Origin of the sequence: Vibrio cionasavignyae (assembly GCF_050337155.1) — a bacterium.
Taxonomy (GTDB): Bacteria; Pseudomonadota; Gammaproteobacteria; order Enterobacterales; family Vibrionaceae; genus Vibrio; species Vibrio nomapromontoriensis.
This window is the reverse complement of the sequence record NZ_JAKJSR010000015.1, coordinates 57672-173014: the sequence shown is the minus strand read 5'-3', so window position 1 is coordinate 173014 and position 115343 is coordinate 57672. Positions and strand designations below refer to the sequence as shown.

General features: G+C 45.2%; 100 protein-coding genes and 2 tRNA genes (2 of these 102 cut by a window edge). 72 read left to right on the top strand and 30 right to left on the bottom strand.

Going from position 1 to position 115343, the window contains the following annotated elements; translation table 11 throughout:
• The 37 genes from fliE to L4D74_RS12155 all read left to right on the top strand — a co-directional run.
• A protein-coding gene (gene fliE / locus L4D74_RS12335; protein ID WP_265676181.1) for a flagellar hook-basal body complex protein FliE crosses the window boundary here: on the top strand, nucleotides 1–191 show its 3' portion. 121 nt of this gene lie to the left of the window's left edge; 191 of the gene's 312 nt are visible here — the last part of the coding sequence; the start codon falls outside the window, past its left edge; the stop codon is at nucleotides 189–191.
• Between the two features lie 91 nt (nucleotides 192–282).
• Nucleotides 283–1992 carry a flagellar basal-body MS-ring/collar protein FliF gene (fliF, locus tag L4D74_RS12330; protein WP_428752420.1) on the top strand — a complete coding sequence of 570 codons (1710 nt, stop codon included), beginning with the start codon at nucleotides 283–285 and terminating at the stop codon, nucleotides 1990–1992.
• On the top strand, nucleotides 1992–3044 hold the full coding sequence (gene fliG, locus L4D74_RS12325; RefSeq protein WP_265676179.1) for a flagellar motor switch protein FliG: 1053 nt from the start codon (nucleotides 1992–1994) through the stop codon (nucleotides 3042–3044). Before fliF ends, fliG begins: the two co-directional genes overlap by 1 nt.
• Before the next feature lie 20 nt (nucleotides 3045–3064).
• Nucleotides 3065–3865, top strand: a complete 801-nt coding sequence (gene fliH, locus L4D74_RS12320; protein ID WP_428752380.1) for a flagellar assembly protein FliH — start codon at nucleotides 3065–3067, stop codon at nucleotides 3863–3865.
• Nucleotides 3865–5187 carry a flagellar protein export ATPase FliI gene (gene fliI, locus L4D74_RS12315; RefSeq protein ID WP_265676177.1) on the top strand — a complete coding sequence of 441 codons (1323 nt, stop codon included), beginning with the start codon at nucleotides 3865–3867 and terminating at the stop codon, nucleotides 5185–5187. The genes fliH and fliI overlap by 1 nt, the downstream gene beginning before the upstream one ends.
• Nucleotides 5188–5196: 9 nt before the next feature.
• On the top strand, nucleotides 5197–5640 hold the full coding sequence (gene fliJ, locus L4D74_RS12310) for a flagellar export protein FliJ (protein ID WP_428752379.1): 444 nt from the start codon (nucleotides 5197–5199) through the stop codon (nucleotides 5638–5640).
• 236 nt (nucleotides 5641–5876) lie between these two features.
• A complete protein-coding gene (locus L4D74_RS12305) occupies nucleotides 5877–7772 on the top strand; it encodes a flagellar hook-length control protein FliK (protein WP_428752378.1) in 1896 nt (631 codons plus the stop codon).
• Nucleotides 7773–7895: 123 nt separating this feature from the next.
• Entirely contained in the window at nucleotides 7896–8390 is a 495-nt protein-coding gene (fliL, locus tag L4D74_RS12300; RefSeq protein ID WP_428752377.1) for a flagellar basal body-associated protein FliL, read from the top strand.
• A gap of 7 nt (nucleotides 8391–8397) precedes the next feature.
• Nucleotides 8398–9444, top strand: coding sequence for a flagellar motor switch protein FliM (gene fliM / locus L4D74_RS12295; RefSeq protein ID WP_428752376.1), 1047 nt, complete (start codon nucleotides 8398–8400; stop codon nucleotides 9442–9444).
• Nucleotides 9445–9460: 16 nt separating this feature from the next.
• Nucleotides 9461–9871: a flagellar motor switch protein FliN gene (fliN, locus tag L4D74_RS12290; protein WP_250616848.1), complete on the top strand. Its 411-nt coding sequence runs from the start codon at nucleotides 9461–9463 to the stop codon at nucleotides 9869–9871.
• 2 nt (nucleotides 9872–9873) lie between these two features.
• Nucleotides 9874–10284 (top strand): flagellar biosynthetic protein FliO, encoded by a 411-nt coding sequence (gene fliO, locus L4D74_RS12285; RefSeq protein ID WP_428752375.1) that lies wholly within the window; start codon nucleotides 9874–9876, stop codon nucleotides 10282–10284.
• A gap of 2 nt (nucleotides 10285–10286) precedes the next feature.
• Nucleotides 10287–11147 carry a flagellar type III secretion system pore protein FliP gene (fliP, locus tag L4D74_RS12280; protein ID WP_428752374.1) on the top strand — a complete coding sequence of 287 codons (861 nt, stop codon included), beginning with the start codon at nucleotides 10287–10289 and terminating at the stop codon, nucleotides 11145–11147.
• 14 nt (nucleotides 11148–11161) lie between these two features.
• Nucleotides 11162–11431 (top strand): flagellar biosynthesis protein FliQ, encoded by a 270-nt coding sequence (gene fliQ / locus L4D74_RS12275; RefSeq protein ID WP_250616851.1) that lies wholly within the window; start codon nucleotides 11162–11164, stop codon nucleotides 11429–11431.
• 8 nt (nucleotides 11432–11439) lie between these two features.
• Nucleotides 11440–12222 (top strand): flagellar biosynthetic protein FliR, encoded by a 783-nt coding sequence (fliR, locus tag L4D74_RS12270; RefSeq protein WP_265676169.1) that lies wholly within the window; start codon nucleotides 11440–11442, stop codon nucleotides 12220–12222.
• A 78-nt stretch (nucleotides 12223–12300) separates the two neighbouring features.
• Entirely contained in the window at nucleotides 12301–13431 is a 1131-nt protein-coding gene (gene flhB / locus L4D74_RS12265) for a flagellar biosynthesis protein FlhB (protein ID WP_428752373.1), read from the top strand.
• A 134-nt stretch (nucleotides 13432–13565) separates the two neighbouring features.
• Nucleotides 13566–15665 (top strand): flagellar biosynthesis protein FlhA, encoded by a 2100-nt coding sequence (gene flhA / locus L4D74_RS12260; RefSeq protein ID WP_428752372.1) that lies wholly within the window; start codon nucleotides 13566–13568, stop codon nucleotides 15663–15665.
• 91 nt (nucleotides 15666–15756) lie between these two features.
• Nucleotides 15757–17370 carry a flagellar biosynthesis GTPase FlhF gene (gene flhF / locus L4D74_RS12255; RefSeq protein WP_428752371.1) on the top strand — a complete coding sequence of 538 codons (1614 nt, stop codon included), beginning with the start codon at nucleotides 15757–15759 and terminating at the stop codon, nucleotides 17368–17370.
• Between the two features lie 12 nt (nucleotides 17371–17382).
• Complete coding sequence (locus tag L4D74_RS12250) at nucleotides 17383–18270, top strand: MinD/ParA family protein (protein ID WP_265676165.1); 888 nt, start codon at nucleotides 17383–17385, stop codon at nucleotides 18268–18270.
• Nucleotides 18263–18997: an RNA polymerase sigma factor FliA gene (locus L4D74_RS12245; protein ID WP_428752370.1), complete on the top strand. Its 735-nt coding sequence runs from the start codon at nucleotides 18263–18265 to the stop codon at nucleotides 18995–18997. Before L4D74_RS12250 ends, L4D74_RS12245 begins: the two co-directional genes overlap by 8 nt.
• 45 nt (nucleotides 18998–19042) lie before the next feature.
• On the top strand, nucleotides 19043–19411 hold the full coding sequence (gene cheY / locus L4D74_RS12240) for a chemotaxis response regulator CheY (protein ID WP_096995504.1): 369 nt from the start codon (nucleotides 19043–19045) through the stop codon (nucleotides 19409–19411).
• A 31-nt stretch (nucleotides 19412–19442) separates the two neighbouring features.
• The gene (locus L4D74_RS12235; RefSeq protein ID WP_428752369.1) at nucleotides 19443–20159 is read left to right on the top strand and encodes a protein phosphatase CheZ; all 717 of its coding nucleotides are present in this window, start codon (nucleotides 19443–19445) and stop codon (nucleotides 20157–20159) included.
• Nucleotides 20160–20168: 9 nt separating this feature from the next.
• Nucleotides 20169–22430, top strand: a complete 2262-nt coding sequence (locus L4D74_RS12230) for a chemotaxis protein CheW (protein WP_428752368.1) — start codon at nucleotides 20169–20171, stop codon at nucleotides 22428–22430.
• Nucleotides 22431–22441: 11 nt separating this feature from the next.
• Nucleotides 22442–23623 carry a protein-glutamate methylesterase/protein-glutamine glutaminase gene (locus L4D74_RS12225; RefSeq protein ID WP_428752367.1) on the top strand — a complete coding sequence of 394 codons (1182 nt, stop codon included), beginning with the start codon at nucleotides 22442–22444 and terminating at the stop codon, nucleotides 23621–23623.
• 1 nt (nucleotide 23624) lies between these two features.
• Nucleotides 23625–24407 carry a ParA family protein gene (locus L4D74_RS12220; RefSeq protein WP_428752366.1) on the top strand — a complete coding sequence of 261 codons (783 nt, stop codon included), beginning with the start codon at nucleotides 23625–23627 and terminating at the stop codon, nucleotides 24405–24407.
• Complete coding sequence (locus L4D74_RS12215) at nucleotides 24394–25584, top strand: chemotaxis protein CheW (protein WP_428752365.1); 1191 nt, start codon at nucleotides 24394–24396, stop codon at nucleotides 25582–25584. Before L4D74_RS12220 ends, L4D74_RS12215 begins: the two co-directional genes overlap by 14 nt.
• A 55-nt stretch (nucleotides 25585–25639) precedes the next feature.
• Nucleotides 25640–26134 carry a chemotaxis protein CheW gene (locus L4D74_RS12210; RefSeq protein ID WP_250616867.1) on the top strand — a complete coding sequence of 165 codons (495 nt, stop codon included), beginning with the start codon at nucleotides 25640–25642 and terminating at the stop codon, nucleotides 26132–26134.
• Nucleotides 26134–26637: a DUF2802 domain-containing protein gene (locus tag L4D74_RS12205; protein WP_428752364.1), complete on the top strand. Its 504-nt coding sequence runs from the start codon at nucleotides 26134–26136 to the stop codon at nucleotides 26635–26637. Before L4D74_RS12210 ends, L4D74_RS12205 begins: the two co-directional genes overlap by 1 nt.
• Nucleotides 26638–26924: 287 nt before the next feature.
• Nucleotides 26925–27542: a cytochrome c biogenesis heme-transporting ATPase CcmA gene (gene ccmA / locus L4D74_RS12200; RefSeq protein ID WP_428752363.1), complete on the top strand. Its 618-nt coding sequence runs from the start codon at nucleotides 26925–26927 to the stop codon at nucleotides 27540–27542.
• A 1-nt stretch (nucleotide 27543) separates the two neighbouring features.
• Complete coding sequence (gene ccmB, locus L4D74_RS12195) at nucleotides 27544–28212, top strand: heme exporter protein CcmB (RefSeq protein WP_265676154.1); 669 nt, start codon at nucleotides 27544–27546, stop codon at nucleotides 28210–28212.
• Nucleotides 28213–28299: 87 nt separating this feature from the next.
• Nucleotides 28300–29052 (top strand): heme ABC transporter permease, encoded by a 753-nt coding sequence (locus L4D74_RS12190; RefSeq protein WP_428752362.1) that lies wholly within the window; start codon nucleotides 28300–28302, stop codon nucleotides 29050–29052.
• 4 nt (nucleotides 29053–29056) lie between these two features.
• Nucleotides 29057–29263, top strand: a complete 207-nt coding sequence (gene ccmD, locus L4D74_RS12185; protein ID WP_428752361.1) for a heme exporter protein CcmD — start codon at nucleotides 29057–29059, stop codon at nucleotides 29261–29263.
• Nucleotides 29260–29745, top strand: coding sequence for a cytochrome c maturation protein CcmE (ccmE, locus tag L4D74_RS12180; protein ID WP_428752360.1), 486 nt, complete (start codon nucleotides 29260–29262; stop codon nucleotides 29743–29745). The genes ccmD and ccmE overlap by 4 nt, the downstream gene beginning before the upstream one ends.
• Entirely contained in the window at nucleotides 29742–31703 is a 1962-nt protein-coding gene (locus L4D74_RS12175) for a heme lyase CcmF/NrfE family subunit (RefSeq protein ID WP_428752359.1), read from the top strand. The genes ccmE and L4D74_RS12175 overlap by 4 nt, the downstream gene beginning before the upstream one ends.
• Complete coding sequence (locus tag L4D74_RS12170) at nucleotides 31703–32257, top strand: DsbE family thiol:disulfide interchange protein (protein WP_428752358.1); 555 nt, start codon at nucleotides 31703–31705, stop codon at nucleotides 32255–32257. Before L4D74_RS12175 ends, L4D74_RS12170 begins: the two co-directional genes overlap by 1 nt.
• Complete coding sequence (locus L4D74_RS12165) at nucleotides 32254–32736, top strand: cytochrome c-type biogenesis protein (RefSeq protein ID WP_428752357.1); 483 nt, start codon at nucleotides 32254–32256, stop codon at nucleotides 32734–32736. The genes L4D74_RS12170 and L4D74_RS12165 overlap by 4 nt, the downstream gene beginning before the upstream one ends.
• Nucleotides 32736–33965, top strand: a complete 1230-nt coding sequence (gene ccmI / locus L4D74_RS12160) for a c-type cytochrome biogenesis protein CcmI (RefSeq protein ID WP_428752356.1) — start codon at nucleotides 32736–32738, stop codon at nucleotides 33963–33965. Before L4D74_RS12165 ends, ccmI begins: the two co-directional genes overlap by 1 nt.
• Nucleotides 33966–34243: 278 nt before the next feature.
• A complete protein-coding gene (locus L4D74_RS12155) occupies nucleotides 34244–35179 on the top strand; it encodes an MlaA family lipoprotein (protein ID WP_428752355.1) in 936 nt (311 codons plus the stop codon).
• A gap of 128 nt (nucleotides 35180–35307) precedes the next feature.
• Here L4D74_RS12155 and L4D74_RS12150 read toward each other — a convergent pair whose 3' ends face one another.
• The 4 genes from L4D74_RS12150 to L4D74_RS12135 all read right to left on the bottom strand — a co-directional run bounded on the left by L4D74_RS12150 (nucleotide 35308) and on the right by L4D74_RS12135 (nucleotide 39662).
• Complete coding sequence (locus L4D74_RS12150; RefSeq protein WP_428752354.1) at nucleotides 35308–36540, bottom strand: outer membrane protein transport protein; 1233 nt, start codon at nucleotides 36538–36540, stop codon at nucleotides 35308–35310.
• A 339-nt stretch (nucleotides 36541–36879) separates the two neighbouring features.
• Nucleotides 36880–38154, bottom strand: coding sequence for an outer membrane protein transport protein (locus L4D74_RS12145; RefSeq protein WP_428752353.1), 1275 nt, complete (start codon nucleotides 38152–38154; stop codon nucleotides 36880–36882).
• 289 nt (nucleotides 38155–38443) lie between these two features.
• Nucleotides 38444–39163: a DUF3379 domain-containing protein gene (locus tag L4D74_RS12140; protein ID WP_428752352.1), complete on the bottom strand. Its 720-nt coding sequence runs from the start codon at nucleotides 39161–39163 to the stop codon at nucleotides 38444–38446.
• Complete coding sequence (locus L4D74_RS12135; RefSeq protein WP_265676143.1) at nucleotides 39156–39662, bottom strand: sigma-70 family RNA polymerase sigma factor; 507 nt, start codon at nucleotides 39660–39662, stop codon at nucleotides 39156–39158. Before L4D74_RS12135 ends, L4D74_RS12140 begins: the two co-directional genes overlap by 8 nt.
• A 643-nt stretch (nucleotides 39663–40305) precedes the next feature.
• On the opposite strand from L4D74_RS12135, the gene fadI reads away from it, so the two are divergent.
• Entirely contained in the window at nucleotides 40306–41628 is a 1323-nt protein-coding gene (fadI, locus tag L4D74_RS12130; RefSeq protein ID WP_428752351.1) for an acetyl-CoA C-acyltransferase FadI, read from the top strand.
• A complete protein-coding gene (fadJ, locus tag L4D74_RS12125) occupies nucleotides 41628–43742 on the top strand; it encodes a fatty acid oxidation complex subunit alpha FadJ (protein ID WP_428752350.1) in 2115 nt (704 codons plus the stop codon). Before fadI ends, fadJ begins: the two co-directional genes overlap by 1 nt.
• 93 nt (nucleotides 43743–43835) lie before the next feature.
• On the opposite strand, the gene L4D74_RS12120 is transcribed toward fadJ, so the two are convergent.
• Nucleotides 43836–46637: an insulinase family protein gene (locus L4D74_RS12120; protein ID WP_428752349.1), complete on the bottom strand. Its 2802-nt coding sequence runs from the start codon at nucleotides 46635–46637 to the stop codon at nucleotides 43836–43838.
• A gap of 380 nt (nucleotides 46638–47017) precedes the next feature.
• On the opposite strand from L4D74_RS12120, the gene sixA reads away from it, so the two are divergent.
• Complete coding sequence (sixA, locus tag L4D74_RS12115) at nucleotides 47018–47482, top strand: phosphohistidine phosphatase SixA (RefSeq protein ID WP_428752348.1); 465 nt, start codon at nucleotides 47018–47020, stop codon at nucleotides 47480–47482.
• A 9-nt stretch (nucleotides 47483–47491) separates the two neighbouring features.
• Here the strand turns inward: sixA and smrB are convergent, their stop codons facing one another.
• Nucleotides 47492–48022 carry an endonuclease SmrB gene (gene smrB / locus L4D74_RS12110; protein ID WP_265676138.1) on the bottom strand — a complete coding sequence of 177 codons (531 nt, stop codon included), beginning with the start codon at nucleotides 48020–48022 and terminating at the stop codon, nucleotides 47492–47494.
• Nucleotides 48023–48085: 63 nt separating this feature from the next.
• Here smrB and prmB point away from each other — a divergent pair, with 63 nt between their 5' ends.
• From prmB to fusA, 3 genes are all read left to right on the top strand, one after another.
• Nucleotides 48086–49018, top strand: coding sequence for a 50S ribosomal protein L3 N(5)-glutamine methyltransferase (gene prmB / locus L4D74_RS12105; RefSeq protein ID WP_428752347.1), 933 nt, complete (start codon nucleotides 48086–48088; stop codon nucleotides 49016–49018).
• Nucleotides 49019–49197: 179 nt separating this feature from the next.
• On the top strand, nucleotides 49198–50283 hold the full coding sequence (gene aroC, locus L4D74_RS12100) for a chorismate synthase (protein ID WP_428752346.1): 1086 nt from the start codon (nucleotides 49198–49200) through the stop codon (nucleotides 50281–50283).
• 285 nt (nucleotides 50284–50568) lie between these two features.
• Nucleotides 50569–52587, top strand: a complete 2019-nt coding sequence (fusA, locus tag L4D74_RS12095; protein ID WP_428752345.1) for an elongation factor G — start codon at nucleotides 50569–50571, stop codon at nucleotides 52585–52587.
• Between the two features lie 170 nt (nucleotides 52588–52757).
• Here fusA and L4D74_RS12090 read toward each other — a convergent pair whose 3' ends face one another.
• A complete protein-coding gene (locus L4D74_RS12090; protein ID WP_428752344.1) occupies nucleotides 52758–53381 on the bottom strand; it encodes a trimeric intracellular cation channel family protein in 624 nt (207 codons plus the stop codon).
• Between the two features lie 211 nt (nucleotides 53382–53592).
• Between L4D74_RS12090 and L4D74_RS12085 the strand changes: the two genes are divergently transcribed.
• From L4D74_RS12085 to L4D74_RS12075, 3 genes are all read left to right on the top strand, one after another.
• Complete coding sequence (locus L4D74_RS12085; protein ID WP_428752419.1) at nucleotides 53593–54123, top strand: elongation factor P hydroxylase; 531 nt, start codon at nucleotides 53593–53595, stop codon at nucleotides 54121–54123.
• Nucleotides 54124–54146: 23 nt separating this feature from the next.
• Entirely contained in the window at nucleotides 54147–54410 is a 264-nt protein-coding gene (locus tag L4D74_RS12080) for a YfcL family protein (RefSeq protein WP_428752343.1), read from the top strand.
• A gap of 145 nt (nucleotides 54411–54555) precedes the next feature.
• Nucleotides 54556–55080, top strand: coding sequence for an NADPH-dependent FMN reductase (locus L4D74_RS12075; RefSeq protein WP_428752342.1), 525 nt, complete (start codon nucleotides 54556–54558; stop codon nucleotides 55078–55080).
• 89 nt (nucleotides 55081–55169) lie between these two features.
• On the opposite strand, the gene L4D74_RS12070 is transcribed toward L4D74_RS12075, so the two are convergent.
• From L4D74_RS12070 to L4D74_RS12060, 3 genes are all read right to left on the bottom strand, one after another.
• On the bottom strand, nucleotides 55170–55439 hold the full coding sequence (locus L4D74_RS12070; RefSeq protein ID WP_428752341.1) for a hypothetical protein: 270 nt from the start codon (nucleotides 55437–55439) through the stop codon (nucleotides 55170–55172).
• Between the two features lie 282 nt (nucleotides 55440–55721).
• Complete coding sequence (locus L4D74_RS12065) at nucleotides 55722–56954, bottom strand: MFS transporter (protein ID WP_428752340.1); 1233 nt, start codon at nucleotides 56952–56954, stop codon at nucleotides 55722–55724.
• Between the two features lie 242 nt (nucleotides 56955–57196).
• Nucleotides 57197–58813 (bottom strand): long-chain fatty acid--CoA ligase, encoded by a 1617-nt coding sequence (locus L4D74_RS12060; protein ID WP_428752339.1) that lies wholly within the window; start codon nucleotides 58811–58813, stop codon nucleotides 57197–57199.
• A 466-nt stretch (nucleotides 58814–59279) separates the two neighbouring features.
• Between L4D74_RS12060 and L4D74_RS12055 the strand changes: the two genes are divergently transcribed.
• The 7 genes from L4D74_RS12055 (at nucleotide 59280) to L4D74_RS12025 (ending at nucleotide 67666) form a co-directional block, all read left to right on the top strand.
• On the top strand, nucleotides 59280–60116 hold the full coding sequence (locus L4D74_RS12055; protein WP_428752338.1) for a helix-turn-helix transcriptional regulator: 837 nt from the start codon (nucleotides 59280–59282) through the stop codon (nucleotides 60114–60116).
• Between the two features lie 811 nt (nucleotides 60117–60927).
• Nucleotides 60928–62559: an ABC transporter substrate-binding protein gene (locus tag L4D74_RS12050; RefSeq protein ID WP_428752337.1), complete on the top strand. Its 1632-nt coding sequence runs from the start codon at nucleotides 60928–60930 to the stop codon at nucleotides 62557–62559.
• A gap of 99 nt (nucleotides 62560–62658) precedes the next feature.
• The gene (gene oppB, locus L4D74_RS12045) at nucleotides 62659–63579 is read left to right on the top strand and encodes an oligopeptide ABC transporter permease OppB (RefSeq protein ID WP_265675304.1); all 921 of its coding nucleotides are present in this window, start codon (nucleotides 62659–62661) and stop codon (nucleotides 63577–63579) included.
• Nucleotides 63580–63594: 15 nt separating this feature from the next.
• Nucleotides 63595–64497 carry an oligopeptide ABC transporter permease OppC gene (gene oppC / locus L4D74_RS12040; RefSeq protein ID WP_265675317.1) on the top strand — a complete coding sequence of 301 codons (903 nt, stop codon included), beginning with the start codon at nucleotides 63595–63597 and terminating at the stop codon, nucleotides 64495–64497.
• Between the two features lie 21 nt (nucleotides 64498–64518).
• Complete coding sequence (locus L4D74_RS12035; protein ID WP_428752336.1) at nucleotides 64519–65490, top strand: ABC transporter ATP-binding protein; 972 nt, start codon at nucleotides 64519–64521, stop codon at nucleotides 65488–65490.
• 5 nt (nucleotides 65491–65495) lie between these two features.
• Complete coding sequence (gene oppF / locus L4D74_RS12030; RefSeq protein ID WP_279348269.1) at nucleotides 65496–66488, top strand: murein tripeptide/oligopeptide ABC transporter ATP binding protein OppF; 993 nt, start codon at nucleotides 65496–65498, stop codon at nucleotides 66486–66488.
• A gap of 227 nt (nucleotides 66489–66715) precedes the next feature.
• Complete coding sequence (locus L4D74_RS12025) at nucleotides 66716–67666, top strand: glutathione S-transferase family protein (RefSeq protein WP_428752335.1); 951 nt, start codon at nucleotides 66716–66718, stop codon at nucleotides 67664–67666.
• Nucleotides 67667–67761: 95 nt separating this feature from the next.
• Here L4D74_RS12025 and pta read toward each other — a convergent pair whose 3' ends face one another.
• Complete coding sequence (gene pta, locus L4D74_RS12020; RefSeq protein WP_428752334.1) at nucleotides 67762–69906, bottom strand: phosphate acetyltransferase; 2145 nt, start codon at nucleotides 69904–69906, stop codon at nucleotides 67762–67764.
• A gap of 126 nt (nucleotides 69907–70032) precedes the next feature.
• The gene (locus L4D74_RS12015; protein WP_265675299.1) at nucleotides 70033–71229 is read right to left on the bottom strand and encodes an acetate kinase; all 1197 of its coding nucleotides are present in this window, start codon (nucleotides 71227–71229) and stop codon (nucleotides 70033–70035) included.
• Between the two features lie 331 nt (nucleotides 71230–71560).
• Here L4D74_RS12015 and yfbV point away from each other — a divergent pair, with 331 nt between their 5' ends.
• Nucleotides 71561–72013, top strand: a complete 453-nt coding sequence (gene yfbV / locus L4D74_RS12010; protein WP_265675298.1) for a terminus macrodomain insulation protein YfbV — start codon at nucleotides 71561–71563, stop codon at nucleotides 72011–72013.
• Between the two features lie 181 nt (nucleotides 72014–72194).
• Here the strand turns inward: yfbV and L4D74_RS12005 are convergent, their stop codons facing one another.
• Nucleotides 72195–73304 (bottom strand): PQQ-dependent sugar dehydrogenase, encoded by a 1110-nt coding sequence (locus L4D74_RS12005; protein WP_428752333.1) that lies wholly within the window; start codon nucleotides 73302–73304, stop codon nucleotides 72195–72197.
• A 413-nt stretch (nucleotides 73305–73717) separates the two neighbouring features.
• On the opposite strand from L4D74_RS12005, the gene L4D74_RS12000 reads away from it, so the two are divergent.
• The 4 genes from L4D74_RS12000 to malZ all read left to right on the top strand — a co-directional run bounded on the left by L4D74_RS12000 (nucleotide 73718) and on the right by malZ (nucleotide 78517).
• Nucleotides 73718–74683 carry an ABC transporter substrate-binding protein gene (locus L4D74_RS12000; protein WP_428752332.1) on the top strand — a complete coding sequence of 322 codons (966 nt, stop codon included), beginning with the start codon at nucleotides 73718–73720 and terminating at the stop codon, nucleotides 74681–74683.
• Between the two features lie 64 nt (nucleotides 74684–74747).
• Nucleotides 74748–75689, top strand: a complete 942-nt coding sequence (locus L4D74_RS11995; protein WP_428752331.1) for an ABC transporter permease — start codon at nucleotides 74748–74750, stop codon at nucleotides 75687–75689.
• Nucleotides 75686–76480, top strand: coding sequence for an ABC transporter ATP-binding protein (locus L4D74_RS11990; protein WP_265675294.1), 795 nt, complete (start codon nucleotides 75686–75688; stop codon nucleotides 76478–76480). The genes L4D74_RS11995 and L4D74_RS11990 overlap by 4 nt, the downstream gene beginning before the upstream one ends.
• A 183-nt stretch (nucleotides 76481–76663) precedes the next feature.
• The gene (gene malZ, locus L4D74_RS11985; RefSeq protein ID WP_428752330.1) at nucleotides 76664–78517 is read left to right on the top strand and encodes a maltodextrin glucosidase; all 1854 of its coding nucleotides are present in this window, start codon (nucleotides 76664–76666) and stop codon (nucleotides 78515–78517) included.
• A 47-nt stretch (nucleotides 78518–78564) separates the two neighbouring features.
• Here the strand turns inward: malZ and dusC are convergent, their stop codons facing one another.
• Entirely contained in the window at nucleotides 78565–79518 is a 954-nt protein-coding gene (gene dusC, locus L4D74_RS11980) for a tRNA dihydrouridine(16) synthase DusC (RefSeq protein WP_428752329.1), read from the bottom strand.
• A gap of 121 nt (nucleotides 79519–79639) precedes the next feature.
• On the opposite strand from dusC, the gene L4D74_RS11975 reads away from it, so the two are divergent.
• Nucleotides 79640–80242, top strand: coding sequence for an SEC-C metal-binding domain-containing protein (locus tag L4D74_RS11975; protein ID WP_428752328.1), 603 nt, complete (start codon nucleotides 79640–79642; stop codon nucleotides 80240–80242).
• A gap of 82 nt (nucleotides 80243–80324) precedes the next feature.
• On the opposite strand, the gene dsbB is transcribed toward L4D74_RS11975, so the two are convergent.
• Entirely contained in the window at nucleotides 80325–80864 is a 540-nt protein-coding gene (gene dsbB, locus L4D74_RS11970) for a disulfide bond formation protein DsbB (RefSeq protein WP_428752327.1), read from the bottom strand.
• 78 nt (nucleotides 80865–80942) lie between these two features.
• Nucleotides 80943–82535 carry a Na(+)/H(+) antiporter NhaB gene (gene nhaB, locus L4D74_RS11965; protein ID WP_428752326.1) on the bottom strand — a complete coding sequence of 531 codons (1593 nt, stop codon included), beginning with the start codon at nucleotides 82533–82535 and terminating at the stop codon, nucleotides 80943–80945.
• A 677-nt stretch (nucleotides 82536–83212) separates the two neighbouring features.
• On the opposite strand from nhaB, the gene fadR reads away from it, so the two are divergent.
• A complete protein-coding gene (gene fadR, locus L4D74_RS11960) occupies nucleotides 83213–84052 on the top strand; it encodes a fatty acid metabolism transcriptional regulator FadR (RefSeq protein WP_428752325.1) in 840 nt (279 codons plus the stop codon).
• Nucleotides 84053–84180: 128 nt separating this feature from the next.
• Here the strand turns inward: fadR and metG are convergent, their stop codons facing one another.
• Nucleotides 84181–86256 carry a methionine--tRNA ligase gene (gene metG / locus L4D74_RS11955; RefSeq protein ID WP_428752324.1) on the bottom strand — a complete coding sequence of 692 codons (2076 nt, stop codon included), beginning with the start codon at nucleotides 86254–86256 and terminating at the stop codon, nucleotides 84181–84183.
• A 165-nt stretch (nucleotides 86257–86421) separates the two neighbouring features.
• On the opposite strand from metG, the gene apbC reads away from it, so the two are divergent.
• The 3 genes from apbC to L4D74_RS11940 all read left to right on the top strand — a co-directional run bounded on the left by apbC (nucleotide 86422) and on the right by L4D74_RS11940 (nucleotide 90594).
• Complete coding sequence (apbC, locus tag L4D74_RS11950) at nucleotides 86422–87498, top strand: iron-sulfur cluster carrier protein ApbC (protein ID WP_428752323.1); 1077 nt, start codon at nucleotides 86422–86424, stop codon at nucleotides 87496–87498.
• A gap of 178 nt (nucleotides 87499–87676) precedes the next feature.
• Nucleotides 87677–88318 carry a uridine kinase gene (gene udk / locus L4D74_RS11945; protein WP_428752322.1) on the top strand — a complete coding sequence of 214 codons (642 nt, stop codon included), beginning with the start codon at nucleotides 87677–87679 and terminating at the stop codon, nucleotides 88316–88318.
• Nucleotides 88319–88476: 158 nt separating this feature from the next.
• Nucleotides 88477–90594, top strand: coding sequence for an AsmA family protein (locus L4D74_RS11940; protein ID WP_428752321.1), 2118 nt, complete (start codon nucleotides 88477–88479; stop codon nucleotides 90592–90594).
• Nucleotides 90595–90714: 120 nt separating this feature from the next.
• Here the strand turns inward: L4D74_RS11940 and L4D74_RS11935 are convergent, their stop codons facing one another.
• The 5 genes from L4D74_RS11935 to L4D74_RS11915 form a co-directional block, all read right to left on the bottom strand.
• Nucleotides 90715–91926 (bottom strand): NupC/NupG family nucleoside CNT transporter, encoded by a 1212-nt coding sequence (locus L4D74_RS11935; protein ID WP_428752320.1) that lies wholly within the window; start codon nucleotides 91924–91926, stop codon nucleotides 90715–90717.
• A 304-nt stretch (nucleotides 91927–92230) separates the two neighbouring features.
• The gene (cobO, locus tag L4D74_RS11930; RefSeq protein ID WP_428752319.1) at nucleotides 92231–92839 is read right to left on the bottom strand and encodes a cob(I)yrinic acid a,c-diamide adenosyltransferase; all 609 of its coding nucleotides are present in this window, start codon (nucleotides 92837–92839) and stop codon (nucleotides 92231–92233) included.
• A 173-nt stretch (nucleotides 92840–93012) separates the two neighbouring features.
• Nucleotides 93013–93492 carry a DUF2057 family protein gene (locus L4D74_RS11925; protein WP_265675280.1) on the bottom strand — a complete coding sequence of 160 codons (480 nt, stop codon included), beginning with the start codon at nucleotides 93490–93492 and terminating at the stop codon, nucleotides 93013–93015.
• A gap of 46 nt (nucleotides 93493–93538) precedes the next feature.
• Complete coding sequence (locus L4D74_RS11920; RefSeq protein WP_428752318.1) at nucleotides 93539–94687, bottom strand: porin; 1149 nt, start codon at nucleotides 94685–94687, stop codon at nucleotides 93539–93541.
• A gap of 73 nt (nucleotides 94688–94760) precedes the next feature.
• On the bottom strand, nucleotides 94761–97421 hold the full coding sequence (locus tag L4D74_RS11915; RefSeq protein ID WP_428752317.1) for a beta-N-acetylhexosaminidase: 2661 nt from the start codon (nucleotides 97419–97421) through the stop codon (nucleotides 94761–94763).
• A 419-nt stretch (nucleotides 97422–97840) separates the two neighbouring features.
• Between L4D74_RS11915 and L4D74_RS11910 the strand changes: the two genes are divergently transcribed.
• Entirely contained in the window at nucleotides 97841–98314 is a 474-nt protein-coding gene (locus L4D74_RS11910; RefSeq protein ID WP_428752316.1) for a low molecular weight protein-tyrosine-phosphatase, read from the top strand.
• Nucleotides 98315–98417: 103 nt separating this feature from the next.
• Here L4D74_RS11910 and ansA read toward each other — a convergent pair whose 3' ends face one another.
• On the bottom strand, nucleotides 98418–99431 hold the full coding sequence (ansA, locus tag L4D74_RS11905; protein WP_265675276.1) for an asparaginase: 1014 nt from the start codon (nucleotides 99429–99431) through the stop codon (nucleotides 98418–98420).
• Between the two features lie 120 nt (nucleotides 99432–99551).
• The gene (sppA, locus tag L4D74_RS11900) at nucleotides 99552–101402 is read right to left on the bottom strand and encodes a signal peptide peptidase SppA (protein WP_428752418.1); all 1851 of its coding nucleotides are present in this window, start codon (nucleotides 101400–101402) and stop codon (nucleotides 99552–99554) included.
• A 294-nt stretch (nucleotides 101403–101696) separates the two neighbouring features.
• Here sppA and L4D74_RS11895 point away from each other — a divergent pair, with 294 nt between their 5' ends.
• The 3 genes from L4D74_RS11895 (at nucleotide 101697) to L4D74_RS11885 (ending at nucleotide 106368) form a co-directional block, all read left to right on the top strand.
• Nucleotides 101697–103700, top strand: coding sequence for a 2,4-dienoyl-CoA reductase FMN-binding domain-containing protein (locus L4D74_RS11895; protein WP_428752315.1), 2004 nt, complete (start codon nucleotides 101697–101699; stop codon nucleotides 103698–103700).
• Between the two features lie 104 nt (nucleotides 103701–103804).
• A complete protein-coding gene (locus L4D74_RS11890; protein ID WP_428752314.1) occupies nucleotides 103805–104353 on the top strand; it encodes an NAD(P)H nitroreductase in 549 nt (182 codons plus the stop codon).
• A gap of 80 nt (nucleotides 104354–104433) precedes the next feature.
• Complete coding sequence (locus L4D74_RS11885; RefSeq protein WP_428752313.1) at nucleotides 104434–106368, top strand: DNA topoisomerase III; 1935 nt, start codon at nucleotides 104434–104436, stop codon at nucleotides 106366–106368.
• A 70-nt stretch (nucleotides 106369–106438) separates the two neighbouring features.
• Here the strand turns inward: L4D74_RS11885 and L4D74_RS11880 are convergent, their stop codons facing one another.
• Nucleotides 106439–107140 carry an SDR family oxidoreductase gene (locus L4D74_RS11880; protein WP_428752312.1) on the bottom strand — a complete coding sequence of 234 codons (702 nt, stop codon included), beginning with the start codon at nucleotides 107138–107140 and terminating at the stop codon, nucleotides 106439–106441.
• 59 nt (nucleotides 107141–107199) lie between these two features.
• On the opposite strand from L4D74_RS11880, the gene L4D74_RS11875 reads away from it, so the two are divergent.
• Genes L4D74_RS11875 through L4D74_RS11865 form a run of 3 tightly spaced genes read left to right on the top strand, consistent with a single transcriptional unit; the run spans nucleotide 107200 to nucleotide 108892 of the window.
• The gene (locus tag L4D74_RS11875) at nucleotides 107200–108120 is read left to right on the top strand and encodes a histone deacetylase family protein (RefSeq protein ID WP_428752311.1); all 921 of its coding nucleotides are present in this window, start codon (nucleotides 107200–107202) and stop codon (nucleotides 108118–108120) included.
• Nucleotides 108120–108608 (top strand): NUDIX domain-containing protein, encoded by a 489-nt coding sequence (locus tag L4D74_RS11870; RefSeq protein WP_428752310.1) that lies wholly within the window; start codon nucleotides 108120–108122, stop codon nucleotides 108606–108608. Before L4D74_RS11875 ends, L4D74_RS11870 begins: the two co-directional genes overlap by 1 nt.
• 56 nt (nucleotides 108609–108664) lie before the next feature.
• Nucleotides 108665–108892: a DUF2986 domain-containing protein gene (locus tag L4D74_RS11865; RefSeq protein WP_428752309.1), complete on the top strand. Its 228-nt coding sequence runs from the start codon at nucleotides 108665–108667 to the stop codon at nucleotides 108890–108892.
• A 230-nt stretch (nucleotides 108893–109122) separates the two neighbouring features.
• Here L4D74_RS11865 and L4D74_RS11860 read toward each other — a convergent pair whose 3' ends face one another.
• On the bottom strand, nucleotides 109123–110031 hold the full coding sequence (locus L4D74_RS11860) for a glucosaminidase domain-containing protein (protein ID WP_428752308.1): 909 nt from the start codon (nucleotides 110029–110031) through the stop codon (nucleotides 109123–109125).
• Between the two features lie 213 nt (nucleotides 110032–110244).
• Here L4D74_RS11860 and L4D74_RS11855 point away from each other — a divergent pair, with 213 nt between their 5' ends.
• Nucleotides 110245–111924 carry a PKD domain-containing protein gene (locus L4D74_RS11855; RefSeq protein ID WP_428752307.1) on the top strand — a complete coding sequence of 560 codons (1680 nt, stop codon included), beginning with the start codon at nucleotides 110245–110247 and terminating at the stop codon, nucleotides 111922–111924.
• A gap of 96 nt (nucleotides 111925–112020) precedes the next feature.
• Here the strand turns inward: L4D74_RS11855 and L4D74_RS11850 are convergent.
• The 4 genes from L4D74_RS11850 to L4D74_RS11835 all read right to left on the bottom strand — a co-directional run bounded on the left by L4D74_RS11850 (nucleotide 112021) and on the right by L4D74_RS11835 (nucleotide 114490).
• Nucleotides 112021–112111 (bottom strand) — tRNA-Ser (locus L4D74_RS11850).
• A 160-nt stretch (nucleotides 112112–112271) separates the two neighbouring features.
• A tRNA-Pro gene (locus L4D74_RS11845) sits at nucleotides 112272–112348 on the bottom strand.
• Nucleotides 112349–112412: 64 nt separating this feature from the next.
• A complete protein-coding gene (locus L4D74_RS11840) occupies nucleotides 112413–114236 on the bottom strand; it encodes a DUF3413 domain-containing protein (RefSeq protein WP_428752306.1) in 1824 nt (607 codons plus the stop codon).
• 38 nt (nucleotides 114237–114274) lie between these two features.
• The gene (locus L4D74_RS11835) at nucleotides 114275–114490 is read right to left on the bottom strand and encodes a YejL family protein (RefSeq protein ID WP_250616947.1); all 216 of its coding nucleotides are present in this window, start codon (nucleotides 114488–114490) and stop codon (nucleotides 114275–114277) included.
• An 84-nt stretch (nucleotides 114491–114574) separates the two neighbouring features.
• Between L4D74_RS11835 and yejK the strand changes: the two genes are divergently transcribed.
• Nucleotides 114575–115343: the 5' portion of a nucleoid-associated protein YejK gene (yejK, locus tag L4D74_RS11830; protein WP_428752305.1), read on the top strand. The gene runs 230 nt beyond the window's last position; only the first 769 of its 999 coding nucleotides appear in the window; the start codon lies at nucleotides 114575–114577; the stop codon falls past the right edge of the window.

Genomic DNA, 115343 nt, shown 5'->3' with positions numbered 1-115343 from the left:
TAAATAACGTGAATGGACTGCAAAAGTCTTCAGGTAATTTACAAATGCGATTTGATCGCGGTGACGCTGATGTATCGCTATCCGATGTGATGATCGCCAGAAACAAATCCAGTGTTGCATTTGAAGCAACCATCCAAGTACGTAATAAGCTTGTTGAGGCCTACAAAGAGCTCATGAACATGCCCGTATAGTCTAGGTAGTAGACAGTTATTTTAGGTCGTAGACAGTCAATTTAGGTAGTGGACAGTGGCTCAAGAAAATCATTCAACAGATGTGACCGTAATGGATGGCGCGGATACTAATTTGGTTGCTAGCTCAGATTTAGTCTCCGAAGGTCAAAACCCCGATATAAATGAGAAAAGCAGCTCTAAATTCGATTTAGCCGTTGGTGACCTCGATCTGCTGCGACAAATCGTTCTCGTACTTTCCATCTCTATCTGTGTCGCACTTATTGTGATGCTGTTCTTTTGGGTCAAAGAACCCGAAATGCGCCCATTAGGCGTATATGAAACAGAAGAGTTGATTCCGGTACTCGACTATCTTGATCAAAAGAAGGTCGAATACAAGCTTGAAGGCAATGCGTTGAGCGTGCCAGTCAATCAGTACAGCAACCTAAAGCTAGATATGGTGCGTGCGGGTCTAAACCGTGCGTCAAATACTGGTGATGATATCTTAATGCAAGATATGGGGTTTGGTGTGTCTCAGCGTTTGGAGCAAGAGCGACTCAAGCTCAGTCGTGAACGGCAACTTGGAAAAGCGATTGAGCAAATGAAGCAGATCCGTACCGCACGAGTGCTGCTTGCCCTTCCTAAACAAAGTGTCTTTGTCCGTCATAATCAAGAGGCGTCTGCCTCAGTCTTTCTAACTCTGGCAACGGGTTCAGTCCTAAAACGTCAGGAAGTTGACTCTGTCGTTGATATGGTGGCAAGTGCTGTTCCAGGCATGAAAACCACGCGAATTACCGTTACCGATCAACATGGTCGACTGCTCAGTTCAGGCTCACAAGACGCCACATCGGCGGCAAGAAGAAAAGAGCAAGAGCTTGAACAAAACCAAGAACAGGCACTGCGTGAAAAAATAGATTCAGTGTTAATTCCTATTTTAGGGCTTGGCAACTATACGGCTCAGGTGGACATCGAGTTGGATTTTAGTGCAGTGGAGCAAACTCGTAAGCAGTTTGATCCGAATACTCCCGCGACGCGAAGTGAGTATACGCTAGAAGATTATAATAATGGCAATGCTGTGGCGGGGGTTCCTGGTGCGCTGAGTAATCAACCGCCAGCGGATGCCTCGATTCCAACTGACGTTGCGCAAATGAAAGACGGGTCGGTATTAGGGCAAGGCTCGGTACACAAAGAAGCCACACGCAACTTTGAACTTGATACCACCATCAGTCACGAGCGTAAGCAAAGTGGTGTCGTGAATCGTCAAACGGTCGCCGTAGCGATTAAGAATCGCGCGAAAGTGAACCCGGATACTGGCGACGTAACGTATGAGCCTCGTTCAGAAACCGAACTGGCCGCAATTCGACAAATTCTTATCGGTTCGGTGGGCTTTAGTGAAAGCCGTGGTGATTTACTCAATGTATTGAGTATGACCTTTGAAACACCAGTAACCGAGCAATTGGCGGATGTTCCACTCTGGGAACACCCGAATTTCAACGATTGGGTTCGATGGTTTGCCAGTGCACTGGTGATCATTGTCGTGGTATTAGTGTTGATTCGTCCGGCAATGAAGAAATTGCTTAATCCAGCTGCGCAAGATACCGATGAGCAATTGTATGGCCCAGATGGTTTACCGCTCGGTGCGGATGGCGAAACCAGCCTGATCGGTAGTGATATCGACGGTAGCGAGCTGTTTGAATTTAGCACAGGCATTGATCTGCCTAACTTACATAAAGATGAAGATGTCTTGAAGGCGGTTCGAGCACTCGTGGCGAATGAGCCAGAGCTTGCCGCGCAAGTCGTGAAGAATTGGATGGTTGAGAACTAATGGCAAATGAAATTGTAGCCAGCAATGGTGGGCAGGTTGTTGAATCAACCGTAGATATCTCAAACATAAGTGGTGAAGAAAAAGCCGCCATTCTTTTACTTAGTTTAAATGAACAAGACGCGGCTAGTATCATTCGTCATTTAGAGCCAAAACAAGTGCAACGTGTTGGTGGGGCAATGGCTCGCGCAAGCGACTTAAGCCAAGATAAAGTGGGTGCGGTACACCGCGCGTTTCTTGAAGACATTCAGAAGTACACCAATATTGGTATGGGCAGTGAAGACTTCATGCGCAATACTTTGGTGGCAGCACTTGGTGAAGATAAAGCCAATAACTTGGTTGACCAGATTTTACTGGGGACTGGCTCTAAGGGTCTTGATTCATTGAAATGGATGGATCCTCGTCAAGTGGCGAGCATCATAATTAATGAGCACCCGCAAATTCAAACCATCGTATTGTCCTATCTTGAAGCCGATCAGTCGGCGGAAATTCTTTCTCAGTTCCCAGAGCGAGTGCGTCTTGATCTTATGATGCGTATCGCCAACCTAGAGGAAGTGCAACCTTCGGCGTTGGCAGAGCTAAACGAGATCATGGAGAAACAGTTTGCCGGTCAAGCTGGCGCGCAAGCTGCGAAAATTGGCGGCCTGAAGGCGGCGGCCGAGATCATGAACTACCTCGACAATAACGTTGAAGGCCTGCTTATGGATCAAATTCGCGACCAAGACGAAGACATGGCGACTCATATCCAAGATCTTATGTTTGTATTTGAAAACCTCATTGAGGTTGATGATCAAGGCATTCAAAAGCTGCTTAGGGACGTTCCTCAAGATGTACTGCAACGTGCACTTAAAGGCGCTGATGATGGCCTGAAAGAGAAGATTTTCAACAACATGTCGAAACGTGCGGCTGATATGATGCGCGAAGACATTGAAGCGATGCCTCCTGTACGAGTCGCGGATGTAGAATCGGCACAGAAAGAGATTTTGACCATAGCAAGAAAGATGGCAGACAGTGGAGAGTTGATGCTCTCTGGTGGTGCTGACGAGTTCTTGTAATCAACGGGTAAGGTAAAATTATGGCTGGAGATAGAAAACGCGGCTTCTTGCGCCCTTCTGAAGACATCACCATGGAATCTGCGCATTCATGGGGGCTGCCCGATTACACCTCTCAGACCAATCAGCATGCTCGCGAAACCGCATTAAACTACGACCCAAGTTGGACGCCACTTGATGAGCCGACGCCAGAAGATGCACCGTTTGAATTAACAGAAGAGCAGATCGAACTTATTAAGCAAGGCGCTTATCAAGAAGGATTATTCCAAGGCCAAGAGGCTGGGTTTAAGCAAGGTTTTGATAAGGGTAAGCAAGAAGGGATGGAAGCTGGACACCAAGAAGGGCTCGAGCTTGGTAAGGCCGAAGGCGTTGCCGCAGGTGAGGAATACATCAAACAGCAAGTTGAAATATTCATGGGTATGGCAAACCAGTTTGCTCAACCTCTTGAACTCATGAATAGCCAAGTTGAGAAGCAGTTGGTCGACATGGTGCTGACGCTAGTCAAAGAAGTCGTGCATGTTGAAGTCCAAACCAACCCGCAATTTATTCTCGATACGATTAAACAGTCGGTAGAAGTACTCCCTATTGTGGGACACGCTATTACGCTCAAATTACATCCTGCTGACGTGGACATTGTTCGAGCAGCCTACGGTGATCAAGAGTTGGATATTCGTAATTGGCAACTCGTGGTAGAGCCTGCACTCAATCGTGGTGATGTTCAAATCGAAGCGGGTGAGTCCAGTGTGAGCTACAAGGTGGAAGAGCGAATTCACAGCGTGCTACAAAGCTTTTGTGGCACTAATCGTCATCAGGGTTCGGATTAATGCAAGCGCTCTCTGACCGTCTCGCTCAGTATAAAGTATCAGGGCACAAGTCACGTGCCGTCGCGTCAGGTAAGTTGGTGCGAGTTGTTGGATTAACACTAGAAGCAACGGGCTGCAAAGCGCCCATCGGTAGCTTGTGTAAAGTCGAAACCATGACGGGTGAGATGGAAGCGGAAGTGGTTGGTTTTTCCGGTGAACATCTATTTTTAATGCCGAGTGAGCAAATCAGCGGCATTTTACCTGGCGCTAGAGTCACGCCAATGACAGCAGAAACTGGGTTACCCGTAGGAATGGAGCTGTTAGGCCGTGTCATTGATGGTGTGGGTAACCCACTAGATGGCCTGGGCGAAATATACACGGAGAAACGCGCCTCGTTTAATGCTCAGCCTATTAATCCCCTTGCAAGAAAGCCTATTTCAGAACCGCTAGATGTTGGCCTTAAGGCCATTAATGGCTTGTTAACGGTTGGCAAAGGCCAACGTATCGGCTTATTTGCCGGTTCTGGTGTGGGTAAATCGGTCACTTTGGGCATGATGACTCGTGGCACAACCGCGCAAGTGGTGGTTGTGGGGTTAATTGGTGAGCGTGGACGAGAAGTTAAAGAGTTTATTGAAGAGATTTTAGGTACAACGGGACGTCAACGCTCTGTGGTGGTGGCTGCACCAGCGGATTCATCGCCTTTGATGCGTTTGAAAGGTTGCCAAACGGCGTTGACTATCGCTGAGTACTTTAGAGACCAAGGGCTCGATGTATTGCTATTGATGGACTCATTAACTCGTTTTGCACAAGCGCAGCGTGAGATTGCCTTATCGGTGGGTGAGCCACCTGCAACGAAAGGTTATCCGCCATCGGTGTTTGCCAAGCTGCCAGCGCTTGTTGAGCGAGCGGGGAATGGTGATGACAATCAAGGCTCGATTACTGCGTTTTTCACAGTATTGACCGAAGGTGATGATCTACAAGATCCAATCGCCGATGCCTCACGTGCGATTCTAGATGGCCACATTGTATTATCACGCGAAATGGCAGACGCTGGGCACTATCCCGCGATTGATGTGGAAAAATCAGTGAGTCGTGTCATGCCGCAAATAACCGATGATCAGCATGTATTGATGTCCAAAGCGGTGAGACAGGTGCTATCTGTGTGCCGCAAGAATCAAGATTTGGTGTCGATTGGGGCATATAAACCGGGGACTGACCCTGCGATTGATAGCGCCTTTACCCTGAAGCCGAAGTTGGATCAATATTTACAGCAAAGCATGAAAGAGACCGTGCCTTACGACATGTGCGTTAACATGCTCAAGCAACTGTTGCAGGTTAATTGACGGTAAGTTATGGACAATGCACTCGACTTCCTTCTTGAACAAGCTAAAGACAATGAGCAGCAAGCCGTATTGGCACTCAATAAAGCGCGCTCTGAGCTAGAAGATTATTACAATCAAGTGAGGCAAATTGAGCAATATCGACTCGACTATTGCAATCAATTAGTCCGTCGCGGAAAGGAAGGTCTGACGGCGAGTGAATATGGTCACTTAAATCGATTTCTGACTCAATTGGACGAAACGCTGACTAAGCAAAAAACGGCAGAGTCGCACTTTAAGCAACAAGTTGATGATTGCCAAGAGTTTTGGCACAACACACGTAAGCAGCGACGATCCTATGAATGGATGATGGACAAAAAGGCCAAAGAGAAAGCGCGTATTGCCGATAGAAAAGAGCAACAACAAATGGATGAGTTTTCGAATTTGCTGTTTGCTCGAAGAAAAACTCAGCGTTAATGTGATTTTTTCTGAAGCGGGTAATGAGCTTCAAGCGATCGACAGCCGACGCTTGTTCGACGATGCAACTTATTTGCTTCAAACCACGCCAAGCACATCCAATCCTACAGCTTGTTATCACTTAGGTATAATTATTGCATCTTATCTGCTTATAAAAACCAGCGGCAGTCATCTGCCTCTAATGTTGTTATCACCACTATTAATTTTGTCATCACCACTATGTAGGCCCGAATGGAATGAGTCTGTCTGTCTCTAGCAATAATGTTCTGCCATCATCGAATCTTAAATCGAGCAACGATTCTGCTTCAGCAAAAGATACCGCTGCAATGTCAGAGGAAGCGGGCTTTTTTGATAAATTGAAAAGTGCGATATCTGGTGAAAATGCAGAGAAAAAACAAAGTGTTGATGGTTCTCTTGCTAAGAAGGGGTCATCAGAAAAATCAGTGGCTGATTCTAGCTTGCCTTCTTCCCACGCCTCTGAGACTGTAACTGATGATATGGGCGAGGTTGCATTGGAATCAGTTGAGAGTAAAGGGTTGAAGTCAAACGGCAAAGGTGAGTCCGCTGATCGCGTGAATCAAAGCGTAAAGACCCCAACAGAAAATGACGAAGTCTCATCTTCGGATGTCAAGAAAATGGCGTTGGCGACCACTGCTGTCGCCTCGGAAGAGGCAGTATCAGTAACGGATCCTGAAACTTTGGCCGCGACTTCGCAAGCTAAATCGTCAGTACATGCTAGCGCATCAGTACATTCTAGTGCATCGGCACAAGCTAATGCATCAGCACAAGCGACCATGGATGAAAGCTCTCAGTTACTGAATCGCTTAAACGAGTCAAATCAAGCGCTGCAAACTCCTTCATTAGAATCGGCTGCGGGGGCTGCGGCTACGACCGCTATGGTCAATGATACGACCGACAAGACCCTACCATCAGATGAGGCAACAGTGTTAGCGACCTTTGCTGCGGCATCTGGGCAGTCAATGCCGGTGGAATCCCCAATTGGACAGACTTTACCAGCTGAGGCGTTATCCTCAACCGCGATAGCTTCTGCAGCTGTGACTTCTCCAGCTGCGGTTTCTACAACAGCAGCCTCACCGCAAACATTGACATCATCAGTCGGAGTAGGGCAAGCGAATAGTACCTTGGCTCAGTCAGCAGGTGTGGCAGGGTTAGCTGTGGCTGACGGCAGCGTAAAAAGTGACGGAGCGAATTCTCAAATTGCTTGGTCGCAAACTGATGGAAGCAGTGATGCTAAGTTGGAAGGAAAAGCCGCGATACTTGCTGCAGGCGCCGCGCTGGATAAATCAACGTTAGATAAGCAAGCGTCGAATGGGCTCAATGCAGTACCAACGCCATTATCGCAACCAAATTCACAGCAAGCGCAGCCTTTCCATTCAGCTCATCAGGGAATGGCAGCGGCGAGTAATGACGGTGCTAGTGCGCCGGCCGCAGGAACATTAGCTGCAGCGTCAATGCTAGCAGGAAAAGAAACGCCGTCAGCGAGTCCAGTGACGAGTGGAGTCGCACCCCCTAATGCGATGGGGGTTGGTCAGACAAACTTGAAAGGCTTGAAACCCAGTCCCGCGTCGAGTAATGAGCCGCTAAACGGTCTGAATCCGGCAGCGACAGCAGGCACAGCATTGGGCACTCAAGCACTACGCGGTGAGCAACCACAAGCGACGACGAACGTACAATCACCGATGGTGCTCACTAAAGAGAATGCCAGCGATCAAGTTTCAGAACGTATTCAGATGATGATGGCGAAGAACCTAAAGCAGGTGGATATTCGCCTTGATCCGCCAGAGTTAGGGCGAATGCAAATTCGCATGACACTCAATAGTGACACCGCGACCGTGCATTTCACCGTTCAGAACCAACAAACACGAGAGATGGTTGATCAATCAATGCCAAGGCTGCGAGAAATGTTATCGCAGCAAGGTATTCAACTTGCTGATACCTCAGTACAGCAACAAGGTTCTGGTCAACAGCAGCGTCATGCATCGGCAGATGCTCATAATCAAGGCTCAGGTGGTGCCGGTCAGTCTCATGGCGATGCGGAAGCCATAGAGGAAGGGGTGAGCATGAACCTAAATATCGCCAAAAAAGAAGATGGTATCAGTTATTATGCGTAGCGCATTGTTTTGCTCTGAGTGTTTTAGTTAACGAATAAACTCAACGCGAAACCACGTCACGTGGGATTGTCTGTATAATCGGCTCAATAACCTCAAGCCGCTTAACTAAAAGTAAATATCGATATGGCAGAAAATATTCAAGAACAACCAAACAGTAAGAAAAAACTGTTGATTATCATCGTAGCAGTACTCGTGGTTTTGCTCATTGCTGGAGGCGTTGCTTACTGGCTTTTTGGCACAGATAGTACGCCTCAACATCGCCCAACGTCTGCGCAAAATGCTCCAGCTGTCGTGGTTGATCCAATCTCATACGTCAACATCGCGCAACCTTTCGTGTTTAATGTTACGGGGAAGTCTCGTGATCGTATGGTTCAGATTAAAGCTCAACTGATGGTGCGTGGGCTAGATAATGAAGAGTTAGCTCGTTATCATTCACCATTGATTGAGAGTACGTTGCTGTCAACGTTTGCTTCCACGTCGGTTGAGCAGTTAAGAAGTACCAATGGGCGAGTTGAATTACGTGATCAAGCAACCGCCGACATACAGAGTAGTTTGTCACAAGTGGTCGGAAAGCCCGTGATAGAACGCGTACTCTTTACAGATTTTGTTATCCAGTAGGTAATGTGTGACTGACTTATTAAGCCAAGACGAAATTGATGCGCTACTGCATGGTGTAGATGATGTTGATGAGGTAGAAGAAGAACTGGATCAGGATCCTAGTGATGCGGTGCATTTTGATTTTTCTTCCCAAGACCGCATTGTTCGTGGTCGAATGCCAACGTTGGAGCTTATCAACGAACGCTTCGCACGGCATATGCGAATTAGCTTATTCAATATGTTAAGAAAGACCGCAGAAGTGTCTATCAATGGTGTCCAAATGATGAAATTTGGCGAATACCAAAACACACTTTATGTACCAACTAGCTTGAATATGGTGCGGTTTAGACCGTTAAAAGGTACCGCGCTAATTACCATGGAAGCACGTTTGGTCTTTATTCTCGTCGAAAACTTTTTTGGTGGAGACGGCCGTTTCCACGCCAAGATTGAAGGCCGAGAGTTTACGCCAACCGAACGCCGTATTATTCAATTGCTGATGAAAACCGTGTTTGAAGACTATAAAGAAGCATGGTCGCCAGTTATGGGGGTAGAGTTCGAATATTTGGACTCTGAAGTGAACCCGAGTATGGCGAACATTGTTAGTCCGACGGAAGTGATTGTTGTCAGCTCTTTCCACATCGAAGTTGATGGTGGTGGTGGCGACTTCCACGTTGTGATGCCGTATTCGATGGTTGAGCCCATCCGAGAGCTTCTCGATGCGGGGGTGCAGTCGGATAAAATGGAAACGGACGTTCGTTGGAGCAGCGCGTTACGTGAAGAAATCATGGATGTTCCGGTTAATTTTCGCGTAAATCTGTTGGAAAAAGACGTGTCTCTACGCGATTTAATGGAGTTGCAAGTCGGTGACATTATTCCGATTGAAATGCCGGAAAATGCCACGATGTTTGTCGAAGAATTACCGACATATCGAGTGAAAATGGGAAGGACAGGCGAGAAAATTGCCGTTCAAATTTCCGAGAAGATTAGACGCCCAGATGTGGTAAAAACGGATTTAGCTTTCCTTGGTAAGGATATTATGGCTGAGCTCGAGCATGTGGACGATGAGAACGAATAAGAGAGTATAAAAAGTTATGGGCATTACAGACGACCAAAAGTTAGCAGATGAATGGGCAGCCGCACTTGGGGAAGACCCAATGGCACCAGAGATTGACGTAGATGAAGTACTTGCCGCACCGTTGGACGAGTTGCAAGACTCCTCGACGCCTATTTCGGAAGATGAGCGCCGCAAGCTCGATACCATCATGGATATTCCCGTGACCATCTCAATGGAAGTAGGACGTTCGCAAATTAGCATTCGTAACTTACTGCAATTGAACCAAGGGTCGGTGGTTGAATTAGATCGTATCGCGGGTGAGTCATTGGACGTGATGGTGAATGGCACCCTAATCGCCCATGGGGAAGTGGTTGTCGTCAATGATAAATTTGGTATTCGTCTTACCGACGTCATAAGCCAAACTGAGCGCATCAAAAAGTTACGTTAAGCATGAAAATACTAAATTCGATCGTAGTTTCCGCCTTGTTATTGTCTACGTCAGTGCTCGCTTCGCAAGCGCCTACTCAGCTCGCTGGTGGAGAATCTCCGTTTGATCTTGCCGCTACACTAGGTGCACTTGTACTGGTTGTGATGGTGATTTTGGGGCTGGCTTGGTTGCTAAAACGGATGAAAGTGCCGTCAATGATCAATCAGCAAGGACTTAAAATTGTGCGACAAATCCCTGTTGGGACAAAAGAGCGCATCGCGATAGTGGAAGCGGGAGATGAGCAATTTCTTGTTGGGATCACCGCGCAATCCATTCAATTGATTTCTAAATTAGAGACGCCACTGACGCAGGAAGAAGCCACACAGCCTGCTTTCGCGGCTCAGTTATCCAAATTGATGAAAAAACAAGGTTAGCAATGATTACTATACTGCGCGCAGCATGCCTTTGCTTACTTCTTAGTTTTGCGCCAATCAGCTTTGCTGAAGAGGCATTGGCAACACCAGTAACGAGCGGCGCAGCACTAGACAGTGGTGTAACGGTTTCGGCGATGCAGAGCGACCAAGGGGCGGCAAGCTCAACAGCGAGTAGCTTCGCGTCTGGTCCGGGTATTCCTGCCTTCACCATGAAAACCAATGCGGATGGTAGCGAAGATTACTCAGTAAACTTACAAATCCTAGCCTTGATGACCATGCTTGGCTTCTTGCCTGCTATGGTCATCTTGATGACCTCGTTTACTCGTATTGTCGTGGTCATGTCGATTCTTAGGCAGGCGATGGGTCTACAGCAAACACCTTCCAATCAAGTGATTATTGGTATTGCCATGTTTTTAACCTTATTCATTATGTCGCCAGTGTTGAGTAAGGTGAATGATGAGGCGATTCAGCCTTATTTGAATGAAGAGATTTCAGCCAAACAAGCCTTTGACCAAGCACAAGGTCCAATGAAGGATTTCATGCTCAAGCAAACACGCGTTAAAGACTTAGAAACCTTCGTACACATGTCTGGTTCCACCGCGCAAAATCCAGAAGATGTATCCCTTGCCGTATTGATTCCTGCATTCATCACTTCTGAGCTGAAAACTGCCTTTCAAATCGGATTCATGCTGTTTCTTCCTTTCTTAATCATTGATTTGGTAGTGGCGTCAGTTCTGATGGCAATGGGTATGATGATGTTGTCGCCAATGATTGTTTCTCTACCGTTTAAACTTATGTTGTTTGTCTTGGTTGATGGCTGGAATTTAATTCTATCAACCTTGGCCGGCAGTTTTGCGTTGTAGCTGGAGTAATCAAGATGACGCCTGAGCTGTTTGTTGAATTATTTCGTGATGCTTTGTGGATGGTGCTGCTACTGGTTTGTGCCATCGTAGTGCCAAGCTTGTTGGTGGGGTTGGTTGTGGCGATATTTCAAGCGGCCACGTCGATCAACGAACAAACGTTGAGCTTCCTTCCTAGGCTTGTGGTGACATTATTGGTTTTGATGGGGTTTGCTCATTGGGGGACGCAAATGATGATGGAGTTCTTCTATGAAATCATCGAACGAATCCCTCAGGTTCTTTGGTAAAGCCAAGTATGGAATACCCAACGAGCACGGTGATTGAATGGCTTGCTAACTATTTTTGGCCTTATGTGCGGATATCGTCGATGTTGATGGTCATGTCGGTAACGGGGGCTAATTTTGTTTCGCCTAGAATTCGTCTGTTTCTTGGTTTGGCTCTCACCCTTGCCGTCATGCCGACCTTGCCTGCGGTTCCGCAGAATATTGAGCTGTTTTCATTCCAAGGCTTCTTGATTGTTGCGGAACAAATGATCATTGGCATCTCGATGGGGATGGTGACCATTTTCATGGTGCAGACTTTTGTTATGCTCGGGCAGATACTCGGCATGCAATCGAGTTTAGGTTTCGCCTCTATGGTGGATCCTGCCAATGGACAAAGTACACCGCTTTTAGGTCAGTTGTTTATGTTTTTGGCAACCATGTTCTTTTTGGCGACCGACGGTCACCTTAAAATGATTCAATTGGTTGTGATGAGTTTTAAAACCTTGCCTATCGGTAGTGGTCAGCTTACTACGGTCGATTTTAGAGAGATGGCAGGGTGGTTAAGCTTAATGTTCAAAACGGCATTGAGTATGGCCATTGCCGGGATTATTGCCCTACTGACGGTCAACTTATCATTTGGTGTGATGACCAGAGCGGCGCCACAATTGAACATTTTTGCGTTAGGTTTTACCTTTGCGCTGGTGGTTGGCTTGATGATTTGTTGGTATATGCTAGCGGGGTTGTATAGTCACTACCAACTGTATTGGCTAGAAGTTGAGGGGCAAGTATGTCGCTTGATTCGTTTAGCATGTTGACCATAATGGCTGTTTTACGCACTATCATTTTGTGCTTTGCTATGGATATGAACGTGCTTATGACTTCAGGGGGCAGACTTGGCTGAGTCAGATGGACAAGAACGCACAGAAGACGCCACGCCCCAGCGGTTAAAGCAGGCGCGTGAAAAAGGTCAGGTTGCGAGATCGAAAGAGCTGGCGTCAGTATCAGTGCTGATGGTGGGCGCTCTGTCACTGATGATGTTTGGTGAAGGGCTAGCTAAAGCACTTTTTAATACCATGAGTCGATTTTTCACCCTGTCGCGGGAAGAAATTTACGATCACACGGTGTTATTCGACATCATCATGGGCGTGTTATCCGGGCTCGTTCTGCCGTTAATTCTGATTTTGTTTGTCTTGTTTCTTGCTGCATTAGTGGGGGCGGCTGGTGTCGGTGGTATTAGCTTTTCGGCAGAAGCTGCGATGCCAAAACTGTCTAAAATGAATCCACTCAGCGGTCTAAAGCGCATGGTCGGCATGCAAAGTTGGGTTGAACTGATTAAATCCATTCTTAAAGTGTCACTTGTCGCAGGGATGGCCTTTTATTTAGTTAACGCATCACGTGCTGACTTATTTCAACTGAGTGTAGAGGTCTTTCCACAAAACATTTTCCACGCGTTGGATATCCTACTCAACTTTATATTGCTGATCAGTACCACGTTATTGATTGTGGTGGCGATAGACGTTCCGTTTCAAATTTGGCAGCATGCCGAGCAACTCAAAATGACTAAGCAAGAAGTCAAAGATGAGTTCAAAGATACCGAAGGTAAACCGGAAGTTAAAGGCCGAATTCGTATGCTTCAGCGCGAAGCGGCACAACGAAGAATGATGGCGGAAGTCCCAGAGGCAGACGTTATTATTACCAACCCAGAACACTTCTCGGTAGCACTACGATATAAACAGGGTCAGGATAAAGCCCCAATTGTAGTGGCAAAGGGTATTGATCATATGGCCTTGAAAATTCGTGAAGTTGCCCGTGAACATAATATTTATATTGTGCCATCACCACCTCTTGCTCGCGCTCTTTATCATACGTCAGAATTAGAACAAGAGATCCCAGATAGCTTATTTGCCGCCGTGGCGCAGATTCTTGCTTACGTGTATCAATTAAAGCAATACCGTAAAAAAGGCGGGCAGCGCCCGACATTGCAAAATGATCAGATCACGATTCCAAAAGATATGCGTTATTAATGGATGTCTTCCTGCTCAGTAGCATACCTATAGACTGTCAAAAACTTGACTGCCTATAGGTATGTTTCTTGCATAATACAGGTTTAGTATTTAATTATGGCGCGCTATGTGCCACCCGCAGTGATGTAGTTGTAATGAAATTGACCTTACCATTTGCCAACAAACTCCCGACGATTCCTAATCGGGCTTTACCTGCTGTTGGCGCGCCTATTATGGTTCTCGCTGCACTGGCAATGATAATATTGCCCATCCCTGCGCTGCTTCTCGATCTCTTTTTTACCTTCAATATTGCCTTGGCGATGGTTGTGTTGTTGGTGTCTGTCTATACCCGTCGTCCATTGGATTTTGCCGCGTTTCCGACTGTACTACTGATTGCGACATTGTTGCGTTTGGCACTTAACGTTGCCTCAACTCGAGTGGTATTGCTTTATGGTCACGAAGGTAGCGGCGCGGCAGGTAATGTTATTGAAGCCTTTGGTAACGTGGTTATTGGTGGTAACTACGCGGTAGGTCTCGTGGTGTTTATGATCTTAATGATCATCAACTTTATGGTAGTAACCAAAGGTGCGGGTCGTATCTCCGAGGTGAGTGCGCGTTTTACCTTGGATGCGTTGCCCGGCAAACAAATGGCGATTGATGCGGATTTAAACGCCGGACTCATTGATCAAGACCAAGCGCGCACTCGTCGCTTTGAAGTGACCAAAGAAGCGGATTTTTACGGTTCGATGGATGGTGCCTCGAAGTTTGTAAAAGGGGATGCCATCGCCGGTATTCTTATTCTGTTTCTCAATATCGTTGGTGGTCTTAGCATTGGTATGATGCAGCACTCACTAGGGTTCGGTGAAGCACTAGAAATTTATACGCTGTTGACCATCGGTGATGGTTTGGTTGCCCAAATCCCTTCGCTGCTGTTATCCATTGCCGCGGCAATTATGGTGACGCGTCAAAATACTGACGAAGACATGGGGCAACAGGTTGTTTTCCAACTGTTTGATAATCCTAAAGCACTCATGATTACCTCTGGCATTATGCTGGTAATGGGTATTGTGCCCGGTATGCCGCACTTTGCATTCTTGTTACTGGCTGCAATGGCTGGGGGCGGAGCATATTGGATGACGCGAAAGCAGAAAAAAGCGGAAGAGCAGAAAAACTTGCCAGCAGAATTGCAGCCCAAAGACCCATCAGCGCCACCAAAAGAATTGTCTTGGGATGACGTACATCCGGTTGACGTCATCGGCCTCGAAGTGGGTTACCGCTTGATTCCTCTCGTCGATAGAGACCAAGGGGGTGAGTTACTTGAGCGCGTTAAAGGGGTGCGTAAAAAGCTCTCCCAAGATTTTGGCTTCCTGATCCCTGCGGTACATATTAGAGACAACCTAGAGCTGACCCCAAACTCTTACCGCATTACGCTAATGGGTGTGGCGGTAGGTGAAGCGGAAATTCGTCCAGACCAAGAATTGGCGATTAACCCAGGTCAAGTCTATGGGCTGATTGATGGCGAACCAACCATTGACCCTGCGTTTGGTCTAGAAGCGGTTTGGATACAAGAAGCACAGAAAGAGCACGCTCAAGCGCTTGGCTACACCGTTGTAGATTCATCCACAGTGCTCGCCACACATTTGAGCCAACTACTGACGAATAACGCGGCGCAGTTGCTAGGGCATGAAGAAGTTCAGAACTTACTTGAACTACTAGGGCGTAGTGCTCCGAAGTTGGTTGAAGACTTTGTACCGGAGCAACTGCCGTTGGGAACCATGGTTAAGGTGTTGCAAAATCTACTGCATGAAGCGATTCCAATTCGAGATATTCGTACGATCGTCCAGACGTTGGCTGAATATTCATCAAAGAGTCAAGAACCTGACGTATTGACCGCCGCTGTTCGTATTGCCCTTAAACGACTAATTGTCCAAGAGATCAATGGTATAGAACCAGAATTGCCGGTTATTACCTTGATCCCAGAATTGGAACAAATATTGCATCAAACCATGCAAGCGGCGGGTGGTGAGTCAGCGGGTATAGAGCCTGGCTTAGCCGAACGATTACAAGCGTCGTTAACACAAGCTACCCAAGAACAAGAATTAAAAGGTGAGGCAGCCGTATTACTAACATCGGGCGTACTTCGTTCGACGTTAGCTAAATTTGTAAAGAATACGATTCCAAATTTACGAGTGTTGTCTTACCAAGAAATCCCTGATGAAAAACAAATACGAATCGTACAGGCGGTTGGGAATTAATGAGTCGTTAGTATAATTAGCGATAGTATTTAATCGCTTTGAATAGTGATTTACTATTCACTGACGTCGGTATTGAAAATGGATGTGACCGTTGAAAATTAAACGATTTTTTGCCAGAGACATGCGACAAGCCTTGCTACAAGTCAAAGAAGAACTTGGTGCAGAGGCGGTCATCATGTCAAATAAAAAAGTGGCAGGTGGCGTTGAGATCGTTGCCGCGATTGATGGTGATGGTAATCAAGCCGCGCCACGTCAAATGAGCAACAAGGCATTATCACCACCGACGCCGTCGACTCAATCTGGGTATCCAGGTGAGCGTGAATTAAAAGATGATCACGTTAGCTTGAATCAACGCGGTAATACAAGCACGCCTTCGGTTAGCGATCGCTTTGCTAATATGTTGAAAAACTACCGCGGTGGTTCTGATGTGAGCACTCAAACTCAAGCCGCGAAACCTACCGATTCGTTGTCAGCCCTACTAGAACGCCAGTCTGAACGAAGCAATTCGATGAGCTCGGCTTACCAAAGTAGTGACCGTTACCAATATACTCAAGACAATCGCCGTGAATCGCACGGTGTGCGTGATAGAGCAGGTGAGGAGCGAGGCGCACCATACTCGGCGTCAGCGCGCGCTTATGGTGAGCGAGAATCCGACTCGCGTGCTGCGATGCAACGTCACACGCCTAATCACTTCTCATCGGGACAACCCTCGTCAGAGCGTTCATCATCGAATCAGACTTCTTCAAGTCACTATTCGTCAGGCAGTAAGCGAGACGGAAAAATTGGTGAAGAACTGGAGTCGATGAAAGAAGACATGTCTTCTATTCGCCGTTTATTAGAGCACCAAGTCTCTGGACTGATGTGGCAAGAAGTCGAACGTAGAGAACCTCTGCGAGCCATGTTAATCAAGCGTTTAGAGCGAATGGGGATTTCACCGGAACTGGCTGACCAGCTTGCTTGTTATATTCCTGAAGATACTCCGCCACAGAAAGCTTGGAAGGCATTGCTTGCGCTAGTCTCTGATCAGGTGGTGATTAGTAAGCAAGATATTTTACGCCAAGGTGGCATTGTCGCTTTGTTAGGTCCGACGGGTGTTGGAAAAACCACGACGGTAGCCAAGTTAGCGGCTCGCGCGGCAATGGAATACGGTTCGGACAATGTTGCACTTGTCACAACGGATACTTACCGGATCGGTGCTCATGAACAATTGTCCATTTATGGCAGAATTATGGGTTGTCCGGTAAGAGTTGCTAAAGATTCTGAAGAACTGGCCGATGTATTATATCAGTTGAGAAACAGACGGTTAGTCTTAATTGATACCGCAGGTATGGGACAGCGAGATGTCCGCCTTTCAGAGCAGTTAGATACTCTGATGCAAGAGAGCGGTGAAATCATTAATAGTTACTTGGTGTTGCCTGCTACGGCACAACGTCAAGTGTTACAAGAAACGCTGGACCACTTTAGACGCATCCCACTTTCGGGTTGCATCATGACCAAGCTCGATGAATCGTTGAGCCTTGGAGAGTTTATCAGTGTTGTAGTGCAAAATGCGCTGCCAGTAACGTATATCGCCAATGGACAACGAGTCCCTGAAGATATTGTTATCGCTCAGCCAAAATACATGGTCGCTAAAGCGAACGAATTACTTGAGAAGTCGACAGAGAATGAACCCCACTTCTGGAACAGCGATATGGAGGGGGTTTAGGTGCAAGCGAATATGACAAATAACATGATACATGACCAAGCAAGTGGACTGAGACGTTTGACTCAGCCAACGTACACAAAGGTAATTTCGGTTACTGGTGGTAAAGGTGGTGTGGGCAAGTCTAACGTAACACTTGGGCTTGCGATTTGTATGGCTCGCCAGGGCAAAAAAGTCATGGTTTTGGATGCGGACTTAGGTCTGGCCAATGTCGACGTAATGCTTGGAATTCGCGCTAAGAGAAACTTAGGGCATGTTCTAGCGGGTGAATGCGATTTACAAGATGCGATTGTGGAAGGTCCACACGGCATTCGTATTATTCCTGCCACCTCAGGCACGCAAAGCATGACAGAATTAAGCCACGCGCAACATATCGGCTTGATTCGTGCGTTTGGTACGCTAGAAGATGAGATGGATGTCCTGCTGGTCGATACTGCCGCTGGTATTTCTGACATGGTAGTGAGCTTTTCTCGTGCAGCGCAAGATGTGGTTGTGGTGGTCTGTGATGAACCAACGTCCATTACCGATGCCTATGCGCTGATCAAATTACTGAGCCGAGAGCATCAGGTTCAACGCTTTAAAGTTGTGGCGAATATGGTGCGTAGCTACCGAGAAGGCCGAGAATTATTCGCAAAATTGACACTAGTCACAGAGAGATTCCTCAATGTGAGCCTTGAGTTAGTCGCTTGTATCCCGTTAGATGATAAAGTGCGACAAGCAGTGAAAAGGCAAAAGATTGTCGTGGATGCGTTTCCACGCTCGCCTGCTGCGTTAGCATTGAACTCTTTAGCGAACAAAGCGCTGACATGGCCGATTCCTAAAGTCCCAAGTGGCCATTTGGAATTTTTCGTCGAGCGCTTGCTAAATCGACCTGCAGCACTAGAGGAACCATTTAGTGAATAAAGCTTTGACCTATGACCAGCATGCCAATTTAAGCGGTCAGCAAGCTTTCTTAGAGAAATACTCAGTATTAGTGAAGCGAATTGCGCACCACTTAATTGGGCGACTGCCGCCGAATGTATTGGTGGAAGATTTGATTCAGGCCGGCATGATCGGCTTGATTGAAGCACAAAAAAACTACGATGGTAGTAAAGGTGCGAGTTTTGAAACGTATGCGGGAATCCGTATACGTGGTGCCATGTTGGATGATATTCGTCGCGGTGATTGGGTGCCTAGGTCGGTACACAAGAACAGTCGCGATATTTCGCAAGCGATCTCATTGTTAGAAGTTGAGCTTAATCGAGAGCCAACGGATGCAGAGGTTGCCCAGCATTTAGGCATGAGTTTGACACAATATCATCGTGCATTAACAGATATAAGCTGTTCTCGTTTGGTAGGTATTGAAGATTTAGGCGTTTCAGAGGACTCTGTTTCTGTAGCAACAGACGATGAAGACAATTCGCCATTTCAGGGCGTCGCGGATGATGCATTCCGCGAAGCGTTAATTGAATCGATAAAAACGCTCCCTGAGCGTGAAGCCTTAACGTTATCCCTGTATTATGACGAAGAGTTGAATTTGAAGGAGATAGGAGAAGTATTAGGCGTCAGCGAATCGCGCGTTAGCCAAATACTTAGTCAAACGATGCAGCGTCTTCGAACCAAGCTCAGCGCTTGGACTGATAATAATTAATAATCACTGATCTTGCTTTCAGTGGAGGCAATTTTGAATAAAAACATGAAAATCCTTATTGTTGACGACTTTTCAACAATGCGACGTATTGTCAAAAACCTTCTACGCGACTTGGGCTTTAGCAATACGCTTGAAGCTGATGATGGTTTAACAGCGTTACCTATGCTTAAAAAAGGCGATTTCGACTTTGTAGTGACTGACTGGAATATGCCAGGCATGCAAGGTATCGATCTTCTCCGCCATATTCGAGCAGATGACGAGTTAAAACATTTACCTGTCCTAATGATTACTGCCGAAGCAAAACGCGAGCAGATCATTGAAGCGGCACAAGCAGGCGTAAATGGCTACATTGTTAAACCATTTACTGCTGCAACATTAAAAGAAAAATTAGACAAAATTTTTGAGCGTTTATAACGCGCTCCTATAGCAAAGTGGCTATTTCAGAATGATTTCATTGGAACAAGCTAAGCAACTTGTTGTGCTCCTTGAGGAGCAAAAGCAGCAAGAAGCGGATGAGCTGGTCATGAAGATCCAAGGCGGTAGTGAAAGTCGGGTGCTCCAAGAAGTTGGAGCATTGACGCGAGATCTACACGACGCATTAAGCGAATTTAGCATTGATACTCGATTGAACGAGATAGCTAATGATGAAATTCCTGAAGCGCGCGATCGTCTTGAGTACGTGATTAATAAAACCGAAGTTTCAGCGAATACGACCATGGATGCGGTTGAGCATTGCTTGCCAATGGCCGATAACCTTCATGGGTGCTTGCTACAAGTTCGTCCTCAATGGAATGAACTCATGCATGGACGTGTTGAGCTACAAACATTTAAAGATTTGTGTCACCGGATTGATGACTTACTGACTCAGGTTGAGGGCGATAGCACTGAACTTCGAACGCAGCTAACTAATATCCTCATGGCACAGGACTTTCAAGACCTTACTGGACAAATCATACGCCGAGTTATCACATTAGTGAGTGAAGTGGAAACAAGGCTTGTGGAGATTTTGAAAGTGTTCAGTGACGAACAACAATCAATAACTACAAAACCAAAGCAGGCACCAGTTGGCGTTGAGGGACCGATTATTAACCCTCATGAGCGAACGGATGCCGTTTCCTCGCAAGACGAAGTCGATGATTTGCTTTCGAGTCTTGGGTTTTAGAGGTGGACTATGAGCTACGAATTAGATGAAGAAATCCTTCAGGACTTTCTAGTGGAAGCGGGTGAAATTCTTGAACTGTTGTCTGAGCAACTGGTTGAGCTAGAGAATAACCCTGAAGATAAAGATCTGCTCAATGCAATATTTAGAGGCTTTCATACCGTTAAAGGTGGTGCAGGGTTTTTAGCGTTGACCGAACTCGTGGATACGTGCCACGGTGCGGAGAATGTGTTTGATATTTTGCGAAATGGCCAGAGAGGTGTTGACGCAAATCTAATGGATACCATGCTTAAAGCACTGGATACCATTAATCATCAGTTTCAGTCGGTACAAAATTCTGAATCTATCACGCCTGCCGACCCTGGTCTTTTAGAAGAGTTACATCGTCTTAGTTCACCGGCAACCAGCAACGAACCTATCGAAGTGCCTCAACCCGCTGCGCCAGTGGCGCCGATTGTTGAGTCTATTAGTGAGCCTGCTGCTGTTGAATCAACGTCGGTTGATGCTCAAGGCGGTTCAATCGATGATATTACTCAAGATGAATTCGAACGTCTTTTAGATGAGCTACACGGTAAAGGTGCAGCGCCGAATCAGAAAAAAAGCGTGGCTTCTCAGCCTGTTTCGGCGACGGTTACTTCGGTAGATAAAACGTCGCAAGCGGCTAACGCCAGTTCCTCTGATATTACCGATGATGAATTTGAAAAACTGTTGGATGAACTTCATGGTGTCGGCAAAGGCCCATCATTAGGTGACGCCGCTGCACAGCCTACTGTCTTGCCTACCGCAGCGCCAACACCGTCACCTGCTCCGTCGCCTTCCAGTGGTGACTTGATGACGGACGAAGAGTTTGAAAAGCTATTGGATGAACTTCATGGTGTCGGCAACGGACCTTCACCTGAAGAACTAGAGGCCGCAACGAAACCGGTTTCTGTGTTGCAAGAGCCAAATGCTTCTATCTCTGAACCGGCTCCAGCCAGCACTGAAAACGCAATTGCTCCAGCATCTCATCCAGCTCCGGTTTCTGCACCAGCGATGCAAGAGAAGAAGCTGCCGGCAAATAGCGAAACGAAAGCGACGCCGGTGAAAAAGCCGCAGGCAGAAGCCAGTGTGCGCGTGGACACGTCCACACTCGATACCATCATGAATATGGTCGGCGAGTTGGTGTTGGTTCGAAACCGACTGGTGAGTCTTGGCCTCAATAGCAATGATGAAGAGATGTCAAAAGCAGTCTCTAACCTTGATGTCGTGACAGCTGACTTGCAAGGTGCGGTAATGAAAACGCGCATGCAGCCGATTAAAAAGGTCTTTGGACGTTTTCCTCGCGTTATTCGAGATCTTGCACGTAGCCTAAATAAAGACATTGTTTTGGTCATGCAAGGTGAAGAGACGGACTTGGATAAGAATTTAGTGGAAGCGTTAGCGGATCCGCTGATTCACTTAGTTCGGAATTCGGTTGACCACGGGATTGAAATGCCAGATGTGCGCGAGCAGTCGGGCAAATCACGCACAGGTACCGTTACCTTGTCTGCGTCGCAAGAAGGTGACCATATTGAACTGGCTATCGTCGATGATGGCGGTGGTATGGATCCGGATAAGCTGCGAGCAATTGCGGTTAAACGTGGCATGATGGATGAAGATGCGGCTTCGCGTCTGACCAACAAAGAATGCTTTAATCTGATTTTCATGCCGGGCTTCTCGAGTAAAGAAAAAATCTCAGATATCTCTGGCCGTGGTGTAGGGATGGATGTGGTAAAAACCGCGATTAACACCCTAAATGGCTCTATTGATATTGATTCAGAACTCGGTACTGGGACTAAAATTACCATCAAAGTGCCGCTGACTTTAGCGATTCTACCCACCTTGATGGTAGGCGTTGGCGGTAACCCATTTGCGCTGCCGCTTGCTAGCGTTAATGAAATCTTCCACCTTGATTTAAGTCGCACTAACGTCGTCGATGGGCAATTGACGATAATTGTTCGTGATAAATCGATTCCATTATTCTATTTACAGAACTGGTTAGCTTCCCATGCGGGTCGCGCGGAACAGCGCAAAGGCCATGGCCATGTGGTGATTGTTCAAATCGGTAGTCAACGTGTCGGCTTTGTCGTCGATACACTCATTGGTCAAGAAGAAGTGGTGATTAAACCGCTTGATAAGCTATTGCAGGGTACGCCTGGTATGGCGGGCGCAACGATTACCAGTGATGGCCATATTGCTTTAATTTTGGACGTGCCTGATTTACTTAAACAGTACGCCGCTGCATCGCGTATCTGATAAGGAAATCTATGTCGATCAAAGTTTTAGTAGTAGACGATTCAAGTTTTTTCCGTCGTCGAGTCAGTGATATTATCAATGCCGCCCCCCGATTAGAAGTGATCGATGTGGCGGTCAATGGCAAAGAAGCGCTTGAAAAGGCGCTTTCTCTCAAGCCAGACGTTATTACTATGGACATTGAAATGCCAGTTATGGATGGCATTTCAGCAGTGCGTGAAATCATGGCGAAACAGCCGACGCCCATATTAATGTTTTCATCGCTGACGCATGATGGTGCGAAAGCGACGTTAGATGCATTAGAGGCGGGAGCGTTAGATTTTCTACCGAAGAAGTTCGAAGACATCGCGCGAAATAAAGATGAAGCGGTCGCGTTGTTGCAACAACGTGTGCAGCAGATTGCTAGTCGCCGTACTATGATGCGTCGCACACCACTGGTTTCGCGTACGCCAAGAGTGCTACCAAGCTCTACATCTGCGGCTCCTAGCACGTTAGGTGCGTCATCGCTGAATACTTCCGCTCGTATGGCATCAAATAAGCCTGCTGACTCGGCAATAGCTAGAACAAGCAGCACTTCTGCTCAAGCACCTCTGCAGTCGCGCTTTCGTGCGTCGGGTAAGGCGTATCAACTGACGGCTATTGGCACCTCAACAGGTGGGCCAGTCGCGTTGCAACGGATTTTAACGCAGTTTCCTAGAAACTATCCGCATCCTATTTTGTTGGTTCAACACATGCCGGCAACTTTTACTGCAGCATTCGCAGCAAGGCTCAATTCGTTGTGCCAAATCACGGTAAAAGAAGCAGCAGACGGCGATATACTCCAACCCGGTGTTGCATACCTTGCGCCTGGCGGCATGCAAATGATGCTAGAAGGGCGCCCATCAAGTGCCAAATTACGCATTATTGATGGTGGTGAACGGATGAATTATAAGCCGTGTGTAGACGTGACATTTGGCTCTGCCGCTAAGATTTATCACGATAAGGTGTTGTCGGTTATTTTAACTGGCATGGGCGCTGATGGTCGTGAGGGTGCGCGTATGTTAAAAAATGCTGGTTCTACCGTGTGGGCACAAGATGAAGAAAGTTGTGTGGTTTATGGTATGCCTCAAGCTGTAGCTAAAGCGGGGATTTCAACAGAAAACCTGCCATTAGAGCGAGTGGCTGAACGTATTCTTGTTGAGCTAAAGAGGCAGTAACATGATTGTATGGAGTGTTGCTAACCAAAAAGGTGGCGTTGGCAAAACAACCAGTACGGTGACGTTAGCGGGCTTACTTGCTCAAAAAGGTCATCGAGTGTTGTTGATTGATACCGACCCACATGCTTCGCTTACCACGTACTTAGGGATGGACTCAGATACACTACCTCGTAGTCTATTCGACTTGTTCCAGTTAAAGGAATTTACCGAGACGCGCGTAAAAGCACTGGTTCACGAAACGAATATCGACAATATCGATGTCATTCCTGCACACATGTCGCTCGCAACCCTTGATAGAGTGATGGGTAATCGCAGTGGCATGGGATTAATTCTTAAGCGAGCCCTGCTGACGTTACGCGATCACTATGACTATGTATTAATAGATTGCCCTCCGATCCTTGGTGTCATGATGGTGAATGCGTTGGCTGCGAGCGATCGAATTTTGATTCCGGTTCAAACTGAATTTTTAGCGATGAAAGGGCTAGAAAGAATGGTCAGAACCTTGGCGATCATGCAAAAGTCTCGTCAGCGCCCGTTTAAAGTGACCATTGTACCAACCATGTATGATAAGCGAACACGCGCCTCACTGCAGACGTTGACACAATTAAAGCAAGACTACCCGGACCAAGTCTGGAGTTCAGCCGTCCCCATTGATACCAAGTTTCGAGACGCCAGTCTTAAGCATTTGCCAGCATCGCATTTTGCTTCTGGCAGCCGTGGTGTGTTTGCTTACAAACAACTACTTATCTATTTAGAGAGGCTAGCGATTGATGGCAATGGATGAAGCGCCTCTATCCAGTGAACAAGCGCTTGATGATTACTTTAACTCGTTACTTGGAATAGGTGACTTTTCTGAAGACGAGAGTGAATGCAATACTCCAAGTGACATGAGTTCAAGCGAGAACGCTTCTGGTGAAATAGCGTGTACTGACAACACGGCCGATTCAGAACCGAGCGTGGATTCAACCGAGTGCCATGCTGGTACAGATTCAACTGAGCGTCAGGCAAATGCGCTTGATACTTTGCATTTCGATAGCGCCAAAGAAGAAACCTGCGTTGAAGTGGCAGCAATAGACAGAATGGAGTGGCAGGCTCAATCGAGCATGCATATTGAACCTTCCGTTCATTATGGACGTGATGTTGATTATGATGAACCGCCTAACTTGCAGCAACTCGAAAAGCTGTTTGATGGTATGCGTTCGCAGGCAGAAGTCGATACACCTGAAGTGCTTCAGCCTTTATTGCAGCCAGAGCAAGCGCAGCCAGAGCTAGAGCAAGCAGCGCTTATACAGCCTGAATTAATACAGCCAGAGCCAGAAATTCAACACTGGGCACTGCCAGAAACAGACCATGTGGCTGATTCGACAAGTGATGTCGATGCTGTCACTAGTGAAAGTGACAGGGATCTGGCGGTTTCTGAGCCAGAACAAAATGTCTCGGTAGACCATGCGGTTGAAACTCATCAAGCCAATTTTGGTGGGGGAGACGCAACGGCTTGGCAAAGCACTGAACGTAGTGAAAATTTCCAAGTGTTGTATTTTGCTGTTAACGGTATGACGTTTGCGGTGCCACTCGATGAGCTAGGTGGTATTCATAAAATGGCTGAGTTAAGTCACTTAATTGGTCGCCCTACTTGGTATCTCGGCTTACAGTCGAGTCGAGAGAGTCAGGTCGATGTCGTGGATACTGCAAAGTGGGTAATGCCCGATGTTCTAACTGACGATGAGTACAAATCAAACTACGAGTACATTGTTATGTTAGGTGAAAGCAATTGGGGCTTGGCATCGACAGAGCTTAAAGGCACCGAACAACTGCGACCAGAAGCGGTAAGGTGGCGAGAACAATCAGGTAAGCGTCCTTGGTTAGCCGGCATGGTGAAAGAGCAAATGTGTGCGCTAGTTCATGTGTCGGAACTAATTGGAATGCTAAATGCTGGATTAGATGTTAATTCAGTACAATAACAAGAATTGATGCAATTGCGGTGAACGCCGCAGTTTACATATTGAGAGGAAAATTATGTCTCAGACGATGGATGTAGAACTAAGAAAAGATCAAGCTAACGATGAAGTGTTGCAGTGGGTAACCTTTCAGTTAGAAGAAGAAACGTATGGCATCAATGTAATGCAGGTACGTGAAGTACTTCGTTATACAGAGATTGCGCCTGTTCCTGGCGCGCCAGATTACGTATTGGGTATTATTAATTTACGTGGCAACGTTGTTACTGTGATTGATACCCGTGCCAGATTTGGTCTAATGCAAGGTGAAATCACCGACAATACTCGTATTATTGTTATCGAATCTGAGCGTCAGGTTATTGGTATTCTTGTCGATAGCGTCGCGGAAGTGGTGTACTTGCGTTCTTCAGAAATTGATACCACACCAAGTGTTGGCACCGATGAAAGTGCTAAGTTCATCCAAGGTGTAAGCAATCGTGAAGGTAAGCTGCTCATCCTCGTTGACTTGAACAAGCTGCTCTCTGAAGATGAGTGGGATGATATGGCTTATCTATAATGCTTGAGTCTTTCCCATTTCAATCACCTCTACTTTGGGTAGGGGTGGTGGCTTTTGTCGTTACCCTTGTCTGGTTAGTGAAGTTGCATCGTCAGTTGAGCTTGCATAAAAACACCAGCCGTCAGCAGATCCGCCATGCTGATAAAGAGCTGGATAAATGCAATAAACAACTGTTAGAAGTGCGTTCTGTACTGGTTGGGTTGGGACAAAAGATTTCCGAGCAAGAAGATATTATTCGTCATTTGACCGAACGTGTTGTCGAGTTAGAAAATATTGATAGCGACGGGCGCTTGTATACTCGTGCGAATAAAATGGTCAAACTTGGCGCTGATATTAATGAGCTGATTGAAGAGTGCGAACTTCCTAAAGCGGAAGCCGAACTAATGATGTCACTGCAAAATAAGATTGCAGGAAAGGAAAAAGTCCCGCCACTTAACAAGCCTAGAGCCCAACCGACTCGATCTCAAATGATGGGTTACCAACCTCCTAAACGCTCACGCTAATTGTTAACAAGTGTATTAATTTTAAAGAGATACACTTGTTCATTTCTTTTTATATTCTTAATAAATTCTTACGTTTTCACATTCGTAGTTAAGATATGGTCTGCTATTCTATTTGTCAGTTTGATGGAAGAGATAAATGACTATACCTCTTTGGTGGTAGTTAAGGGTAGAAATAACAGAGCTTTAGTGTTTGAGCTTAAGTTTCGTGAAGCGAGTTTGATCATTATCCTATTGTCACAATACAGCTATGGTAAGATGAAGGCCTTGTCGTCCCAGCCTAAAAACGAATGTTAGAAGTCATAAATTTAACCGCGATTCGAGATGAGCGCGTATTGTTCGAAAATTTATCATTTTCGTTACAAACCGGAGACCTAGTGCAAATTGAAGGTCGAAATGGAACCGGAAAAACGACCTTAATGCGTATAGTGGCGGGATTAGGTGATCGAGAAGACGGTGAAATTCGCTGGAATGGTGAAACCATCGAATCAAACCGAGAAGAGTATCACCAAGACCTATTGTTTCTTGGGCATCAAACCGGTGTTAAACGAGAGTTAACCGCCTTTGAAAACCTGAAGTTTTATCAGTCAATTCACGCTCCTACTACGACACCGGATCAAATATTCCATGCGTTAATGCAGGTGGGGCTTGCTGGTAGGGAAGATGTCCCTGTTGCGCAGCTCTCTGCTGGACAACAGCGTCGAGTGGCGCTAGCGCGTTTGTGGTTGAGTGAACAACCACTATGGATCTTGGATGAACCATTAACCGCGATTGATAAGCAAGGTGTTAAGGTATTGGAAGATTTGTTTTTAGCGCATGCGAATAAGGGCGGAATTGTCATGCTAACGACTCACCAAGACATGTTTAATGACAACCCTAAACTTAAGAAAATTAAGCTTGGAGAGTAGTATGCTGGCTTCTACGATGAAAATTGTCCGTCGAGAGCTGCTGATTGCTTTCCGACGTCAGGCCGATATTTTCAACCCGTTATGGTTTTTTATTATCGTTATTACCTTGTTTCCGCTGAGTATTGGACCTGAACCGAATCTCTTAGCGCGCATTGCCGCAGGGATTGTGTGGGTGGCCGCATTACTTGCCGCGTTGCTATCATTAGAGCGCCTGTTTAAAGACGACTTTCAAGATGGGGCATTAGAGCAGATGATGCTGATGCCCATCCCACTACCTTTGGTGGTGATGGCAAAAATAGTTGCGCACTGGTTACTTACGGGCTTGCCGCTTATATTAATAAGTCCGCTGTTGTCTATTTTATTGTCGTTGGACTTTGACACGTGGTTAGCGGTGGTATTGACCTTGTTAGTGGGTACGCCCACATTGAGCTTTATTGGCGCCATTGGTGTTGCTCTCACCGTTGGACTGCAAAAAGGTGGTGTACTGTTAAGTTTACTCGTGTTACCACTTTATATCCCTATTCTAATATTTGCTACCTCGGCGATTGATGCGGCATCACTAGGTGTTGCGTATAATGGTCAACTTGCGCTACTTGCTGCGATGCTAGCGGGTGCGATGACGTTAACACCATTCGCCATAAGCGCGGCATTGAGAGTGAGCGTTAACTAGAGCACCACTGGAATATAATAACTATCACACAGGCGTCGCCACGTAGAAGTGATGTCGGTAATGTCGTTTTAAAGAGTGAGAAACAATATGTGGAAATGGCTTCATCCTTATGCCAAATCTGAAACCACCTATCAATTATGTGGTCGTTTATTACCGTGGTTTGCCACACTCGCGTTAGTGTGCTTATCGGTTGGTACTGTTTGGGGGCTTGCTTTTGCACCATCGGACTACCAACAAGGCGACAGTTTTAGGATCATTTATATTCATGTGCCTTCGGCCATTTGGTCTATGGGTGTCTACATGTCGATGGCAATCGCGGCGTTTATTGGCTTAGTGTGGCAAGTGAAATTATCCAGCATGGCAGCACTCGCGATGGCGCCGATTGGTGCGGTGTTTACCTTTATTGCACTGTTGACCGGAGCGGTTTGGGGTAAACCAATGTGGGGAGCATGGTGGGTGTGGGATGCTCGTCTTACGTCAGAGCTTATTCTACTTTTCCTTTACCTTGGTGTTATCGCGCTTTACCACGCTTTTGATGATCAAAAAACAGCCGCGAAAGCCGCAGGTATCTTAGCCATTGTTGGTGTCGTGAATCTGCCAATTATTCACTTCTCTGTTGAATGGTGGAACACGCTGCACCAAGGGGCATCCATTACCAAATTTGCTAAGCCGTCGATTTCTAGTGACATGCTATGGCCACTATTATTGAACATTTTTGGGTTTGCGTTCTTTTTTGGTACGTTGACTTTAATTCGACTTCGAAATGAAATTATCAGCAAAGAAGGTCACCGCCCATGGGTGATCGCACTTGCCAACCATCAGCTTAAATCAAGAGGTTAACACCATGCATTTTGATTCAATCAGCGATTTTTTCGCGATGGGCGGATATGCAGGCTACGTTTGGAGCGCATTCGGCATTACTTTTCTATCACTTATTATCTTGCTTTTAACCAGTTTGTCTCGTGGTAAGACGCTTCTCAAAGAGGTGCAAGCCAAAGTGGATCGACAATCGCGTATCGACGCGGCGAAGAATATGGAGAATACATTATGACCCCTAGGCGCAAGAAAAGGCTTGGCATCATCTTGGCTATTTTTATTGGTATTAGTGCTACCGTGGGACTCATTCTTTATGCGTTAAACCAGAATATGGATCTGTTCTATACCCCAACAGAACTCGTTAATGGCAAACCAGATGGCTCCAAGCCAGAAGTGGGTCAGCGATTACGCATTGGTGGCATGGTAGTTGAAGGCTCGGTTAGACGTGATAACGAATCACTCCGTGTAAGCTTTGATCTTGCTGATGTCGGCCCAAAAGTCACGGTCGTTTATGATGGCATTTTGCCTGATTTGTTCCGAGAAGGTCAGGGCATTGTCGCGCAAGGCGTACTTGTAGATACGACCACGATCGAAGCGTTTGAGGTGCTTGCAAAGCATGATGAAGAATACATGCCACCTGAAGTTGCCGAAGCGATGAAAAAGACACACGCTCCACTTGAATACTCTCCTGAACAAAAACAAGGAAGCGGTCAATGATTGCTGAAATTGGGCATTTTGCCCTGATACTGTCGCTGAGCCTTTCGGTTCTGCTCAGTATCTTGCCGCTAATCGGCGCCTCACGAAACAGCACCATGCTGATGAACACCGCAAGACCGCTGTCTTGGGGGATGTTCCTAATGCTACTCATGTCTTTCGCCATTTTATTATGGGCGTTTTACAGTAACGACTTTACGCTTACTTACGTGGCAAGCAACTCTAACACCATGTTGCCTTGGTACTACCGGTTAACCGCGGTTTGGGGGGCACATGAAGGCTCACTACTACTTTGGGTATTGATCCAAGCAGGATGGACGGTTGCGGTTGCGACGTTTAGTCGTGGTATGCCACAAGAGTCCGTCGCTCGCGTATTGGCCGTGATGGGTATGATTACTGTCGGCTTCTTGCTGTTCATTATCGTAACGTCGAATCCGTTCTTACGTACTTTACCGTTCTTCCCTGTAGACGGTCGTGACTTAAACCCATTACTCCAAGATCCAGGCTTGATTATCCACCCGCCAATGCTTTATATGGGTTATGTGGGTTTCTCTGTTGCGTTTTCTTTTGCTATTGCGTCATTAATGACGGGTCGCTTAGATACAGCATGGGCGCGTTGGTCTCGTCCTTGGACAACCGCTGCGTGGGTTTTCCTAACGCTTGGTATCGCACTAGGTTCATGGTGGGCTTACTATGAGCTTGGCTGGGGTGGCTGGTGGTTCTGGGATCCAGTAGAGAATGCATCATTTATGCCTTGGTTGGCAGGTACGGCGTTAATGCACTCATTAGCGGTGACTGAAAAACGTGGCACATTTAAAGCTTGGACTGTATTACTGGCAATCTCTGCATTCTCATTGAGTCTGCTGGGTACCTTCTTAGTTCGTTCTGGTATTTTGGTTTCGGTGCATGCCTTTGCTTCCGACCCATCACGAGGCATGTTTATTCTTGGCTTCCTCGTCTTTGTTATTGGCGGCTCATTACTGCTGTTTGCGTTAAAAGGCGCATCTGTTCGTGTGCGTGGTAACTTTGACTTGGTATCTCGTGAAAATGCGTTACTTGGCAATAACATTCTATTGATTGCCGCGTTAGTGGTGGTACTAATTGGTACGCTACTACCATTGGTTCATAAACAAATTGGTTTGGGGTCCGTGTCGATTGGCGCGCCATTCTTCAACATGTTGTTTACTTGGTTGATGGTGCCATTTGCGTTCCTATTGGGTATTGGTCCTTTGGTTCGTTGGAAGCGTGACAACTTGTCCAAGCTGGTTAAACCGATGATCATCTCGGGCGTGATTTCTTTAGCATTCTCGGCATTGATGGTGGTATTACTGGCTGAATTCTTCACCGGTCTTGCGTTCCTTGGTTGGGTGATGGCGATGTGGATCATTACCATGCACGGCTTTGAGCTGTACCAGCGAGCGACTCACCGTCATAGCTTCGTCGAAGGGGTGAAGAAACTGCCTCGCAGCCACTGGGCGATGATCATGGGTCACTTAGGTCTTGCGGTGACGGTGATAGGTATTGCTATGGTGCAAAACTACAGTGTTGAACGTGATGTACGTCTAGCGCCGGGTGAGCATTACCAGATCAATGATTATGACTTCTACTTTAAAGGCTTACGTGACCACGACGGCCCTAACTACGACGGCTATATTGCTGATTTCGAAATTACCAAAGATGGTAACTACGTTAATACGCTGCATGCTGAAAAGCGTTTCTACCGCACGGCAAAATCGATGATGACGGAAGCGGCCATTGATCGCGGCGTTACTCGTGATCTCTACATTGCCATGGGTGAACAGTTAGATGACGGTCGCTCTTGGGCTATCCGTATTTACCACAAACCGTTTGTTCGTTGGATTTGGTTAGGCGCGATATTTATGTCTATTGGTGGAATATTAGCCATTAGTGATAAGCGATACCGCTTCCGTAAGCCGGGTACGCAAGAGGAGGCTGCGTAATGAATAAGAAGATTCTCTTTATTCCTTTGGTGTTCTTCTTGATCTTAGTGACTGTTTTCGCGGTTCAATTGGGCCGCAACTCAGCTGGTGATGATCCAACGAAGCTAGAGTCAGTACTTTTAGGTAAGCAAGTACCAGAGTTTCGCTTGGAAGACTTAGTTGAGCCGGGCAAACTCTATGACCAGTCCATCTTTAAAGGTGAACCTCTGCTTCTTAACGTGTGGGCGACGTGGTGTCCAACTTGTTACGCTGAGCATCAATATCTCAACGAACTCGCTGCTGATGGCGTTAAGATTATTGGTCTGAATTATAAAGATCAGCGTAATAAAGCGGTGCAATGGCTAGAAGAGTTAGGTAACCCTTACTTAATCAGCTTGTTTGATGGAGATGGCATGCTTGGTTTAGACCTAGGTGTTTACGGCGCTCCAGAAACCTTCCTCATTGATGCGGACGGTGTGATTCGCTATCGTCATGTTGGTGATGTGAACGCGCGCAACTGGAGTGAAAAACTTCAGCCGATGTATCAAGAGATGCTTCAGGAGGCGAAACAATGAAAAAGTGGTTAATCGCTGGCATGTCTGCGTTGATCTTGGCTTTTTCAGTTCACGCAACGATTGAGATTCATGAATTCGACTCAATGGAGCAAGAGCTACAGTTTAAAGAACTGAGCAATACGCTACGTTGTCCAAAATGTCAGAACAACACCATTGGCGACTCTAACGCAGAGTTGGCTCAGGACTTGCGTCAAAAAGTGTACGAGATGACAAAAGAAGGCAAATCAAAGTCAGAGATAGTTGATTACATGATTGCTCGTTACGGTAATTTCGTTACTTATAACCCGCCATTTACACTAGGTACGGCCATTTTATGGGCTGGTCCCTTGTCTGTGGTGTTAATTGGTTTTGGTATGATTTTCTTAAGAAGTAGAAAAACCAAAGCGAAGGTTGAGCAACCTGAAGTTGAGTGGAGCGAAGAAAAAGAAGCGGAACTCAACGCCTTGCTGGACGAAAAAAAGACTGAGGACAAACAATAATGACGCTATTTTGGATATCGACTATCGCATTAGTCATTGTTGCTTGCTTAATGTTAGCAATTCCATTGCGAAGTAAAAAAGCCAACATCGATGAACAGTTGCGAGATGACCTCAATAAAGCACTGTACAAAGATCGTTTATCAGAGCTAGCGGTAGAAGCTGAAGAAGGCTTGGTTGAAAACCAACAAGATTTGGTTTCTGATCTTAAGCAGTCGTTGCTTGATGACATTCCTAAGCAGGAGAAACAGGCGCAAAGTCACGTGTCTCCAATGGCCGTGTTCATTCCGTCTGTTATTTTGATTGTTGGCTTAAGCTATGGCATGTACGTCAAGTTTGGCGCCACCGATAAAGTGAAGGATTGGCAAGAAGTCTCGGCTAACTTACCTGAGTTATCGAAAAAGTTAATGGCAGGATCGGCGGAGCCTATGACGGAAGACGAAATGCAGGATCTCACCCTCGCACTTCGTACTCGCCTTCATTATCAGCCTGAAGATTCAACGGGTTGGTTACTGCTTGGACGTATTGCGCTTGCGAATCGCGACGTGACAACGGCAACAGATGCGATGGAAAATGCCTACCGTTTAGAGCCGAGTAATACCGATGTACAGCTTGGTTTTGCGCAAGCGTTGATGATGTCGCAAGATGAGATGGACCAAAATCGAGCTCGTGGCTTATTGACGGGTTTGATTAAAGAAGACTATGTCGATTTGCGCGTGTTTTCTTTGTTAGCATTTGATGCATTTGAGCGTGAAGATTTCGCGGGTGCCGCAAGGTATTGGGGCATTATGCAACGCTTAATTGGCCCAGATGATAGCCGCTACGAAATGTTAACGCGAAGCATTGAGAGTGCCGAAGCTCGTCTTGGCGAGTCTAGTAAGAAAATGGGTCAGGTTAGTGATAACTCGGTTGCAGTGAGCATTTCGGTTTCACCTGAAATGAAGGCGAAACCAACCTCGTTCTTGATTGTTTCTGCGCACACGGCAGACGGGGCACCGATGCCAGTTGCTGCTGCACGTTACCCAGTTGGTACTTTCCCACGTACAGTCGTATTAGACGATAAAGACAGTATGATGGAAGGGCGCAAATTATCAGACCTTGATGGCTTGATGATTCGTGCTCGTATTGATAGTGACGGCAATGTTTCAACCCGTGAAGGTGACTGGTATGGCGAAAGCCAGCCGGGCAAGCTGGGTGAGACGATTGAGGTGAACATTGACCAGCAGTACTAGTAAGCAGTAGTGCTAGTAAGTAATGGTACTAATAAGTAGCAACACGAATCAGCAATGGGCGTCTTGTTTCAAAAATACTGAATAAGCGTCGAAATTTGTGGAGTGATTGTTATGAAATTGCATCTTGGTTGTCACTAAACCTAGAATGCTCGTATACTAGGATGTATACTCATTCAAAGTGGTAACAGTGGCAATCTAGAGCAGTTCTTCTATAAATCATATGGTTATAGAATAAAAAAACAAAATAGCTCAGGTTGCAACGTCTTATGGAAGAGGTTATGCAATCAGCATTAACCGGCAAAAAGCTGACACTTTTTGCCGTTTTTGTTTCTAGCGTATTTCTGGCGGGTTGCAGCAGTGCACCTAGTGAAGCGGAGCAATCCGCAAGCGTTGAAGAAACGACAATACAAAATACCCCACCATCAGAGCGCAGTGATACTGCCCAGCCTGAAACTATCGTCTCGCCCGAAACTATTGACTCACCTGAAATAATAGCTGTAGCCGACCAAGATTCGGACTCCGGTGCAGTGGTCAGTGAGCCAGAGGCGGATTCCGACGTCTATGATCCTATTGAAGGGTTTAACCGTGTCATGTGGGATATCAACTACGATTATCTTGACCCTTACTTTGTGCGCCCTGTCTCGCTTGCCTATGTGAATTATACGCCAGATCCGGTGCGTCTTGGCGTACGTAATTTTCTTGCGAACCTTGATGAACCTTTTAGTGCGGTTAACAATGCGGTTATGGGTAATGGGGGCAAAGCGCTTGATCACTTTAATCGTTTTTGGATTAACAGTACCTTAGGTTTACTGGGCTTTATTGATATCGCATCAGCGGCCGGAATTGAAAAGCGCAGTAAAAAAGAGTTTGGTGATGCAATAGGCCACTATGGAGTAGGCCATGGTCCTTATATTATGGTGCCAGGTTATGGACCAACCACGGTACGTTCGTTTGCTGATACCGTCGATGGTTTTTATCCGCCTATCTCGTATCTTAATTTCTGGGCGAGCTTTGGTAAGTGGGCATTAGAAGGAATGGAGAAGCGTGCGCTGTTAGTGTCACAAGAGGCAACATTAGAGCAGTCGCCAGATCCATATTCCTTGACTCGCGATATCTATATTCAGCGTCAGGATTATAACGCTGAAGTCGCTGACGAAGAGGTTGATGAAGAGCAAGAAGCGTATATTGATGACTACTTAGAAGATTTCGAATAGGGTCGATGAAAGTAAAAAACGCCACTATTAAAGTGGCGTTTGCTTTTAGAAGTAAGTGAAAATAGCGAGTTCCAGTATTAGTTAGACCGTCTCTTCTGAGCTATTCACTTTCCTATAACGCGAAGAGATTAGAAGCGGTAGTTCGCTTGGATACCTGCGATCCAAACATCACCAGACATCTCGCCTTCGAATGGGTAAAGTGTTCCAGATTCCTTAATTGGAGCGGTGCGAGCCATAATATAGGTTAAGCCGCCGTCCAATGTGAATTGACTGGTGAACGCGTAACTAGCACCTGCACTTAACCAAGTACGATCGGTTTCTGGAATAGTTGTGGTACGGTTTTTATCATCGACAGCTGACATATCGTAAGCAGCCCCTGCGCGAAGCGATAACTTTTTATTTAGGCTATAGGTGGTACCTAAAGCAAACCTAAAGTTGTCTTTCCAGTTTTCTTCTTTGATGTCTGACACTTGTCCGTTATCAAATTCTGCAGTGAGCTTGTCGAAACTGCTCCATTGAGTCCAGTTGATGCTGGTGTGCATTGCCCACTTAGGTGTTAGCTGATGAAATGAGGCGATTTCGGCGGTAGCTGGAAGTGCAATACTTAGCTTACCTGGTTGTTTACCAGTAAAGCCGGGTAGTTCTAATTCAAACCCCATACCTTCACCGTGACCATCAAAGTCCATCATAACTTCTGATTTGTAGGCAAACCCTATACGGTTTGAGTCGTTAATTTGCCACGCACCACCAAGAACGTAACCCCATGAGCTATCTGTTCCTTCCATGTATTTTAAGTTGGTCGTTGTACCGGGTACGGTCGCGCCAAAATGACCTTCTCCAGTTACAAAGCGAACACCGCCACCGAGGCTAAACTGGTCGTTAATTTTATAGCCAATATTGGCCACAGCTTCAACCGTCATCACCTTCGCTTGATTACCGTATTGTGTTGCGGTAAAACCTTTGTCTAGCTCCGTTTCCATTCCATAGTTAGAACTTAGCGCTAGACCTGCAAAGTACTTGTCGTTTATCTGATGTGAAACATAGAGGTTAGGTACAGGCGCACTGTGAGCTATGTCCTTTGCTTCAGTGTATGTGTTTCCAGCCGTTCCTTTCACGTCAATATTCGGCTCAACATACAACACGCCACCAGAAATCTGAGTGCCTTCTAGGTACGTCAACATGGCTGGGTTGCGCCATTGTGCACTGGCATTATCTGCCATGGCTGCTTCACCAGCGTATGCGCGTCCAAGACCTGTTGCTGAGTATTCCGCTAGTTGGAAACCCGCAGCAGTAGCTTGAGTTGAAGAAAGTAAACCTAGAACCACTGCGATGGAAAGGGGAGTACGTGTTGAAATTGTCATTATTGTTCGCTCAATGTTTTCTATTTTGAGCGGCGATTGTATTTTTAGAGTAAATGCTTTAAAACACATTTATCGTCAAAATACACTTTTTGAAGTTATATATTGAAAATCTAATATATTCATGATGAATATTCTGGTTGTTAAGGGCTTGTTTCAAAATCTCAGCGTACACTTGTAAGATATTATGAAGAAAAGGTATGACCAGTTGGCGTGAAAATAATAGCCGACAGAGTTGCTATTAAAGGATGTGGTGAGATGTTCAGTTATGAAAAAGGGTCGGAAGTACCGACCCTTTCTGTTGCTAGCTTGTTAACGTTGAATGGTTAACTTAGTAGCGGATTAGAAGCTGTAGCTGTATTGGATACCTGCTAGGATAGCGTTAGCTTGGGTAGTTGCTGTTAGCTGTGTAGTCCCTTCAACTAGAGTTTCTTCGACGGAAACATCTTTACCCATTAGGTAAGTGATACCAAAGTCAACTACGTGATGTTTTTTAAAGTGGTAACCGAAACCTGCTGATAACCATTGGCGATCTGAATCAGGCACAGAAATTGAAGTAAGCTTATCTTGAGCTGCCGTGTCATACATATAACCAGCACGTAGTGTCCATGCATCATTTAAGTAATATGTACCGCCGAGGGCAGCATGGTAACCATCTTTCCACTCGTAATCTTTTACAGTTACGTTATTGTTCGTTACGATTTTGTCGAATGCACTCCAGCCAATCCATTGAAGACTATAGTGAACAGCAAATTTTGTATCCTGAATTCGGTGGTAACCAGAAAACTCAGCCATGCTTGGTAGTGGCAATTTTATGCTGTCTGCGGTTAGGTCCTTTGCGTAAAATACATCACCTTTCGCTTCAATTTCAGGGCTGTAATGGTACGAAAAGCCAAATCGATTATTTTCATTCAGTTCATATACAGTGCCTAAATTAAACCCAACACCAACGCCGCTAGCATCAATATCTAGTGCAGTATCAGCAGGGGCACTTAGTCCCGTTTTTCTTATTAATTTACCGCTGCCTTGGATGATATCTATACCGCCACCAACACTCCATTGGTCATTTACGCGATAAGAGGCACTTATGGCGTAGTTAATGCTAGCAATTTCAGTTGTACCGCCGAACACCGTAGCGTCAGGTGCAGTGCCTGGAATCGGTGAAGAACCCGCCCCAAAACTATCATCAAAGTTGTTGTTAGTTCCAAAGTTAGAATAAATGCCAGCACCGAGCGCCCATTGTTCATTTAGTCTATGAATGTAATAGATGTTTGGTACAGGTGTTCCACTACTGTTGTTAGCGTTTGCAACTGCGGTTGGTGGAAGTGCCCCGCCAGTTGGTTCATAGCTAATATCTTTAATATCAATACTAGTCTTAATATAGTTCACACCACCAGAAAATTGGTGCGAGTCAAACAGCGCCATAGCCGCTGAGTTACGAGCCATTACTGAAGCATTATCAGCAATAACCGCATCACCAGCAAAAGCACGGCCTAGACCGGTTGCAGATTGAGCATTAAGTTGGAAGCCAGCAGCTGCTACTTGGTGTGAAGCAAGCGTGAGCGATGACACGGCCACTGCTAAGAGCGTTTTTTTATACAGACGCGAAGTTGTCATTTATATACATCCTTTATGTAATCGCCTCTATGGGCGTTATTGAATTGAGTTAATACTCAATTCTGGGGCTGATCCTAATCGCTAGTATAGGTAATAGAAATCAGACCAGTAAGGAAAAATGGCTAAAAAGTATATAAATGATGTGTATCTGGCATGAAATGCATCGAAAATGCTTATATTTAGAGTTTGTACTCTAGAAAGTTGCATGGTTTAGTGGGAATTAACTCGCAAAAAAAAGCCTTATTATGAAATAAGGCTTTTTTATGGTGCCTGAGGCTGATTCTTTGAATTATGCCGCAGGGTCAAGTATATCTTTCAGGTTTTCGCCGATTTTAGAGAAGTCTTCGCCTTTTTCGCCGACCAAAATGAAGCTGGCATCACCGAGTGGCTCAACAAGCCCAGACATGCCATCTTTTTGGAAAAGCTTCGCTTGTTCACTTGGAATTTTGGTAACGAAAAGTGTCACTTTGCCTTTTTCGCCCTGAAACACCATGTGCATCGCGTTGGCATCACCAAAACCACAGTGGTTTAAGTAATAGACATGGTAAGGAAACTGTTGACCAATTTGATAGGCAAACGGTAACAGTTTGGCATTGATCTGTGCTTCTGATACTTTTTCATCCAAAGGGTCGATAAAGCCCATTTCATCATGTACGTGCTGGACTGCGGTGTCAGAGAGTGACGCGTGCGCTGTGGACACCGCGACGCTTCCCCAATTAACTTGACCCACCAATAACCCAAAGGCAAAAGCAATAGATGCCGCCAGAGATAGCGCTCGCTTACCAAAGTTCACCTTCACAACGTTGCTGCTGGACTGACTGAACAATATCTTGTCTGCTAGGTCATCAGGTACGTCAACTTTCATCGCCTGTTCAACACGCGCATCAAGTGAGAGGAGGTCGTCCATAAATTTGGCATTGGCGTCATTGTCCTGCATCGCTTTTAATAACTCAGGATCTCTTGCCTTCGGTTCGGACATAATGCGACGACGGAATTCTAATTCATCCATTTTGTTGCCCCCTTGGTGATGCGCTAGACTCCATCATATCTTTGAGCTGATTGCGGGCTCTAAACAGTCGGGTCATGACGGTATTTTTGTTTAAGTCGAGTATATCGCCAATCTCTTCGCCGCTAAAGCCGCCAACGACTTGCAGAAAGAGTGGTTCTCGGTATTCAACATCGAGTTTCATAATCTGGGCTTGAAGCCATTCTTGCTGATGGTGAGGATCATCCGAGACTTTTGCTTCATTGCCGAAATCATCAATATCAACGAGGTCAAACTGCTTGCGTTCAAAGCGTCTGGCATTTTCTCTTCGTAGTATGGTGATAAGCCATGATTTAGCGGCTTTTTCGTCCTGAAGACTATCTAGTGATTTCCAAGCTCGAAGACAGGTTTCTTGCACTAAGTCTTCAGCAATGCTTTTGTCTTTACAAAGCCAATAAGCATAGCGGAACAGATCACGATGATAGGCACGTACAAGTGCTTCGTATTTTCTTTGTTTGTCCATATCTAAGTTGACCGGACTATTCGAAAATTTATTTCGAATTTTTTTTATCACTGACACAGGAGCCCCCGTTTTTGCTCTGTGATTGGAGTTTTTGTTACATAAAGCGCGTAAAGTCACTCAAAATTGATCTATTTCAATTTTTCACTTGGGGAAGCGGTTATATTACCTCTTGTCATCTCGTTGGTTTTTCGAAACCGACATGTTGAGCAAGATGACACTTCCTTTTGAAGGCTGACTTTACTTTCTCCTAATCAGGAAACTGATTATTTTCAATTGGCGTAAGTTAATTGCTTTATACATTCCGACCACACAACGTATTGTGTGGTTTTTTTTTGCCTGTTATTTAAGCGCGTGCTGACGCGCGAATTTAAGCTTGAGCTTGCCTTCTGCTTTATCCGATGCTTTCGCTAGCACATCTCATTTTGTTCCGATTTCTTCTTGTTGTTATCACTTCGTATCGTTAAAACGTCTTAGCTAATACGTGCCGCTATTCTCGCTCAAGTGTTTGAATTCTCATATTCAATTTTGGTCGACCATATCACGGAATACAATAAAGACTCGAAGTTTTATCAAACGAATGTTTTAAATCTTTAACATCTTCGTTACAATGGTGTGGTCAGACCTCTTATTGAAAGGATAAACTATGAGCAATCAGGATGTGAGGAAGCTCGACCTTACGACTCGCAATGGCGAAAGAATCGCGATTGTTGCAGGGCTTCGTACTCCCTTCGCAAAACAAAGCACAGAATTTGGTCAGGTGCCTGCTGTCGATCTCGGCAAGATGGTGGTGGCTGAAATGATGGCTAGAACGGATATCGATCCAAAATTGGTGCAGCAAGTGGTGTTTGGTCAAGTAGTGCAGATGCCAGAAGCGCCGAATATCGCTCGTGAGATCGTGTTAGGTACTGGAATGGATATCCACACAGACGCTTATAGTGTAACTCGGGCCTGTGCGACCAGCTTTCAGGCCGCCGCCAATGTTTGTGAAAGCATTATGTCCGGCACCATTGACGTGGGTATTGCAGGAGGGGCGGATTCGTCTTCCGTTTTGCCTATTGGGGTGTCGAAAACCCTTGCGGCCAACTTACTTGCCCTTAGCAAAACCAAGACGGTGGGGCAAAAGCTCAGCATTCTCAAGAAATTGTCGTTTAAGGACTTAATGCCAGTCCCGCCGGCGGTCGCGGAGTATTCCACCGGGATCTCGATGGGGCAAACGGCTGAACAAATGGCTAAATCTCATGGTATTTCCCGTCTAGAGCAAGATGAACTGGCTCATCGCTCGCACTCTCTCGCGTCTCAAGCATGGAAAGATGGCAAAGTACGTGACGAAGTGATGACGGCTTTTCCAGAACCGTATAAAAAATATTTAGATGAAGACAATAACATTCGCCATGACTCCACACTTGAGGGTTATGCGAAGCTACGTCCCGCTTTTGACCGACAATATGGCACCGTGACGGCGGCAAACAGTACTCCGTTAACCGATGGTGCTGCCGCTATCATGATGATGCGTGAAGGGCGTGCAAAAGAACTCGGCCTAGAAATTAAAGGCTACATTCGCTCTTACGCGTTCTCGGCGATAGGGGTGCAAAAAGACATGCTAATGGGCCCTTCTTATGCCACGCCGAAGGCGTTAGATCGGGCGGGTATCTCACTGTCTGACCTAACATTGATAGATATGCATGAGGCGTTTGCCGCGCAAGCCTTATCAAACGTGAAGATGTTTGCTAGTGAGAAGTTTGCTAAGGAAAAACTCGGCCGTGGCCAAGCGATTGGTGAAATTGATATGGATAAGTTTAACGTATTAGGTGGTTCCATCGCCTATGGGCACCCGTTTGCGGCTACGGGGGCAAGAATGATTACTCAGACCTTAAATGAGCTACAGCGAAGAGGCGGCGGACTGGCGTTGAATACGGCATGTGCGGCGGGTGGTCTTGGTGCAGCGATGATTTTGGAGGTGGAATAATGAGTGATCAAAAAGCATTTCAACTAACGATAGATGAACAAAATGTAGCCTGGCTGAGCATTGATGTTCCCAACGAAAAAATGAATACGCTACAAGCCGCGTTTGCGGATGAAATGGCCGACGTGTTTGTGCAATTAGAAGAGAAAAAGTCCACGCTAAAAGGGCTCATTCTGCACTCGTTAAAACCGGATAATTTTGTTGCCGGAGCGGATGTTCGCATGCTCGCCGCTTGCACTTCAGCCGATGAAGCGCAAAGCTTGGCAACCAAAGGGCAAGTGATGTTTGGTCAATTATCGGCGATGCCATTTCCTGTGGTTGCTGCGATTCATGGTCCTTGTTTGGGCGGTGGGTTGGAGCTGGCATTAGCCTGTGATTATCGCGTGTGTACGGATGCCCCAATTACCAAGCTTGGCTTACCTGAAGTGCAGTTAGGGCTATTGCCAGGTTCTGGTGGTACGCAGCGCCTACCACGGTTAATAGGATTGCTGCCTTCGCTAGACCTTATCCTTACTGGCAAGCAGCTACGAGCCAAAAAAGCCAAAAAGCTGGGCGTGGTCGATGCCATGGTCCCTGAAACTATTCTATTGGATGTGGCGAAACAGTTATTAGAGAAAGGCAAAAAGCGTAAAGCTAAAAAGTTGTCGAACAAAGAAGTGGTGATGGCGGGTACGGGACTCGGCCGCAAGGTTATTTTTGATCAAGCCGCGAAGAAAACGCATGCTAAAACACGTGGTAATTATCCTGCAGCGGATGCCATTTTAGATGTGATTAAATTTGGCTTAGAAAACGGTATGGAGAAAGGGCTAGAGTACGAAGCGAAACGCTTTGGTGAGCTCGTCATGACTTCTGAATCTAACGCATTGCGATCCATTTTCTTTGCCACCACAGAAATGAAGAAGGAGCTGGGTCGTGATGCGACACCGAAAACGGTGAAGCGTGCCGTGGTACTTGGCGGTGGCTTGATGGGCGCGGGCATTACCCATGTTTCGGTTAGCAAAGCAAAAGCTTCTGTACGTATCAAGGACGTAGCAAACGAAGGGATACTGAATGCCCTCAATTACAACTACAAGTTATTGGAGAAAAAACGTAAGCGCCGCATCATCTCCAAAGCAGAATTGCAGTCGCAAATGCTACAAATGGCAGGTGGAACAGACTTCACTGGTTTTGATAACGCCGACATTGTGGTTGAAGCGGTATTTGAAGATTTAGCGCTGAAACAGCAGATGGTCAAAGATGTCGAAACGTATGCGCGACCAGATACTATTTTCGCTACTAATACCTCTTCGTTACCTATCCGACAAATCGCAGAGCAAGCGGCTAGGCCAGAAAATGTGGTGGGTTTACATTATTTTAGTCCCGCAGACAAAATGCCACTGGTTGAAGTGATCCCTCATGAAACCACGTCTGACGAGGCGGTTGCCACTGCTGTGAGTTTCGCTAAGAAACAAGGTAAAACACCAATCGTGGTAAAAGATCAAGCTGGGTTCTATGTGAACCGTATCTTGGCGCCTTATATGAATGAGTCAGCTAATGTCTTGCTTGCGAACGAACCGATTGAAGCTTTAGATAAAGCCTTGCTTAACTTTGGTTTCCCCGTTGGTCCTATTACGTTACTGGATGAGGTGGGTGTTGATATTGGCGCTAAGATCATGCCTATCTTAGTGGCTGAACTGGGTCAGAGATTCCAAGGTCCGGATGTGTTTGACAAACTCTTAAACGATGGTCGTAAAGGCAGAAAATCAGGTAAAGGCTTTTATAGTTACAAGGGCAAGAAAAAGTCAGTAGACACGTCGGTCTATCGCGTCCTAGGATTGAAACCAGAGACGAAATTGTCAGAGAACGAAATTGCCATGCGTTGCGTGCTACCCATGCTTAATGAAGCGGTACGTTGCTTGGATGAAGGCATTATTGAAAGCCCGAGAGATGGTGATATTGGTGCGATTTTCGGTATCGGTTTCCCACCTTTCCTCGGTGGCCCGTTCCGTTATTTGGACGCGTTGGGTATCACCAAAGTGGTTGAGATGATGAACGAACATGCCCAGAAACATGGCGATCGTTTTGCGCCTTGCGATGGGTTGTTAACTCGTGCGGGTTTGGATGAAACCTTCTATTAAGAGCATCTTTTGTTGCCACTAAGCAAACAAAGCCATCAATAATGATGGCTTTGTTATTTTTAACGTGTAGCTCGTTATCTTAGTGCTTGGCAGTTATCCTAAATCGGTATCTTTTGGTCTGAGCTGGAATTCGTCAATAGAACCAATTTCTAATCCAATGTTAAGGCGTGGTGCGTCGCTATGAGCTTTGCCTAAGCTATGCATAATCAAACGGTTTGCTGTTCTAGGTTTTAGTTCATTGACCACAAAGCGAATCATGTCTGCACGGGTAAGCGTCTTTAACTCCTCCAACACCTTTTCTCGTTGATTAAATTCGGTATCTTTATTGCCTATGGCAACCCAAAGGCGTTGAGCTCGCCCGCGAAGCGTTGTATCTGGGGTGGAAATTTGGTTCCAAAGCCCTTTCTTACTGCTATGCCATTGATAGTCATCGAGTTCGAATAACACCATGTAAAAGGCATTTAGAAACTCATCAATAGAGCGAATAAGCTCGCTTGGCGCGGCTTTCGGTGATTGCACATACAACACAATACCCGGATGACGATTGAGTGGCATGTTACCAGTACCCACCATATAACCAAGCTGCTGCTTGGTTCTGATCTCGTGGAAAAACGTCGCAGACATCAAGTGATTCGCGAGCGTGTACAAGGCGATACTGCGAGGGGAAATATCATCACATTGGTGATAGACCACAATCGCAGAGTCTTCTTGGTCACAGAACATTTCACGTTGGAAGCTACCATTTTTACCAAGCATGACTAACGGACGCAGACTTTCTTCGTATTTTTGGTTGGCAAGACGAAGCGCATCTTTGAGTGTCGTGGCGATATCAATCGCGCCTTGTCGTTGCCAATCGCCGTAAACAAACATATCGATGTGAAGCTCTGACAAAATAGACTGCACGAACGCTGGAAGCTCATCGACATCAATGGTTTCTAGTGCTTCTATTAACACTGGGTAGGGTGGGTTATTGGGTTGCAGAATGCCACTCATTTGATTGAATAGTTGTGATATTGGACGATCTTTTGAGGCGTTATTCCAACTACGCAACAACTGAGCTTTAATGCTTTCATAGCGGCTTTGGTTAAACTCTCGGCTGGCAAAGCGTTGCAAAATCATATTCAGTAATTGTGGTTGTTTCTTACTAAAACCAGAAATGGATAATGTGACGCCTCCTTGGTGTGCGTACATATCGTAATTCAAACCAGCGACTTCCGCTTCATAGGTTTCTTCAGACAACGAATCTAAGAACATCTCCACACATAAGCGAGTCTTAACGATGTTTCTAGGCGTACTGACAGAATGCGGGCTATCTATGGCAATAAATACTACGCCCTTTGGTACGTTGAACTCATGGTCTTGTAGGTGCCATAACCTAAAGCCATCTAAATCTTCCAGTAACACCGGAAATTCGTGATTAGATTCCGCTGGGTAACTGGTTAGATCATAAATAATAAAAGGGTTTTTCTTTGGTAAAGAAAACGGCAGGTTGGATAAATCTTCGGCTTGTGTTGAACGCTCAGCGTCGACAAACATGGCTTGTTGCTGGTCGGTAAAAGGTGCCACCGAGTAAGGAGTAAAATACCACTTTGCCGATTTATCAAAGGTTTGCCCTTTTGCGACGATGGTGACTTTGAGGTTACTGGCGGTGAGATAGTCGCCGCACTCACGAATAAGGGACTCATCATAATCTGCCATCTTGTAGTCACCATACATGATGTCATCGACCTGATAATTTTGCATGTTCATGACAAGGTGGCTGACAAGATCTAATGGTCTCGCGGGCTCTTGAAACTGAAACGCAGATTCCATCACTGCGCGCTTTTCAAGGTGACGCCACTCCTGCATACCTTGTGTTTTAATCAGCGCAATAAACCGGAAGACGGACGTGATGATGTCATCGGAATGCTCAAGGCCTTGCGGCGTTAAGGTCATGCTGACAGAAAACTCTCTAAAGTTACTACCAGAGGCGCCCCCGCCAGCAGATAGTGACGTGATCCAGCCTTTGTTTTTTAGATATAACATTAAGCTGCCTTCTCCTTCATGGCCAAGCAAGTTGGCAAAATAGGAGAGGGGTTTGTTGTGATAATATTGGTTGGTCGCTGGCATTGGGAATGCCAATATGAGTCGGCGGATTTCTTTTATCGGTTCAACACGAACGATCTTTTGAGTTTCTTCAGCCGTCATAAACGGGACATCTACTCGCTTATCCTGACGGTGTTGGTTTTTGACCGTATTGAATTTACTTTCGACCCATTGCTGCAATTCATCCAGTGGGTGAGGGCCAATCAGCGCAAGTGTCATAAGGTCGGCGGAGTATTGCTGCTGGTGGAAGTGCAAGATTTCGTCGCGGATTGACTGTCCGTTTCGGTCATTCAGAGTGTCGAGATTACCAACGGAAAACTTAGCAAATGGATGCGCAGGATTAATGGTTTCCTTTTGGACCTGATATAGGCGGCGTCCATCATCGTGCAATTTCATTTTATATTCAGAATCAACGGCTTGCCGTTCTTTATCTAGCGCTTCCTCATTGAAAAGTGGCGCAGAAAAAAATTGACTAAAGCGGTCAAGCCCGCGCTCAAAGGCGTTGGGGTAGATATCGAAGAAAAAACAGGAGTGTTCAGTGCCCGTCCATGCATTGTTAGTGCCGCCATGCTGATTAACAAAGGACTGAAACTCGCCAACTTTAGGGTATCTTTCCGTTCCTAGAAATAGCATATGCTCTAAGTAATGGGCGAGACCCTCGCGATCACTAGGGTCATCGAAATGACCGACATTAACGGCAAGCGCTACCGCCGACTTTTGAGCCTGCTGATCTTCAATAAGCAGAACTTGCATCGCATTATCCAAGGTGAGGATGCGATAGGATCGGTTATCGTTTGGACTTAGGTGCACTTATCTTCTCCAGATATAAGCGTTCGCTTGGACGACCTTACCAAGCGCTAGCAACGAAAGCGTTGTCTCATTGGTCATAATAGCCTGAATTTCGTGGTTTTTTACGTTTTAGTAACGAAGTTATGACCCGTCTCATTATTGCTACTTACTAGGTTAATTGCTGAGCTGGTAATATAATGAGTAAGTAAAATAATTATGACGTCTAATTTGAGACACGCAAAAATAAAGTTACAAATATTTTTTATTTTACTTATTAAATTGTTAAGAAAGTCGACGCCTTTAGCAAGTCAATTGATATAATTAATTTTTTTATTGTAGAGTAACCGTCTTGTAGAGTCCTGAATAGCAACAGGGGCTTACTGATTTGAACAGGTAAACGTATGAAAGTTTTTATAATGCGTCACGGAGAAGCGGTTCATTATGCTGCTACCGATGAAGAGAGAGCCTTAACGTCTCATGGCGAACTGTGTTCTCTTTCTGTTGCACGAGCATGTAAGCAGCAAGGTTTTTCATCTTTTGACCATGTGCTGGTGAGTCCTTACCTAAGGGCTCAGCAGACTTGGAATATGATCAGTGAAGTCTTTACTGGAAAAAAAGTGACGGTGTGTGATGACATAACGCCTTATGGTCAAGCTGAAGATGTGGCGGAGTATATTGGTGCGATGAGCAATGTTGAATCCCTGGAGTCGATTTTGCTGGTGTCACACTTGCCTTTAGTGGGGTACTTAACGGCTGAGTTAGTGGGTGACATGAATGCACCTATGTTTCCCACATCAGGTTTGGTGTGTGTCGAGTATGATGTAGAAAGAAGACAGGGCGAATTGCTGTGGCACCTTCACCCTTAATCGAAGCGCTTACTTTTCCGGAATAGATAGCAGCACGAGTAAAGCACCATCGCCACCAAATTCAAGTGGCGCTTGGTGAAATGCCATAACATCAGGGTGCTGTGCAAGCCAAAGTGGCGCTTTTTTCTTGAGTATATGCTTGCCAATACCATGCATGACACAGGCACAATGTATGCTTTCTTTTACGCAATGCGCAATCATGGCACCGAGTTCACGCTTGGCTTCTTGCTGTGTCATACCATGCATATCTAGAAATACATCGGGTACGTAAACTCCGCGGCGCAGTCGCTTCACTTCATATGTTGAAACATCATCTCGAGCGTAACGTGTTGGTCCCTCTTCACTTAGGTGGGGAACAAACTCGTCAGAGAAGTAAAATTCAGCATCAGAAGCTTCTCTAATCGTTCTTTTCGCTTCTTTCTGTTTCTTATTTCGGTTTGGTTGCTGGACTATGGTATCCTGTTGCAACTTTTTTACGCCCTGTACTTCACCCCTAAAAAGGGCGAAATCGTCATCCGCGTCGGTGTCTTTTTGGCTCATTTTTTAGAAACACTCATTGAACTTCGTTGTTGGGTAGTATTGTAGCGCTTTTTGGAGGCAATTTTGGATAAGATTTTTGTGGAAGAAGCAGTTTCTGAGCTTCACTCACTTCAAGACTTGATACGCTGGACCGTTAGCCGTTTTAATGCCGCGGGTCTTTTTTACGGACACGGTACAGACAATGCTTGGGATGAAGCCGTTCAGCTTATCTTACCTACGCTTTATTTGCCGATTGATGTACCACCGCACGTCTTGAATTCACGCCTTACGAGCAGTGAACGCTTACGAGTTGTTGAACGAGTGATCCGCCGTATTAACGACAGAACACCTACCGCCTACTTAACCAATAAAGCGTGGTTCTGTGGACTGGAGTTTTTTGTTGATGAGCGCGTCCTTGTGCCTCGCTCTCCTATTGGTGAACTCATTGAATCTCAGTTCCAACCTTGGTTAGCTGAAGAACCAACGCGTATTATGGATATGTGTACGGGCAGTGGCTGTATTGCTATCGCTTGTGCGCATGCGTTCCCAAATGCTGAAGTGGACGCGATTGATATTTCATCCGACGCGCTTGAAGTGGCAGAGCAGAACGTTCAAGACCACGGTCTTGAGCAGCAAGTCTTCCCTATTCGTTCGGATTTATTCCGTGATTTGCCTAAAGATAAGTACAACCTCATCGTCACCAATCCACCTTACGTGGACGAAGAAGACATGAACTCCTTACCTGAAGAATTCACACATGAACCGGAGTTAGGTCTCGCAGCAGGTAGTGATGGTCTAAAACTTGTGCGACGTATCTTATGCAATGCGCCAGATTATCTGACAGATAACGGCATTCTAGTTTGTGAAGTAGGCAACTCAATGGTTCACATGATGGAGCAGTATCCTGAGATTCCATTTACGTGGATTGAGTTTGCCAACGGTGGTCATGGCGTGTTCATGATAACTCGTGAGCAATTAGTTGCTTGTGCTGATGAGTTTGCTATTTACAAAGACTAAACGAGTCTGAATGGTAACCAAGCCTTATTAGAAAACGCCGCGATGAATATTGCGGCGTTTTTTTGTTTGGGGGTTTACAACGTCTGGCTTTGTCGTCACTATGAAATCACGAAGAACAGACAGGCAGAAGAACAAGCTATTGTATTGAGGCGGGCTTGTTCTAGAAAACAGAGGAAGTAATGGCAGGAAATAGTATCGGACAACACTTTCGAGTGACAACATTCGGAGAGAGCCATGGTATCGCGCTAGGTTGTATCGTTGATGGATGCCCTCCAGGGTTGGAAATTTCAGAAGCTGACCTTCAGGTTGACTTAGATCGCCGTCGTCCAGGCACATCACGTTATACAACTCAACGACGTGAAGCGGATGAAGTTAAGATTCTGTCTGGTGTGTTTGAAGGCCAAACTACAGGGACTTCAATTGGATTACTGATTGAAAATACCGACCAACGCTCTAAAGATTACTCAGAAATTAAAGATAAATTTCGTCCAGGTCACGCCGATTATACTTACCATCAGAAATACGGCGTACGTGATTATCGTGGTGGCGGTCGTTCTTCTGCACGTGAAACCGCGATGCGTGTTGCCGCAGGCGCGATTGCCAAGCAATATCTAAAGAAAGAATTTGGTGTTGAAGTACGTGCGTATTTGTCACAAATGGGCGACATCAGCATTGATAAAGTGGACTGGGACGAAATTGAAAACAATGCGTTCTTTTGTCCAGACGCCGATAAGGTGGATGATTTTGACCAACTGATCCGTGCGCTGTTAAAGCAAGGTGATTCAATTGGTGCCAAACTGCAGGTGGTGGCAACTAACATTCCTGTTGGCTTAGGCGAACCTATCTTTGACCGATTAGATGCCGATATTGCTCACGCTCTCATGAGTATTAATGCGGTGAAAGGCGTTGAGATTGGCGATGGTTTTGATGTTGTCGGCCAAAAAGGCAGTGAACACCGTGACCCACTCACGCCGCAAGGCTTTAGCAGTAATCATGCTGGTGGTATTTTAGGTGGTATTTCAACGGGTCAAGATATTGTTGCTAGTATTGCCTTGAAACCGACGTCGAGCATTACTGTGCCGGGCGACACGATTACTCGTAGTGGCGAAGCGACGCAGTTGATTACCAAAGGCCGCCATGATCCGTGTGTGGGTATCCGAGCGGTGCCTATCGCCGAAGCAATGTTGGCTATTGTGTTAATGGATCACCTATTGCGCCATCGTGGACAAAACCACGGAGTGACGACGGAAACGCCGATTATTTAACGTTATCTCAATTTAAATTCGCTTAATTGTGTACAGAACGCCCTTGGAGATGATCTAAGGGCGTTTTTTTGTGCCTAATCACGAAACGGTGAATAAAATGGCTCAATGTCTGTCGACATGAAATTAGTCACATAAAAAGTAAGGCTATAGGTTCACACTGTTTACTCCGGTGACAAGGAGGTACTTTTTGAATAGAGGAATCCAAAAAATGACTTGGAAGACGAGCAGGCGGGAAACCGCCGACTCGGAGCTTGACCACGCTTTCAATCATTTAAGGAGTCACTAATGTCAAAATACGAAGTCAGAAATATCGCCGTTGTTGGACAAACAGGAACGGGTAAAACCAGCTTAATTGAACGCTTACTTTTTGAGTCACACTCTAGCAATCACCTTGGCCATGTTGAGGACGGTGATACCATCACCGATTTTGACGATCAGTCAATTCACTATCAGCATAGTGTTGAAGCCACTCCTATCTCATTAAACTGGGATGGTCACCACATCAACCTTATCGATACTCCGGGGCAAGTCGAGCTCTTGGGACGCACACTGAGTGTTTTTCCAGCAGTAGAAGCGACCGCATTGGTGCTCGATGCCAGTACTTCTATTAATCAGGTATCAGAGCAGTTGTTTGCTTTTGCCAAGGCGCAAAAGAAATGCCAAATGATAGTTATCAATAAGATCGACGCTCATCCAGAGCGTTTGTTGCCATTTCTCGAAGAAATAGAGCAACGCTTTGGCGCTCAATGCTTGCCGATAAACCTTCCTTCACAAAAGCCTGCCGAAGTCATTGATTGCTACTTTGCCGCCAATATTGAGCAGAAAACCTTGTTTAGTAGTGTCGATGAATCCCATGAACTTTTAGTGGATCAGGTGGTTGAAGTCGATGAGTCATTGATGGAGCTTTACCTTGAGCAAGGATCTGAACTAAGCGCTGAACAATTACATGATGCATTTGAAGAAGCACTGCGAACCGGGCACGTGATTCCGGTTTGTTTTGTGTCATCCGACACGGGGGCTGGCTGTGATTTATTGCTAAGGACTCTAGCGGAAATTATGCCAATGCCTGATGAAGGTAATCCGCCATTACTTGAAAAACAAGGCAAGCAGGTCGCGATAAATTGCGATCAACGTGATCATACCGTTGCGCATGTCTATAAGGTAAGTGTTGACCCTTACTTGGGGAAAATCGCCTACGTTCGGGTATTCCAAGGTGAAATAACCACGGGCAGTCAGTTGTATGTCGGGGAGAGTAGCAAAGCGTTTAAAGTTGGGCACCTTTATAATTTACAAGGTAAAAAACGTCATGAGATCGCTTCCTGTAAGGCCGGAGATCTTTGTGTGTTGGTGAAAGTGGACGAGCTGGCTTTTGATTCACTCATCCATGACTCTCATGACGAAGATGGCATCACATTTAAAACGCTACAATTTCCAGAATCAATGTATAGCTTGGCGTTGACCCCGCAAAAACGTGGTGATGAACAAAAGTTGTCGGACGTACTCACCAAAATTTTGGCAGAAGACCCATCTTTGAAGTTAGAACACCGAGCTGCGACCAATGAAACAGTACTCAGTGGTCAAGGTGAGTTTCATTTGACGATTGCCCTTGAGAAAATGGCGACAGTTTACAAACTAAAAGTCGATACGCATCAACCAAGTGTCGAGTATTTTGAAACCATTACCCGTGAGGCGCAGGCGCAATATCGGCATAAGAAGCAAAGTGGCGGAGCGGGGCAGTTTGGTGAAGTGCACTTATCGGTGAGACCACTCGAACGTGGTACAGGGTTCTCATTTGTTAATAAAGTGGTGGGTGGCTCAATACCGACATCGTTAATCCCTGCTGTTGAAAAAGGCGTTCGCCAAGCATTAGAGGAAGGCGCAATTTCTGGTAATCCGATCAAAGATATTGAAGTGACCGTACTTGAAGGTAAGCACCATTCGGTGGATTCAAAAGAAATAGCCTTTGTTATTGCCGGAAAAAAAGCATTCTTGGAAGCGGTGAGAGCCGCTGTGCCGATTGTCTTAGAGCCGATTGTTGACTTAGATCTTGAAATCCCGATGTCTTCGGTAGGAGATGTAACAGGAGATCTTTCTGGGAATCGAGGGTTGATCGTCGGCAGTGAACAAGGAGGACATACTACGACAAGGCTACAAGCTAAGTCTCCCATTAATGAGCTTCAGGACTACTCGCGTCGCTTGAAAGCACTGACTGGTGGCGAAGGGCGATTTAGCATGACATTGAGTCACTATGAACCAGCCCCAAGTGCTGTACAAAAGAAGGTGTGCTCACAGGCTGATTCGTGATTAGTGATAGTGACGAAATAATTATGGCTGAGAAATAGTTAAAGCTAAGAAACACTTAAAGCTAAGAAAACTTATTGCGGAAAAAGCGTATAAACATCGTGCGCTTATCACTTGTAATAAGTAAAGCTTGCAAAGAAAAAGCCCTAGTCATGAATGCTAGGGCTTCTCAATTAATGGATCGCTTCTTCACTATCGAGTTTAAAGTTCGGTAAGCGCCATTTGAATCTTACCGCCGCCATGCGAAGGGTGTAACCCACAACGATGGTCGCGATGGTCGTTGGAAGCGTATCAATACCATACTCTAATAAACCCAAATACAAACAAGCAGCAATCACGGAGATAGACGCATACAGCTCTTCATGTAGTACCAGCGGCGTTTGTCTGCAGATGAGATCTCTTAGTAAACCACCAAATACCCCAGTGACTAGACCTGAAACAATACAGATAAATGGGTGCAGCCCCATACTGATACCAACATTGGTACCAATAATCGTGAAGACCACTAAGCCCAGCGCATCGAGTCGAATAAAGACGCCTTTAAATTTGATGATCCACTTTGCCAGTCCGGTGGTTAACACACCCGCGACACAAGTAATGACCAAAAACTCTGGGTGCTTAACCCAACCTAGCGGGTAATGCCCAAGTAAAATATCTCGAACGGTACCACCACCAATTGCTGTAGCACTTGCCACTAGCATAACTCCGAACCAATCCATGTTACGACGACCAGCAGAGAGTGCGCCTGTCATCGCTTCGGCCGTAATTCCTATAATGTATAAAACACTTAGCAACATGACACGAATCTCAAAAAAAAATCATGCGTTAGTGTAATTGTGATCTGCTCTGTTGACGAATGAAATTTAATGATGTTTTGTGGTTTTTCTGATTAAAAAAACTAATGGGTAAAGTAATGTCGGGGATAGAGAACAAAAGCAGCAGAGATGCTTTACCTCATCGGCAATTCCAGAGACAATACCCCCTTAATATTTGCAGTATAAAATGACCATGCACCATCAGTATCAAGATCTTATTCAAATTTTTAATCAGACTTTTTTTGACACTTATAATACGCGCTTAGAGTTAGGTGGGGATGAACCTATTTATCTTCCCGCGAGTGACGACATTGACCATCATCGCATCATTTTTGCTCGTGGTTTCTATGCTTCTGCATTACATGAAATTGCTCACTGGTGCGTGGCTGGTGCGAAACGACGTTTACTTGAAGACTTCGGGTATTGGTATGAACCGGATGGTCGTACTGAACAAATACAGGCCGAGTTTGAAAAAGTTGAGATTCGTCCTCAAGCCTATGAGTGGATACTCGCGACAAGTGCTGGCTTTCCGTTTACGGTGAGCTGCGACAATTTAAATGGTAACTTTGAACCTGATCGCTTGGTTTTTATGCAAAAAGTAAAAGATGAGGTTGAGCAAATCTTACGAGATGGTTTACCCGTCAGAGTGGCACAGTTATCTAATGCGCTGAGAGACCACTATCAAATTTCAGAATTAAGCAGTGAACAGTTTATCGTTCGCTGAGCCCCTATCAGGACAACAGTTTTATGATTATTGAATACGAAGACATGCTTATCGCTATTATTGATGAGCGAATTCAGAACGCGTCGGACGATGAATTGTTTGCGGGTGGTTACCTACGTGGGCATATTTCTCTTTCTACCGCAGCTTGCGAAGAAGAGGGGATTAACGACGTTGCTCTACTAAAATTGCGAATTCAAGCCAGTTTGGATGAGGCGAAGGCGGAGCTAAGCCCTGCAGATCGAATCATAGTGAACGATCTTTGGAGTGAGCTGCAAGCACTGGTTTAGTCTTGCGCTGATATCGTACTGCGCTGATGTAGTCTTGTTCGAAAATTTCGAATGACATAGTGTGATTTTCTTGCTTGTTGATTATTGGTAATGGATTAATCTATATCCATACCGAACGAATAAGCGAAAAGCAGAAGGAAACCCTATGAAAATTATCGCATTTGGTGCAAGTACTAGCGGAACGTCGATTAACAAATTGTTAGCGACGTACGCAGCTAATCAAATTGAAGGTGCGGATGTTGAGGTTTTAGACATCAGTCAATACGACGTTCCTTTGTTTAGTGAAGATAAAGAGAAAGAGATTGGTCAGGCACAAGGTGCTAAGCAATTTTTGGATGATATCGCGCAAGCAGATGCTTTGGTGATCTCTTATGCAGAGCATAATGGTCATTATCCCGCCGCTTATAAAAATTTGTTTGATTGGGCAACGCGTATTGAGCGTGAAGTTTTTGCGGGTAAACCAGCCGTGTATTTGGCAACATCGCCGGGACCTGGTGGTGCTGCAACGGTATTAGCCGCTGCCACAAATTCAGCACCATATTTCGGTGGTAATGTAAAAGCGAGCGTATCAGTACCAAGTTTCTACGATAATTTTGATCTCGAAAAAGGTTCAATTAGAAATGAATCTATAGTTGCCGAGATTAAAACTGCAGTAAATCAGCTAAAATAACCGGTGATTAATGAAGGAGGCGCTGACATGCGCCTCTTTTCGTTTTTCTGAACGTATTTTTAATATCAAGCATAGGGCTAGTAAAGCGACTAATAGCTTTCATGACGAAGCTTATGCTCTAATAGCCATAGTTCCCGATTTAATTTCATTTCTCGCTCTCTTTCTTTTTGCGATTCGACCCGAGCTTTATCACACTCCATCCCTTTCGGATCCACACCTCTATTGATGAGTTCTTGTTCTATTGCTTCGTTGTCGTATTGCGATAACGAAGTACACAGTTGATATGTTCCTTGGTGTTCTGGCGCGATTGAGTTGCAGCCAGTGAGGAACAAGAGGGCGATAGCTAGATTATTTTTCATTGTAGCTCGTTTCGGTTGAGAGAAAGTGACGGTTTAGATTCAGACAAGGAACCCAATAAGGATTATCTCTAGAAATAAAATTCACCGTGAATAAGGATCCTATGGTTTTATCATAGGGTGTGAGGTGAGGTGAGGTGGTGAGGTGGTGAGGTGGTGAGAGGCTTGAGGGCGCAAAGGGAAGTGAAATAAACAGCTGTGGCGTTGATAAAGAAAAGAGAGCCGATTATGGGCTCTCTTTTTTATTGCCGCTGCTTTAGTGCGTGGAAGCTGACGAGGTTGTCGTTATGCTTTTTGGTGATTACTGCTACGACGCTCTACGGAATCGAGCCCTTTGTTGACCGCCTTGGATTTGTTGAAACCAATGACAACCATTACCGTAGCGACAACGATGCAAACTGCTCCAACACCGACCTGACCTTGGAAGTCGCCTGTTACTGTTAGGGCCTGGGCTAAGATTGGTCCCAACGCTAAGCCTACGGTACCGATTTCTGGACCGTATGAGCTAAAGTAACCTGACTTATCTGTCGTTGCGAGTGCTGTATAGTAACGTGCATACATCATGTTCCATAGCATGATGTAAAGAGTTGAGAAGCCAAGGAATGAAATCGTGTCTTGTGTGCTAGCCATACCAAAACAAACAGCACCATTAATAATACTCAAGGTAACAATAATGGTTGTGTGGCTGAATTTTTTATCAATTACAGCGGTCAAAATACCACCACCAACGGCTAAAACGGATCCGATGGCAAGAACTAAGCCTACATCTTCGGTTGATGCTTGCATGTCCGCGCCAATGAGCTCGATGTATGGATAGATAATGCCAAGGCTTAAGCTGTACACAAGAAATGCGCCGCCAACCCAAATCATGGGAACGACAAAATGCTTCTTATCAATGCTGGCAGAGCTATTGTCGGTAATCTCTTTGTCTTTATCAATTCGCCCATTGTTCGGGAAGAACCAAAATGCTACTAGGCATAAGGCGGAAGCGAACATAAAGAACTGATAGAGCGCATTAAGGCCATAAGTTGCCATTAACTCAGGTATTAAGACGAACCACGTGATTAGCCAAACGTTTAACGCCGCAATCATAAAGCCAAAATTTCGTCCTGGGTTTTTGGTGACACTCATACCTACTAAACCTAGAGAGTAGCCAATACCTTGACCGGTACCTGCAATCAGTCGGCTGGTAATGAAGCTGTCAAAATCTGGAGCGGTCATACTTAAGTAGTTACCAATAATCAGGGCAAAGGCCGCAAGGTAACCAACATAGCGCCAGTTTGTTCTACGAATTAAAAGCAACGAAAATAGTAAAGAAGAAAGGGCGGTTGCAAGTAATTCATACATGGCGATGCTCTCGATTTGAGCATCGTTCAGCGACATTGCTTCAGCGACACCACCGAGCATGAAGGGTAAAAAATTAAACGCATTGGGCGCAAACATGACCAGCATTGTGGCGGCAATGATGAGCGCTTTAGAATCAATGGTTCGAGTGGGCCTCAAAAGGTGACTTAACATAGTGTTCTCCTATCCATCCTAGATCAGGATTGTTATCATTATGTTAATAATGGGCTGCTAATAGGATTAACAGTAGTACCCAATTGGGTTACAAAATTGTTAACGCTATGTTTATTTGGTGTTTTTTGGTACGGAGTGGATACTAAGAGAGACCTAACGGTCTCTTTTAGTATTTACAACATGATTACGTATCGCCCAGCACGGTTTCGTATTTGCTGTGCGATATGTAACAGAGCGAAAAATTAGTTAAGTGCGTAATGGGCAAATTGTGCTCTTAAGTCTTTTTTACTGAGTTTACCCGTTGCGGTATGAGGCAGAGACTTAATGAATACGACAGCATCGGGTATGCAAAACTTGGCTACTTTGCCGTCAAAGTAGTCCAATAGCTCTTGCTGAGTAACCTCAACTTGATGGGTCACGACAATAAGCAGTGGCCTCTCGCCCCATTTAGGATCTGATACACCAATGACAGCGGCTTCTTTCACATCAGGATGACCAACGGCAATGTTTTCTAGTTCAATTGAACTTATCCATTCCCCGCCCGATTTAATCACGTCTTTGGAACGATCGGTGATCATCATATAGCCATTTTTATCTATGCTGGCGACATCTCCGGTATCGAAGTAGCCATTACTGTCTAGCTGCTCACCTTGCTTGTAGTATCCCGAGGCGACCCAAGGGCCTCGTACCTTTACCGAACCGAATTGATTGCCTGTCCAATCAAGTTCATTGCCCTCCCAATCTTCAATACGGATATCCACACCAAATACAACTCGACCTTGTTTTAGCTTAGTGGCCATTTGCTGTGCTTTTCCTTGTGCTTTGATACTTGGGGTAAGTTGATTAAATGTGCCAAGAGGGCTCATTTCTGTCATTCCCCATGCATGATGAACAGAGACATTAAACAGTTCATCAAACTCCGCAATGAGAAGCTCGGGACAAGCGGAGCCTCCGACAACAATTCGATTTAAGCTAGGCACTTGAGTATCGGTATTTTTTAGGTGTTCTAGTAGTGTTAGCCAAATCACGGGTACGCCAGCGGTCATGGTCACGCCTTCCTCATTAATGAGGCGAGTGAGCGTTTCACCGTCTGCCATTTTAGGTCCAGGGAGAACAAGTTTAGTTCCTGTCATAGGCGCGCTATAGGCAAGGCCCCATCCATTAACATGAAACATGGGCACGATGGGCATAACTGTTTCGTCTAATGAGAGGGCAAAAGCGTCGGGAAGTGCACTGCCCATTGAATGTAAAACGGTCGAGCGGTGACTATATAATACGCCTTTTGGATTGCCTGTAGTTCCTGAGGTATAACACAGGGAGCTTGCTTGATCTTCTTTGATGTCAGGCCATGTAAACTGCGAGCTTTTATCTTGGATTAACGTCTCATAGTCAATCAGGGCTTCGACATTGCTGGTTGACAGGTGTTGCGAGTCGGTAAGTGCGATGAACCGAGTCACGGTCGGTAGTTTTTCTTTAAGCTGTTCAATGAGTGGCAGAAAGATGGGGTCAAAGAAAACGACGGAATCTTCTGCGTGGTTAACGATGTACTCGATTTGTTCTGGGAACAGGCGAGGGTTGACGGTATGCAACACTGCCCCTGAACATGATACGGCGTAATAGAGCTCGAGATGTCGATAATCATTCCATGCTAGCGTCGCAATTCTATCGCCCTGCTTAATGCCCATATCTTGTAAAGCGTTGGCGAGTTGCCTCACTCGCTTAAACGCATCTTTTAGTGTGTAGCGATGGTTGGGGTTATCATGGGTTATGGATACGACTTCGGTTTCGCTGTTTACTCTTTCAGCATGCCGCATTATTTCCGTGATAGTCAGTTGGCTGTTGATCATCTGTCCCTGCATATTATGTCCATCTTGTTATCCATTTGTTAAATATTATGTGCATTGTTGCACCTCTTAGTCTGTACCCCAAATTGGGTACAATATTTGACGGTAAAGTGTGTCGGTATAAGCAATCGGGGCTACGGCGTGGTTGGGGCGCAGTTTATAAGACAGAATATGATGCAAAAGTGTGATGAATACAGTCAAAAAAGGGCATTGCTACTTTTGGGTGTTAATTATATTTGCCACTATGGTTGAAATATCTACTTGTATTCATGTTTAACTCAATAACGGCAAAGTCAAATTAGTGAGTCATTGTCGAAAAGTGAGATGTTAGCGCTTACTTTACGATTTAACTTCAGACAAATTAATAGTTCACAAGCGGCGTTGTGGGTTTTGCGAATAGATTGAAAGTACGTTAATTGAGGTGAATGGTTATTCGTGATAGATCCTTAATGTAAACGCGGCAATGACGAAAGGAGTGTCTATGTCCTTACCTATGGAAGGTTGGCAAGTGTTCTGTGATAGGTATCCTGGTGTAATAAAAGCCATTGGAGAGACACGGTTTCTGTCCCAGTTATCACAGCTCGTTACGAATATTATTGATTACGAAAGCCTGGTGGTTATGGGGTTTAGTCAGGGTAAACCTCCCGTGATGATTTATAACGACTCAGACTATTTCATTGATGAAGTGAAGAATAAAGAGCTGCTTAATACGCTTGTGCTTGACCCATTTTACCAGCTCATTCGCGCAGGAACCGCTGATGGTGTGTATCGACTGGAAGATATTGCCCCTGATGAGTTTTATACCAGTGACTATTATCAGCAAGTCTATAAGCAAACAGGGCTTAAAAAAGAGGTGGGGCTGTTAATTAAATGCTCTGAGGAATTTAATGTTGTCTTGTCGTTAGGCCTTCGCAATCGAGACTCAGTTGAGTGTGATGAGCGATGCTGCTTGATGAATTACTTTGAGCTCATTCAAGCAGCGGTCAGTAAACATTTTCAAGTTGGTAAGGTAGAAGAGCGTACGATCGGGCACCAACTCAATGACATATTTAGCAACTTCGGTAAAGACTTTTTAAGTGAGAGAGAATGTCAGGTGACCCAGCTTGTATTGCAGGGCTACTCGACCAAAGCGATTGCTCCATTATTAGAAGTTAGCACCGAGACAGTGAAAGTGTATCGCAAACGAATACACAACAAGCTAAAGATATCCTCACAATCGGAGTTATTCTCTTTGTTTCTGGAAGCGGCCTCGACGGTGCCTTCTGACAGCAACATTGACCCTTTAACCGTCTACTTTGGTGGGCAGCACGTTCATTGAGTATTCGGCGTGTAACCTGAAAGGGGACTACCTTTAATGTTAAATATATTTAACATTAAAGGTGTTGAAAAAGAGCGCGCTATGCCTTCTTTGGATAACAATCTCTTTATCTGAATTTGCACTTGAGCCGTGCATATGAATCCAGTTATCCCGGTCTTTTTGGTAGTCAAAGGCTGGGTTTTTTTTTGTCAATTACTATGACACTACGATCTTCTCTTTGGTGGATATAATCGCCAATGTCATTTGCTTCTCTTATTTTATCTTCAAGGTTCTAACTGCGAGAGACGAGTTTGGTCTTAGTCCTATGTCACGTGTTATAGGGCGATAGCAACTTCCTGTTCATGCAGAACTGTGAATTACTGCTACGGAACGTAAAGTAAGTCCCATTACCTTGTGATAATCGTCACATTTAGCTTTTTTTTGACATTTGATAATGCTGCATAAAAGGTAGAATGAAAACGAAATGTTAAATTTTGTCGTGGTTGATTGGCGTATTTCGCTATTAACTTCGTTAATTTTAGAATTATAAATAGGTTCATACGGCCAAAAAGCGCATTGTAGTAAATTATTTGTGTAATTACGCCTTATGCTGAAACGATCTGCTGATTATTCGAGCAAACAGGAGTGTTATGCCATTTTCGTTACAAATTAATGGCAAAATACTTCGAAGGTTGGTAATGTGAACCGCAATCTTTGTATGGGTTTAGGTTTTTGTGCTCAAATTTTGAGCTAAATTAATCTAAAATGCTGTCCGTTCTAGCCCCGTATAAAGACGTCATGGATGCAATAAAAATTACTTGGAGTTAGATGCATGTATAAGAACAAAATCACGCAAGCCCTTCTTCTAGGCGCGAGCATGGCAGTGGCTGCCACCTCTTTTTCTTCGCTTGCCGCAGAGGTTCCTGCCGGTACAAAACTAGCAGATAAGCAAGAGCTTGTACGTGGTAATGGTACTGAGGTTGCTACACTCGATCCGCATAAATCTCAGGGCGTTCCAGAGTCTCACGTAATTCGTGATCTTCTTGAAGGCCTAGTAAACCAAGATGCAAACGGCAAAACTATCCCCGGTGTTGCTAAGTCTTGGGAAACCGCAGACAACAAAACGTTTGTATTCCATCTTCGTGATGACGCGAAATGGTCAAATGGCGATCCTGTAACAGCGAATGACTTTGTCTTCAGCTTCCAACGCGCTGTCGATCCTAAAACGGCTTCACCATACGCTTGGTACATGGAATACACCAAGATGGCGAATGCTAAAGATATCGTAGCGGGCAAAAAAGATAAGAGTGAGCTGGGTGTTAAAGCACTAGACGAGCATACATTGGAAGTAACGCTTGATACAGCTGTTCCATATTTTGTGATGATGATGGGCCACACCACAGTGAAGCCTGTCCATCAAGCAACGGTAGAAAAATTTGGCGACCAGTGGACGAAGCCTGAAAACTTCGTTGGTAATGGTGCATTTGTACCAAACAAGTGGGTTGTTAATGAGCGTTTAGAGCTTGTTAAGAGTGATTCATACTGGGATCAAGGCAACACGGTTCTAACTAAAGTTACCTTCCTACCAATTGAAAACCAAGTAGCGGAAATGAACCGTTTCTTGTCTGGTGAGCTGGATTTCACTTATGAAGTGCCAAACGAGCATTTCCGTCGCCTACAAAAAGAGTACCCACAAGATGTCAACATCAAGGGTAACCTATGTACGTACTACTACCAGTTCAATGCCCAGAAAGCGCCGTTTAATGATGTTCGTGTTCGTAAAGCGATGTCTTATGCCATGGACCGCGATATCATTTCTAAAGCTATCCTAGGTCAAGGTCAAAAACCAGCGTACTTCTTAACGCCTGAAATTACAGCGGGCTTTGATCCAGTAACACCAGAATATGGTCAGCTGAGTCAAAAAGAGCGTATCGCTGAAGCAAAACGCCTTCTAGAAGAAGCCGGTTATTCTAAGAGCAACCCTTTAGAATTCGACCTGCTGTACAACACCTCTGAAAACCATAAGAAGATTGCTGTAGCGATTGCTTCAATGTGGAAGAAAGAGCTAGGTATTAACGCTAAACTTGAAAACCAAGAGTGGAAATCTTACCTAGACAGCAAAGACACAGGTAACTTTGATGTTGCGCGTGCTGGCTGGTGTGGTGACTACAACGAAGCCTCTTCATTCCTAACGCTAATGGTAAGTGCAAATACAACTGCAGGTCAGCACTATAAGAGTAAAGACTACGATGCTGTGATTGAGAAAGCACTAAGCTCAACTTCAGAAGATGAGCGTACTCAACTTTACATTGAAGCTGAGAAGCTACTAGCGAAAGACATGCCAATTGCACCAATCTATCAGTACGTGACAACTCGTCTCGTATCGCCTGAACTTGGTGGTTACCCTGAAGGTAACGCAGAAGATAAGATCTACTCTAAAGATCTCTACATCAAAGCTAAATAACACCCTATAAAAAATATAACGATATAAGACACTGTGTGTGCGAAAGCACACGCAGGGTCTCTTCTATTTTAAATTGTCACAGACTGGATGGATGAGTTTATGCTTAAATTCATTATGAAACGGATATTTGAAGCAATACCAACTTTGTTGGTATTAATTACCGTCTCTTTTTTCCTGATGCGCTTTGCGCCAGGTAACCCTTTTTCAAGTGAGCGTCCACTTCCGCCGGAAGTCATGGCGAACATTGAAGCGAAGTATGGCCTTGATAAGCCAGTGTTCGAACAGTACACCACGTACTTAACGAATATTCTGCAAGGCGACTTCGGCCCTTCTTTTAAATATCAAGACTATACCGTAAATGAACTGATTGCAGTGGCACTGCCAGTATCAGCGAAAGTGGGGCTTATTGCCTTTGTCTTTACCGTGATTATGGGGGTAAGTGTCGGTACTATCGCCGCCTTGAAGCATAACACTTGGCTCGATTACACCATAATGTCGACCGCCATGCTCGGGGTGGTGATGCCATCCTTTGTGTTGGCACCAGCCTTAATTTACCTATTCTCACTTCACTGGAATTTGTTCCCAGCGGGTGGTTGGCATGATGGAGGAATGCAGTACATCGTATTACCTGTTATCGCCATGTCGTTACTTTATGTCGCTACTTTTGCTCGTATTACTCGTGGCAGCATGATTGAAACGCTGAACAGTAACTTTATTCGTACCGCCCGTGCCAAGGGTTTGAGTTACCGTTACATTGTTCTTAAGCATGCCTTAAAACCTGCGCTGTTACCGGTTGTATCGTATATGGGGCCTGCGTTCGTAGGTATCATTACCGGTTCGGTCGTAGTCGAAACCATCTTCGGCTTACCGGGTATTGGCAAACTCTTTGTTAATGCAGCATTTAACCGCGATTACTCGTTAGTGATGGGCGTGACCATTTTGATTGGTTTCCTCTTCATCCTTTTCAACGCTGTCGTTGATATTTTGCTAGCGATGATTGACCCGAAAATTCGTTACTAAGGGAGTGCGGGAATGATGTTAACGAAAAAAGAAAACTTGGAAGCGATTGAAAATTTTTCCGAGAATTTAGAAATTGAAGGCCGCAGTTTGTGGCAAGACGCCCGTATTCGTTTTATGCGCAACAAAGCGGCAATGGTGAGTCTGTTTATTCTTACACTGATGACGCTGGCGGTTATTTTCTTGCCGATGTTTGCTCAATACGCCTTTGATGATACCGATTGGTATGCCATGCATGCCGCACCAAGTGCCGAGCACTGGTTTGGTACCGACAGTTTAGGCCGTGATCTTTATGTGCGTACCTTAATTGGTGGGCGTATTTCACTGATGGTAGGGGTGTTAGGTGCATTTGTAGCCGTGCTTATCGGTACCCTATATGGTGCGACATCCGGCTTTATTGGCGGACGTGTTGACCGCGTTATGATGCGTATTCTAGAGATCTTATACGCGGTACCTTTTATGTTCCTAGTGATTGTACTAGTGACCTTCTTTGGCCGTAATATTGTTTTAATCTTTGTCGCGATTGGTGCGATAGCCTGGCTGGACATGGCGCGAATTGTTCGTGGTCAAACGTTGAGCTTACGCAGTAAAGAGTTTATTGAAGCAGCACACGTTTCCGGTGTAAGTAACTGGAAAATTATTACAAAACACATCGTTCCGAATGTACTTGGTATTGTTGCGGTTTACTCAACACTACTTATACCAAGCATGATTTTGACGGAATCTTTCCTTTCTTTCCTTGGTTTAGGTGTACAAGAACCCATGACAAGTTGGGGCGCACTTCTTCAAGAAGGCTCTCAAACTATGGAAGTGGCAATTTGGCAATTGATTTACCCTGCCATCTTTATGGTCGTCACTCTGTTCTGTTTTAACTATGTAGGCGATGGTCTTCGTGACGCGCTTGATCCAAAAGACCGATAAGAATTAGAGAAAGGAAACATTATGAGCTTATTAGATGTCAAAGATCTGCGAGTCGAATTTACCACCCAAGATGGGATTGTGACCGCAGTAAACGATTTGAATTTCTCTCTTAACCAGGGGGAAACCTTAGGTATTGTAGGAGAGTCCGGGTCTGGTAAATCGCAAACGGTATTTGCGATTATGGGACTACTAGCAAAAAACGGTATTATTTCTGGTAGCGCGAAGTTTGAAGGTAATGAAATCCTTAACTTGCCAGAAAAAGCACTGAACAAGGTTCGTGCAGAACAAATTGCGATGATTTTCCAAGACCCAATGACGTCGTTAAACCCTTATATGAAGGTGAGCGACCAACTCATGGAAGTATTGATGCTTCACAAAGGCATGGGTAAGTCAGAAGCGTTTGAAGAATCCGTTCGCATGCTTGAAGCGGTTAAAATTCCAGAAGCCCGTAAGCGTATTACTATGTACCCTCATGAGTTCTCTGGCGGTATGCGTCAGCGTGTGATGATAGCAATGGCACTACTATGCCGTCCAAAGCTGTTAATTGCTGATGAACCGACTACCGCGCTAGACGTGACGGTACAAGCACAGATTATGGATCTATTGAACGAGCTAAAAAGTGAATTCAACACAGCCATTATTATGATCACCCACGATCTTGGTGTCGTGGCAGGGTCGTGCGATAAAGTGTTGGTTATGTACGCTGGACGTACTATGGAGTACGGTACGGTTGATGAGATTTTCTATCAGCCGACTCACCCATACGCGGAAGGTCTGCTCAAGGCCATTCCTCGTCTAGATACCGAAGGTGACGTACTACCAACAATTCCAGGCAACCCACCAAACTTGCTACGCTTGCCAACCGGGTGTCCTTACCAAGAACGATGCCACCGAGTCACCGATCGTTGCCGTAAAGAAGCACCGATACTAACGAGCTTTGGCCAAGACCGCCAACGCGCGTGTTTTTCTGATTGGGAGACGTGGGCACGATGAACGCTATGACAGATAATAAACAGTTAATTCTTGATGTTAAAAACCTTAAAGTGCACTTTAGCATCGCTTCAAAGTCGGCGTGGCCTTGGTCAAAGCCGGCAAATCTTAAAGCCGTCGATGGCGTAGATGTTCATCTGTTTGAAGGTGAAACATTAGGTGTTGTAGGTGAGTCTGGTTGTGGCAAATCGACGTTTGCACGTGCCATCATTGGATTGGTCGAAGCCACCGATGGTGAAGTCATGTGGTTAGGGCAAGACCTCACGAAAATGCAAGCGGTCCAGCGTCGTGAGACTCGTAAAGAAATTCAGATGATATTCCAAGACCCGTTGGCATCACTGAATCCTAGAATGACAGTCGGTGATATCATCGCAGAGCCATTGCAGACCTTTTACCCTGAGCTATCTAAGCAAGAAGTGAAAGATCAGGTGAAGGAGATGATGACGAAAGTAGGGCTATTGCCTAACGTCATCAACCGTTATCCACATGAATTTTCGGGTGGTCAGTGTCAACGTATTGGTATTGCGCGAGCACTTATTCTGAAACCGAAAATGATCATCTGTGACGAGCCAGTGTCAGCGTTAGATGTTTCTATTCAAGCACAAGTGGTGAACTTGCTTAAAGAGCTACAAACCGAGCTAGGCTTAAGTTTGGTGTTCATTGCGCATGATTTATCAGTGGTGAAACATATCTCTGATCGTGTTCTTGTGATGTATCTGGGTAATGCTGTTGAACTAGGAGAGGCAGATGCTTTGTTTGCTGACCCTAAACACCCATATACCAAAGCACTGATGTCAGCAGTACCGATTCCAGATCCTAAGCTTGAACGTAACAAGACGATCCAGATGCTTGAAGGGGACTTGCCGTCGCCAATCAATCCGCCTTCTGGTTGTGTGTTTAGAACTCGTTGCCCACAAGCGACAGAGCAATGTGCACAACAAAAACCGGGGCTTCAAGGAACGGATGTACATGCGGTATCGTGTTTGAACGTTTCTGTTTAGCGTGGTTATACCGTTCTCGGTATAGAGAAATACCGCACAAAAGTGCAAATTATGATACAAGCTAAGTAGCTTTTCAGCCTGTGACAGGCCTAAGCGCGACATCAAATTGAGTCGCGCTTTTTTTGTTTCTTCAACTTATCTGAACATCTTCTTTCATTTATCCCACTGAACCTTGCTGTTGTTGTTTTCTATACTGTCTTCAACGTAACGTAAGGAGAAAGCATATTATGGGCAAACTCGTTGATGGTGTATGGCATGATGTTTGGTATGACACGAAAACCAGCGGTGGTAAATTCGTTCGTGAAGATGCAGGCTTCCGCCATTGGGTCAAAAACAGTCCCGAGGCAGACTTTCAACCAGAGTCTGGTCGCTACCATCTTTATGTGTCTCTAGCGTGCCCTTGGGCGCACCGCACGTTAATCTTTCGAGCCCTTAAAGGGTTAGAGTCCCACATTGACGTCACAATTGTTTGCCCTGATATGTTAGATAAAGGTTGGTCTTTTGGGCTTCCAGAGCCTCTCTTTGGACACAATTTTCTTCACCAAATGTACACTCAAGCGAAATCAAATTATACCGGTAGGGTGACAGTACCAGTGCTTTGGGATAAAAAGACGCAAACCATTGTTAGCAATGAGTCATCTGAAATTATTCGTATGTTCAACACTGAGTTCAATGAACTCACGGGTGATGACAAGGATTATTATCCGTTGAAGTTACAAAAGCAGATTGATGAGTGGAATGAGTTTGTGTATCCCGCGATTAATAATGGCGTTTATCGTTGTGGCTTTGCGACAACACAAGAAGCATACGAAGAGGCTTACCATGCGCTGTTTACGGCATTGGACAAAGTGGACCAACACCTCGCGACGCAGCGTTATTTAGCAGGAGAACAAATAACAGAAGCAGATTGGCGTTTGTTCACCACCTTAGTGCGTTTTGATGCCGTTTACGTTGGACATTTTAAATGCAACAAAAAGCGTATTGCCGACTATAAAAATATTCAGGGATACTTAAAAGAGCTGTATCAGGTCAAGGGTATCAAAGAGACGACGGACTTTTATCATATTAAACGTCACTATTACTTTAGTCATGTGGGGATTAATCCGACGCAAGTAGTGCCGTTGGGACCAGACTTAGATCTTGATACGCCACACGATCGTGATTCACTAAACTGTTAGGTTAGGGCGCGCGGGTCGATGGGCTTTAATCACAAAATCTAGAAACAAAAAAGCCTCCATATGGAGGCTTTCGTCATTCAGGCGTTAAACAAAGATTAACCTTGCTCTTGGCTTGATTGAATTGCTGTTAGTGCGATGGTGTAAACAATATCGTCTACTAGCGCGCCACGTGACAAGTCATTAACTGGTTTACGCATGCCTTGAAGCATTGGACCAATTGAAACAAGATCAGCTGAACGTTGTACCGCTTTGTAAGTCGTGTTACCTGTATTTAGGTCAGGGAATACGAATACTGTCGCTTTACCTGCAACTGGAGAGTTAGGCGCTTTAGAAGCGGCAACATTTTCCATGATAGCAGCGTCGTACTGTAGCGGGCCGTCAATGATAAGGTCAGGACGTTTTGCTTGAGCAAGTTTCGTCGCTTCACGTACTTTATCAACATCTGCGCCTTTACCAGATTCACCAGTAGAGTATGAGATCATTGCAACGCGTGGTTCGATACCAAATGCCGTTGCAGAATCTGCAGACTGGATTGCAATCTCTGCAAGCTGTTCAGCCGTTGGATCTGGGTTGATTGCACAGTCACCGTAAACCAATACTTGATCAGGCAGAAGCATGAAGAAGATAGAGGATACGATAGAGGCATCAGGCGCAGTTTTGATGATTTGGAACGGTGGCACGATAGTGTTTGCTGTCGTGTGTACCGCACCAGAAACAAGGCCGTCAACTTCGTCGTTTTCTAGCATCATTGTGCCTAGGAAAACAGAATCTTGAAGTTTTTCACGAGCCACAACTTCTGTCATGCCTTTCGCGCCGCGAAGCTCAACCAAACGAGCGACGTAGTTTTCACGAACCGCATCAGAATCGATAATTTCAACGCCAGCACCAAGCTCTACACCTTGTTGCGCAGCAACACGGCGTATTTCGTCTGGGTTACCAAGAAGAACACATTGTGCAATACCACGTTCTGCACAGATAGCCGCAGCTTTAACGGTACGTGGCTCATCGCCTTCAGGAAGTACGATGCGCTTACCCGCTTTACGAGCAAACTCAGTAAGTTGGTAACGGAATGCTGGTGGGCTCAAACGACGAGACTTTTGAGTACCTTCAGTCATTGATTCAATCCAGTTACCGTCTACATGACCGGCAACGTGATCGTTAATGAATTCGATACGCTCTTTATCATCTGCTGGTACTTCAATGCTAAAGCTTTGAAGATTTAGAGAAGTCTGCCACGTGTTACCTTGTGCTTTAAAGATCGGTAGGCCTGTGTCAAGCGCAGGCTTGATTAGGTCGCGGATCTCAGCCGGAACATCATAGCCGCCAGTCAGTAGAATAGCGCCGATTTCAACGCCGTTCATTGCCGCAAGAGCTGCTGCAACGATAACGTCTGGACGGTCTGCTGAAGTCACAAGTAGTGAACCTGGCTTGAAGTGCTCAATCATGTTTGGCAGTGAACGTGCACAGAACGTAATGCTCTTAACGCGACGCGTTGCAATGTCACCTTCATTGATGATTTCAGCATTTAAGTGCTGAGCCATGTCGATAGCACGAGTCGCGATAAGGTCAATGCTCCAAGGCACGCAACCTAGTACACGAATTGGACTAGTGTTGAAGATTTCCATCACTTTCAATTCGTTTTGCTTCGCGGTATCTGCATCATCAAAGATTTCAGATAGGTCTGGGCGAGTACGACCGGCTTCATCTACTGGTGCGTTAAGCTTGTTGATGATAACGCCAGAGATATTTTTGTTTTTAGTGCCACCAAAGTTAGAACAGGCAACTTCAATACGCTCTTTAAGCTGTACTGGGTTGTCAGTGCTTGGTGTTGCAACCATCACGATTTCAGCGCCAAGTGTTGCCGCGATTTCTGCGTTCACTTGGTTTGCAAATGGGTGCTTACGAGTTGGTACTAGACCTTCAATTAGCGTTACGTCCGCATCTTTGTTGATTTGGTTATAACGTTCAACAACCGTTTCTAGTAACTCATCCATGTTGTCGTTACCGATTAGGCTCTCGGCGACAGACATTTGCAGCGGCGTACCAATTTGCATGTCGCTATTGGCTGCTACGATAGTCGTTGTTAGGTCTGGTTGATCGCCACCGCTACGAGGTTGAGCGATAGGCTTGTAAAAAGAAACTTTAACACCTTTACGCTCCATCGCGCGAAGGAGACCCATGCTAACGCTTGTTAGGCCGACGCCTGCGCTAGTAGGGATAAGCATAATAGTACGGGACATTCTTTGAGCACCTCAAACTATATGAAGGGGGGATGAAGCTCAGCGTATTAATGCACGTTGAATGGGCAGCGAAATGACTGAGTTCAATAGAAAACTGGCTAACCTATTGGTTAGCCAGTTTGAAAATTAAAGACCTGCTAGGCGCGCAGTATCTTCAGCAATAACTAGCTCTTCATTAGTAGAGATAACCATAGCTGGGATGCGGCTGCTTGCAGTAGTGATAGTACCTTCACCACCGAAACGCGCTTTCAGGTTAGCGTCGCCATCTACTTCGATACCAAATACGCCTAGACGGTTAAGAACCATTTCACGGATTGGTGCAGAGTTTTCACCGATGCCACCAGTAAATACGATAGCGTCTAGACGACCCTCTAGTGTCGCTGTGTAGCCTGCAACGTATTTTGCAAGGCGGTGACAGAACACGTCCATTGCACGTGTTGCTTCTGCTTTCTCACCGTAGTTGTCTTCAACAAAACGACAGTCAGAAGTCACTTCTGTTAGACCTTGTAGACCAGACTCTTTAGTTAGCATGTTGTTGATTTGCTCGACAGAGTAGCCTAGTGCGTCGTGTAGGTGGAAGATGATTGCAGGATCGATGTCACCACAACGAGTACCCATCACAAGACCTTCAAGTGGAGTAAGACCCATTGAAGTATCTACAGACTCACCATTTTTGATAGCACATACAGATGCGCCGTTACCAAGGTGGCAGTTGATGATGTTTAGTTCGTTGGTTGGCTTGCCAAGTAGCTCTGCTGCTTCACGAGCGATAAACAGGTGAGAAGTACCGTGCATGCCGTAACGACGGATACCGTGCTCTTTGTATAGGTTGTACGGAAGTGCGTATAGGTAAGCTTCTTCAGGCATTGTTTGGTGGAATGCTGTGTCAAATACCGCTACGTTTTTCAGTTCAGGGAAGCTGTGCTTCGCAGCTTCAATACCGATGATGTGAGCAGGGTTATGAAGAGGTGCAAATGTTGCAGAGTCTTCGATACCTTTAAGGACGTCATCAGTGATCAGTGCAGATTTAGTGAACTGTTCGCCGCCGTGAACGATACGGTGACCGATCGCGCCAAGGTTCGCTTTAAGCTCAGGCTTAGAAGCAAGAATAGTGTCTACCATGAACGCTAGTGCTTCTTCGTGAGCTGCACCGTTGCCTAGTTGTGCTTCGTGCTTGCCATCAAGTTTCCACTTGATACGTGCTTCAGGAAGGTGAAGACACTCAGCAAGACCTGTTAGGTGCTCGTCACCAGTGGTTGCGTCAACGATAGCGAACTTAAGAGAAGAACTGCCGCAGTTTAGAACTAAAACTAGCTTAGACATTAAAGGTTACCTGTAATTTGTCTGATCCAAGATCAAGGGTATAAATTCTCAAGGCTGAGAAGGTACAAATTGTTACGATTCAGCCTTGATCAAAAATTCTACAATTGCCGTATAATCATAAGCGATTTTCCAAGAAAATCACTTTTGCGTCCTTGCGACGTTCATCTCGTAGTTGCCTTATTCCAAAATAAAGTCAACAATGAGATTGAGGTAGCGCAAAGAATAACGATATTGCGTAATGATAACAAAATAAATTTGAAAGAATATTAACTTTCGTCAATATTTTGCGTTTTTATTTGAATGGTTAAACTTTTTTTTAGTGAGGTTGCTGATGAGTGAGAGACTAAGCTTAACTCAGAGTTTAAAAAATGGTCAGAAGTACATGGATACTTGGCCAATGAGAAAAGAGTTAACCCCTCTGTTCCCAGAGCAGCGCATTATTAAGGCGACAAAGTTTGCTGTAAAAGTGATGCCTGCGGTGGCTGCAATCAGCGTGCTGACTCAAATGGTCTTTAATAACGCTCAGGCGATGCCTCAAACTATTGTTATCGCCTTGTTTGCGATTAGCCTGCCTTTACAAGGTATGTGGTGGTTAGGAAACCGTTCACACACCAAGCTTCCTCCTGCTCTTGCCTCGTGGTATAGAGAGTTACATCAAAAAGTTACTGAGACCGGGTACGCACTCGAGCCAGTCAAAGCGAAGCCTCGTTATAAAGAGTTGGCGATTATATTGAATAAAGCGTTTAGGCAACTCGATCGCAGTTCGTTTGACCGTTGGTTTTAGGGAACCCATTGACGCTAAAACCAGCGCCGTAGTACTCAAACGCTGCTAACGTTCAATGAATGTCATTGCCCGCCACCATCCCAACAGCTTGCTAGCGTAGCAAGCTGTTTTTGTTTGCCGCGTAAATCAACGTGTTGCTTGAATATTGATTGGCATGAGTCCCCTCAGTCTACGTAGGCTGCTACTTCACATTATTAGAACGAGTGATCGTATAGATGCCCCCTGAGTCGGTGGTGAACCACAAAGCGCCTTGGGTATCTGACGTGATGTCTCGGATCCTTTCATTTAACGTTTCGTAGTAGCGACGCTCTTCTAGTACTTGACCAATTTGGTTGACATCTAACAAGTTGATGTGAGTGAGCTTTAGTGCCCCAATCAATAATTTACCTTCGAGGCGAGGGAAGGTTTGGCTTGGATAAATATACAAAGAGCTGGGCGCAATAGAAGGGATATACACTTTTTTAGGGGCTGATATGCCTTCTTTTTCTGTTGCCTCTCCAACACTAACAGGGCCCCAATACTCTTTGCCGTGTGAGGTGATTGGCCAGCCATAGTTTTGTCCTTTTTCTATTAGGTTGAGCTCGTCGCCACCGCGAGGACCGTGCTCAATAGCCCAAAGTTGCTGAGTTCTAGGGTGATAGGCAATGCCCTGTGGATTACGATGTCCATAGCTGTATATCTCGGGTTGAAACTGGTTATTAGCCGTAAAGGGATTGCTATTTGGGATGCTACCGTCTAGGTTGAGGCGAATAATCGAACCTGCGTGAGTTGTCGTGTCTTGTCCGTTTTTTCGTACGCCAGCATCACCAATCGTCATGAATATAAAGCTATCTTGAATCGCCAACCTACTACCGAAATGCCTGCCAGTCGTCACCACGACATTACTCGTGAAGATGTCTTGCCAATTGGTGAGTGAATGTTGAACGAGGGTAGCTTTGGCAAGAGTAGGGGATCCGCCGTCGCCTTCCACATTAGGTTTAGCGTAAGTAAAAAAATACTCATTGTTTTTTTGTGGATTCTTAACAACATCCATTAAGCCGCCTTGGCCGCCGCTATATACCGTTGGAAGCCCACTCACGGGTTTAACTTGGCCAGTATCCGCATTCAGCATCACTATACGACCATCACGCAGTGTGATTAATAGTCGATCGGCAGAAATACTTTCGATGCCCCAAGGTACACCAGAGAGCTGGACGACTTTTTTGTATTGACTACTTTCAAATTCTTTACTGGAGGCGGTACTTACTGCTATGGCGAATAAGCCAATAATGATCAGTATGTTGGCTTTCATGTCTTCTCCTTAGTTAAGTTCATACTCTTACCTTTTCTAAATCCATTGTTTCAAATATAGCCATGATTGCTGATTAGTCACTCGTATGGTCTATCAAGTCGCGCAGGGTAACTAATGAACTGGGCGTGTAAAAATGTCATCGGTCGCGCTATACGGATAAATAAGCAGTGTTTGCTGTACGCATGACTGTACATGCTGAGATGATTATTTCTTCACAATTTGTTTTTACAGCACATTTGCGAGGCTGATTGTTAATAAGTTCTTTCAATTTGGTAAGTGAGCTGGTAGTAATACTAGTTAAATGCGATGATTAAATTGCATTAAAAATAGAATGTAAAATAATTATTACACCCTTTTGATTAAGGGGTTGTCACAGCAAACACAGAAAAACGTTGCTGAATCAAGGAGTCAAGATGAAAGCAAGCAAATTAATTACTACAGCGCTCTTAACGAGTGTTGCGCTGTTGTCCTCAGCAAGCATTATGGCTAAAACAGCGAAAGTCGCAGTTTCTCAGATTGTTGAGCATCCAGCGCTAGATGCAACCAGACAAGGACTGGTCGATGGCTTAAAAGCAAACGGCTACGAAGAAGGTAAAAACTTAGAGTTTGATTATAAAACGGCACAAGGTAACCCTGCGATAGCAGTACAAATTGCCCGTCAGTTTGTGGGTGAGCGTCCAGATGTACTTGTAGGGATCGCGACGCCAACAGCGCAGGCGTTAGTATCTGCAACTCGTGATATTCCAGTCGTCTTTACTGCAGTAACAGATCCGGTTGGCGCAAAGTTGGTGAAGCAGCTTGAGCAGCCAGGTAAGAACGTGACGGGCCTGTCTGATTTGTCTCCAGTTGATCAACACGTAGAGCTTATTAAAGAGATTATGCCCGACGTCAAAACCATTGGTGTGGTTTACAACCCAGGCGAAGCTAATGCGGTTAGTTTGATGACGTTATTAAAAGAAAGCACAAAAAAACATGGTATTGAGTTAGTTGAGGCGACGGCACTGAAGAGTGCTGACGTACAAACAGCAACTCAGGCGATCGTATCAAAGTCAGACATTATCTATGCCCTAATTGACAACACGGTTGCGAGTGCTATTGAAGGGATGATTGTATCGGCAAACCAAGCGAAGACCCCGGTATTTGGTGCGGCAACCTCTTATGTTGAGCGTGGTGCTGTTGCGAGCCTAGGTTTTGATTACTACCAGATTGGTGTCCAAACCGCCGACTACGTTGCTCAAATTCTGGATGGAAAAGCGCCAGGTGAGTTAGATGTTAAGGTCGCAAAAGGTTCTGATTTGGTGATCAATGCGACAGCGGCGAAAAAGCTAGGTCTTACTATTCCTAAAACCGTAATGGATCGCGCAACAAGCGTTAAATAGTGTTATTCCTACCTGGACCAAGCATTCATGCTTGGTCCTTTTAATAAGCAGAAAAGGAGTTGTTATGTCTGCTTTCGCATTCTTTGGTGCTCTAGAAATTGGTCTGATTTATGGCCTCGTCGCGTTAGGCGTCTACCTCACATTCCGAGTACTTGATTTCCCAGATTTAAGTGTTGATGGCAGTTTCCCTATGGGGGCTGCAGTTGCAGCAACTGCGATTGTATCGGGTGTTAACCCTTGGGTCGCTACAGGCTTGGCGGTACTTGCAGGTGCAGCAACAGGTTGGGTGACGGCATTCCTGGCTGTTCGCTGTGGTATTTTGCACTTGCTGGCGTCTATTTTAACGATGATTGCGGCGTTCTCTATCAATATCCGTATTATGGGTCGTCCCAATATCGCGCTGTTGGGCGAAGAAACCATTTTGACCCCATTCGAGATGATGGGTAATTCTATGTACATTCGGCCGCTTGTGGTTGGTGTCTTAGTACTTATTTCAGCGTGGTTTGTTGTTCGCTTACTCAACAGTGATTTTGGCTTAGGGCTACGAGCGACTGGCGTCAACGCAAGAATGGTGAAAGCGCAGGGGGCAAGCACGGCATTTTATACGTATTTTTGTCTTGCTCTATCAAATGGCTTTGTGGGTTTTGCCGGGGCGTTATTTGCCCAAACCAACAGCTTTGCTGATGTGACATCAGGTGTCGGTACTATTGTTGTTGGATTGGCGGCCGTGATTCTAGGTCAAACTCTTATTCCGGGTCGTAAAATTTGGGTAGCAGTTGTTGCTGTAATCGTCGGTTCAGTTTTGTATCGACTCGCAGTGGCGTTCGCCTTAAGCAGTGGTATGTTTGGGTTGCAAGCATCGGATCTTAACTTGGTCACCGCGGTATTAGTCGCGGCTGCGTTGATCGCACCAAAGATTAAAGGAAACCTGAAAGCAAAAAAGGTCAGTAAGCCTGTTGAGAATAAAGTGGTTTCAAATTCAGGCAACACGGGGAAAGTAGCATGATTCGATTAGAAGATATTCAAGTCACTTTTAACCCAGGGACCATCTTGGAAAACCGAGCGTTAAGAAGTGTAAATTTAGAAGTACCTGAGCATCAGTTTTTGACTGTGATTGGCTCTAACGGGGCGGGTAAATCGACGTTGCTCGGCGCTGTGACAGGTGAAACTCCGATGGTGGGGGGGCGCGTATTGATTGATGAGATGGACGTCACTCGACAAACTGTGGATCAGCGAGCAAATCAATGTGCCCGCGTGTTTCAAGACCCTCTAGCGGGGACGTGCGCGGATCTGACCATTGAAGAGAATATGGCGTTGGCGTACATGCGTGGTAAAAAGCGCGGCTGGAGTATGTCCCTGTCTTCGAAACGTCGTAAGTTGTTTCAAGAGCGCATCAGTATTTTAGGGTTAGGTTTAGAAGATCGTCTTGGTGATAATATCGGCTTGCTGTCAGGAGGCCAGCGCCAAGCGGTCAGCCTTGTGATGGCAACATTATCAGACAGTAAGCTGCTACTTCTTGATGAGCATACCGCAGCGTTGGACCCACGTATGGCCGCCTTTATTATCGATCTCACTAAGAAGGTCATCAGTGAGTTTAATTTGACGGTCATGATGGTGACGCACTCAATGAAAGATGCATTGGCGTGTGGTGATAGAACGGTGATGCTGCATCAAGGGGAAATCGTCCTTGATGTGTCGGGTGAGCAACGCGCTAACATGGGCGTTCCAGACTTGTTGGAAATGTTCTCTAAAGTACGTGGCGAAGAACTGGCTGATGATAGTCTGCTATTGAGCTAGCCTACTATGTATCTACCTACTACTTACCTACTATTGACCTAGTCAACCGTGAGTGCGATTAAGCTCTACGCCTAGTCTTCTCCGCCTACTAACTGTGATCCCTCTTCAATTTGAAGGGGGATTTTTTTGTCTACGGAGTTGATTAGAATAGCGTCATCCTAAATCACTGGTAACAAGAGACTTATGAGCACTCCGTATCTCTATCATTCGCAGACTACTGACGGTGTTACTGCACATGCTGATTGTTTACATATTGAATTACTCACCGAAGACTTACCCTTTGAGCGGGTGCTGCTAAGGCATGAACCCGACAATGAAGAGTACATCATTGAAATGACGTCGGGGGAGAAAAAGGGTCGTTTACGAGTATGGCAGGCAATACTGCCTCTGAGTCAGGATAAGTCAGTCACTTATTACACCTTTAAAGCGATCTTAGGGCAGGCTCAGTATTGGTTAGATGGTCGTGGCGTGCAAGTGAGGATGCCCGGTAGGGAATATCACTTTAAATACAACCGAGTCGCCTGCCCACCAGAATGGGTGTCTGAGCAGGTCTTTTATCAGATATTCCCAGAACGTTTCTGTAATGGTGATCCCTCCATTGGGGTTGAAGATGGTGAATATCAGTATTTAGGCAAAAATCGACAATCTGTGAAGCGATCGTGGGGAGAACCGGTTGGTCAACATGGCAATACTGGTGCCGTGGAGTTCTACGGTGGCGATTTAGCGGGTGTACAACAAAAGTTAGATTATTTACAAGCGTTAGGTATTACAACACTGTACCTCAACCCGATATTCACTTCTTACTCCAACCATAAGTATGACACGGTAGACTACTATTCTATTGATCCGAAATTTGGGACTAACCAGCAGTTTGCAACACTATCCGAGGACATCCATCAAAGAGGGATGAAGATCGTACTTGATGCCGTGCTTAATCATACTTCCACTGAGCATGCCTGGTTTGATAAATCACAAACAAGGAACGGTGCCTATGGTTCGGTAAATAGTCCATATCGTGACTATTACTTCTTTAAAGATCAGAGCTCTGAGTGTAGTGATAGCGCTAGTAGCTATGTTGGGTGGAAGGGTATTGATACCTTACCCGTGCTGAACTTCAATAATAAACAGGTTCGGGACGCGATTTATCAGAGCGAAGATTCGGTGATCAAACATTGGTTGAAGCCGCCTTACTTGATTGATGGTTGGCGCTTTGATGTGATTCATATGCTAGGAGAAGGTGAGGGGGCGGCGAATAATGCGCACTATGTTTCCGCTTTTCGTGAGGCGATGAAGTCAGTATCACCGGACTCTTACATGCTTGGGGAACACTTTTTTGAGGCAACGAGCTGGCTGCAAGGCGATCAAGAAGATGGCTCGATGAACTATTATGGTTTTGCGCATCCAGTTAGAGCGCTATTGGCGAGCAAAGATATTCAGTTTGATCCGATTGAGCTTGATTGTCGCGACTTTTTGGAGTGGTTACGTGAAGCGAGTGCAAAGCTACCATGGGCGAATCAGCTTTCGCAACTTAACCAATTAGACAGCCACGATACTGAGCGCTTACTGACCACATTACAAGGCGATGTGGATAGGTTTAAAATCGCAGCACAGCTACTTATGACTTATGTGGGGGCACCTTGTCTATATTACGGTACAGAAGTTGGGTTAGAAGGGAGCCATGATCCCGATAATAGACGCTGCTTCCCTTGGGATAGAATTGAACACAGTGACTGGCTTAAATACTTTACCGAATTGATTGCCGCAAGACGACAGCTATCTGCGTTACAAAAGGGCAGTTTTGTCCCGCTATGGGTAGAAGCGGGCGGCTTGATTTATGCGCGAGAATTTAAGGGTAACGTTGTGATCAGTGGTTTTAACCTATCGGATGCGCCGATAACCGTTTCGTTACCACTTTGGAAAGTTGCGTCCAATTGTAAAGGCTTACGATGCTGGTGGACGAAAACGTCATATGACATTGCAGGGGATACCCTTAAACTCGAAATTAAGGGTAAAGAGTCCATACTTTTGTTTAACTGACAATATGATTCAGACTGGCTATTGCGACGAATACTTTAATTACGTCGCTAATTGACTAAAAGAGCGTCGCGATAGCGTTTGATGTCAGCAACTATTGGTTCGGCGGTTTTGTGAACCCGAATCTCACGGAACAGTTCCATTGCCTCTGGGTATTGGTTGCGTAAATAAGCAAACCACTGTTTCACTCGGTTAGGGTAGTACATCCCCTTGTCGCCTTTCATCTCATACGTTGAGTATTGGATCAGTAAATCGACCACCTCACACCACGGCATAGGCTCTTGGTTATGTTTGACGACATTACCTAGGTTCGGTACGTTAAACGCGCCGCGACACACCATTAATGAGTCAACACCAGTGGTGGCGATGCAGCGCTGGCCGTCCTCGTAGTTCCAAATTTCGCCGTTGGCAATCAATGGAACCGAAACACGTTTTCGTATTTCATTAATGTAATCCCACTTAATTTCACTGGCTTTATATCCGCCCGCTTTAGTACGAGCATGAACGGTAAGCTCAGCTGCGCCAGCTTGTTCGACGGCATCAACGATTTCATAGCAATCATCGGGGTTTTCCCAGCCTAAGCGGATCTTTGCTGTAACGGGCACAGATGGGTCAACCGCATCACGACAGGATTTAATGACTTGGTAAATTTGTTCAGGGTGCTGAAGCATCGCGGCGCCGCCGTTGCTCTTATTTACCAGCTTTGCAGGACAGCCAAAATTTAGGTCAACGCCTTTCGCGCCCAGTTCCGCAGCAATGACGGCGTTTTCTGCCATCCATTGTGCATGTTGGCCAAGCAATTGGATGTGAATCGGAGTCCCTGATTTAGTTTGCGAACCTTGCGTAAGCTCGGGGCAAATGCGGTGGAAAACATGGTCTGGTAAGCGCTGATCAACCACACGTACAAATTCGGTGACGCAGAGATCGTAGTCGTTAATCTCAGTCAAAATTTCTCGCATTAAATGGTCTAACACACCTTCCATTGGACCTAAAACAACACGCATAGGGCTACTCTCATTATTCTGGAGCGGGGATTCTATCTGGAAAGCGATCAAGAATCGACCATTGATGTATTGCTAGGTGCGAAATATACTTGCGGCAAACCTAAATACAGAAACCCATATTATGAATCTCATTCAATTACCTAACGGATGGCAAGGCGAGTCGGCAGACTACTTGGAAGGAGCTATTCTTGCCGCAAACTTCACCGTTTCACCATTAGCACCTTCAGAGTGGTTAGCGACGGTTATTGCTGACTATGATAAGCAACAAGAAGAGTGGGTTGTTGCGCATCTGAACGCCCAGTACGCGTATCTAAAAGCAAATCAATACAATGTGCTACCGGAGTTGGATGATAATCGTGAGCGTTTAGCTGACTTTGCTGAAGGCTTCATGGCAGCGTGGCAACATGTTGAGCCGTTGTGGTTTGAAAAATCGCCAAGTGATGGCACGATCCGAATGCTACAAGCGTTTCTAACCACGCTAATGTTGGCGATTGACGAAACTCAAACGCATGCTGAAATGACGCAAGCGGGTTACGAGACGTTACCGCAGCTTAATGACTTAGCTCCGCAGCTCGATCACATGATTAATGAAATTGCGTTGGCGGCTGATGAAATGATGATTGGTCATCAATCTCAATCGGTTAATCCATTTAAAGACACAGGCCGTAATGACCCTTGCCCTTGTGGCAGTGGCAAAAAATATAAAAAGTGTTGTGGTAACTAACGCCTATTTGAGGAATCGAAAAGCCCCCTGTTGTGATGCCGCGACAGGGGGCTTTTATTTGGGAGTACATGCTTAGGGGTTACTAAAAACCACGAGCGCGCGAGTGGGACTGTTTTGCACCTTGAGCCAAGATAATAATGGCTAATGCGACAAGGTTTCCTGCAAAAATTATCACCAGCCACTGAGGCATTGAAAGCGTTAAAAATTGCCAAACAACTTTTGAGCAATCGCCATAGGCTTCAAACATCCATGGGACCCATTGGTTAAGTGGTGCCCAATCTGGGAACGTGACAAATAGATCACAAGTTTTAAATGGTGAAGGATTAAATTGATAATCCACGTGCTCTAGTGACAATGTTAACCCTTTAACGGCAGCGGCTCCCCATGCAACGAGGCCAGTCCAGCGCAATACCACATTGTTAGGGTTAATCAGACCGATAGTCGCCGCACCTAAGATGCCGAACATGGCAACACGCTCATAAATGCACATTACACACGGGCCTAGCATTAACACATGCTGGAAGAATAACGCGCATAGTTCAAAAATTAATGTGCACGCAAACAATAGGGCCCACGAAAGGCGTGTCTTGGAAAATGCTTTGATGTTGGAAAGAATCGTCACGGAGTCGTCCTTGAAATAAAAAAAGCTCTGAATACTCAGAGCTTTTTAACGTGGATTAGTTTCACAAGCAACTAAAAATTAATGCCCAGATGAGACAGCGGCCTCAATAACCTTACTTGAATTCTCTACAATCCAGCCTGCGTCGTAAAACCAAGCCGTCATAGGTTCTAGTAAATACACGATGCCAAACAAACCAACTAATGCCAAAACGACAGTGTAAGGCAGTGCCATGATGACCATTTTGCCATACGACAAGCGGATAAGCGGAGCAAGTGCTGAAGTTAATAGGAACAAGAACGCAGCCTGACCATTTGGCGTTGCAACAGAAGGCAGGTTAGTACCAGTGTTAATAGCAACGGCAAGTAAGTCGAACTGATCACGAGTAATCAGTCCGTCGTTTAGAGCGGCTTTTACTTCGTTGATGTAAACGGTTCCTACAAATACGTTGTCGGAAACCATCGATAGTATACCGTTAGCGACGTAGAACAGCGCCAATTGTGTGCCTTTGTCTTCAACGTGGAGTACCGCATCGATGATTGGCTTGAAAAGACCTTGGTCGATAATAACAGCAACAATTGAGAAGAATACGGCAAGCAATGCAGTAAAAGGTAGAGCTTCTTCAAAGGCTTTACCCATGGAGTGCTCTTCAATAACGCCAGTAAACGCAGTAGCAAGGATAATAACAGATAGGCCGATAAGACCTACCGCAGCAAGGTGCATGGCCAATGCGACAATCAACCAAACGGCGATAGCACCCTGGATCCATAGTTTTGCTACGTCTTGTTTTGTTCTTGTCTTACGTTCTTCACGATCAAAATCGACTAAGATTTGACGAACGTTATCAGGAAGCTGTGCGCCATAGCCAAATACTTTGAATTTTTCAACAAGAGCACAAGTTACCAGACCAAGTACAAAGACCGGAGCGGTTACAGGTAGCATGCGAATAATGAATTCACCAAATAACCAGCCAGCTTGATCGGCAATAATCAGGTTTTGTGGCTCGCCGACCATTGTCATTACGCCGCCTAGCGCTGTACCTACACCTGCGTGCATCAGCAGAGAGCGTAAGAAAGCACGATAATCTTCAAGGTCTTCGCGGGTGAGTTCTGAAAGCTCATCATCATGCGTATGGTCATGAGAAGAGCCTGACCCTTTTCCAGATGCCACTTTGTGATAAATTGAGTAAAACCCGATTGCGACACTGATAACAACGGCAATTACTGTCAGAGCATCAAGGAAGGCTGACAGGAAAGCGGCGGTAAAACAAAACGCCAAAGAAAGAATAGTTTTAGACTGGATGCCCAGTAAGATCTTGGTAAACATGAACAACAAAAGTTGTTTCATGAAGTAGATACCTGCCACCATAAATACAAGGAGTAGCAGTACTTCGATGTTATTTACGATTTCGTGTTTCACCATGGCGGGACTGGTCATCCCCATTGCAACGGCTTCAATTGCGAGTAATCCACCAGGTTGTAATGGGTAGCATTTTAGCGCCATTGCAAGGGTGAAGATGAACTCAACAACAAGTAGCCAACCGGCTACAAACGGATCAATCAGGAAAAAAACGATAGGGTTGATAATTAGGAAAGCAATGATCGCTAATTTATACCAATCCGGAGCTTTACCAAGGAAGTTCTTGATGAAAGCCTTTCCTATAGACATCGGCATAGTAATACTCTTATGTAGTTATTAATCGAAATTTACAAGAAGGCGTTAGAGTATTTGAGAGGAGGTTCCAAACAAAATTAAACTACAAAAACTTAGAAAACAAACGTCATTTCACGTGGGCGAAGGCCTTTGTTCACTTGCCAAGTCTCTCAGTTTTTAAGCGCTCCTTGCTTCGACCGCAACTCTACTCTTTGATTGGATATAGTCAACAAAAATTACAATTTCAGGGGTTGATTATTCTAGTTTTTTCCAAAAACGCGATCCATGCAAGATAAGTAAAACATGGTTCTATGGTGCCCATGTAGGCGTTACAAGATACAAGCGATTGTAAAAAACAGGGCTCAACGATAGTAGTTGAAACGAATTGGTTAAAAAAGAAAGTTATTCTTGGGCAAAGCCGCATTTGCTTCGGATATAACGTAATAATCACAGCGCTGTATCATAGGGCGCTCTGTCATACCTTGCGGGGTATGAGTATGTGATGGAATCATTAACACTGGTTGTTCAATGATATTTGCTAGCAATGAATGCGAACCGCTGAAGAAACGTCAATATAGAGTCAAAACTCTATATTTTTAATGTTACAGATATAAGTAGTGTAGGTTTACCAATTTCTTTAAGTAGTGGTATGATGAGTTCTATAGTCAAATGAATTAAATAATTGGATAAACCCCATAATGGTGATTAAGGCGAAGAGCCCAGCAGGGTTCGCTGAAAAATATATTATCGAAAGTATCTGGAATGGTCGCTTTCCCCCTGGTTCAATTCTACCGGCAGAGCGTGAGTTATCAGAACTAATTGGGGTGACAAGGACAACGTTGCGCGAAGTGCTGCAACGTCTTGCTCGTGATGGTTGGTTAACGATTCAACATGGTAAACCAACCAAAGTTAACCAGTTTATGGAGACGTCGGGTCTACATATTCTTGATACGTTAATGACATTAGATGCCGATAACGCGACCTCTATCGTAGAGGATTTATTGGCGGCGCGCACAAATATTAGCCCAATATTTATGCGTTATGCATTTAAAGCTAATAAAGAGAACTCGGAAAGAACCATCGAAGGTATTATTGAGTCTTGTGAAAGCTTGTTAAATGCCGAGTCTTGGGACGCATTCGTCGAGACGTCACCGTATGAAGATAAAATTCGTCAACATGTTAAAGACGAAACCGAGAAAGATGAAGAAAAGCGTCAGATCGCATTGATTGCTCGTACTTTTAACTTTTACGACTACATGTTGTTCCAGCGTTTAGCTTTCCATTCTGGTAACCAAATTTACGGGCTTATCTTTAATGGTTTGAAAAAGCTCTATGATCGTGTAGGAACTTATTACTTTTCAAACCCAGAAGCGAGAATGTTGGCGCTTAACTTTTACAAAGACTTACTGGTAATTTGTGAATCGGGTGATCGTGATAGGCTTCCGGTGGTGATTCGTCAGTATGGTTTGGCAAGTGGCCAAGTATGGAATCAGATGAAAACCACACTACCGACGAGTTTTACTGAAGACGACAGTTAATTTTGTGTCAAATGTCGCTATAGCGATATGTAGGTAAAAAAAACCACAGCATTGTGGTTTTTTTTGGAATGAAAAGTTTCAGAATAAAAAAAGCCAGCCGAAAAGGCTGGCTTTTTAATTGCGTAGGTTTACATGACACGCATACCCGGCTGTGCGCCTTCGTGCGGTTCTAGAATCCATAGGTCGCTGCCACCAGGGCCAGCCGCTAGAATCATGCCTTCTGACATACCAAACTTCATTTTACGCGGTTTTAGGTTAGCGACCATCACGGTTAGCTTCCCTTCCAGCTCTTCTGGTTTATACGCCGATTTAATACCAGAGAATACCTGACGAGTTTCGCCGCCAATATCTAATTGGAATTTAAGTAGCTTGTTTGCTTTTGGCACTTCTTCGCAAGAGATGATACGTGCAATTCGCATGTCGACTTTTGCAAAGTCATCGAATTCAATCTCTTCAGCGATTGGCTCTTTATCAAGTTCAGTTTGACTGGCTTGTTCTTTTTCAGCTTCCGCTTTTTCCTTTGCAGCCATTTCAATCGCGGCATCTTCTTTCGAGGCTTCTACCATGGCTTCAACCTTTTTCGGGTCAATGCGGTTGAATAGGGCTTTGAACTTAGTAATGTCATGAGCGGTCAACGGAGTTTCAATGCTCTCCCACGTTAACTCTTCATTTAAGAACGCTTCAGTTCTAGAAGCAAGTTCTGGCATCACTGGCTTCAAGTAGGCGATAAGCACTCGGAAAAGGTTGATACCAACAGAGCAGATATCTTGCAGCTCTTGGTCTTTACCTTCTTCTTTAGCGACTACCCATGGGGCTTTCTCATCGACATATTGGTTAGCTTTGTCAGCAAGAGCGGTGATTTCACGAATCGCGCGACCAAATTCACGAGACTCATAGAATGCTCCGATACGCTCAGCCGCTGCGACAAATTCGTTATAAAGCTCAGGTTCGGCAAAATTGTCAGATAGCTTGCCATCAAAACGCTTAGTGATGAAACCAGCATTACGAGATGCTAGGTTAACAATCTTGTTAACAACGTCAGCGTTAACGCGCTGGGTGAAGTCTTCAAGGTTAAGATCTAAGTCATCAATACGACTGTTTAGTTTCGCTGCGTAGTAGTAACGCAAGCACTCAGGGTCCAAATGGTTAAGGTAAGTACTCGCCTTAACAAAGGTACCTTTTGATTTCGACATCTTTGCGCCATTTACGGTGACATAACCGTGAACAAACACATTATTTGGTTTACGGAAGCCGGAACCTTCAAGCATTGCAGGCCAGAATAGGCTGTGGAAATAAACAATATCTTTACCGATGAAGTGGTAAAGCTCAGTCGTGCTGTCTTTTTTCCAGTACTCATCGAAGTCTAGGTCGTCGCGCTTGTCACAAAGGTTTTTAAATGAACCCATGTAGCCGATAGGGGCATCAAGCCACACGTAGAAGAATTTATCTTTTTCGCCTGGGATTTCAAAACCAAAGTAAGGCGCATCACGAGAGATGTCCCATTGTTGTAAGCCAGACTCAAACCACTCCTGCATTTTGTTAGCAGTTTCGTTTTGTAGAGAGCCAGAACGTGTCCATTCTTTCAACATGCTTTCGAATTGCGGCAGGTCAAAGAAGAAGTGCTCAGAGTCTTTCATTACAGGTGTCGCACCAGATACTGCTGATTTCGGGTTAATCAACTCTGTTGGGCTGTAGGTTTCACCACAGTTGTCACAGTTATCACCGTATTGGTCTTCAGACTTACACTTAGGGCATGTACCTTTAACGAAACGGTCCGGCAGGAACATTTCTTTTTCAGGATCGAACAACTGAGAAATTGTACGGCTAGAAATAAAGCCGTTTTTCTTAAGCTCTAGATAGATATGAGAAGCAAGCTCGCGGTTCTCATCACTGTGCGTGCTGTGATAGTTATCAAAGCTAATATCAAAGCCTGCGAAATCTTTTTGGTGCTCTTCGCTAACCGCTGCGATCATTTCTTCTGGCGAGATCCCCATCTGCTGAGCTTTCAGCATGATTGGTGTGCCGTGAGCGTCATCAGCACAAATGAAGTTAACTACGTTGCCACGTAGACGCTGATAGCGTACCCAGATGTCAGCTTGAATATGTTCAAGCATGTGACCTAGGTGGATTGAGCCATTAGCGTACGGTAGCGCGCAGGTTACCAACAGTTTCCTTGCGGAAAGATTTCTCGGATCGGTTGCCATACTTAATTATCGCTTTCTTATTCAGTGTAAAATATTGGCTAATACTACATGATGCTCGTCGGGACTCCAAGGTATCCCGAGTCAATCCCCTTAACTTTTTTGGGGTTCTGGTTCTGGCAACTCAGTGCTAGTCTTACAGTAATAGCAAATACAAGGAACCCCCTAATGCGCACGTTTGAGTCGAAACAAGAATTTTGTCAATGGCTAGGTGAATTTACTGCGGATAATCTAAAAGTTGGCTGGAGTGAAGTTCCTGATGTAGTGAAGGTTCTGGCAACGGGTGAATTTATTATTACGCTGCCCTTTGCTAACCAAACACTATTAAGTGAATTAGAGGCATGGATCAACAACAAGCAAGAGAGCCAGCAAGTCGCGGCGTTTAATTTCTCTGTTTCTAGCTCAACTAAGCCCCTCGTTACGACAGTGGCGGCAGAAGTAAAGGGAGTGAAGAATATTATTGCGGTGACGTCGGCAAAAGGTGGAGTGGGCAAATCAACGACGGCGGTTAACCTCGCGCTCGCCATTAGCAAGTTAGGCGCAAAAGTGGGGATTTTGGATGCCGATGTATATGGGCCGTCGGTACCACTGATGCTCGGTAAAATGGATGCCCACCCTGAGGTTCGCGATGGTAAGTGGATGCAGCCTGTTGAAGCGCACGGTATTTACACTCAATCGATCGGTTATTTAATCAGTTCTGATGATGCGGCGATTTGGCGTGGTCCTATGGCATCGAAGGCCTTAGCGCAATTATTGAATGAGACAGAATGGCCAGAGTTGGATTACTTGATCCTTGATATGCCACCGGGTACCGGTGATATCCAGTTGACGTTATCACAGCAAATCCCTGTAACGGCAGCACTGATTGTGACCACTCCGCAAGACTTAGCATTAGCCGATGCGATTAAAGGGGTGGCGATGTTTGATAAAGTGTCGGTGCCGGTGCTGGGGGTGATTGAAAATATGAGTTATCACATCTGTAGTCAGTGCGGTTCGAAAGAGCATATTTTTGGCTCTGGTGGCGCAGAATGGATGGCGTCCAAATTTGGTATTAATCTATTAGCTCAGGTGCCGCTGCATATTGATATTCGTGAGTCTGTGGATAATGGTGCGCCAACGGTAGTGGCCAGTCCTCAAGGTGAGCATGCCGCCATTTATCAAACGTTAGCTGAAAGAGTGTGCGCCGACCTTTATTGGAGTGGTAAAGCCAAGCCTGAATCCATTCAATTCACCATGGTAGAGTAAGGCAAAATCGATAGTTCGTGGTGGGGGTGAAAAAAGTAATCGATTGCAAAGTAAAAATTGGTGGCAAAAGGTAATATTGAGCACCAAATAACTGCGTGACCGTCTAGTATCTAAGGGGTGAAATCCCTATAATTACCCGGTTTTGTCCTCACCACCATATATGTACTAGGTGCAAAGAATGTCTGATAATAATCAATGTGTCATCGTCGGTATCGCTGGCGCTTCTGCTTCTGGAAAAAGTCTCATTGCGAGCACTATCTATAACGAACTGCGCGAAAAAGTGGGCGATCACCAAATTGGTGTGATCACGGAAGATTGTTACTACAACGACCAAAGCCATCTGAGTATGGATGAGCGTGTTAAAACCAACTACGATCACCCAAATGCGCTTGATCACGACTTATTGTGTGACCACCTCGAAGCGTTGATTCGCGGTGAAGCGGTTGAAGTACCGGAGTATAGCTATTCTGATCATACTCGTACGAGCACAACGACGGCGTTAACGCCGAAAAAAGTGATCATTCTTGAAGGTATCTTGCTGCTAACGGACCCAAGACTCCGCAAGCTCATGCATGCGACAGTCTTTATGGATACGCCGTTAGATATTTGCTTGTTGCGCCGTGTGACCCGTGATGTTGAAGAACGTGGACGTACTATGGAATCTGTACTGCAGCAATATCAGAAGACAGTTCGTCCAATGTTCATGCAGTTTATTGAACCGTCAAAGCAGTATGCCGATATTATTGTTCCTCGTGGTGGTAAAAACCGTATTGCGATCGACGTACTTAAAGCACATATTGCGAAGTTGCTTAGAGCGTAATTCTTACAGTCAGGCATTTGAATTCTTACGTTACGCTGTTGCAATTTGTTCTATACTGAATGGGTGCACTCGTAACGTTTAAATTGCTTTATTTTTTAATAAATTAGTGGCACTTTATGTGCCACTTTTTGTTTTTTAGCCTTGCAAGGAAGTTGCCAATGAAAAAACTACTCCTTATTCTCGCCATTCCAATTTTAGTGGTAGTCGTCGCTATCACTGCACTGGTTGTGTTTGTTAATCCTAATCAGTTTAAGCCAATGATCACTGAACAAGTTCAAACACAAACCGGGCTTGAATTGGAAATTAACGGTGACATCAGTTGGCAGTTCTTCCCGTCTCTTGGCTTTGAATTGGGCGAGACGAAACTAAAAAACCCGCAAGGCTTTAACAATCCAAATTTATTCAGCGTAACCCAAGTGGGCGTGAGTATTGCCGTGATGCCAATACTCGATAAGACATTAGAGATTGGTTCGATAACACTAGACGGTGCGCAAGTGTATCTAGAGACGCTTGCTGACGGTCGCTCCAATTTAGATGCGATTACCGCGCCAAAAGAGGCGACACCAGAAACCTCAACTCAAGACGTGACAACACCGCCACAAGACGCGACTTCTACATCGGCTGATGGCTGGAAGATTTCTCTTTCTGGTGTGACGGTTTCCAATGCGTTACTCGAAATCTCAGACGCTAAAACGGGAACCTTAACCAAGCTTTATGATGTCGGTCTAACCGTATCTGAGTTCGCCGCAGACCAATGGACGACAGCGCAATTTTCAGTCAAAGGGGCAATGGAAGCAAAAGGGCAAGCCGCAGCTCAGCAGTTTGCTGCCAACGGTACGGCAGACTTTACGCTAAGCCAAGATTTTAGTCGTTACGCGCTAAGAAATATCGAATTTGATGCCACTTTCAATGATGGCGTGAACAAGATTGATAGTGCTCAGTTAAAACTTGATACTTTTGAATTTGATAAAGTGAATAACATTAGTTTTGCGCTTCAAGGTATCGTGGCGGACATGGCGTTGAACGCGTCAGGTAGTACCGCATTTGAAATCGATAAAGCGATGACAATGTTAACCTTGAATGCGTTAACACTGGATGCGGCGGTAGAAGGTGAAGCTTTGCCACAGTCACCAATGAAAATTGGTATGGCATCGAATTTAACGTTTGATTTGAAGAAGCAATTTCTCGACTTTGTCTTGCAAAAGTTGACGGTGAATAACATTGCGTTAGATGGGAAAGCCACGGTTCAGCTTGCTGATATTCCTAAAGTGCGTTTTTCACTGCATAGCCCAAACATTGATCTAGACGAATTTTTAGGTCTGGCTCAGTCACAGGAAGCCGCTAAACAGGAAGACAAAACCGTAGCGGGCAGTGGTAGCGAAAAGCCTGCTAACGCGGTAGAAGTTGAACCGGATCTTAGTGCCTTAAAAGGTTTGGATGTTAAAGGTTCAATTACCATCGATAAATTTAAAGCAGCCAATGCACACATGCAGGCAGTTAAGACGCAATTTTATGTCAACCGTGGTGTGGCAGAATTAACATCATTTAGTTCAAACCTATATCAGGGTTCTATTACTGCCAAAGCGAAGCTTGATGCGAGAAAGTCACCGGCAAGCTATAGCGCAGTGAAGAAAATAAAAGGCGTTAAAGTTCAGCCTTTACTTAAAGACGTAGCGGGTAATGATAAGCTGGAAGGAACCGGTAATATTGATGTCAATATTACTGGTAAAAGCTTAACTCAGACGGGCATTAAGAAGAACCTGAAAGGGACCATCAAGATCAACTTTGAAGATGGCGCGGTAAATGGCATCAACGTCGCTCAAATGATTCGTGATAATTACGCTCGATTTAAGGGGCAATCACCAGACGGTAAGAAGGGTCCGCAGAAAACCGACTTCAGTGCAATGACAGCTACATTGACGTTGAATAAGGGCGTGGTATCGACCAACAACATGAAGGCAGAGTCACCACTGTTACGCATTCATGGCGAAGGTTCGGCGAATTACATTAATGAGACGGTCGACTTTTTAGTGCGTACTTCTGTCGTAGGAACGTTGGAAGGGCAGGGCGGACAAAGTATTACTGAACTGCGTGACGTGACTATCCCGATTAAAGTGACTGGCGCATGGACACAACCGCAGTTTGCGCTGGTTTTTGATGATGTGCTTAAGCAAAAAGCACAAAAAGAAGTGGAACGCGCGACAGAGCGTCTTGGCATCAAAGATGAAAAGACAAAGAAAGCTGTTGATGGTCTTTTGAAGGGGCTATTTAACTAGAGTGATAAGGCTTACCATACACAGTATAGCGTTGAATGGTTATTAAAAAGCGGTGTCCTTGGACACCGCTTTTTGCTTTTGACAAGTGCTAGATTAACCACTCGCTAACTAGCTAAGCATTTAGAGCGAGAAGAATATCCCAGCTAAACAGGCACTCATTAAGTTTGCAAGGGTACCGGCTAATACTGCTTTAAAACCTAAACTTGCCACATCAGAGCGACGCTCTGGCGACATGACACCAATAGAACCTAACTGAATGGCAATCGAGCCAATATTTGCGAAGCCGCAGAGTGCAAAAGTAATAATAATTTGGCTGTGTTCAGACAGTGTTGCTTGGTACTTAATAAAGTCGATGAACGCGACAAACTCATTCATGACAACTTTTTGACCAATGAATGAGCCAGCTAGCATCATCTCACTTTGGTCGACGCCAATCAGCCACGCAATGGGGGCAAACACGTACCCAAACAGCAGTTGCAAAGTAATGCCGTCGGCACCAAATAGCTCTGCGATCGATTCAATAGCGGCATTCGCCATTGCGACCACGCTGACAAATGCCACCAGCATTGTACCCACGGCAACGGCGACCTTAACGCCATTCATTGCACCTGACGCTAGAGCATCAATGACGTTACTTTGATCGCCAGTGTCTAAATCGATTGATTGATGGTCCGCTGGGGTGTGTTGTTCAGGAACAATGAGCTTCGCCATCATAAGAGAACCAGGTGCAGCCATAAAGCTGGCGGCAATCAGATATCGCAGTTCCACGCCTAGTCCGGCATAACCGCCTAATACACTGCCAGCAACCGACGCCATGCCACCCGCCATCACCGCGAATAGTTCTGAGCGAGTCATCGTCGCAAGAAATGGACGGATAAGTAACGGTGACTCACCTTGAGATAGGAAGATGTTACCTGTTGCGACCAGAGATTCGGCTTTGCTGGTACCCAAGAAGCGTTGGATAAGGCCCCCTAAAACACGAATCACGATTTGCATAATACCAAGGTAATACAGAGCGGAGATAAGGGCGCTGATCACAATGATAATTGGCAGAACGCGAACGGCAAAGATAAACCCTTCAGTGGCGAGATCACCAAATAAAAATTGGATACCCACGTCAGAGAAACTCAGGACTTTTGCTACGCCATTGCTCATCGCACCAAGGATGTGTTGACCAAAAGGGATGTACAAGACAAAAGCGGCAAACAGAACTTGCAGTAATAGTGCGCGTAGCACGGTATTCCAGTTAATTGCTTTTCGGTTCTCTGAGAAGATAAAGCCAATAGCGATAAGGGAAACGATGCCAAACAACCCGAAAAGGATAGCGGTCATAGTGGGTATACCTCACGAGCTGTGAGTGCAAACAATATTGGTGAAGAAGACCAAGATGTTAGCGTCGAGGGTTGCGGGAACCAATCTTGACGATAGGAAAAGAAATATTTGACCATTTTTATACCTTTACAAGCTTTTAAAATTGCAGCTGGTCCAATTCCTTGGGGTCGTTCACAGTTCCTTGGTGACGGCTTGTATTGGTGTATAACTGACGCGAGTGCGCAGCAAACGGTGGGGCAGTATATAGAAAAAAATGAGACTTGCATCTCATTTTTGTGATGGGGAAGGCTGTTTGGCTAATTAATCACCAATCGACGCCTTTTAGTGCTTTAACGCCGGATTCAAAAGCGTGTTTGACATTCTTAACTTCAGAAACCGTATCAGCAAGTTCGATGAGAGTGCGGTGAGCGCCACGGCCCGTGATGATGACTGATTGCATCTTAGGGCGAGCGGTTAGCGCTTCAACCACTTCATCTAAGTCAATGTAACCATAGCTGATCATGTAAGTCAGTTCGTCAAATAACACCACATCAATAGTGTCGTCTTTGAGCATACGTTTGCACTCTTGCCACACCAACTGTGCAGCAATCGTATCTGCTTCTTTATTTTGTGTTTCCCAGGTAAAGCCTGTCGCCATGACTTGAAACTCAACACCGAGTTTTTCTAGAAGGTTTCTCTCGCCGTTTGCCCATGTGCCTTTGATGAACTGCGCCACCGCAGCTTTTTTATCGTGACCTACTGCTCGAGCTACAGTGCCAAAGCCTGAGGTTGATTTGCCTTTACCATTGCCAGTAATGATAAGTAGTAGCCCTTTTTCTTCTTGGGCATTGGCAATTTTCTCATCAACATTTTCTTTAACTTTTTGTTGACGAGCTTTGTGTTTTAACTGTTTCTGTTCATCTGACAGTGACATGATTGATTCCCTTTATTAAGCGGCAGCTAACGTTTATTCCATGATAAAGGAATATGAAAAGAAAAAAACAAGAGAATAAATAGGGATATCGGCGCACGGTTAGGCTGGAATCACTTAAAAACTAATACCCACTGCAAAGTGGGTATTAGTTAAATTGAGCTCGTTGGCGTTTTTCATTGTTCTTGTTGCTTGCGGTTATATTCTTTAAGAATCCCGACGAAGTCTTCAAACCCGACAAAGCCCGTCGTCGCAATGGTGTCCGCGACAAAACGAATAGATGAGTTTTCTGTGTCTATGAACTCAAAATTGAGTTCTTGCTCAAAGGCTCGAGCATCGGCTTTATCTCTAAATAAAGGATAAGATAGCGTTGCGTTGGAAGAGGTTAATTCAAACGTTAACACGATCAAATTTGAACGATACTTTTCTTTCATCGTGTTGTAAGGGATCGGCTGCTCTAGTGTTAAAAGCAGTTGGTTTTCTGCTTGGTTTAAAATCAACTGATTATTGTCATTGAAAAACCCGTTTTCGACTGCTTCACCGTTGACGACGTGGACCACAATACCGCGCCCAAGTTCAAGAAGGTGTGTGGTTTCTTGTGCGTGTAAATTAAAGCACGTAAACAACAGAAGTAGGCTGCTAATTATTTTTTTCATTGTTACCTCATTAATAGGGAGGAAGACCTCCCTAAATATTCAGTGGTTAAAATACGTATTCGACACCAACCGATACTTCGTCGTACGAGTCTGACTTCCAACGACGATAAGATAAGTCCTGTGAGCCAGATACTGGCAGTTTGTTGTCACCCATTCTTACGTCTTTTGCTCGAAAATATAGGACGGCAGTTGGGTCAACGTAATACATAGTCTGGAAAGAAATTACATCGTCATCCGTTCCTGATAATGTCTGACCGTTGACGCTGAGTTCCTCATTTTTCGCGTAGCCAAGTTTGAACTGCCAATCTGAAATATCATACATAAATGCGGTTGAGAAGGCATTTTGCTTTTCTTTTCGCCCCGTATCGAGACCAGATGTAACCAACGCATCTTGCCAACGGTATTGGGTAAAGAATGAAATACCGTTGTCGAACCAGCCTTGTAAACTTGCAAGGTAGGTATTGTTGTCCCAAATACGACTATCAGAGGTCTTCGCGGGCGTGCTTCCCGGTTTTTCATAATTGACGGTTTCTTTGGTGTTGCGGTTAATTTCGTACGCACCAGAAATTAAGAAAGGCCCCGCTTTGTAGTGCGCTGCACTACCTTGCCACCACCCTTGGTCCGCGCCAGTCGCCGCTGCTTTTGTTCGGCCATAGCCCACGTCAACAGATGCGCCACGCCATTCAGGTGAGTCCCATCGGATGCTATTGGATGAGCGATCTTGAAATTTGGCGCCGCCAATCATACCACCCCAGTCCCAAACATCGCCCATTCCAGGGTTAGCACCCGGCCAATCGACAAGTTCATACATAGGCGTGAGTACGCGCCCTAAACGAATTTGCCCAAATGAGTCCCAGTCTTCAAAACCTACAAACGTGTCTCGCTCACCCAATCCGCCGCTAGCTTCATGATTTTTATAAGAAGGGTCGACGTAACCCGACTCGATTTGCCAGATAAATAGTGGCTTAAATTTAGCGAATTGTTTACTGCCACGAAAGCCGATACGACTTTCATTGTTGGTTTGAAACCCAGTTAAGTTGGGGGAGTTCGCGTACTCCCGAAAGTGAGCTTGTAGGGCGATCTTACCGTACACCTCATATTTCATGCCTGCTTTAATAGCTTCAATATCGATGTTATCGGATGCGACTGCGCCTACTGAAACACAGGTCAGCATTGTTACTGCTAGCTTTTTCATTGTTGATTATCTTTTTTATAAGTTGTTGCCCAAAGTCATCTTTGGGCAACATTGATGGATAGGTGTTGAAATATTAGAGTTTTAGAATGGTGATTCTGCTGCTTCGCTGACCTTGGCGATCGATACTGCGTAGCCACACATCAGTATGAATAGTTGGTAGTGTATCGCTATCGTAATTCAGCCAATCTTGTCCTTGGTTTAGCGAGTACTGAAGTTGGATTCCAGGGAAAGCGCTGTTCATCTCTAATTTGCCGTTGTTTAGGATTGCTCCTGGAACCGGAAGGCGATATTGAATACCGACTTTTGCGAGCTTAGCTAACTCTCGTTGACCTAAGATGTTTGCAAAACGATTGAAGTCAGCAGCAAGAGCCTCTTTATTAACCCACTGTGTGTCTTGGGAGTATGTTCTACCGACGGTATACGGGGTTTCCCAGCTGCCTTTGTGCCACGCACGCTCAGCTGCTGCCAAAACGCGAGGGAAAACCATATATTCGTATTGGTCATCCGTTCTTACGGTCTCAGACCATAATTGAGCTGACATGCCATAGAACGCGGGCGCCTCGATTGTGCCTTTGCCTTCAAACCCATTGCCATCTCTATCAAGTGATGTCTCTGCATTTTGAGGTAGGTTTTCCGGCGCAAAAGAGAACATCTTACGAGTGTTGGTTGAGCGCGTTGCCCAGTAGTAGCCACGCTCTTTTGGATCGAATTCGTAAGGGAAATCCATATATAGGTAGTCAGGGTTAGAGATAATAACTTGGTAGCCTTTCTTAGCCCATTCGTACGCAGAGGCGGTGCCGCCCCAATACAAGGTATCCCAGAAATTTACTCGTGTTGTTTCTGTTGCAAAATCGCCTGAATCTGTTGCTGTTTTCAAGCCATCTTGCCACGCTTGAAATTGCCCTACACCTTTATTTTTGGCAATTTTCGCTACGTTTTTAGCAAAATAACTAGGTAGCTCTTTAACTGATGTCAGAGCGGTATCGGCTAACAATTGTTGGCATTTTGGTGATTTTTCAAATGGGTGATGTTCATTACTAAGGTCGATCTCACCTTGACCTGCCACCTTTTGAGCGGCCTGACGGTCTTGGTGTCCACCGAGTAATTTGATGTTTTTCGCTTCATCACCACCGAAATGCCAAGTAGTTAATGGTACGCCAGCTTCACTGTGCATGGCTTGCACTTCAGATACCACTTTTGTGACGAAATGATGCGACGATTCTAAGCAGGGGTTAATAAAGCTTTTTCGATCATAGAACTGTACCGTTGTGACGTTTGAGTCATCTTTTGGATCGATGAGGCGGTATTCTTCCGCAAGCTCTAACTTTCCTTGTGCTTTGAAGTCATTGTAACGAGCCTCCATGGCGACAACCGCAGCTCGAGCGTGAGCTGGCATATCGATTTCGGGTATGATTTCAATATGACGAGCGGCAGCGTAGCGAAGGATTTCAATATAATCCGCGCGGCTAAAGTGACCCGATCCCATATTGTTGCTGTCCGGTCCTGAGCCGAGCTGTGGCAATAGGCATTCGGTTTCGGTTTTATCGAAGCAGCGTTTAGCACCAATATCGGTTAACTCCGGCAACCCAGGGATCTCTAAACGCCATCCTTCATCGTCAGTAAGATGTAAATGAAGTTTATTGAGTTTATAGGCGCTCATTTGGTCGAGCGTTTTGATAATAGCCTGCTTAGAGTGGAAATTACGGGCAACATCGACCATCACACCACGGTATTGATAACGGGGTGCATCGCTTATTTCTAAGTAAGGGATTTGGCTTGGGTCATCAAGATCGATCAGGGAAAATAGAGACTGCATAGCATAATACAAACCGGCGTCGTCATAGCCAAATACGTGAATACCATTTTCATTAATAGTCAGTTTATAGCCACCGCTTACTTGAATTTCTTTAGCAAGCGCCGTTTTATCCACTTCACCATATACACCAATGCTACCCGATTTTGATAGACCGAGTGCTTGAGCTCTTGACTCAATCGCGCTCAATGTTGCTTGGTCTATTGGTAGTGACGTGAAATCAATACCAGCTCGTATATCAAGGCTTCCATTGCCTTCAATAAGTTGGTGAGGGGTCGGGATAATTTGTTGATTAACTGGCGTTAAAGATAAGTCAGCATTGTGTTGGTAACGAACTTCTGGCGTGACAAGTGTATTGTTGTCCGTCGATACACGTTTTAGTTTTTTCGCTTCAATCGGGGCAACAAATTGGCTCAAATCTTCCGTGTCCATTTGAGTGAGAACTTTAGGCGTTGCATTGTCAGCGCTAACAAACGCACGAGGCATGAAATCAGATTCAAATAGCTGCCAGTATTCACCGATAACAGGAATATCTAAACTCTCACCAGATTCGATGCCTTTGAATGAAGAGGTAGGTTTGATTTCGTAGAGATCGCCTGTAATACGTTGTATTGAGAACTGATCTGTATCCAGCTTTAAGATAATACGAACACTATGAATATAGAGTGACCAGTCTTTGGATTTAATGGCAGTACCGCCGTTGGTTAGGGTCATCGTACTTTGATTACAAAGCGCCCAATCCGCACCAAGTTCCTGGCAAGGTAATCCATTACTGTCGGTCAAGTTGCTATCGACTTGATATTGAATCGATAGGTTTTCCGATAGGGTATCGACAAGAGGCTGAGCGGCAAGGTGGCTCTGTGCTGAACTAGCAAAGCTAATGCTCATTAGAGCGATGGTAATCATACTGCGACGAGGCATGCTATCTCCAAGTTGGGGAATTAAGACGGCGCAAAAGTAACGGCTCATGGAACAGATTTAAATTGACTATTAATTTTGTGTGACATCAATCGTTGTTACAAAGTAAAAAAAATCACAAAACCTTTAATAACAATGATTTATTTGTTTGTGTCGTAAAAGTCACGCTAGATTTTCGTAAGTTTGGCGTAGTTCTCTGGGGTGGTTTTAGGTTTGCTTAGGTTAGGGTGGGGCGCATTGAGAGGGTTTGGTAAGTTCTGATTTCTATGAGTAAAATAAATGTGATGTAGGTCGTAAAGCTGCGCGACGTTAAATTTTAAATTAGTGCTATTTTAACGATATTAACGAAAGAATTTTGTTCATAGAGTAAGCAGGATTTCCGGAGTAACCTATGGGTGCACTTTAAAATAAAGAGGAATGCTATGAAACCATCAATTCTAGTTGTATGCATGGGCAACATTTGTCGTTCTCCAACGGGGGAAGCGGTACTGAAAGCTTGTGCTAAAAGGCGAGGTATAGCGGTGGAAGTGGACTCTGCTGGTACGATTGGATTTCATGAAGGCGCAGCGCCTGATGCGAGAGCAAAGGTGGCGGCTGAGGCTCGAGGTTATAGTTTCGCTGGTATGTCAGCGAGACAGGTCACCGATGAGGATTTTTATCATTTTGATATGATTTTAGCCGCTGATAAAGATAACCTCGTTGACTTAAAACTAAGATGTCCGAAGCACCTTCAAAGTAAGTTATCGCTTTTCTTGAGCCATGGCCGCGCTAGTGAGGCAGAGATACCTGATCCCTATTATGGTGGAGAGCAGGGCTTTGAGCGGGTGTTAGATTTAATCGAAGAGGCGGTGGAGCGGGTATTGGATAAACTTGAAAAATCGCCACAGAGTGAATAAAGGTGCTGCTCACTTTAGCTCGCGCATAGCTTACTAGCGTGGTGAACAGCAACTCGATGTGTACTTGTTTGTGGTAGCGTGCTTGCTTGTAATTGTGCGTTGACTACTTACTCATTTCACCACGCAGAACTTCCGACATTTGCGTTTTGATCTGCTCATAAGACAGGTTTTGGCTTAATAAGTAATGCAGTTTGGCAAGTGCGGCCTCTGGCGTCATATCGTATCCGCTGATCACTCCAGAATCTGCTAGCGCACACCCTGTTGCGTAGCCGCCCATATTCACTTTACCTGCCAAGCATTGCGTTAAGTTGACGACAATGACGCCGCGTTCTGATGCTTCTTTTAAGTGTGCTAAAAGCGTCGGGTTTTGCGGCGCGTTACCCACACCAAACGTCAACAAGATCATGGCGTTTACTGGCTGGAGTAGCGTGTTTCGAATCACTTCATGTGAAATGCCAGGGTACATAGTGATCACACCGATAGGTTGGGGTGTGATGTCATGAACGCGGAACTCTCCGTCTGCAGGCTTATTGATTTCCACGCCATTACTTAGCTGAATATTGATCCCAGCTTCAAGTAAAGAAGGCAAGTTAGGCGAAGTAAACGCATTAAAACCGTCAGCGTGTGATTTAGTGCTACGGTTACCACGCATTAGCTGGTTGTTGAAGAATAGCGTCACTTCATTAATTGGGTAGTTGGCAGCAATATGCAGTGCATTCAGTAAGTTGGCTTGACCATCTGAACGAAGCTCTGCTAGAGGGATCTGTGAGCCGGTAACGATGACTGGCTTACCAAGGTTTTCTAGCATAAATGACAGCGCTGACGCGGTATACGCCATGGTATCGGTGCCGTGCAGAATAACAAAGCCATCATACTTGTCGTAATTGTCACGAATGTCGTCAGCAATCTGCTGCCAATCCGCTGGTGTCATGTCTGAAGAGTCAATCAAAGGATCGTATTCATGGATGGTAAATTCAGGCATTTCTGAACGGTGAAATTCGGGCATGCTGGCTAATTGCTTTTCCATGAAGCCTGCGACTGGGATGTAACCATGGCTGGATTTTTTCATTCCGATGGTTCCGCCAGTATAGGCAATGTAGATGTGCTTTCTTGTCATGACAGACATTACTTTTATGATTTGGACAGGTAGCGCGATTATAGCGGAAACAAACAAAAGAGCCACCGAAATGGCGGCTCTTTACAGCTTAATTGAGTGGTTAAATCTACTTATTTAGTTCTATTCAACATTACAAGTTAAGCATAATACATAATGACCTTTCGGATCATTGAAGCTTTCCACTAGCGAGGCTTGTTGCTGAATTTGCGCAGCGGCTGGCTGCAGGCTAGCCGGGATCCAACTTGAGACATCGTAGCCAAGTGATACTTTCACTTGCTGCATCATTTCTTGCATAAATTGTTGAGCAGGACTAAGTGGCTCTTCAACCCAATACACATCATAAGTTTCGAGATTACCCAGCTCGGCAGCGACCGCAACCGCATCGTCAAAATCACCAATTTGGTCGATAAGACCACGGTCTAATGCGTCTTGCCCTGTCCAAACTCGACCTTGAGCAATGTTATCTACGCCGTCGACAGTCATGTCACGGTTATCGGCAACTAAAGTGATGAAGCGTTTATAACCATTCTCTATGCCCATTTGGAACGCCGCTGAAGCGCCTTCGGTGAGCCCCGTGGTCACACCAACACCAGAAAATGGCGATGTCCCCACGCCATCGGTATTGATTCCGATGTTATTGAGTCCTTTTTCAAAGGTAGTAATGACACTAAAGATACCAATAGAGCCTGTGATCGTTGTTGGTTGTGCAATGATTTTGTCGGCACTCATTGAAATCCAGTAGCCACCAGAAGCGGCTAGGCTAGACATAGAGACAACGACGGGTTTGCCAGCCTGCTGTAGGGCTTCGACTTCGTTACGAATGACTTCTGAAGCAAAGGCGCTGCCACCAGGGCTGTCCACTCGTAATACCACTGACTTCACTGTGTCGTCTTCTCTTGCTTGTTTAAGCAAGCTAGCAACGGTATCACCGCCAACGGTTCCTCTAGGCTGTTCACCATCCATAATGGTTCCGCTCGCAACGACAACAGCTACGCTGTCTTGTGGCGCTTGAACATCAAACGGAATCGTCATTTGGTAGTCATAGTAGCCAATGGCATTAAAGCTGCCATCACCATCACTACCGAAGGCATCGATCATGGCCTGGTTAACTTGTTGCTTAGTGGCAAGTTCATCTACGAGACCAAGTTTTTTGGAAAGTGCTGCCAAATCACCATCGACCGACTTTAACTCAGCTAGGAAGGCATCCATTGTGGGCGTTAATACATTTGGAGCAAGTTCTCGGTTGGTCGCGACGTCGTCGACATACGCGTCCCAAAGCTGAGAAACCCAACGAGTGGCTGACTCTTTTGCAGCGGGAGACATGTCGTCACGTAAAAAAGGTTCTACGGCTGATTTGTAGGTTCCTACACGGAAAACATGTGTGGTGACATCAAGTTTTTCGAGTAAGGTTTTATAGTACATGGAGTAAGCGCTATAACCTTTGATAAGAACCGCACCATCGGGGGCGAGGTAAACTTTATCGGCATAGCTGGCTAGGTAATACTGGCTCTGATTGTAAAACGATCCGTAGGCGAGTACGGGCTTGCCTGTCGCTTTAAACTCGTTAATGGCTTTAGCGATGTAGCGCAATTTAGTTAGGCTAGTTTCAGGCATGTCGCGCAAAGAGAGAACCAGTCCAGTGACATGATCATCGGTTGAGGCATGTCGAATAGTATCGACAATATCAAATAACACGTTCTCTTTCGGCATGTCTTTGCCAAACAAGGAGCCAGTTACGGAGTCCATTGGATTGACGTAACTGCTTTGCTCGACGATAGGGCCAGCAATGTTAAGTACTAACGCAGACTCTTTTTTTACGGCTGGTGTACTGGAATCAACTTGCGTAAAGCCGAAGTACAGCATTGCAATGACGGCAAAGAAGATCAGGTTCACAATCGCTAATCTGGTAAAGTTAATGACTTTCCAGATCCCCTTGAAGACTAAACCAATAAAGCGCACTATTTTTTTCATCATCTCTCCACATCACACGAGGTGAGTGCCTGTATCCCTAAATAACAGCCTATAGTCTAATGTTACGACCGTGAATAAGCTGTATGAATATTGTAATTGTACGTGAAAGTGACGACTTTGACTCAATCAAAAGGCATCACCATAAAAATTAGAGACTTATCATCATCGATGAAGTTCAAATAATCAAAAATTATTTTGCGCAATGTTGTAAAAATGTAAACGGTAGTTTGATTTATTAACGTCAGTGTAATAATCTGGTCAGACCACAACTATAAAAGCAAAGTGAAGTCTGCCATGTACCCAAATCTATTAAAACCGCTCGACTTAGGATTCACTCAACTGCGAAATCGCGTCTTGATGGGCTCAATGCACACTGGTCTCGAAGAGCATAAAGAAGGTTTGCAAAAACTCGCCGCGTTCTATGAAGAACGAGCCAAAGGTGGGGTTGGATTGATAGTCACGGGCGGATTTTCTCCGAATTTACGAGGTCGTCTTGCGCCATTTGCCGCGGAATTTAGTAAGCCTAAGCATGCAAAAGCTCACAAAGTCGTGACAGAAGCGGTACATAAACATGGCGGCAAGATTGCGTTGCAAATTCTGCATGCAGGTCGCTATGGGTACCATCCTTTTACACAAAGTGCCTCGAAGATAAAATCACCAATTTCTCCTTTTACACCAAGTGAAATCACTAGTCGTCAAATTTGGAAAACCATCAATGCTTACGCAAATAGCGCTGCTTTAGCGCAAAGTGCCGGCTACGATGGTGTGGAAATTATGGGCTCTGAAGGCTATTTCATTAACCAGTTCATCTGCAAACGTACTAACGTGCGCTATGACGAATGGGGGGGCAGCTATGAAAATCGTATCCGCTTAGCAGTAGAAGTGGTTAAGGCTGTGCGAGCTGCCGTGGGTGAAGAGTTTATTATCATTTTCCGCTTGTCGATGCTCGATTTGGTTGAGCAAGGCAGTACATTTGATGAAGTTATTCAGCTTGGGAAAGCGCTTGAAGAAGCCGGCGTTACCATTATCAATAGTGGTATTGGTTGGCATGAAGCAAAAGTACCTACTATTGCCACTCAGGTTCCAAGAGCCGCGTTTACTTGGGTGACAGAGAAAGTACGTCCTCACTTAAAAGTGCCTGTCATCACGACAAACCGAATTAATACGCCAGAAGAAGCAGAACGCGTGTTAGCTGCAGGGCATGCTGATATGGTATCGATGGCCAGACCGTTTTTGGCGGATCCTAATTTTGTTAAAAAGGCTGAGCAGAACCAATCGCAGCTAATCAATACCTGTATTGGTTGTAACCAAGCCTGTTTGGATAATGCCTTTAAAGGCAAACGCGCGACGTGTTTGGTTAACCCACAAGCGTGTTACGAAACCGAATTGGTGATTGGCCATGCGGCTACATCGAAAAATATTGCCGTTGTAGGAGCGGGGCCGGCTGGTCTTGCTTGCGCCACGATGCTAGCTGAGAAAGGTCATTCAGTGGACTTATTCGAAAAGAGTGATCGTATTGGCGGACAGTTCCGCTTAGCGATGCAGATCCCGGGCAAAGAAGAGTTCCGTGAAACCATTCGTTATTTTGCCAACCGAATTGATGAAACCGGTGTGAAGTTGCACTTAGAAACGGAAGCCAACGCTGATTTACTTAAAGAGTACGATGAAGTTGTCATGGCGTCCGGGGTGAAACCGAGAATGCCGAAACTGGAAGGCATTGATCATCCAGAAAAAGTCATTGATTACCAAACGCTGATTCGTGACAAAGTCTATGCAGGTGAAAATGTGGCCATTATGGGCGCTGGTGGTATTGGTGTTGATGTCGCCTCGATGCTGACGGAGCCTGTTGGCCATACACTGGATGACTGGTTGCATGAATGGGGCGTCGATACACAAGTGGAACATCCCGGCGGTTTATATCCTTTCCCTGATACAGTGTCTGATACCAATGTATGGGTTATGCAACGTAAAGCGGGTCGTGTTGGTAAAGGACCTGGAAAAACCACGGGTTGGATTCATAAGAAAACGCTAGAGAAGCGTGGTGTTAATCTCCTAGCCGGTGTTTCTTATGAAAAAATTGATGATGATGGTTTACACATCACCGTCAAAGGCGAACACAAGTTGATCCCAGCAGATAAAGTGATCGTATGTGCGGGTCAAGAATCGGTTAAACCCTTTGAAGAGCAGTGGCCGGATTTTGGCGATAAGCTTCATGTGATTGGTGGTGCCGATTATGCTGGCGAGTTAGATGCGGTACGAGCCATTCGTCAAGGGGTGGAATTAGCGGCGAAACTGTAACATCTAAGTATTTGATAATCGTTATCAATGGTGATGTTAACTCGTTGACTATTTGTTATTATTAATTAATACGAGATGAATAACGTTAACATCAAGGATGGTTTATGGACGCTTTAGAATTGCTGCTAAACCGACGCTCGATTGCTCGGCTCAATGATCCGGCTCCAGAAGGGGCTGCATTAGAGAACATCATCAAAGCGGGGCTTCGAGCACCAGATCATGGTGGATTAACGCCTTGGCGCTTTGTTCTCGCACAAGGAGAAAGCCGGGCTAAACTGGCAAAAATTTTAGAGGAAGCGGCGGTCAACGCAGGTCGTGAAGACGTAGTGATTGAGAAGGCAAAAAAAGCGCCTTTTCGTGCTCCGCTCGTCATTACTGTGATCGCCAACGTAACCGAACATGAGAAAGTCCCCGCGTTTGAACAGCATCTCTCCGCCGGCTGTGCGGTGCAAGCCATGCAGATGGCGGCTGTGGCGCAGGGGTTCCAGGCATTTTGGCGTTCGGGAAAATGGATGTTTGATGATCATGTTCGTCAGGCGTTCAATGTCAAAGGGCAGGACCAGATTGTTGGGTTTCTTTATGTCGGCACACCCGGTTGCACCCCAATGAAAGTTCCAGAACGTGATCTTTCTAAGTTCGTTGAATTTCTTTAACTGTCTATTTATACAGTTTTTCTTGATTAATAAAGGTAAGCTTGGTTAAGCTTACCTTTTCTTTTATCAGTATATTTCTTATGACACGTCTATTTATTGCAGAGAAACCCAGTTTAGGTCGCGCAATTGCGGCGGCTTTGCCTAATCCTCAGAAAAAGGGAGAGGGCTTTATTCAGTGTGGTAATGGTGATGTGGTGACTTGGTGTATCGGACATCTACTCGAGCAAGTTGAGCCTGATGCTTACGATGACCGATATAAGAAATGGAATATGCTCGACCTTCCTATTATTCCAGAGCAGTGGCAATTACGGCCAAGAAAGTCAGCAGCCAAACAGCTCGCCGTCGTTAAAAAACTGGTCAAGCAAGCTGACTCATTAGTTAATGCAGGCGACCCAGATAGAGAAGGGCAATTGCTTGTTGATGAAGTCATAGATTATTGCAAAGTCAGCAAAGCGAAAAAAGACGGTGCGCAGAGACTATTGATCAGTGATTTAAACTTACCTGCGGTTAAGAAAGCTATTGGTGCCATGCGCATGAATAAGGAGTTTGTGCCGTTGTCAGTGTCGGCGTTGGCGCGTTCAAGAGCAGACTGGCTGTATGGGATGAATATGTCCCGAGCGTATACTTTACTTGGGCAAAAAGCAGGCTATCAGGGGGTTTTGTCTGTTGGGCGAGTGCAAACGCCAGTATTGGGTCTGGTGGTTCGTCGTGATGACGAGATTGCCAATTTTATCCCTAAGGACTACTTTACTCTGCATGCATTAATCCCATTTCAAGATAGCCAAGATTCGTTTGATATTCGCGCTCGCTGGAAACCGAGTGAAGCGTGTAAGCCATGGCAAGATGATGAAGGGCGGGTACTGAATCGGAAATTGGTCGAAAATGTCGCTAATCGAATCCAAGGCCAGCCAGCAAAAGTGGTGAAGTCTGAACATAAATCGACTAAGCAAAATGCACCTTTACCGTATTCTTTATCGGCATTACAAATTGACGCTGCAAAACGCTATAACATGAGCGCTCAGCAGGTGCTGGATGTCTGTCAGGCATTGTATGAAAAACATAAGTTGATTACCTATCCACGCTCTGACTGCCGTTACTTACCTAACGATCACTTCTACCAAGCTAACGATGTATTAGCCGCGATTAAAAATAACAGCAAAGCTTATGCTGCCAGTGTTGATAGCGCGGACAGTAGTCGAAAATCAAAAGCTTGGAATAACAGCAAAGTGGATGCGCACCATGCCATTATCCCGACCCCTAAAAAAACCAGTAGCGTACTTTCGAGCTATGAAGAGAATGTTTATGGCTTGATTGCGCGCCAATATGTGATGCAGTTTTATCCGCCTGCGGTTTACGCTGAAGCGATGCTTGAATTTGATATTCAAGGTGGGCATTTTGTTTCTAAAGGAAAGCGACTTCAAGAGCCGGGATGGCGAGTGTTACTTGGCAAGCAATCGGATGACAAAGAGGAGGGTGTCGATGCGGTGCCACCTTTACCCGTGGGTACAGAATTGATTTGTCGAGAAGGCCAAATCTTAGAGAAAAAAACGGAGCCACCGAGACACTTTACGGAAGCGACGTTACTGCAAGCGATGACAGGGATAGGACGTTTTGTTGTTGATCCTTCTTTAAAGAAGATTCTTAAAGAGACCGATGGTATCGGTACAGAAGCGACGCGAGCGGGTATATTAGATACGTTATTCAAAAGGCAGTTACTCAAACGCGAGGGTAAGTCGGTACTTGGATCGCCTGCGGGTCGAGGGTTGGTGTACGCACTACCGGATGAGTCGACTTATCCCGATATGACCGCACATTGGGAACACCAGCTCCAAGGCATGGCAGAAAAAACGCATTCCTATTCCCCGTTTATGTCAGGTTTGACTGAAAAAATGGATCAGTTAATGCAACGAGTGAAAGAAGGGCCTGTGCCTGAGTCACTAAGAAACTTACCTAAGGTTGAAAGACCCGCTTATAAGAAGCGTCGAAAGCCGACGACGAGAAAAAAAGCGAAGTAATGGCGTGCTTCGCTTAGTCCCGTTGTCAATTGAAACGTTACATGACGTTGTTTGAAGGGCTAGATGAAGACTACCAAGGCAGTGCTTTGCCATCAAAATTGAGAAATCGCCCAGAGTCTTCGGTTTGAGCGGATTGAATAACAGAAAACAACCCTTGAGCTGACGTTTGCGTCGAAATCAGCGCATTAGGCCCACCCATTGCGGTTTGTACCCAACCGGGGTGCAATGCCAATACCGTAAAGCCCTGGCTGGCTAAGTCGTTACTAAGGCTCTTTACTACTGAATTGAGTGCTGCTTTTGATGAGCGATAGATATAGCCACCGCCTGACGTATTTTCCGTCATGCTGCCCACCTTGGATGATAAACAAATGATTTTTTTAACCGAAGAGGCTTGCAGCTTGGGGTAGAGCATCTCGACGAGCTTAAGAGGCGCGATAGTGTTGACTTCAAGAACGCGACGCCATTCCTCGGGGTCAGTATGCCCAAGTCCACCCTTGTTGGTCGTGTCTTTTTTAGGACCATAATAGCCTGCGTTGTTGATGACGATATCTATCGTCGGGAGCCCCTTTGCAAAGGTTGCAACGTCGTCGTATTGAGTGACATCTAACCGATACAGTTGCAAGCTTTGATGATCTTGCTCAAGGGTTATTAGCTCTTGTGATGTTGATACGGAACGGTAGGTGGCGTGTACTTGGTAGCCTTGTGCGAGAAATTGTTTGGCAAGGGCCAAGCCTATTCCTCTATTTGCACCTGTAATGAGTACGGTTTTCATCTGCTTCTCCTAGCGTTAAGATATGACTATCACTTTGTAGTTAACTAACGATGCCGGACATGCCAGTTCCCTTAATTTATCATCATATCTATTCTGACTTACCACTGCCAGAAGGGCATCGATATCCAATTAATAAATATCGTTTGTTATATCAGGCGATTGAATCTCGATATTTACAGACAGAACTACCGCCCTTTGAGCTATTCGAGCCCACTGCGCTTAATGCGACTCAGCTAATCCAAGTACATTGTCCTGATTACGTTGACACGTTACTACAAGGTACGCTTCCTGCGGCAAAAATGCGTCGTATTGGCTTTCCGTGGAGTCAGGCTCTGATTGAACGTACCTTAACGTCTGCTGGTGGAACATGCCTAGCGGTTGAAAAAGCGTTGGGGCACGGTGTCGCGATTCATCTTAGTGGCGGATATCATCATGCACACTATGATTATGGTAGCGGCTTTTGCTTAGTTAACGACTTAGCATTGGCAGCGCAGCATGCTTTATCTGCTGGAGTAGAAAAAGTACTGATTATTGATAGTGATGTTCATCAAGGAGACGGAACCGCGACACTGATGGCCGATAACTCTCAGGTGGTGACATTGTCTTTTCATTGCGAGAAAAATTTCCCAGCACGTAAACCAGCCTCAGATTTAGATGTTCCCTTGGTAAAGGGTCTTGGTGATCAGGCATTTTTAGCGACTTTCAAAGAGGTTGTCGACCTTGCATTGCGACTCCACAATCCAGATTTGGTCATTTACGATGCAGGAGTCGATATTCATATTGACGATGAACTCGGGTATTTAAATGTCACGACAGAGGGTATTGCGAAACGCGACGAGTGGATATTAGCTCGCTGCCTCGAAGCGAACATACCCATAGCCTGTGTGATTGGTGGTGGCTATCGGAGCCAACATAGCGATCTCATTCCAGCACATATGAGCTTGCTCAACGCTGCGAGTAAACTTTGGAGACATAAGTGATGAAACACCGCATTCGCGCAGCAGGCATTGCCATTAATGGCGATGAGATTTTGTTACTACGAGTAAAAGATCCCTATTCAGGCGAGTATTGGATACCGCCTGGAGGCGGTTTGGAAAGCTGGGACCAAAGCAGTAAGCATACACTCATTAGAGAGTACAAAGAAGAAACAGGGCTGGATGTCGACGTAGGTGAGCTGCTTTTCATCCGTGAATTTCTTGAAACCTCACGTGATACTTATCATGTCGAGTTGTTTTATCAGATTAGCCGTTGGGATGGGGTGCTGAGTTTGTCTAATTTAGAAGGTCTCAGTGACCAGTCCTACATTCAGGCCGTTGAATGGGTGCCATTGTCTCAGTTAGCATCGATGAAAACATTTCCCAGTGATATACATGAGAAGGTTTTACCTTTGATTGAACAACAGCTGCACTCTTATCACCTTGGTAGTTTTGTCCAAGGGTGCGATGATGGAGTGAATCGACTGGATTAAGTGAGAAGAGGGCGCTATTATGCTCCGCTTCATAATATAGACGAGTAACCGCTGCGATGAACCGTAAGAAAAAGATCAATCAAATACACAAAGCTAGAATGAAAAAAGCCAACGCAAAGAAGCATACTAGCAATAAGCCTCGTTATATTTCTAAAGCTGACCGCGCAAAAATGGAAGCGGAGCAAGCGGCACTAGATTCGGCGCAAGCAGAAAACACTCAAGAGCAAGGTGCGGCTGAACAAGACGCAACCTCTGTCCCTCAGGACAACACTATCGAGTCGTAACGCACAATGTGTACCTCGCTGGCAAGACTCACATCCATGTGTAATAGCAAGCTTGTTATCTACTACACATAACTTGTTAGCAGTAACTCTCTTTAGTCGTCAATCTCGTCAATACTATCGCATTATTGCTCAGCTCTTAGCTGAGCAATAATGACCGAGGTCTATTTTCACCGTTTGGTTATAGCCGTTCAGTTATATCAATGCACTTTTATCAACGCACTTATATCAATCTAGTTAGATAAGCGAATGCGTGTCGGCTTATCGGACTCTAATTGTAAATGGTCGAATGAATCAAGATTATGATGCTTGATCAGGGCCGCTAGATTATCGACATAAGCTTGTCCTCGGGTTGAGTAGTGTGATAATGCCTGTATCAATTTACGACCCGTTAAGTTGTTTTCGTTTCTCAATTGTTTTCTAAGAAGCCACATGTCTTTATAAGCGTCTGTCGTATTGAGGTTATGCATATAGCTAGCCGTACCGGCGAACAAGTTATCAAAAGCTGCAACTTTGACGTGCCCTCCAGGTGTGGTGAGATACTTGCCCCCGCGTGAAGATAGATGCTCACCGTAGAGGTTACTGCCTTCAATTGCGAAATGACTGGTTCCCCAACCGCTTTCATCAATGCCTTGCGCTAGCGCCATTCCTACCGGAATAATGTCCACCTGTAATAGTAAGTCTTCGATTTTCCCTGACTTGACGTCGTAGTCTTTAAGAAGGCTATCTACCCATTGTCGTTCCGCTTCGCTCCAATTTGTTTGGGGCTGTGTTTCGATAGCAATTAATGCTTGCCTAACGGCAAGTATGTGCTGATTCACATCACTAATTGTTGGCAGTAATAAACGAATGAAACCCGACGTTTTTTGTTTCACTGGAAGCGAGTTTAAGTCATGAGGAAGCGTCTCAACATAGATGGCTGGTAGCGTGTGAGTCTGAGTAAGGTCTGCCAATGTATAGTCATATCGCTCAAATTCTTTGAGCAGCGTTTGGGCTGATTTTAATGTCGTCACCGCAACATCGGGGTAGGGGTGCTGAATTTTATTGGGTGGTGATGGGAAATTGTCAGATGCGATAGCGCCGGTTGCCATTATTGATATCAAGAGAAAGATACTTGCGAAGATTTTTTGAATGAAAGACATAAAGCTTGTTCCTTTTTGATAATAGTCCAACCTCAGACTAATCAGGTCACCGTAGTATAGACCCTAAAGACAACAAACATATCAATTACATATTGTATTTATCTCTCTCGAAAATTTTAACCTCGATAGCAAACCGTTGCGCCTGTGATCTTCCTCGAGGCTACTTTGAATGAGTAACACAGTGTTGTGTTTTATCTATTTAAAGGAAGAACTATGGTTAAACAATTATCGGCCATGATGCGAAAAGCCTTGAGCGTATCTAGCACGCTTGTCGTCACATATGGTCTGAGCTTTTCTGCATTGGCGCTTGTTAATGATCAGGTAGAGCTGCCCACAATATCGAATACCATCCCTCTTAATACTCAGTTGATTGAAGATGGTCTAGTAGAGCAGAATCAATTGGGTACCAAGACTAATACGCTATATTTTTCAGAGCCTGGAGCGAGTTTTATAAAGGTTCACTTTAGCCAAGTATCACTGCCTGATGGTGCCGTACTCGAGATTGCGGATCCAGAAAGAGACGAGGTCTACCATTATAGTCGCGCTCACAATACTCCTAGAACATGGGATAGCAACCGAGGAGACGATGGTATTCATCAATTCTATGCGATGTCGATAGAAGGGGATGCCGTTGAAATTCGCTTAGTGGCAAGTAATGTCAAAGAGCAAGCTAGCGTTACGGTTGACTATCTACAAGTGGGCTTGCCCGTTGAGCAAGTAGAGCAGGTCATCAATTTGGGTCCGGCTGGTGAGGAGTCTATCTGTGGCTCGGACAACAAACAACCAGCAGCGTGTTATGCCAATAGCTTTAGTAATGAATATCAACACTCAAAGCCAGTCGCACGCTTGTTGATTGGCGGGCGAAGTTTGTGCACCGCATGGCGAGTTGGACCTGATAACACCATGATGACAAATAATCACTGTATTGAGTCTGCGGCAGAGGCTGCCAATACAGAGGTATGGTTTAACTATCAGCTAGCAAGTTGCAACGGTGCGAAAGCGTCAACAGTGAAGGTTCAAGCGAGCCAACTGTTGGAAACCGGTACAACTTTAGATTACACCTTATTTAAGGTAAACAACTTTGCGGCGATTCAGTCATTCGGATATTTAGGTTTAGATCCTCGTATTCCTTCGCAATCAGAGACTATCTACATACCACAGCATCCCGGAGGACGTTTGAAAGAGCTGGGCGTGATAATGGATACGTCTGGAACGCGATGCCAAGTTGACCAACCTGTCATTGATGGACGAGGCGCTGGCACGGATGCTGGGTATTTATGTGATACCGAAGGAGGTTCATCGGGCTCTCCAGTTGTCGCATTACGCAGCAACAAAGTGATTGCGCTGCATCATTTAGGTGGATGCTATAACAAAGGGGCGCACATTAGTAAAATATGGCCAAAAATTGCCAGCCATTTCCCAGCAGGGATCCCAGATAGCCAAGTGAATAGCGGTGGTACTCAGCAAGCGCCTTTCGCTAAGGCTGATATCCAGTGTGAGCAGCGTCAGTGTCGTTTTGACGCCTCTCAGTCATTGGATAGCGATGGGAGCATCGTAACTTACAGCTGGAAGTTTGGTGATGGTTCCACGGCATCATCGCCTATAACGTCACACAGCTACGCGATTGATGGACAGTACGCGGTAACGCTCACGGTGATCGATAATAGTGGTCTATCGGATGCCGTGACGCAGACCATAGCGGTACAGACGAATACTGGTGGGGGCAGTTGCTCTAACCTGCAAGTTTGGAGCAGTAGTGAGGTGTACCTTGGTGGTGATCGGGTACAGTATGCTGGGCATCAGTATGAAGCGAAGTGGTGGACAAAAGGGGATGATCCTGCGAAGAATTCATCTCAATGGAGTGTATGGAAGAAAATCGACGGTTGTATCTAGGAGGTATTGCTTTGATGACTTTGTGGTTGGTTAGCTAAAAGCTAAAATATGCCAGAAAGCAAAAAGCCCGCTGAAATTCAGCGGGCTTTTCTAATGTGGCGGAGGGATAGGGATTTGAACCCTAGAAGGGCTATTAACCCTTGCCGGTTTTCAAGACCGGTGCTTTCGACCACTCAGCCATCCCTCCGTTGTTGCAGCGTATATTAATGCGCATCTTACTCTTTGTAAACCCTTTTTAATTCAAAAAATACGATTAATCGCTGTTGGGTTAAAAAGTGAGCTTAGATGTCTATTACTTATACAAAACTATCTAAAAACCCCAAGTATTGCTACTTGGGGCTAAATAATGGTCGGATATACTGGATTCGAACCAGTGACCCCCACTCCCCCAGAGTGGTGCGCTACCAAGCTGCGCTAATATCCGATGGGAGTAATTTAAACGATCAATTATGCGTTGGTCAATACTGTTATATACATAAAGCTTTGTTTTACTGACTTTTAGAGTAGAAACGCTGTAGCTCAGTAAATCCTTGCATCAGTATTGGCAAACGAGGGTTTTTATCATCCAATTTTTGGTAATTTCGATCATAAAGGCTGTAGTTGCCAAACTTGTCGACGACCGTAGTTTCATTAGCGGTGATCAGCGCTAACTCTTTGGTATCCCCGGCAATGATCCACTTGCGTTTTCTTTCATCAAATAGGTTGCGTCCACTGCTGTAGTTCTTAGCATTGGTTGAAACACCACTTAAATCTTGCATGATGGTCACAGGGACATCAAGGTGGCTCGTCATGTGAGTGTAATCAGCGGCTAACTTTCCGGGCCAATGTATCACTAAAGGCACCTTTAATTGATATTGGCTGTAATTGCTATTTGAACCCCAACTGCGGCTTTTCGTTTCATTAAACTCAGTACCATGGTTGGAGGTAAGAATCACAATGGTGTTATCCAGCAATTTTTGATCGACAAGTGTTTGTAGTATTTTGCCAAACTCAAAATCGGCAGCAGTAGCTGCGGCAGAGTAGGCGGCAATGAACTGCTGCTCAGGAGAAAGATCAGCTTTGACGGGTTGATAATTGTCAAAATTATCAACAGTGGTCAGTTCTATATAACTAAACCAAGGTTCACTGCCATCATTTATAAGGGATTGCTGCCACTGTTCAATTGCAGCGTTATCACTAATCAGTGTTTCAGAAGCGCTACCATCGGCATTTTTAGAAATATCAGCCCACGGATAGTTTCTAAAAATGGTATCGCGGTAAAGGTCGTCTTCGAAGTTGTCACCACTAAAGAGTTTGAATGCATACCCTTGTTTTCTTAGTGTCGACAAGAATAACGGTGGTGTACCTTGCGATTTAATGCTGCTCGCATAGCTGGTTGGAATGCCATACATCAGGCCAAACACACCAAAGTCATCGTTACTTGAGCTGTAATGATTCAAGAAGTTTTGGTTATTGAGCGAAAAACCATAGCTAACAGGCATCACTTCCGGTGATAGCATGTCGCTTCGTAAATTATTGATACTGACGATCAGTACGTTAAGATTCTCAGAGCGGCGGTTGAACTCAATTTCAGACAGCGGGTAAGAGACGAGATCGACCGAGCCTTCATTGTCTTTGAGTTTCTGTAAGTACTCTTCGCGATCAAGCAGACCGTGCTTCTCCATAAATGACTTTGCTGTCATAGGGTAAGAAAGCGGAAAGTTGGCCTTTTGTACAGTAATCGGATTGTAAAAATAGGCGTCTGCCCAGATAAAAATCAAATGACTGGAAATAAAGCATAGGAAAAATAACGCCGAAATAGGGCGGCCTATGTGAGTATGCGATAATTTTCGTTGTTTACGCCATACCCATTCCGATAGTGCAAGTTGCGCAAGGAAAATAGGCGGTAAAACAATAAAGAGATGCTGTAAGTCACTACTGACAGGGCTACTTTCATCACCAAACAACAGCTCCCAAACTACGGGGGATAAGTGTAAGTTGATGGTTTGGTAAGCTTGAGTATCAATGAGCAGTACAGTTAAACCGAATGTGGCAAAACAAACGGCGATCAGTCGAAACAGTTTTCGAGACGGAATAATAAACGTTAGCGGGAATAGTATGAGCAGATAGAGCGCAAATACCAGAAATCCAAAGTGACCAATCCATGAGGTCAGAAGATAAATCTGACCAAATAGAGTGTCCGGCCACGGAGACGCGGAAATATAGCGAGTGCCTACTAGCATCGCTGCAATGATATTGAAGAACGCGAACCAGTGTCCCCAACCTACGAGTCGGGAGACGCGCTCACCGTATGAATTTCCGCTATCTACCATTTGCCGTTATTGATTCCGTGCCAAAATTAGTATTGTTCTCACGCTTCTACAGAAGAAATCAGAGCTTTAGAGAATTTTTCCGCAATTGCAGCTCGTTGTGAAGGTGCAACATCGTTATTTAAGACATTGGTTGCGATATTTCCTGCAATCATTAGTGAAAGTTCGGCGCCAGCACCATGTTTGTCAAGCACTGCTGCGATTTCGGTTAAAATTTGTTCTACTTGTTGGTCGGTGTATTTAGATGTAATTGGCATAAGGACTCTGCTAATGATAATGAAAGCGGCTTATGATACCCTACTCTGCATCACAAACGAAACAGCAACGATAATAATTTCACTATGAGTTTGAACCTATCTAACGTTATTTTACACCAGTTAGCGATAAATGAGCAGGAAGAGCTAACGGTTCACTATCGCGATGAGCTACTTCCTAATGACGGCTCAACAGAAAATCTTGTGGCTGAGCTGCATCGTGTCTTTAATGCGAAGGCAGGGAAAGGCTTTGGTTCATTTAAGAATGACAGTGATTTTCAGGTATGGCTCAACGAGCTAAAAAATGGCGAAAAAGATTTTTATTCGTTCTCTCAAGATAGCGCCCAACGTCTTAAAACCGAGCTTGCTAAGTACCCCTTTGCGGATGCAGGCACATTAGTAATGGCACAATATCAGTCGCTTGCCACTGAGTACTTGTTCATTGGTTTATTGCCGTCGTATAGCAGCTTGCAAATAACCGAAGGCTTGAACATTGGCGCTATTGATTATCTAGATATCGGCAAAATGGATATCGTTGCTCGTATCGATTTGACCAGTTACGACGTTGATAAAAACTCGAATCGTTATTTGACGTACATTAAGGGGCGTGTTGGTCGTAAGGTCGCTGACTTCTTCTTGGATTTCTTGCAGGCTGAAGTAGGGTTAGACACTAAACAGCAAAACACTATTTTGATGCAAGCGGTGGAAGACTTTTGTGCTGATGCGCAACTTGATAAAGAAGAGACCGTTAGCTATAAGAAACAAGTATATGAATACTGTAACGAACAGCTTAAAGCGGGTGATGAGGTACAAGTTCGAGAATTGTCGGGAGAGCTACCAGCCAATGAAGGTTCTT

Excerpts from the sequence above, each read along its gene's own strand:
- ccmA (WP_428752363.1), top strand. The coding sequence starts at position 26,925 with ATGTTAGAAGTCATAAATTTAACCGCGATTCGAGATGAGCGCGTATTG.
- L4D74_RS12060 (WP_428752339.1), bottom strand. The coding sequence starts at position 58,813 with ATGCAGGGACAGATGATCAACAGCCAACTGACTATCACGGAAATAATG.
- L4D74_RS12175 (WP_428752359.1), top strand. The coding sequence starts at position 29,742 with ATGATTGCTGAAATTGGGCATTTTGCCCTGATACTGTCGCTGAGCCTT.
- ccmD (WP_428752361.1), top strand. The coding sequence starts at position 29,057 with ATGCATTTTGATTCAATCAGCGATTTTTTCGCGATGGGCGGATATGCA.
- L4D74_RS12235 (WP_428752369.1), top strand. The coding sequence starts at position 19,443 with ATGATTTCATTGGAACAAGCTAAGCAACTTGTTGTGCTCCTTGAGGAG.
- L4D74_RS11865 (WP_428752309.1), top strand. The coding sequence starts at position 108,665 with ATGAACCGTAAGAAAAAGATCAATCAAATACACAAAGCTAGAATGAAA.
- cobO (WP_428752319.1), bottom strand. The coding sequence starts at position 92,839 with ATGTCACTGTCAGATGAACAGAAACAGTTAAAACACAAAGCTCGTCAA.
- L4D74_RS12250 (WP_265676165.1), top strand. The coding sequence starts at position 17,383 with ATGACAAATAACATGATACATGACCAAGCAAGTGGACTGAGACGTTTG.
- L4D74_RS12190 (WP_428752362.1), top strand. The coding sequence starts at position 28,300 with ATGTGGAAATGGCTTCATCCTTATGCCAAATCTGAAACCACCTATCAA.
- L4D74_RS12145 (WP_428752353.1), bottom strand. The coding sequence starts at position 38,154 with ATGACAACTTCGCGTCTGTATAAAAAAACGCTCTTAGCAGTGGCCGTG.
- sixA (WP_428752348.1), top strand. The coding sequence starts at position 47,018 with ATGAAAGTTTTTATAATGCGTCACGGAGAAGCGGTTCATTATGCTGCT.
- L4D74_RS11920 (WP_428752318.1), bottom strand. The coding sequence starts at position 94,687 with ATGAAAAAGCTAGCAGTAACAATGCTGACCTGTGTTTCAGTAGGCGCA.
- L4D74_RS12150 (WP_428752354.1), bottom strand. The coding sequence starts at position 36,540 with ATGACAATTTCAACACGTACTCCCCTTTCCATCGCAGTGGTTCTAGGT.
- L4D74_RS12140 (WP_428752352.1), bottom strand. The coding sequence starts at position 39,163 with ATGGATGAATTAGAATTCCGTCGTCGCATTATGTCCGAACCGAAGGCA.
- fliH (WP_428752380.1), top strand. The coding sequence starts at position 3,065 with ATGGCTGGAGATAGAAAACGCGGCTTCTTGCGCCCTTCTGAAGACATC.
- fliF (WP_428752420.1), top strand. The coding sequence starts at position 283 with ATGGATGGCGCGGATACTAATTTGGTTGCTAGCTCAGATTTAGTCTCC.
- sppA (WP_428752418.1), bottom strand. The coding sequence starts at position 101,402 with ATGAAAAAAATAGTGCGCTTTATTGGTTTAGTCTTCAAGGGGATCTGG.
- L4D74_RS11925 (WP_265675280.1), bottom strand. The coding sequence starts at position 93,492 with ATGAAAAAAATAATTAGCAGCCTACTTCTGTTGTTTACGTGCTTTAAT.
- fadJ (WP_428752350.1), top strand. The coding sequence starts at position 41,628 with ATGAGTGATCAAAAAGCATTTCAACTAACGATAGATGAACAAAATGTA.
- fliL (WP_428752377.1), top strand. The coding sequence starts at position 7,896 with ATGGCAGAAAATATTCAAGAACAACCAAACAGTAAGAAAAAACTGTTG.
- L4D74_RS12170 (WP_428752358.1), top strand. The coding sequence starts at position 31,703 with ATGAATAAGAAGATTCTCTTTATTCCTTTGGTGTTCTTCTTGATCTTA.
- L4D74_RS12000 (WP_428752332.1), top strand. The coding sequence starts at position 73,718 with ATGAAAGCAAGCAAATTAATTACTACAGCGCTCTTAACGAGTGTTGCG.
- ccmI (WP_428752356.1), top strand. The coding sequence starts at position 32,736 with ATGACGCTATTTTGGATATCGACTATCGCATTAGTCATTGTTGCTTGC.
- fliG (WP_265676179.1), top strand. The coding sequence starts at position 1,992 with ATGGCAAATGAAATTGTAGCCAGCAATGGTGGGCAGGTTGTTGAATCA.
- cheY (WP_096995504.1), top strand. The coding sequence starts at position 19,043 with ATGAAAATCCTTATTGTTGACGACTTTTCAACAATGCGACGTATTGTC.
- fadI (WP_428752351.1), top strand. The coding sequence starts at position 40,306 with ATGAGCAATCAGGATGTGAGGAAGCTCGACCTTACGACTCGCAATGGC.
- fliJ (WP_428752379.1), top strand. The coding sequence starts at position 5,197 with ATGGACAATGCACTCGACTTCCTTCTTGAACAAGCTAAAGACAATGAG.
- fliR (WP_265676169.1), top strand. The coding sequence starts at position 11,440 with ATGGAATACCCAACGAGCACGGTGATTGAATGGCTTGCTAACTATTTT.
- aroC (WP_428752346.1), top strand. The coding sequence starts at position 49,198 with ATGGCAGGAAATAGTATCGGACAACACTTTCGAGTGACAACATTCGGA.
- fliI (WP_265676177.1), top strand. The coding sequence starts at position 3,865 with ATGCAAGCGCTCTCTGACCGTCTCGCTCAGTATAAAGTATCAGGGCAC.
- L4D74_RS12205 (WP_428752364.1), top strand. The coding sequence starts at position 26,134 with ATGCTTGAGTCTTTCCCATTTCAATCACCTCTACTTTGGGTAGGGGTG.
- malZ (WP_428752330.1), top strand. The coding sequence starts at position 76,664 with ATGAGCACTCCGTATCTCTATCATTCGCAGACTACTGACGGTGTTACT.
- L4D74_RS12085 (WP_428752419.1), top strand. The coding sequence starts at position 53,593 with ATGCACCATCAGTATCAAGATCTTATTCAAATTTTTAATCAGACTTTT.
- udk (WP_428752322.1), top strand. The coding sequence starts at position 87,677 with ATGTCTGATAATAATCAATGTGTCATCGTCGGTATCGCTGGCGCTTCT.
- L4D74_RS11885 (WP_428752313.1), top strand. The coding sequence starts at position 104,434 with ATGACACGTCTATTTATTGCAGAGAAACCCAGTTTAGGTCGCGCAATT.
- L4D74_RS12090 (WP_428752344.1), bottom strand. The coding sequence starts at position 53,381 with ATGTTGCTAAGTGTTTTATACATTATAGGAATTACGGCCGAAGCGATG.
- oppB (WP_265675304.1), top strand. The coding sequence starts at position 62,659 with ATGCTTAAATTCATTATGAAACGGATATTTGAAGCAATACCAACTTTG.
- fliQ (WP_250616851.1), top strand. The coding sequence starts at position 11,162 with ATGACGCCTGAGCTGTTTGTTGAATTATTTCGTGATGCTTTGTGGATG.
- L4D74_RS11840 (WP_428752306.1), bottom strand. The coding sequence starts at position 114,236 with ATGGTAGATAGCGGAAATTCATACGGTGAGCGCGTCTCCCGACTCGTA.
- L4D74_RS12220 (WP_428752366.1), top strand. The coding sequence starts at position 23,625 with ATGATTGTATGGAGTGTTGCTAACCAAAAAGGTGGCGTTGGCAAAACA.
- fliN (WP_250616848.1), top strand. The coding sequence starts at position 9,461 with ATGGGCATTACAGACGACCAAAAGTTAGCAGATGAATGGGCAGCCGCA.
- fliP (WP_428752374.1), top strand. The coding sequence starts at position 10,287 with ATGATTACTATACTGCGCGCAGCATGCCTTTGCTTACTTCTTAGTTTT.
- L4D74_RS11910 (WP_428752316.1), top strand. The coding sequence starts at position 97,841 with ATGAAACCATCAATTCTAGTTGTATGCATGGGCAACATTTGTCGTTCT.
- L4D74_RS12210 (WP_250616867.1), top strand. The coding sequence starts at position 25,640 with ATGTCTCAGACGATGGATGTAGAACTAAGAAAAGATCAAGCTAACGAT.
- L4D74_RS12230 (WP_428752368.1), top strand. The coding sequence starts at position 20,169 with ATGAGCTACGAATTAGATGAAGAAATCCTTCAGGACTTTCTAGTGGAA.
- pta (WP_428752334.1), bottom strand. The coding sequence starts at position 69,906 with ATGTCCCGTACTATTATGCTTATCCCTACTAGCGCAGGCGTCGGCCTA.
- L4D74_RS11895 (WP_428752315.1), top strand. The coding sequence starts at position 101,697 with ATGTACCCAAATCTATTAAAACCGCTCGACTTAGGATTCACTCAACTG.
- metG (WP_428752324.1), bottom strand. The coding sequence starts at position 86,256 with ATGGCAACCGATCCGAGAAATCTTTCCGCAAGGAAACTGTTGGTAACC.
- L4D74_RS12025 (WP_428752335.1), top strand. The coding sequence starts at position 66,716 with ATGGGCAAACTCGTTGATGGTGTATGGCATGATGTTTGGTATGACACG.
- nhaB (WP_428752326.1), bottom strand. The coding sequence starts at position 82,535 with ATGCCGATGTCTATAGGAAAGGCTTTCATCAAGAACTTCCTTGGTAAA.
- L4D74_RS12155 (WP_428752355.1), top strand. The coding sequence starts at position 34,244 with ATGCAATCAGCATTAACCGGCAAAAAGCTGACACTTTTTGCCGTTTTT.
- L4D74_RS11995 (WP_428752331.1), top strand. The coding sequence starts at position 74,748 with ATGTCTGCTTTCGCATTCTTTGGTGCTCTAGAAATTGGTCTGATTTAT.
- ccmB (WP_265676154.1), top strand. The coding sequence starts at position 27,544 with ATGCTGGCTTCTACGATGAAAATTGTCCGTCGAGAGCTGCTGATTGCT.
- oppF (WP_279348269.1), top strand. The coding sequence starts at position 65,496 with ATGACAGATAATAAACAGTTAATTCTTGATGTTAAAAACCTTAAAGTG.
- flhA (WP_428752372.1), top strand. The coding sequence starts at position 13,566 with ATGAAATTGACCTTACCATTTGCCAACAAACTCCCGACGATTCCTAAT.
- L4D74_RS11835 (WP_250616947.1), bottom strand. The coding sequence starts at position 114,490 with ATGCCAATTACATCTAAATACACCGACCAACAAGTAGAACAAATTTTA.
- L4D74_RS11875 (WP_428752311.1), top strand. The coding sequence starts at position 107,200 with ATGCCAGTTCCCTTAATTTATCATCATATCTATTCTGACTTACCACTG.
- oppC (WP_265675317.1), top strand. The coding sequence starts at position 63,595 with ATGTTAACGAAAAAAGAAAACTTGGAAGCGATTGAAAATTTTTCCGAG.
- L4D74_RS11915 (WP_428752317.1), bottom strand. The coding sequence starts at position 97,421 with ATGCCTCGTCGCAGTATGATTACCATCGCTCTAATGAGCATTAGCTTT.
- yfbV (WP_265675298.1), top strand. The coding sequence starts at position 71,561 with ATGAGTGAGAGACTAAGCTTAACTCAGAGTTTAAAAAATGGTCAGAAG.
- L4D74_RS12080 (WP_428752343.1), top strand. The coding sequence starts at position 54,147 with ATGATTATTGAATACGAAGACATGCTTATCGCTATTATTGATGAGCGA.
- L4D74_RS11975 (WP_428752328.1), top strand. The coding sequence starts at position 79,640 with ATGAATCTCATTCAATTACCTAACGGATGGCAAGGCGAGTCGGCAGAC.
- L4D74_RS12135 (WP_265676143.1), bottom strand. The coding sequence starts at position 39,662 with ATGGACAAACAAAGAAAATACGAAGCACTTGTACGTGCCTATCATCGT.
- dusC (WP_428752329.1), bottom strand. The coding sequence starts at position 79,518 with ATGCGTGTTGTTTTAGGTCCAATGGAAGGTGTGTTAGACCATTTAATG.
- L4D74_RS12225 (WP_428752367.1), top strand. The coding sequence starts at position 22,442 with ATGTCGATCAAAGTTTTAGTAGTAGACGATTCAAGTTTTTTCCGTCGT.
- L4D74_RS12050 (WP_428752337.1), top strand. The coding sequence starts at position 60,928 with ATGTATAAGAACAAAATCACGCAAGCCCTTCTTCTAGGCGCGAGCATG.
- L4D74_RS12305 (WP_428752378.1), top strand. The coding sequence starts at position 5,877 with ATGAGTCTGTCTGTCTCTAGCAATAATGTTCTGCCATCATCGAATCTT.
- ansA (WP_265675276.1), bottom strand. The coding sequence starts at position 99,431 with ATGACAAGAAAGCACATCTACATTGCCTATACTGGCGGAACCATCGGA.
- L4D74_RS12055 (WP_428752338.1), top strand. The coding sequence starts at position 59,280 with ATGTCCTTACCTATGGAAGGTTGGCAAGTGTTCTGTGATAGGTATCCT.
- L4D74_RS12070 (WP_428752341.1), bottom strand. The coding sequence starts at position 55,439 with ATGAAAAATAATCTAGCTATCGCCCTCTTGTTCCTCACTGGCTGCAAC.
- L4D74_RS11870 (WP_428752310.1), top strand. The coding sequence starts at position 108,120 with ATGAAACACCGCATTCGCGCAGCAGGCATTGCCATTAATGGCGATGAG.
- L4D74_RS12075 (WP_428752342.1), top strand. The coding sequence starts at position 54,556 with ATGAAAATTATCGCATTTGGTGCAAGTACTAGCGGAACGTCGATTAAC.
- L4D74_RS11940 (WP_428752321.1), top strand. The coding sequence starts at position 88,477 with ATGAAAAAACTACTCCTTATTCTCGCCATTCCAATTTTAGTGGTAGTC.
- smrB (WP_265676138.1), bottom strand. The coding sequence starts at position 48,022 with ATGAGCCAAAAAGACACCGACGCGGATGACGATTTCGCCCTTTTTAGG.
- L4D74_RS12035 (WP_428752336.1), top strand. The coding sequence starts at position 64,519 with ATGAGCTTATTAGATGTCAAAGATCTGCGAGTCGAATTTACCACCCAA.
- L4D74_RS11890 (WP_428752314.1), top strand. The coding sequence starts at position 103,805 with ATGGACGCTTTAGAATTGCTGCTAAACCGACGCTCGATTGCTCGGCTC.
- L4D74_RS11860 (WP_428752308.1), bottom strand. The coding sequence starts at position 110,031 with ATGTCTTTCATTCAAAAAATCTTCGCAAGTATCTTTCTCTTGATATCA.
- L4D74_RS11990 (WP_265675294.1), top strand. The coding sequence starts at position 75,686 with ATGATTCGATTAGAAGATATTCAAGTCACTTTTAACCCAGGGACCATC.
- L4D74_RS11855 (WP_428752307.1), top strand. The coding sequence starts at position 110,245 with ATGGTTAAACAATTATCGGCCATGATGCGAAAAGCCTTGAGCGTATCT.
- L4D74_RS11880 (WP_428752312.1), bottom strand. The coding sequence starts at position 107,140 with ATGAAAACCGTACTCATTACAGGTGCAAATAGAGGAATAGGCTTGGCC.
- L4D74_RS12215 (WP_428752365.1), top strand. The coding sequence starts at position 24,394 with ATGGCAATGGATGAAGCGCCTCTATCCAGTGAACAAGCGCTTGATGAT.
- fadR (WP_428752325.1), top strand. The coding sequence starts at position 83,213 with ATGGTGATTAAGGCGAAGAGCCCAGCAGGGTTCGCTGAAAAATATATT.
- fusA (WP_428752345.1), top strand. The coding sequence starts at position 50,569 with ATGTCAAAATACGAAGTCAGAAATATCGCCGTTGTTGGACAAACAGGA.
- L4D74_RS11935 (WP_428752320.1), bottom strand. The coding sequence starts at position 91,926 with ATGACCGCTATCCTTTTCGGGTTGTTTGGCATCGTTTCCCTTATCGCT.
- ccmE (WP_428752360.1), top strand. The coding sequence starts at position 29,260 with ATGACCCCTAGGCGCAAGAAAAGGCTTGGCATCATCTTGGCTATTTTT.
- L4D74_RS12015 (WP_265675299.1), bottom strand. The coding sequence starts at position 71,229 with ATGTCTAAGCTAGTTTTAGTTCTAAACTGCGGCAGTTCTTCTCTTAAG.
- L4D74_RS12065 (WP_428752340.1), bottom strand. The coding sequence starts at position 56,954 with ATGTTAAGTCACCTTTTGAGGCCCACTCGAACCATTGATTCTAAAGCG.
- L4D74_RS12165 (WP_428752357.1), top strand. The coding sequence starts at position 32,254 with ATGAAAAAGTGGTTAATCGCTGGCATGTCTGCGTTGATCTTGGCTTTT.
- L4D74_RS12005 (WP_428752333.1), bottom strand. The coding sequence starts at position 73,304 with ATGAAAGCCAACATACTGATCATTATTGGCTTATTCGCCATAGCAGTA.
- fliO (WP_428752375.1), top strand. The coding sequence starts at position 9,874 with ATGAAAATACTAAATTCGATCGTAGTTTCCGCCTTGTTATTGTCTACG.
- apbC (WP_428752323.1), top strand. The coding sequence starts at position 86,422 with ATGCGCACGTTTGAGTCGAAACAAGAATTTTGTCAATGGCTAGGTGAA.